Raw genomic sequence first — 115,343 nt, forward strand, 5'->3', positions numbered from 1 at the left:
CAACGGGTTGGTGATGCCGCCCTGCCAGAATTCGGTCCAGAGGGCGTCCACCCTGCGCTTCAGATCACCTGTAATCATTTAGTGTTTCGTCCTTTCAGGGGATTCTTTTGTGCCCACGCTGGCCGCCAGGGGCGGCGCGAAGACGCTGAGGATGTCGAGAAGATCGTTGACCTCCTCCGGTTTTTCGAAGACACCGTCAAGGCCATCAGCATCCACCACGGTGAACGGCTGCTCGTAAAGGCGATCTACTGTGACGGAGCCGAAGCGGGCAATGTGGTTTTGGAGCAACCCGAGGAAGCGTGTCTGCTTTGCCGTTAGACTGGGATGTCGCCCCGCGAACTCGGCAAACCGTACGGCAACCGCTTCCGGGTCCAGCCCGACAATCGACCGGATCGCGAAATCCAACGGAAGCGCCGTGTCGGCAAAGAACTCTTCGAGCACGTCTCGGCTCGCATTCGGGCTTTGGATCAGGACGAGGGAAACAAGCGCTTCAATGTCGGCGTCGGAAACGGCTTCCCCCCCGCGTATCTTTTTGAGCGTCGGGTTCGTATCGAAGTGCCGCTTCAATTCGGCCTCGACGATCTGCTGGTATGCCTTCATGTCGACGGTCTTGAGGCTCGTCGCCCGCCGATTTGTCTGGAAGCCAGCGGCATCTTCCGTCACGTCGATGATCTTCGCCGGCAGCGGCGTGGCACCCTGGCGGTCTCGGTGATGCATGATTTCCCGGAGCGGTTTGCGAACCGACTCCAGATCGGCGACGGTTACGCCGTTCCAGAAATCGTCGGACTTCACCCGCTTGATGACTTCCGCTTTCTCTCGCACCGGGTTGAGGTGCATCTGGAGCGCCGAGAGTCGATCGAGCAGATCGATTTTCAGATCGGCTACGTCGGCAGAGCTTCGCAGCACTGCGATCTGGGCGCGCGCCATCAACAAATCCAGCGCGTAGGCGTCGCTCAACCCGCGAGTGTTTCGCCATTGCATTAGCGGTGCGATGACCTGTCGAAGCATCGCAACGGTCGCGGGCGCAAAGGCTTTGAGCGTTGCCGGTACTGCCACCGCGCGCTTCTCGCGCCACTTTTCGCGAACCGAGACAGATTCCTCGGGCAGCGCCTCGATGTCTTTCGCTATGAGCTCTATCACTTCGTCGAAGATCGCGACTTCGCTCATGCGGAGCGCCGTCTCTGCGAGCAGGACACGCTCTTCGAAAACCAACTGAAGCAAAGGCTTTGACTGACTCGGTTCAGCCGGACGGTAGCCCATTTCAAACCGTTCGAAATTGCCCCAATGATCGAATATCCGGAAAATTTTCTTGTCCTTGCCGGGGCCGAACAGATCGGGTTTCAACCGTGTTCCGCGCCCGATCATCTGCCAGAACTTGACAGGCGAACGGACTGGTTTGGCGAAGACAAGGTTCAGGATTTCCGGGATGTCGATGCCGGTATCGAGCATATCGACCGAGATCGCGATCGTTAGCTCGGAGTTTGCACCGTCACCCTTGAAATCGTCGATAAGCTGCTCCGCGCGTGGATCGTAATTGTCGATGACCTGACAGAAGCGCCCGCCGTACTGTGGATACATCTCATCGAACATCTGCCGCATGAGCACAGCATGTTGGTGGTTCCGCGCGAAGATGATGCTCTTGCCTGGAAGCTGGCTAGTGGCGTCACGCAGCCCGTTCTCCATGAGGTTCCTCAGGATCGCGCGGTTGGTGTCCTTGTTGTAGATAATCTTGTCGATCTGCTCAGCTGTGAAATCGTACTGCGCCGGGTCCTCGCCCTGTTCTTCAAGCTCTTGAATCTGCTCTTTTGTAAGAATGTCGAGCCTGATCCCCTCGCGCAGGAACTGAGTCGTATGCTCGAAGACTTCAAACGGCGTCAGGAACCCGTCCTGAACTGCCTGTTCAAGCTCGTAGTTCGCTGTCGGCAGCTGCCCTTCGCACCCAAAAAGGCTGAACGTGTTGCGTGACACGAAATCAATCGGCGTCGCGGTCAACCCGATCTGAAGGCAATCGAAGTAGTGAAACATGTCGCCATAGACATTGTAGATGCTTCGATGCGACTCGTCGGCGATGATCAGATCGAAGAACCCAACATCGAAGGACTGGTAGACCTTCTGCATGGCGGGATAGGTCGCGAGGAATATCCGTTCGCTCGCCGATTGGTTCACGCGCGAGCTGACGATGCGAACGGGCTCAGACAGGAAATCGCCGAAAGCGTTTTTGGCCTGCTTGCGCAGTTCACGACGATCACAAAGGAACAAGACACGCTTCACCCAGCCGGCGCGAATGAGCAATTCCGCTAAAGCTATTGCTACGCGGGTCTTGCCGGTGCCGGTTGCCTGAACGACGAGTGCTTTGCGATGGCTATCTGTAAACCGCTCGGAGACGCGCTTAATTGCCTCGACCTGATAAAGGCGATTGACGATGGCGACATTGGGCTCAAGCGAGTTTAGAGGCTTCCTGCCGGCCCGTTGAAAGTTCACAAGGTACTGCAGACTGTCCTTCGAATAGTAGCCAAAGACTTTCCGGGGGGGATAACCCAAAACGTCGTCCCACATCCAAATGTCGTAGCCATTGGTGTAGAATATAACCGGGCGTTGTCCGTGCATCTTCTCCAGGCCATCGGCATACAGTTTCGCTTGCTGCCTTCCTCGCTCCGGGTCCACCGCAGTCTTCTTAGCTTCTATAACCGCCAGAGGATTCCCGTTGTCGTCCCAGAGCACATAGTCGGCATAGCCAAAGCCTGACGCAGTGGGCTGATGTTTGACTTCAACCTCCTTGCCAACCTCCGCCGTACTGGTGTTCCCAAGGCCAACGTTCCAGTTGGCCGTTGCGAGCAGGCTGTCAATGATACGGGCACGGGTCGTCGCCTCATTGAACGCCAGCAGGTTGGCCGTTGCCGCGCCGGATGACGCCAGCGATTGAATCTCTTCAACCTTCTTTTCCGCTGTCACGGCGGCTTCGCGCGCGGCGTCTAGTTCGCGAAGAAGCGCTTCCATTTGTGCTTCTTGCGCGGCCAGCTTTTCCAGGACCTGGCGCTTCTCGCGCTTTAGCTGACCTTTGCTCTCATCGACAGCTTCCGCCATCGGTTGCACAAAGGCTGGGATCGAGGCTGCATCGCCTTTGCCAAACTGCACGAAAAGCCACCGGCCCAAGTCGAACGCTTCTTGAAGTAGCCAGAGAGCGCTTCGAACAGTCGCGGGTTCACCGTGCGCTGCCTTGTTACCGTGAATTCGAAGGGCGTGGAGCTTGTCGAGAACCACTTTCGGCGTAATGGCTACAAAAGACTGATTGGTCAGCAGATCAACGAAGGTCGGTCGCTCGGGCTTGGGCAAGCTCAATTCACGATAGATGTCCTTAGTAAGGTTCTCGGCAAAAAGCCGCAGCTTTACGAGCGCGCTCACGGGGTCGTCGTGCGCATACGCCTCGGCAAAGCCGCCAAGCGATGCGAGCTCCGGCCAAGCTCCGCGAAGGATTTCGAAGTTGCGAGATTTCATCGGAAAGCCTCCGACGGTGCGGATAAAATTGCTTCTTGAACTGCATTAAGTCTCGCAGCTTCGATTCCTTCGAAAGCCAAACGAAAGCCTCTCGCCAAGCCTTTGATACTGTTTTCAACCCGAACCATGATCACCCTTTGGGGCCTGCGGCCTTCCCCCCTCCTGATCAAAGAATTCCGCGTGTGCCAATGCCGATTGCACATCACTGTAGCTTGAAACGACTATATGTTGTCGCCGCGCGGGCTCCTTGGAGGCATCTCCCAATAGACCGAGTCGGCGAAGAACGTAAAACAGCATCGCGTATCGAACCGACAGGACACATTTGCCATCTGTCATTCCATAATCTTTAGCTACAACAATCTGCTGGCTGGGCGTGAGATTGGGATGGGGGACGATCTCAAAACTGAAATTCTCGTGCCAAAGCTTGTCATGGTCCCCCGACGCCCCTGACTCGCCCGGTACGCGGGCTTCCAGCGCCCGCGGCAGTAGGAAATCTTTAAATTTGCAGTCGATGTGGCAGAAGGCCCGCGCGTGCCAGCGAAAGCCGTCATAACCGAAGGCATGTGGCGTAATACGGCGCCAGATCGGATCGGGCCGCTGGTTGCTCATGGACTGGTACAGGATTTCGATCGACCGGTGGTCACGTACCGCTTCGAGCACGGCCCGTAACACGTCTGTATTAATGTCCCGCTTCGGAGTGAGGGCGATGTCCGTATTCGGCGGATTGGCGATCCAGGACTCAACGGGCATTGACAGCCCTTCGCCCAGCGAACGCAGCCGCGACAGGTAGGCATTGGGATCAGGCTTCAGAAAGCGCGGCTCGAAATCTTTGGCGGCGACGTATCGCTTGACGCTCTTATCGTACTCCACGTTCCCCGGCGCGCGCTCTTGGTAGAGCGAAAGGTCTTTGGAAGCCTGCGGCACCGACACGCCGAACACGTCGATGATGTCCGACCGGTTGACCCCGCCCTCCCAGAAAAGACGGAACTCGATGAATTCGAGCCGCTGCTCCACCCCCCACCGGATGCCGGGGTTTTCATTCTCCATTGTGACCACCATAAAAGGGTATAGAAACTATATTGACAGCGAAACTAGACGCGTATAGTTTCTTATCCCATCAGGAGGCCGAGGTCAATAGGATTTGGTGATCTTCCCCTCCCGTGACCGCCCGGCGCTGCCGCGACCAACACCGAACCGTCCCGGCAGAGCTGCGGACCACAGGAGAATAAAATGACTGCGAAGCTGACCTTCCACCCTCTCGGCAATGCCGACTGCACCCGGATTGATTTTGCCGACGGCAAGAAGATGCTGGTCGACTATGCCGATTTGCGGAACGACAACGACCCCTACGACAAGCGGAATGACCTCCCCATCGAACTGAAGGCCGACCTGCGGGCCGCCGACCGGGACAACTATGACGTCGTCTGCTTTACCCATCTGGACGACGATCACTGTTGCGGTGCGGGAGACTTCTTCTGGCTCGACCACGCCTTGAAGTACCAGGGCGAAGGCCGCATCAAGATCAAGGAATTGTGGGTCCCGGCTGCCGCCATCCTGGAGGATGGCTGCGAGGACAGCGCCCGGATTGTCCGGCAGGAGGCACGCCACCGGCTGCGCCAGGGCTCCGGCATCCGTGTTTTCTCGCGGCCGAATAAGCTGGCCGACTGGCTGGCGAACCAGGGCCTGTCGCTGGAGTCTCGGGTGCACCTCATCACCGACGCGGGTCAGGTTGTTCCTGGCTTCTCCAAGTACGGGACGGAACAGGCCGAATTCTTCATCCACAGCCCCTTCGGCTGGCGTCAGAACGAGAACGGGATTGTTGACCGAAATCAGGACAGCGTCGTCTTCCAGGCCACGTTTCTCGAGGGCGGCCGCGAGACTTATGCGCTGTTCATGTCGGACATCCACGCCGACTCCATCGACCAGATCGTCCTGACCACCAAGCGCCACGGGCGCGAGGACCGCCTGCTGTGGGACATTTTCAAGGTCCCGCATCACTGCTCCTACACGGCGATCGGCTGGACCAAGGGCGAGGATGAGACCGAGCCCACCGAGCACGTCGAATGGCTGTGCGAGACGCAGGGGCGCGAGCGCCACATCATGGTGTCGACCAGCAAGCCGATGCCGCTCAAGGGGACGGATGAAGACGCCGATGTCCAGCCGCCCCACCGGCAGGCTGGCAACTACTATAAGGGGGTCGCGCGTCGCGCCGACGGGTCGTTCAAGGTGACCATGGAATCGCCCTCGACGGCCCGGCCGAAGCCGCTGAGCATCGAGATCACGGGCCGCGGCGCGCAGCTACTGACCGCCTCGGCCGTGGCCGGCGCGGCCAGCATCATCTCCACCCCGGCGCGGGCGGGCTGAGGATGACCGCAGCGCTTCATCCCTGGTGGTCGGCCTTCGGCCAGCCGGTGGCACCGGACGCGGTCGCGCCCGATGCCGCGCGGGCGGTTATCGCGCATGTCGCCTCCGGCCGCGTGCCATCCGTCGCGCTGGTCGCCCCGCGGCAGTCCGACGATGGCGCCCTAGCAGCGCTTCACCTCGACATCGAGGTGGAACGCCCGCAGGACTTGGCCGCGCCGATCCACGGCGTGGAGCCGGTGGCCGTGGTGTTCGGGATGAGCGGCGAGCAGCCGGCGGTCCTGGCGCTGCGCCCTGATTTCCCGGAAACCATGCACCAGAACTGGACGCCGGACGACACGCCGCGTGCCTTGTGCATCGACGACCGGCCGTGGGCGGAAGCACGGCTGGCGTTCACGCCCGCTGACTTTATCCGCCGCATCCAGCTCTGGCTCGCCAAGGCAGCCCGCGGCGAGCTTCATGATACGGCGCAGCCGCTGGAACCCCTTTTCTTCCGCAACCCGGCGACCATCATCCTGCCGGCGGCGGCCCTGACACCGGCCGACCGTCCAACCGAACTGGTCGGCCATCTCCGCAACGAGCACGAGACGATCATCGTCACCGAGTTCGTGCGGCCGGGCGGGAACAGCCCTGATCCGCAGTTCGTGGTCGTCCCCCTGCGCGCTACGCCGCAGGGTATGCAGCGCCTGCAGCACGCCCCGCAGACCCTGGATGCGCTTGCGCAGCAGCTGCAGGGCTGCGGGATCGATCTTGGCGCTGAACTCCGCGCCCGCGTCATCGAATGGGCAGGGCTTGATGCCACGGCCGTCCGCCGCCTCCAGGCGCGGATCGCCCTTGTGGTCGCCTTCCCGGTCGCCGGGGACGACGGCCGTCAGGCCGATGACCTGCGCGCTTTCATCACCCATGATTCCACCGGGGATGTCGGAGCCGCCCTCGGCGTACTCGCGCGTAATGACAGCGACGTGGGCTCAGGCAGCGGCTATGTCAGGATGGTCGGCGTAGCCGCCGGCACGGCCGTGCCCGGCCTTCCCATCTCACCCGCCGATGTCCATCTGGGATTTGACCGCGCTGTCGGCGCGATGATCAGCGGGCAGGCCCAGCCGGACAGGCGCCGCTGTGTTCTAGTCGGCGCCGGCTCTCTGGGATCGCAGCTGGTGGTCAACCTCGCGCGCGAGGGCCGGTTCGATTGGACGATGATCGATCATGATAATCTGCTGCCGCACAACCTTGCTCGCCACGCGCTCTATCCGATCGATGTCGGCAGGCCCAAGGTCGTGGGCCTGGCGCACCGCGTCGGCGCCTTGCTCGGCGAGCCGGTCAGGTTCTTTCACGCGAATGTCCTCCATCCGCAAAAAGAGCTGGCAGCGGATATCGACGCCGCGATGGCCGGCGCAGAGATCATCATCGATGCCTCGGCCTCCGTCGCCGTATCGCGGCATCTTGCCGATCTGCCGCGCCACGGTGCCCGGCGCCTATCCGTCTTTTTCAACCCGGCCGGAACGGCGGTTGTGCTCTTGGCCGAAGGCGCCGATCCGGACATCACGCTGCGCGACCTGGAAGCGCAGTATCACCGCCTCGTCCAGAGTGATCCGCTGCTGGCCGCGCACCTTCGGGCCGAGGCGGGCATCCGGTACAGCGGCTCCTGCCGCGCCGCGACCAACCGCATCCCGGCTGGGCGGGCAGCGCTGCTAAGCGCGATTGCTTCCCAGGCGATCACCGACGCTCTTTCCGCCCCGCAGGCGGCCGTCCGCGTCTGGACGCTGGGCGACAGCCATACCGTCAGCCTGTCCGAACAGCCCGGCGCTTCGGTGCGCCGCATCGCCCTCGGCGACTGGACCGTGACGTACGACCAGGAACTCGCGCGCCAGATCGCCGCTCTCCGTGCGGCGGGCCTGCCGCATGAAACTGGCGGCGTTCTTCTCGGGATCACGGACACGAGCCGCCGCGCGGTTCACATCGTCTTTGCTTTGCCGGCACCGCAGGACAGCACGGGGAGCGTTACGGCTTTCGAGCGCGGCGTGTCGGGGCTGGCGGCTTCGGTCACGGCCGCCGCCGAACGGTCACTGCATCAGGTCCGCTATGTGGGCGAATGGCATTCCCATCCGCGGGGCTCGTCAACCCGCCCCAGCGCCACCGACATCCGGCAATTGTGCTGGCTGACCGACGAGCTGGAGAGCGAGGGCGTTCCCGCCCTGATGGTGATCGCGGGCGATGACGGAGAGCTGCGTGTTCTGCTCGCGGGCATGGACCTCCAACTGTCCGGCGGAGATGCCGCATGAACGATCTCACTGTGGTGCAGGACATCCAGAGCCTGTTCGCGGCCCACGCCGCGCAGGACGATTTCCTGCAGGCCGGCAAGCTGGAAGACACCATCGGCCTGTGCCTGTCTGGCGGGGGCTACCGCGCAATGATTTACCACGTCGGGGTCCTCATTCGCCTCAACGAACTCGGCTTCCTGCCGCATCTCGCGGAGGTCGCCAGCGTCTCCGGCGGCTCGATCACCGCCGGGCTGCTGGCGCTGCGCTGGCCCGCCCTGCGCTTCGATGAGGATGGCCGCGCAGTCAATCTCGACGCACTGTTCGTCTCGCCCCTGCTGCGTTTTGCCGGCAAGGGGATCGATATCAAGGCCGCCCTCTACGGCCTGCTGCCGGGCTGCAGCGCGGGCGACAGCCTTGTCCGCGCCTATGACCGGCATCTCTTCGAGGGGGCGTGTCTGCAGGACATCACCGATTCCCCGCGCTTCACCTTCATGGCCACGAATCTGCAAACTGGCAGCGGCTGGCGCTTCGGGAAGAGCTATGCGGCCGACTACCGCGTGGGCCTGATCGACAGGCCGGTGATTCCGCTGGCGCGCGTCGTGGCGGCGTCATCGGCCTTCCCCCCGATCCTGTCTCCGGTGCGTGTCGACCTGTCGGGCGAGTCCGTGCGGGCGACGGCCGGCGCCGACCTCCACCGGGCGCCGTTCACGACGACGGCCGTCCTTGCCGACGGCGGCATCTATGACAATCTCGGTCTCGAACGCGTGTGGAAGCGGTGCCGGACCATCCTGGTCAGCAATGCAGGCCGCACGATCCCCGAAGTTGGCCGCCCCAGCGGGCGCTGGATCGGCCAGATGTTCCGCACCCTCGGACTTATTCAGCAGCAGGCCGAGCACTCAAGGCGGAGAATCCTGTTCGGCATGGCCAACCGGGGACAGCGGCAGGTGGCCTACTGGAGCATCGATGCGGCATCTACCCACTATGCGCTTTCCGACGCCCTACCGCTCTCCGCTGACGAGGCAGTGGCCGCCGCTTCCCTGCGGACCCGCCTGAACCCGTTCTCCCCTGAGGAGCAACGCCTGCTGCTCAGGGCCGGCTATGCTGGGGCCGACGCGTCGCTACGCGCCCGCGGTATGGCACAAAATTCGCCGGCGGCCAGTTACGACTTCCTGCCCTGATACATGCAGCCTGCTTGGTTTGGCTTCGTCCGTAGTCCTCAATACACGAGGGCAACGGAAAACAGCGAAGCGACAGTCTGTTTTGGTTGTGCACTCGTGACAGTAACAAAATCCTGCTTGAGCCGCCGCGACTTGTTGTTACGCCTTTGCGTTACTCGCGGGATGTTCAGCTCGGCACGCACTCTAATTCACCGCCGCCGGATGGAGCCGCCTTCAAGGTCCGGTGGAGCTTTGATCAAAGAGGTTCTATTTCGTACCGCAGGTGCACAGGTGTGACTGCAACATTTTGAATCTTCCGGAAACAAATCGAAACGGCGGGAGCGAAGCTGTCGACCGATATTCCTGAACGGCAACCGCACGGCCCGCATTGGCGCCGACCATAGCGGAATGGAATATGCATAAAACTTTATTCGCTTTCGCAACGCGCTTTCCACAAGTGCGCTTTATCCGGATGCTGGGGCACCACCAGGTGATACCGACTGATGGAGGGAACATTGCGCGTCAGAAACCGGATTCTTCAATTGGATAGGGCCAATCGCCTGGAATACGCGACGGTGCCTCTGCCTGCGGAAGACGAGCAGCGGTTGATGCTGCTGCTCCCCGATATCCTTCGTCGTATCGCCGATCCTGACATCTTCGAGTTCGTGTGGCAGGACTCGCAAATCCGTATCGACGACGATTACATGGTTCATTATCCGACCGTGGAAGAATGGGAATGGGAGGAGGCAATGACTTGCCCTGTACCGCATCCGCGTGTCTGGATCGAAACCGCCGTCGCCGGCCCGGACGGCGCCAGTGATCGCGTCTACATCTGGGATGTCACGCGAGACGACGGACACGGATTTACGGCGACTCCGCTGGTGTTCGATCAGCAAGGCAACACCTTCTCCCACTTCGGCACCTATATCGTCGTGGCCCAGAACGATATCGACGATCTGGGTCGGCGTGGCACGGTTAAGGTCTTCAACGCGCTGACGCAATATGCCGACGACTATGAGACCGACGAGTTTTACGAGCACGCGAACATGCTGGCGCGCCTATTCCGGATACTGTGCCATCCCAAGGCCGTTGTGGAAGCGACGCCCGCTGACGAGAGCTTGAACCGGGAGCGCCGTCGCCGGGGTCGGGAGACCATCGCCCATCAGCGGACGGTGCGCATTTCCGAAGAGGCGTTTCAGTATCGGGGGTCGAATGCAGCAGGCGGGCATGCTTCTCCGAAAGAACATCATCGCCGGGCTCACAAACGCCGGTATGCGGATGGCCGGGAAACCATGGTTCGGGAATGCATTGTCAATCCTGGGCACGGCGGCGTTCCACCCTTGCCGCAGCATTTCTCCGTCGACTGATGCGGATATGCCGGTTCTGCGTTTGCGGCCGACGGTTTCCCGCACCAGCATGAGGGAGGGAGACCTGCGATGAACAAACGAAACGAGATGCAGAAGGCACGGGCGATCGTCGCGGCGTCATGCACCGCGCTTGGTCCGCTACCGGCCGCGCGCGTGCTGCGCGATCATCTTGCGACGATTGCCGGCTGGCGAAACCAGGGAGCAAGCTGGGACCAGATCGCCACGATCCTGAGCGACGCCGGCTGGCGCTCGAAATCAGGCGGCATTGTCAACGCGCAGATGGTCAGAGCAATGGTTTCCCGGATAAGGCGATCGCAGCCGGCACAATCGCGACCATCGATGGCCCTCGCGGCCGCTGCGCCAACTGCACCTGATGTACCCCGGTATTCCGCTCGAACCGACTCGCAAACGAACAGTCCGGCGAGCACTGATATCGCGGAGCGCATGCGACGTGCAGCCGCTTTAAGGTCCGGGAAGGATGATCGCTGATGCCGCGGGAACAGAACAGAAAAATTGAATCCGAAGATGAGTTGATCGAAGCTCTGAAGGAGGAAGCATTCGTCGCTGCTCTGAAGAACGCCTATCGGGAGCTTCTGACGATACAGGGGCGAAAGATGAGCTCCAGGGATTTCAGCGCCGCCTTGAGCGAGGTTGCCGGTGACCTGATGGCGACGGCCACGATATACCGTATGGACCGTGCTGCCGAGGTCTTGACTCCCAGGGTGTCGGCGATATCGGGACAGTTGGCGGAGCTTTCTAATTACTCGATCCAGTTCGTCAAGCGCTGGTTACAGCGTGTGACGAAACTCAACGCGGCGACGATAGAGGCGCTTCTCGGCGGGTTCCCGTTTGCCGACACGCAATACACCCCCATAAAGGCGAAGCAGAAGCTCACCACGACCCCTGTCGGACGATCCGCCTTTGTCCCGGGGGATGGCCGGCAACAACGCCAGGACCTGAAGCATCTCCTGAACGAGAGCCCGACGGGCCTCGTCGGGCCAACGATCCTGCCGAGCTTTATCGAAATGGTGTGTATGGAGGCGGACGCGGAAGTGCTGGCGGGCATGACTTCGGACCTGATCCGTCATCTGACGGCGCTGCCAGGCAGGGAAGTCTTGATACGGCATCTGGTTCGACACTGGTTTCCGGTCCTGATCGATATCTTCACGGAAGTCTTCCCAGCAAAACTTGCGGCCCTCGGGAACGAGATGGAAGACGACATAGATCGAGCGTCGAACATCTTCCTCGGGTTCATGGAGCGGGAGGCGCCATTGCTCTTCCGGGCGTTGCCTGTCTTACCCGGGTCGGTCACTGTCGCAAGCCGTCTGGCGGCCGGGATCATCGAGCCGATCCTGAAGGCGGGCGACCTTGGCGAGCGGCAGGCAGGACTGCGGCTCGTGGCAGCCAGAGACCCGGCCGGGTTCAAGGAGGCCCTGGAGGCGATCGTCGGGCGGATCGAGCAACAATACGACAAGGACATCAATCCAACAGGAATGGGCCGGCGCACGACCCGATCCAATTTGGCGCCGGCGACATGGACGCTGATCAACGACGTGCTCAACCGGATATGGCCGCCCGAAAACGGGTCGCTCACGAAATCAACCAGCACGCCGGTCTGCTCTATCGTCGAAGCGGCCCATACGCGTGGTGAACTCGAATTCAAACTTTTTGGATCGCCTACCGAGAAACTCCATGCCGGGCGCAACACCGGGATTGGGAACATCGGCGTTAACAAGACGGGCGTCCGGCGAGAACAGTTGCTCGTTCACGACCATATAAGAACGGCCGCCACCTATCGCAGCTCCAGATATCAGTTGAATTGCGTGTTGGCGTTTCTGGAGGGCGCGATTCGCGAGGTTCGTCGCCAGTCGGACGTGAACGATCAAGAGTCCCTGCGCTTGGAAGCGACGATCAGGATCGCTCGTCTATGGCGGGAAGAGATGGACTGGCGATTGCTGCACGGCGCCTATGAGAAAGAGCAGTGGCGAACGTCTTCGATGGCCTTCCCGCGTTTTCCGCAGATGAAGCCCACGCTGCCGATCGAGGAGCGCGTGGAAAAAATCGTGGTGGCCGCGCAGTCGCTTATCGATGAGATGTTGGCGAGCATAAGCAGAAAGCCGCCCGAAAGGGGGGCTGTGTCGGCGGAGAAAGCCGCGGACAGCGGCGTGAGTCGGTGTAAGTGACCCCGGTTCTGAAATTCCTGGAGTCGCCCCCCCGGTTTCCGGAATGAGCGGCGGCACGCTGTTCCTGTGCACTGATGCACCGGAGACCAGCAATGCAGACCAATCATATTGCCAGGACGCGCGATGATGCCGGCGTGCCCCCGCTTAGGGTTCTGAGCCTGTGCAGCGGCATCGGCGGCGACGTAGCTGCGCTCGAATGCGCGGGCATTCCCCATGACGTTGCGGCCGTGGCCGAAATCGACCCGATCGCCTCGGCCGTCCTTTCTCAGAAATTCCCAACAGCGCCGAACCTCGGCGACCTTACCCTTGCAGACTGGAGCAATCACCATGAAGCCATCGACATCCTCATCGCGGGCATCCCGTGCCAGCCGTACTCGGTCGCGGGGCGCCAGCGCGGCGTCGAAGACCGGCGTGACGTCACATCCGACGTCGTCAGGATCGTCGGAGACGTGCGTCCCCGCTACGTCCTCCTCGAAAATGTCGCGCAGTACGAAAGTCTCCACGGCGGCAAGGCGCTCGACGCGCTGCGCACCGGACTTGTCGGCTTCGGGTACACGATTGACCATCTCGTCATCGATGCCGCGCAAGTCCTGCCGCAGCGTCGAAAGCGGCTGTTCATTCTCGCATGTCGCGGAGATGCCGTCGGATCACCTTCTGAAATACTCGCTGACGCCGCGAGCGGCGGCTGGCGTGCTGAGGCGTGCGGAACGGCACGGCTACCGTCTGCCGATGCCGCTTCTGGAGGCGCTTCTGTCCTGCATCCGCCGCGGCTCGGCACATTGATGGCGAGCGGCTCGGGCATGAACCGGCCGGGCATGCGCGGGCACGAGCTGGACTTCTTGGTGGTGCAGGAGTTTCAGGGCCTGGGGCTGGTTGTGCGCCGTCCGACGCCGCTGGAGGCCTTGCGGGCACAGGGGTTTCCCGATGACTGGTTCGATGGTGTCTCGATTGCCGGCAAGGCGATGACCGATCTGCAGAAATACAAGCTGATCGGCAATTCCTGGCCGGTGCCGGTGACGGCGGCGATCCTTGCCGGCATCTACCGTAACCTGGAAGCGGGATGGCTGGCGCAGGCGGCCTGAGGGATGATGGTGCGCGGATCAACATGATCAACGGCCGGCGGGAAACCGCCGGCCGTTTTCCATTCTGGCATCGGCCTTCACCGATCGGGCAGGATTCCAGGAGTCGCCCCGGCAGTTTGTCCTGCCGATTGTGGCGGAATGCTTCTGTGCTCCAACCCAGGAGGTATCCATGAGCCAGAAGCAGAACAAGACCTCAAACGCATCCCTAGCCGCGGTCAGACCATCGCAACCGCTTGTAACCTTCGTCGGGTCAGACAAGGGCGGCGTCGGAAAATCCTTCATCACAACCGTACTCGCCGATCTGATTGAGGTAGACGCGATTGCGGCGACGATCGTGCAGATCGACGACCAGAACCGGTTGCCCGCGCTCTATCCGGGGCGGGTCACGACGGTGCTTCCAGCCAGCATGGACGATCTGCGGCGCGATCCGACAGCGATCGTCGCGGCGTTCGATCCCTTTTATTCCGCATTCGAGAGGGCGTTGGCATCCAGAGCACCGATGATCGTCGATATCGGCGGTCCGCAACAGACGGTGATCGAGGAATATCTGGCGCTGGTCGATCTGGACGCCGATCTAATCGAGGCGAGTATTGCTGTCCGCTGGCTGATTCCGACGACGGCCGAACCGGAGGCGATGCGGGGGGCGGTTCGCACCGCACATGCGATCGGACGCATCCTGCCTTCGGTGAAGCGCCATATCGTTCTCAACAGGAGGGACGGACCGTTTCGTTTCTATCCGAACTCGCCTGCCGACGTGCTCTGGAAGGGCGGGCTTGAACCGCTATGCGCCGAACTCGGCGCGATCGACATTCCGGCGATCGCGCCGGGATCGTGGCAACCGTTCGAGGCGGCCGGCAAGCGACCGATCGATGTCGTGGCGGCGGAGATCGACGATATCCGCGCATGGACCGGACGCAGCCGTCCGGCAGCAAAGGTTCTACGGGGCGACGTCGCGGCCTTCCTGGCGGCGGCAAAACTCTCCATGGCGAACGTCACCGGCAGCCGGGTGGAGGCCGCCGATGAACGCTGAATCGATGGAGGTCAAACTGATTGACCAACGGGCCTTTGGCGCCCGGATAAAGACCGCGATAGCGGAAGGTCAGGCCGGGCGGCGCGAGATCGCGTTGCAGCTTGCCCGTCTGCCGCTTGAGCAACTGGTGAAAGCCTTGCCATCGTCGATCGCCACGCTGGGACCGCAAGGCTTCGAGATGCTGGTATCGATGCGGCGGGATATTCCCGCCGGCGTGACAGGGCGGCCGAGCACTCTCGCGCCACTGGCTCCGCCGAAACCCGCCGCGACAACCCAGAAGGTGTGGCACCGTTGGCCGATATGGGTGGCATGCGCCGTCCTGCTTGCCGCTGGTCCTGTCTTTGACTGTTCATGGCCGCTTCTGGAGCGGATGGCTAGCGATGGCGCACGACCGATCCGGGTATCGACATGGCCATCATGCCGCAGGCTGGACGGACATGTCGACGGCTGCCTCTACCGGACCGGCAATCCCCGCACGACGCTCCGGCATCTCTCCGACCGGCTTGGCATGCCGGCCGAGGAACTGGCGCGATCCAACCGCCACCTGACTGCCACAGTCGATGCACCGCTTGCGCGCGGAACGTCGGTCGTCGTGTGGCGCTGGGTAGCGCAACTTTATCGATAGGAGGCGAGACCATGCATCTACATCCCCTCACGCCGCGCAAGCCAGAGCGGCTCGCATCCATCCTCTCCGCCATGACCGGATTTGTCATCGCTGCCACGGCGTTTGCGCTCGTGCTCACGCTGGCTCCACCAACCGCATGGCTGCATCATGCAGACAGGCCGGTAACGGCAAACCTCTCCTTCTTCTTCGGACTGCTTCATTCCGTTGTGTTCGCGGGGGCAGGCCATGGGCCACTCGATATACTGACGGGCCTTGTTGCTCTTCCGGAAAGAACGGTTCTTGCCGTCATTGACCTTGGTATCGGGGCGAGTCTTGCCGTGCGAGTGATCGCCGCTGGAATAATCGGCATCGTCGTCTATGCGAAACTTCACACCTCGATACTGGCGTCGGCGATCGCGGAGCCTGCTATCCAGCACATCGACGGTTTGCGGCTGCGGGCGGGTAGCGGGGCCTTGCGAAGCCTCAAGGCGGAATGGGCGCGCCGCTACGGCAACAGCGCGTCCGGCATCGCGCTTGTCGACGGCTTGTCGATGCCAAGACAGCTTGAAACGGAGCACATGCTTCTCGTCGGCGGAACCGGCGCCGGCAAAACGACGATCCTGCAAGGTATCCTCGACGGGGCGTTGAAACGCAACGACCGGGTGCTTGCGCTCGACGTGAAGGGGGACATGACGGCCCGCTGGCCTTCGGACGCGTTCGTACTGCTCTCCAGCGACGATAAAAGGTGCGCACGTTGGGATATCGGCCACGACATCCGCACGGCCGACGATGCGATGGAGTTTGCCATGGAGCTCATTCCAGAGACTTCCGATCCGTCCTGGAGCGCGGGTGCGCGACGGGTGCTGGCGGCGCTTGTCCAGGTTCTTCAGGCGAAGGCCACCGCCCGCCGTGCCGTATGGGGCTGGCATCATCTTGACGCGCTGCTGCAAAAGCCAGTCGCCGAGCTTCATGCCTTGCTCGCGGCGGATTACCCCGCCGAGGCGTCGTTCATCGACGTGACCAATGACGCGACACTGAAACAGGCTATGTCCTTCTATCTGGTCATGGTCGCCAACGCCGGCCAGATCGTGCGGGTTTGCGCAAAGGCGGGAAAGCAGAGGAAGGACAATCGATCCTTGTCGATCCGCGAATGGGCCACCGGTAGCGGAGCGAATGCCCTTCTGTTGCGCCAGTCACAGCGACAACCGCAGCTTTCGGCGACGATTGCCCGTCTGGTTCTCAAGATTGTGGCTGACGCTGTCGTCTCCGAAGCATCTCAGGAAGACCCTGCTCCGATCTGGATCGTCCTCGATGAATTGCCGCAGATCGGCCGTTGCGCCGCCGTCCCTCGGCTTGCGGCAATCGGGCGATCCGCGGGCGTTCGTCTCGTCGCGGCGATCCAGTCTCCAGCACAGTTGCGGGACATATACGGCCGGGAAACAGCCCAGGCGCTGGCCGACAATTTTGCGACGAAGATTGTCGGCAGGGTGTCGTCGGGGAGCACCGCGTCGGAAATCTCCGCGACCTGGATCGGCATGCGAAACGTGCGCTGGTGGGAGGAAACCGGGCGGGATGCAAATGGCCGTCCTCGTCTGGAACCGCGAACGAAAGACATTCCGGTCGTCGATCCAACGGCCCTGTCGAGCGGACTGGGCTTCCACGCCAATCTGGCAGGCCGGGCGGGCGTGCATGCGCTTGTCGTGGGGCATGGCGATATCGCCCGGCTCGCCTGGCCGGTCGGCCGCTGGCCTGTCCTGCGTCCGGTAAATCTCTATCGTGAGAACCCGATGCCTCCAAATTGATGGAGTCGCCCCCCCGGTTTGCGGAGCAGATGACGCGACCATCGTCTCATACACGGAGACGAGACGATGGTTGCGACCTGGAACCCGGCGGCGAGTGCCGGATACTATTCGAGACAGACAGCATACTACGCGAAGGAAGGCGACATCGAGCCGCGCGGGTTGTGGTATGCGCCGGCCGGCGATCACGGTGTGACCGATGGTGCTCTGGTGGATGCCGATATGTTCGAGCGGCTGTTCGCCGGCAAGGGTGCGGGCGGGCAGTCGCTGATCACGAATGGCGGCAGCAGGCTCGACCGGGTGCCTGCCTTCGACGTGACACTCTCGGCTCCCCGTTCAGTTTCACTCATCTGGGCGCTCGGCGATCAACAGACGCGGCAGGCGATTGAAGCGGCTCATGCCAAAGCGGTGCGGCAGACGCTGGACCTACTTCAGCGTGAAGCCGCCTTCGCTCGCCGTGGGCGTGGAGGCGAGCGGATCGAACGGGTGGCGCTGACGGCGGCAACATTCCGCCATGGCGAGAGCCGCCCAGCCGAACATACTGACGGTGCGATGTTTGCCGATCCGAACTTGCACACCCATTGCGTCGTGCTCAATCTCGCCACGCGCGGCGACGGTTCCGTCGGCGCGCTGCATTCGACGGTGCTCAGGGATTGGAAGATGGCGGCGGGAGCGGTCTATCACGCGGCCCTCGCAGCAGGCGTGATGGACGCGGGCCTCACCCTCGACCGTATCGGCAAGAATGGCACGTTCGAGATCGCCGGCATCGGCGGCGATGCCATCACATACTTCTCGGCCCGCCGGCAGGAGATCGTCGAAGAACTGGCGCAGGCCGGCGTTGAAAGCGGCAACGCTGCCGCATTGGCTGCGGCCGTCGCAAAGACCACGCGCGTCGCCAAGACAACCGGAAGCCTTTCCCGCGAGGAAGCCTGGTCGGCCGCAGCCTCGCGTATCGGCTTCGATGTCGAAGCCTCCCTGTCAGTGGCAGCGCACGAACTGAATGACCCGTCTCGCGAAACCCTGCTTGCCGAACGATTGGCGACGTTGCCCGCCCGACTTACGGAAAACCGCAGCGTGCTCGATCGCCGAGACCTCGTCCGCGCATGCGGCGAGGCTCTGGTCGGGACGGGTTTTGGTGCGGACTGCGTCGGGGCGGAGGTCGATCGGTTGCTCGCCGACGGTCTGTTCGTCGAGATCGGCCGCGACCGGCTGCACCTTCCGCGTTACTCGACACCGGAGATGATCCGGATCGAGCGCGAAATCGTCGAGATGGCGACCGGATTCGCCGCATCGCAAGGGTTCACCGTCGATCAGGAGAGGCTGGGAGCCGAGTGCGGCCGGAAGGGGCTGAGCCAAGAACAGACGGCTGCCGTCCTCGATGTGACCCTTCCGCAAGAGATCGCGGTTATCGAGGGCGCCCCCGGCACAGGCAAAACGACACTGCTGTCGCCGGCTGTGGAGGCCTGGAAGTACGCTGGCTATCGCATCGTCGGCGCTGCCACGGCGTGGCGCGTTGCCAACGCTCTGCGGGACGATCTGGGGATAGAATCGCGCGCTGCGACCTCCTGGCTTGCGATGGCCCGGCACGGCAAGCTTTTCCTCGACGCGCGCACGGTCCTGATCGTCGATGAGGCTGGCCTTCTGTCGTCGCGGGATATGCATGCTCTCCTTTCTCATGCGAAGGATGCCGGGGCGAAAGTTCTGCTCGTCGGCGACCGTGACCAACTCCAGGCGATCGGGGCGGGCTCCGGCCTGCGGCTTGTTGCGCATGCCGTTGACACAGCAAAAGTGAAGACGATCGTGCGCCAGCATGACCGCTGGGCTCGGGAGGCTGTAACCGCCTTTGGCGAGGGCAACGCGAAGGCGGCTCTCAACGCTTTTGCCGCGCAGGGCTTTCTGAAGGAAGTTGACGGCCAACTGGCGGCGATCCGCGCAGCTGTCGATCGGGTCGAGTATGCGCTGGTGGGCGAGCGTCCCGAGGCCACCCTGATACTCGCCAGAACCAATGCCGAGGTTGCGGCGATCGGTCGAGAAGTGCGGGGCCGGCTGAAGAGTCACGGAATTGTCACGGGGAACGACGTGGCTATCACGGCCGTCACGCCGTCCGGGCATGCCACCAGTCTGATGCTCGCCTCCGGCGATCGCATCCGGTTCCTAGCACGCAATGACGATCTGGGTGTCGTCAACGGCACGGTCGCGACGGTTACAGCCATCTCCGTGGTCGCCGAAAACGCGCCGTCGCAGTCTTCCGGCAACATCATGATCGATGCGCGGATCGGCGCTCGTACTGTCCGCTTCAGCACGGCTGATATCGCCGACGAGCAGGGTCGAGCAAAACTTGGCTGGGCCTATGCCTCGACTCTCTACGGCGCGCAGGGAGTGACGGTCGACATGGCTGCCGTTCTGCTGACACCGACGTTCGACAGGCACGATATCTATGTCGCCGCCAGCCGCGCCCGCAAGGAAACGTTGCTGGTCGTCGATCGCGCCCGCATCGATGCCGAAATGCGCGCAGGGACGAACGTACCGGATGAACCTCATCCAGCGAGCCGCCGCGAATGGCTGGCGGAGCGTCTCGCCGCAAAGCACGTCAAGGAAACCACGCTTGATGTCGCCGCGGCCTTCCGGTCCACGGCCAAAACTATCGGGCACGATGCTCCGGAACCAACTGCTCCTCCCCCGCGGCAGACCCGCCGTGCAGACCGGGGGATCGATCATGCGCTCTGATCCCGTCGACACGGCGTGTCCGACGACCCGCTACCGCCCAGGCGTTGCAAGGCCTGCTCGCCGGAAGGCCACGCGCGGCAACGATACGGACAAAAACCGATTCACTGTCACCAGCGACTGGCCGGCCCCCATTCCAGCGACGGGAGGCGAGGCCGCGGTGATCGAAACCTACCTTTCCCACTTGCTCGATGACCTGCTCACTCGTTGTGCGCCCGGTTCCCGCAGCGGGCGGGCCTGACCCTTCATCCCACTTCAAACAGGAGAATGACATGACCATTGCTATGGCCAGACTGAACACGTCCGCAGCTTCAAACGATCTTGCAGGCCACCGCTTGCGTGATGTCGTCAACGACACGAAATCCAGAGCATTCTGCGGGCCGACAGCAGTGGCGGCGATCACGGGAGAACCGGTGTCGCGTGTGCGCGATGCCTTCCGGCTTGTTCGCTATGGAACAAACTGGATACGCCGCCACCGCTCGCCGCCCATCATGGGGACATACACCCATGAAATCGAACGCGTGCTGCGGCTCTTCGGCTACGTGGGGGCATGGCACAAGGTTCCGGGGCGGCCGACCCTTGCCGCCTATCTTGAAGACCGGGGCGGCCTCCAGAGAACGCATCCATGCGTGGTGCGCGTCACCCGTCATGTCGTTGCCGTCAGCGGCTGGGTGTTCTGTGACACCGCCAGCAAGGGACAACTCGTTAATGCCGATGACGCTCCCGGCCGCCGCAAGCGCGTGAAAGACGTGCTCGTCATTACAGGACGCATTCCACCCGCTGCCCATATCCCGACGAAGGCCGCGCCGGCTCACGCTGACCGTCCCGCTTCACCGCGCGGGATGGTGGCGGACATGGCCGCTGCGGCGCGCTAATACCTGAATATTGCCGGCATCCGGGCTCCATCGCCCCGGATGACGCGTTAGGCTCGATGAAAATGAAGAGGAGTTCGACATGACCATGCCCCTTACCGCGATCGTGCCGGCCCTGCGCGCAGTAGCCTACCTGCGCGTCTCGACCGGCCGGCAGGCAGAGAACGATCTGTCGATCCCCGACCAACGCAATCAGATCGCGGCCTTCTGCCTTACCAAGGGCTGGCGTCTGGTCGGTGAATATGTCGAGCCGGGCGCGTCGGCGACCGATGACAACCGTCCCGAGTTCCAGCGCTTGATGGAGCGGGCGGCGGACAGCGACCGCCCCTATGACATCGTTCTCGTCCATTCCTACTCGCGCTTCTTCCGCGATAGCTTCGGGCTGGAGATGTACATCCGCCGCCTCGCCAAGGCCGATGTCCGGCTCATTTCCATCACGCAGGAGCTTGGAGACGATCCCGCCCAGGTGATGATGCGTCAGGTAATCGCACTGTTTGACGAGTATCAGAGCAAGGAGAACGCCAAGCATGTTATCCGCGCGATGAAAGAGAATGCCCGGCAGGGCTTTTATAACGGCTCGCCCGTTCCGCTCGGCCATCACGCCGTCGAGGTCGAGCGGCGCGGTAACAAGGCCAAGAAGCAGCTATCCATCGACCCGGTCGAGGCGGAGACCGTTCGCATGATCTTTCGGCTCTATCATACCGGCGATGGCAAATCCGGCCCGCTCGGCACCAAGAAGATCGTTACGCGGTTGAACGCGATGGGAGAGCGCACGAAACGCGGCGCCCGTTTCGGCGTAGGCACGCTGCACGGCATCCTCACGAACCGCACCTATATCGGTGAGATGACCTTCAACAAGCGGGACTCGCGCACGCTGAAAGCAAAGCCGGTATCCGAGCAAGTGATCGTGCCGGTGCCAGGGATCATCAAGCGCGATGAGTTCGAGGCGGTGCAATCGATGCTCAAAGTCAGGAATCCGAAGGTGACGCCGCCGCGCGTCGTGACGGGCCCTATCCTTCTAACGGGGCTCGCCACCTGTGCCACATGCGGCGGCGGCATGACGTTGCGTACGGGCACGTCGAGGAATGGCACTGTACATCGCTACTACACCTGCTCGAATGCCGCCCGCGCCGGCAAGAGCGCCTGCACGGGCCGCTCAATCCGGATGGATATGCTCGATGAACTAGTCGTCGAGCATCTATCAGATCGCCTTCTCACCTCGACCCGCCTCACCGAAATGCTCGCAGCTATCTCCGCCGGCCGTGCCGCCAAGGCCGCCGAGGTCGATAGCCGGATCATTCGTCTGCAAGGGGAACTAACGGAGGCCGAAACCCGCCTCAAGCGCATCTACACCATGATCGAGGAAGGGATCGCTGAAATGGACGACATCCTGCGCGATCGCGTCGCTTCTCTCAAGATCGACCGCGAGCGTATCCAGTCGTCCCTCGATCGCGCCCGAACGCATGCCGTGCCCGCCTCGGACATTCCGCCTGCCGTCGTCGAGGAGTTCGGCAGGATGATGCGCGAGAACATCACATCCGGCGACATTCCCTTCCGAAAGGCCTATATCCAGGCCGTCGTCGATCAGGTCGAGGTCGGGGACAAACAGGTCAAAATCATCGGAAGCAAGGCGGCCATCCATCAGGCTATGACTGGCAGCAAAAAAATTTGGCCCGGTGTTCGCAGTTTTGAACGGAAATGGCGCACCCGACAGGATTCGAACCTGTGACCTTTGGAATCGGAATCCAACACTCTATCCAGCTGAGCTACGGGTGCTTGCCTTAGGCGATGACTCGCCTGTCCGATGACAGGGTTCTTAGCCTAGCTGGGGGCGGGCTTCAATCGGGAAAATGCGGAAATCGGCGTTTCCGGTGGTCTTGAAAGGATAGAGCCGCCGGCGGGGTCGCGGGCGGCTCTTTGTTTTCGGCTTGAACCGATCAGGCGGTCTGCATGGCGCCGGGGCCGGGGATGGCTTTTTCGGGGACCTTACCGAGGATGATCATGCCGAGCACCTCGTCCTTGGTGACGTCCTCGGTGCGGGCGTGGCCGACGACCTGGCCGTTCTTCATCACCGAGACGCGGTCGGCGAGGTCGAAGACGTCGTGGATGTCGTGGCTGATCAGGAAGATGCCGATGCCCTCCTTCTTCAACTGCTTGATCAACTCGCCGACCTGCGCCGTCTCCTGCGGGCCGAGTGCAGCGGTCGGCTCGTCCATGATGAGGATGCGTGCGTCGAACAGGATGGCGCGGGCGATGGCCACCGACTGGCGCTGGCCGCCGGAGAGCGCCTTCACCGGTTCCTTGAAACGCTGGAAGTTCGGGTTGAGGCGACCCATCACTTCACGGGTTTTCGCTTCCATCGCCACGTCGTCGAGCGTGCCCCAGGGGGTGCGGAGTTCCCGGCCGAGATAGAGGTTGGCGGCGGCGTCGACATTGTCGGCGACGGCGAGCGTCTGGTAGATCGTCTCGATGCCGTATTTCTTGGCGTCGCGCGGGTTATTGATGTCGGCGGGTTCGCCATTGATCAGGATCTCGCCGCCATCGCGCTTGTAGGCGCCGGAGAGGACCTTGATCAGCGTCGACTTGCCGGCGCCGTTGTGGCCGAGAAGCGCGACCACTTCGCCGGGATAGAGATCGATCGAGGCATTGTCCACGGCGTGGATGCCGCCGAAGGAGATGGAGATGTTCTTCAGCTCCACGAGGGGCGTACGTGTGTCCGTCATTGGATGGGCTCCTCTTACTTGGCGCGGGCGCGGTAGACCGTGTCGAGCCAGACGGCGACGACAAGGACCATACCCACCACGATGCGCTGGAACGGGGTGTCGATGCCGACCAGCACCATGCCCGATTGCAGCGATTGCATGACGAGGGCGCCAAGCATGGCGCCTGCGATTGTGCCCATGCCGCCGGCAAGCGACGTGCCGCCGATGACGGCGGCCGCGATGGTGTAGAGCTCGTCGAGCTCACCCTGCGCGTTGGTTGCGGCATTGAGGCGGGCGGTGGAGATGGCGGCGGCGATGGCGCAGAGAATGCCCATCAGCGCGAAGATTTTTACCGTCACCCAGCGGGTCTTGATGCCGGCGAGTTCCGCGGCTTCCTGGTTGCCGCCGATCGCGAAGACGTAGCGGCCGAAGCGCAGGCGTGTCGAGATGAAGGTCATGACGATGCCGACGACGATGGCGATCAACACGGGAATGGCGATACCGTGCGGAATGAACAGGCCACCCTCCGGCCAGGCGATGCCGTTGGCGTCGGCATATTTGCGGGCGATGGCAACCGGCCACGGATAGCTGTTGACGACCGCAATGGCGCCGAGCACGAGCGTGCAGCCGACGGCGGTCAAAAAGTATTCCGCCCACATCGGGCGCTGCGGGAAGCCGAAGCGCTGACGCTGCTTGCGCGAGTTGATGATGGTGGCGATGATGGCGATACAGGCGAGGATGCCGACGATCCAGCTGGCCGTGGCGCCTATCGAGCCCTCGGTGCCGCCGCCCATCAGGCGGAAGGTGGCGTCCATCGGGGCGACCGTGCGGCCGCTCGTCACGAACCAGGTGGCACCGCGCCAGACGAGCAGGCCGCCGAGCGTGACGATGAAGGAGGGCACGTTGAGGAAGGCGATGATCGAGCCGTGCAGCGCGCCGATGGCCGCACCGAGCGTGATGCCGGCAAGCAGGGTGATGACCCAGATGGCCGGGTGATTGAAGCCCAGCAGCTGCGGCAGCAATTCGGCCTGCAGCACGCCCATGCTCATGCCCACGAAGCCGAGGATGGAGCCGACGGAAAGGTCGATGTTGCGGGTGACGATGACGAGCACCATGCCGGTCGCCATCACGGCGACGGAGGCCGTCTGGACCGACAGGTTCCAGAGGTTTCGCGGCGTCAGAAACAGGCCGCCGGACAGGATGTTGAAGCCGATCCAGATGATCAGCATGGCGCCGATCATGCCGAGCAGGCGCGTGTCGATCTCGGTGGCGCGAAAGAAGCGCTTCACCGGGGTCTCGCCCGCCGAGCGCGCGCGGTTGGCATGTGCGGTAGTCGTGATGTCGGCCATGGCTTTGCCGTTCCCCCACTTTTGTTGAACGTGTCGTTCGGGCGCACGGTTTTCAGACCGTTTCGAGGATGTGTCGCCGCCGCATCCTCCGCCCGCTGCCCATCTTGCGCAAGCGCCGCAACGTTTGACGTTGCGGCGCCTGGTGATGGTCAGGTCATTTGCGGTTCATGGCTATCAGTTGCAGGCTGCGACCGAGCCGGCAGCGACGCCCTGGCAAGCCGTTTCCTTCGGGATCCAGCCGGCGTCGATGACGACGTTCAGGTTGTCCTTGGTGATTGGCAGCGGAGCGAGGAAGACCGACTTCATTTCGACGCCCTTCGGGCCGCCGTTGAAGGTGGTCACGCCTTCGATTTCGTCCATGGTCTTGCCGCTGGCGAGCTGAGCTGCAATTTCCGCAGCGCGCTTGCCGAGTTCACGGCTATCCTTCCAGACCGACACGGTCTGGGTGCCGAGTGCCACGCGGTTCAGCGCGGCGTGGTCGGCGTCCTGGCCGGAAACCGGCACGGTGCCGGCAAGGCCCTGTGCCGAAAGCGCTGCGATTGCGCCGCCGGCCGTGCCGTCGTTCGAGGCGACGACCGCGTCGACCTTGTTGTCGTTCGCCGTCAGGAACTGTTCCATGTTCTTCTGGGCGTTTTCCGGCTTCCAGCCGTCGGTATAGGCTTCACCGACATTCTTGATCTTGCCGGCGTCGACCGCTTCCTTCAGCACTTCCTGCTGGCCTGCGAAGAGGAAGTCGGCGTTCGGATCGGACGAGGAGCCCTTGATGAAGACGTAGTTGCCTTCCGGCTTCACCTTGAACACTTCGCGGGCCTGCATGCGGCCGACTTCCTTGTTGTCGAAGGTGATGTAGAAGGCGGCCGGGTTTTCGATCAGGCGGTCGTAGCCGACGACCGGGATGCCTTCTGCGGCAGCCTTTTCGATGGCCGGGCCGATGGCTTCGGAATCCTGGGCGAGGACGATGATGGCGTTGGCGCCCTGGGCGATCAGCGATTCGACGTCGGTCAGCTGCTTTGCAGCGGACGACTGGGCATCAGCCGAAATGTACTTGTCGCCTGAGGCTTCGAGCGCTGCCTTGATGGCGGCTTCGTCGGTTTTCCAGCGCTCTTCCTGGAAGTTCGACCAGGAGACGCCGACCACGAGGTCCTTGGCGTGTGCGACGGAATGCAGGGAAACGATGATGGCAGCCCCTGCCATCAGCTTCAAAACGAACTTCATAATATCCTCCCAAGTGAACACCGGTCGCCTGGACGAACCTCCCGTCCAATCAACGACCGGCCACGATCTTACTGCCTCGATACCTCTCCCGACGGTGCCGGGACTTTTTTCTCGACAGTCGAGAAAATAAATGTCAGAACTTTTGCGGGCTGTCAACATGGCTTGAAAAGCCTTGAATGATGGCACGACAGATGCTTTGGGAGGGGCATGTGTTGCAGCATGTGAGAGTGAGTGGAATCCGGGGATGCTGACCAAATCGAGCACGGAGCTTGTGCGTCAGCAGAACAGCGCGCTCGTGCTTGCCTCGTTGCGCCGGCACGGGCCGCTTGCCCATACCGATATTTCCCATCATACCGGCCTTGCCTCCGCGACCGTTTCGGCGATTACCGCCGATCTCGAAAAAGCGGACGTGCTGGAGCGCCGCGAGCAGCAGGCGTCTGCCTCGCGCGGGCGGCCGCGTGTCATCTTCGGCCAGCGGCGCGATGCCGGCTACCTCATCGCCGTGCGCATCGCCTCGGACATCGTGCAATATTCGCTTGCCGACTATGGCGGCACGCTGCTCGACCGCTTCGAGGAGGCGCGCAATCATGCGGATACCGCGACGCGTCCGTTTGGCGAAGCCTTCGTGGCGGCACTCGACAAGCTGGTAAGTCGCTCGCGGATCGACCGCGCGCAGGTGCTCATCGTCTCGATCAGCAGCAAGGGCCTCGTCGATCCCGCGACGGCGCGTCTTGTCTGGTCGCCGGTCTTCGGTTCGCAGCAGGTCGATTTCGCAGCCCTGCTGCAGCCGCACTGGCGGGCCAAGATCCTGCTCAACAACGAGACTTTGCTCGTGGCGCATGCCATGGCGCAACGCATGGAGAAGGCGGGGGTCAAGAATTTGCAGGCGGTCGCGGCCCTCTCGCTCGGCCACAGCATCGGGCTCGGCATCGCGCGGTTCGATCGCACCAGTGAACTGTCGGTCACGGCGCCGAATTTCGGGCACATGCTGAATTCGTCGGATGGCAAATTGTGCCGGTGCGGCTCGCATGGCTGTATCGAAGCGTCGGCGGGTTTCTACGGCATCCTGCGCACCGCCTTCGAAGTGCCCCCGGATACGATCCCCGCAAAATTCGTGCCGCTTGCGGAAATGGACAAGATCGCGCTGCGCGCCCGGCAGGGCCATCGCATGTCGGAATATGCCTTCCGCCAGGCCGGCCTCGCTCTGGGGCAGGGGTTATCGCGCGTGGTGAGCCTCTACGAAAGCATGCCGATCGCCATCACCGGCCCCGGCACGCGCTATTTCGACCTGATCCAGCGTGGCCTCGAGGAGGGGCTGGCGCAGTCACAGCAGGTCCGCCTGTTCGGCGCCCCGCCGATCTCCGTCGTGCCGGAGGAGGCGACGCTGGTGCTGGAAGGGCATCTCGACCGCGCGCTGGCTGAGATGGATAATGACGTCATTGCTGTCCGGACTGTGGGCGACGAACGAATGGTGGGAAGCCCTGGTTCAACGGGATAGTGCGCCCCGTTTCTGTGCCAAAGATCATGGAGCGAAATCCGCCAGATGTGCGGCGTCTTTCTCTATAACTGAAACGAAAATTCTAAGGATAAGAAATGAGAGGTTCTGTACCGGTTGTTTTCCATATCGGCTGCGACGTGACTTTAAAGACAAAAGGCCGGAAAGGCCGGGCCGTAGTGAATGATACGTCCTTGTCGATTTGTGAGAATGGATCGGAAACTGAGATTAGTTTCCCTGCAGAGAGTATGGAGAGTGTGGCCCTTGTCCGCCCTCATAAGGTCGGCGCTGTCATCAAGGTCGATTTGGGTTCGGAGTTCTTATTTGTCGCTGTAACAAGATTTGTGGTCGGCCAACTCGCGCTGGTGAATTATGTCAGGACTGTACACCTCTTTAACGCGCTATCAACAATGTGTACCGGGCCTTCAACGTCGGAGTTTCCTGTCCACGTCCCGTTATCCCAAAAGCGCCGTCTAGCAATATTTTTCATCTCTGCTGCTGTCAGCTTTTCATGCGTGGCATTGTTAAGTTTCTTCAAGCGCTATTGGCAATGAGAAGGTCTGCGCAAGAGAGTTTTTGGTGGTCGATGCACGGCGCCGACACCTCGTATATCTGATTTCGTACGCTTTCGTTGCTTGCGGCATCACAAGTGGATGCAAGTGCTAACCAACTTTTCCGACAAAAAAAACCGGGCGACAGAATCGCCCGGCCAGTTGCTTGGGAGGAGGATTCCGTCAGGCGACGGAGATCTGGCGCTTTTCCAGGACCGACTTCACGGCCGCATCGGCGAGTGCCAGCGCTGCAAGACCATCCGCGCCGGACGGCGAGATCGTCGCGCCCTTTTCGATCGCCGCGATGAAGGCCGCGATCTCGTTGGCGTAGGCTTCGGTGTAGCGGGTCATGAAGAAGTCGTGCAGCGGCGGGCGGGTGTAGCCGTCGCCGTTGGCGATTTCGATCGAGACCGGGCGCTGGTTTTCGGCGGAGACGACGCCCTTGGAGCCGTGTACTTCGATGCGCTGGTCGTAGCCGTAGGTGGCGCGCCGCGAGTTCGAGATGATCGCCTGCTTGCCCGACTTGGTCTGGAGGATGACCGAGACGCTGTCATAGTCGCCGGCCTTGCCGATTTCGGGATCGACCAGAACGGCGGCGGTCGCCGAGACCGAGGCGACCTCTTCGCCGAGCAGGAAGCGGGCCATGTCGAAGTCGTGGATCGTCATGTCGCGGAAGATGCCGCCGGAACGCTTGATGTAGTCGACCGGCGGAGCGCCGGGATCGCGGGACGTGATGGTGACCATCTCGACGTCGCCGATCTTGCCGTCATCGATCGCCTTGCGCACAGCCATGAAGTGGGGGTCGAAGCGGCGGTTGAAGCCGACCATCAGCTTGCCCTTGGTTTCTTCCACCACCTTCATGCAGGCGCGCACGCGGTCGACGTCGAGGTCGATCGGCTTTTCGCAGAAGATCGCCTTGCCGGCGCGAGAAAAACGCTCGATGAGGTCGGCATGGGTGTCGGTCGGCGTGCAGATCACGACGGCGTCGATATCTTTGGCGGCTTCGATCGCCTCGATCGTGCGCACATCGCAACCATACTGCTTGGCGATGGCGTCTGCCGCAGCCGGGAAGGCGTCAGCAACGGCGACGAGCACGGCATCGGGATTGCCGGTCACGGCCTTGGCATGCACCTTGCCGATGCGGCCTGCGCCGAGAAGACCAAATCTCACAGTCATCTTCATTCTCTCTAGGTGGACCGCAGGTTTCAGCCTTGCGGGGTAGGGACGGGGCGATGCGCTCGCCCCGCAAAAGCGCCGCGGGAGTTCGCGGAATGGGTGCTACGTCTTGCGCTTCTTCTGGCGGTAGACGTCGACGACGACGGCGGCCACGATGATCACGCCCTTGACGATCTCCTGGTAGAAAGCATCGACGCGCAGGAAGGTAAAGCCCGATGTCATGACGCCGAGGATGACGGTGCCGATGACCGTGCCGGTGATGCGCCCGACGCCGCCGGCAAGCGACGTGCCGCCGATGACGGTCGCGGCAATGGCATCGAGTTCGTACATCACGCCCATGCCGGCCTGTGCGGTCTGGGCGCGGGCGGCGGTGACGACGCCGGCGAGGCCAGCCAATGCGCCGGCGATGGCATAGACCTTCACCAGATGCGATTCGACGTTGATGCCGGAGACGCGGGCGGCCTGCACGTTGGCGCCGATCGCATAGGTGAACTTGCCGTAGCGGGTGTAGCGCAGCGCGATGTGGAAGATCACGGCGACGACGAGGAAGATCACGACGGGCCAGATGCCGGTGCCGATGAAATTGAACTGTTCCGTCAGGCCCGAGACCGGCTGGCCCTTCGTGTACCACTTGGAGATGCCGCGCGCCGAGACCATCATGCCGAGGGTGGCGATGAAGGGCGGAATTTTGGTCTTGGCGATGAGCTGGCCGTTGACGAAGCCGGCAAGCAGGCCGACGCCGACGCCGACGGCCAGAGGCACGATGAAGGGCAGGTCCGTCAGCGAGGGATAGAGTGCGCGTGGCCAGGTGGAGGCTTGCGCCAGCGAGGCGGTGAACATCGCCGTCATGCCGACGACGGAGCCGGACGAGAGGTCGATGCCGCCCGTGATGATGACCTGCGTCACGCCGACCGCGATGATGCCGATGACCGAGACCTGCAGGATGATGATCGTCAGGCGTTGCGGGTTCATCAGGAAGCTCTGGCCGACAAAAATCCAGCCGAGGATTTCGTAGACCAGCGCAATGCCGACGAGGACGAGAAAGATGTTGAGTTCCGGCGGGAGCCGGCGGGCAGATTTCTGCGCGGCGCCTTGAGCCTGCGCGGCGGAATTCGTGCTCATGATTACCTCCCTTGCGGCCGCTCCGCGGCCTTAAATCTCACGGACCCATCGTTACTGGGCAGCCAGTTCCATGACCTTGACCTGCGTTGCCTCCGCGCGGTCGAGAATGCCGGTGACGCGGCCCTCGTGCATGACCATGACGCGGTCGCTCATGCCGAGCACTTCCGGCATTTCCGACGAGATCATGATGACGGCGACGCCGTCCTTGGCGAGTTCGGTGACGAAGCGGTGGATTTCCGCCTTGGCGCCGACATCGATGCCGCGGGTCGGCTCGTCGAGGATCAGGATGCGCGGGTTGGTCAACAGCCAGCGGCCGATCAGCACCTTCTGCTGGTTGCCGCCCGACAGGTTCTCGATGCGCTCCGACAGGTTGGGCGTCTTGACCCTGAGCTTCTTGCTCATCTCCTCGCAGACTTTCGTCAGCGCGCCCTCGGAAACGAAGCCGTTCTTGACGAACTTGTCCTGCAACACCGCGATCTGCATGTTTTCCAGGATGTCGAGGATCAGCAGGCAGCCGGTGTCCTTGCGGTCTTCCGTCAGGAACGCCATGCGATGCTTGATCGCCGTGTTCGGGCTGTCGATGTTAACCTCTTTGCCGTTGATCGAGATCGTGCCCGAGGTCGCCGGCGTCACGCCAAAAATCGTTTCGGCGACATTCGAGCGGCCCGAGCCGACGAGGCCGGCAACGCCGAGGATCTCACCGGCGCGCACGTCGAAGGACACGTCGTGGAAGACGCCCTTGAGGTTGAGGTTCTTGACCGACAGCACGACATCGCCGATCGGCACCTCCTCTTTCGGGAACATCTGGGTGATCTCACGGCCGACCATCATGCGGATGATGTCGTCGCGCGTCACGTCGGTGGAGGCATGCGTGCCGATGTATTTGCCGTCGCGGAACACCGAAAACTCGTCGGCAATCTCGAACAGCTCGTTCATCTTGTGGGTAATGTAGACGATGCCGATGCCCTGCGAGCGCAGGTCGCGGATGATCGTGAAGAGGTGGTCCACCTCGCGCTCGGTCAGCGCCGAGGTCGGCTCGTCCATGATAAGGACGTCGGATTCGTAGGAAACGGCCTTGGCGATCTCGACCATCTGGCGGTTGGCGACGGACAGGTCACGCACCTGCACTTCCGGGTCCATCACGATGTTGAGGCGCTTGAACAGTTCGGCCGTCTTGCGGTGCATCTCGCCGTGGTCGACGAAACCGAAGCGGTTCTTGGGCTCGCGGCGGATCCAGATGTTTTCCGCAACCGTCATGAAGGGCATCAGGTTCAGTTCCTGATGGATCATGGCGATGCCGTTCTCCAGTGCATCGAGCGGCGATTTCAGACGGATCTTCTGGCCCTTGAGCAATATCTCGCCCTGGTCCGGCGTATAAATGCCGGCAAGGATCTTCATCAGCGTGGATTTTCCAGCGCCGTTCTCGCCCATCAGGGCATGCACGGAGCCGCGCCTCAGCTTGAACTGGACATCGTCAAGTGCGACGACACCCGGGAATTCCTTGCGGATACCCTCCGCAGACAAGAGATATTCGGCATTCGGAATGGCGCCGCTAGCACGAACCGCGGCCATGGTGGTCGGACTGACCATCGTCCCCTCCCTCCCGGAGCAACCTGAAACGGATCGGACGCGCGCACGCCTGCGTGCGCGCGTCCTTCATAGTCTAACTGGCTTTCAAGAGATCGGTGTGCCGATCAGTTCTTGGCCTGGAAGTCGGCGATGTTGGCCGGCGTCACGAGCTGGAAGGGGATGTAGACCTTGGTGTCTACCTTTTCGCCCTTGGCGAGCTTGAGTGCGGCATCGACCGAACCCTTGCCCTGGCCGGCTGCGTCCTGGAACACTGTCACGTCGAGGTCGCCGGCCGCCATGGCGGCAAGGGCGTCCTGTGTCGCATCGATACCGGCAACAACGACGCTGTCCATCGAGCGGCCAGCAGCCTTCAGCGCCTGGATGGCGCCAATGGCCATTTCGTCATTGTTGGAGATGACGGCATCGAATTCCAGACCGGCGGAGAGCCAGTTGGTCATAAGGTCGGAACCCTGGGTACGCGACCAGTTGGCGGTCTGCTCCTCGACGATTTCGAGACCCTTGCACTCGTCGGTTGCGATCACGTCCTTGATGTCCTGCGTGCGCACGCGGGCGGCCTGGTTGGACAGTTCGCCCATCATGACGATGACCTTGCCCTTGCCGTTCAGCAGGCGGCAGACTTCCTTGGTTTCCAGCGTGCCGGATTCCACTTCGTTGGACGCGACGAAAGCCTGCTTTTCCGGCAGTTCGTTGACGTTCGCCGGCTCGCGGTTGACGTAGACGAGCGGGATGCCGGCGTCCGCTGCGGCCTTGGAGAGAGCGGCCGTCGCGTCGGTGTCAACCGGGTTCACGATGATGGCGCTGACGCCGGAAGCTATGAAGTTCTGGACCTGGCTCTGCTGCTTGGCGACGTCGTTCTGGGCGTCTTCGATCTGCAGTTCGACGCCATCGAGCGTCTTGGCATAGTCGGTCATGCCGTTGCGCAGAACGGTCAGGAAGTTGTCGTCGAACAGCGCCATCGAGACGCCGATCGTTTCGGCGTGGGCGGCGGTGGACATCATCACGGCAAGCGCCGAGCTCAGAATGAATTTTTTCATGTCGTTCTCCTCCTCAACGTGGCGTCCGGCGGCACCACCGACTTGGCCGGAAAGCTGACCCTTGGGGCAGCCCGGCCCCTGCTCCTCCCGGGAGGCAGGGGCCAAAACAGAATAAACAAACCGCGAATTCCGTCTTACGGAATGTTTATTCCATTTTCTCGATACAACGTCAAGCCCGTTCCATTTTTTCCGGCGGGGCATCGTCTCATGCTTGGGGAAAAGTGCCGGCGGGCTCACCGCCGGCAAGGGAACTCAGACGTTCTCGCTGATATAGGCGACGCTTTGCGTGACCGCAGCCTTGGGGTCAGTGACGCCGTGGACGGCGGGAGAGAACGGCTCGAAGGACAGTGGACCGGTATAGCCTGCCGAAAGCAAGGCCTTGATCTGGCTGATATTTCCGAGCAGGTCTTCCGGTCCGACCAGAACGCGATGGCCGTCCCGCATGTCGGAAACGGAGACGGCAGGGTCTTCGACGCCGGAAATGTGGACCAGGCCGGTCAGGTCGGCAAAGAGATCTGGCTCGCCGGCCAGATGATGATGGAACGTGTCGTGCACGAGGCGGAATGTCTGTTCCCCGCCCACCGCCTTGATCGCTTCGGCGGCCTCGCGCTTCGAGCGTAACGAGCAGATTTCGAAGCCGAGCGGCTCGACCAGGCCGATGATGCCGGCGGCATCCAGCAGGGGCTTCAGGGCGGTCAGCGCTTCGCGGAGGTTTGCCTGCCGCTCGCTATCCGCCTGGCCGGTGCCGTCGTTCTTGGGCACGAGCACGAGCGCTCGGGCACCACAGGCCGCGGCGTAGTCGATGAGCTCCTTTGCTTCGGCCGCGCGGGCCGGCGTCCACTCGTTGAAACGCTGGAGGGCATTGATCGAGATGATCGTGACGCCGTGACGCTCGGCAAGGGATTTCACGTCGCTCGGCGTCGTGCCGTCGAGAATGGCGTTGCCGTCGAGGTCGTTGCGGATTTCGACGGCCGTCATGCCCAGCGAGACGGCAAGGGAGAAAAAGGCGTCGAGCTTCAGGGCGGGGGCGGTCATGTGGTTGAGGGCGAAATTCAGGGCGGGCATGGAATGGGTGTCCTCCGGTCGTCGAGGCTGCCGACAGGGCGCCTCGCATGCACGCATGAGGATCGGCAAGGCTTTTGCAGGCGTCAAAGGCGAAGGCGGAAAGACCGCCCTCATTGCTGACAGATTAGTGGTGAGAATGACGGAAAACCATCATTCCCCGCGTCAGATATTCTCCGGCAGGAAGATGTCGAAGGGCAGGAAGGTCTGCCCCGGTACGGCCGAAGGGCCCTTTTCTATGGCGCCGACCATCAGCGAGACGAGTTCACGGCACAGGGCAGGCAGGGGGGTGTTGATCGCCATGGTGACGATATCGTCCGCCAGCCCTGCCTTCGATTCCGGCGTCAACTCGTTGACGATCAGCTGCACCTTGCCCGCAAAACCCTCCTCGCGGATTGCTGAAATCGCCCCTTCCATGCCGCCGCCGGCCACATAGAGGCCCACGAGGTCGGGGTGCTGGGCGAGCAGGTTGGCGGTCGCCTCGTGGGTGATCTCGCTGGTGTCGAGGTTGACCAGCGTATCCAATACTTCGAAATCCTGACCTTTCTCGCGGAAGAAGGAGCGGAAGCCCATTTCGCGCAGTTCATGACCGTGGAACCGGTGGCTGCCGACGAAAATCGCCACCTTTCCCGGCCGTCTGGCGCCCTTGGCGATCATCCACGCTGCGGTGCGCCCGACTTTCATATTGTTGAGGCCGATATAGCCCTGGCGCACGTCCATGGCGAAGTCGGAGAGCAGGCAGAACAGCGGGATGCCGCGAGTTTTCAGGTCTTCCGCCATCGTGGTGGTTGCCGGATAGTCGGGGGCGACGACGGCGAGTGCCTGGTTGCGTGCTGAAAGCTGGCGCAGCATTTCCGTCATCGCGGCCGGGGTCTGCGCATTGATGAAGTCGATCTGCGGAATGATGCGCGCGGTGGTGCATGCGTTGCAGGCGATTTCGATCTCGCGGGCGAAGTTCTGGTAAAAGGCCTGGCTGGGACGCTGGAAGCTGAAGCCCAGCCGGTATTGCGGCAGGTCCTCGAAGACCCGCTGCCGGATGAGGCCGATCGCATGATAGCCGATCGCGTTGGCGGCGTCATAGACGCGGCGCGCCGTCTCCTCGCGCACCTTATGGCGACCGTTCAGCACCCGGTCGACCGTTGCCACGCTGACGCCGGCTGCATTGGCTAGGTCCGTTATGGTGGGCCGCGACGCCATGTTCCCCTCCCTGAAAGTTTCCATCAGGATCGAATGATAGTGAATGATGGAATTTGACGCATTCTATCATGGCAGGATTGAGAGATGCAAGCAGCGGCGCTATCGTTTGTGCATGAGACGAGGCGGGCCGCTGGAGAGCGCCCCGCATGGAGGAGAGAGCGATGAAGCCGACGAAGCGGGACTACAGCCTTCTTGGCCGCGATGCCGAAGCTGCCGTTGCCAATGGGCTGGCTGCCGCCGAGTGGTATCACACGGACATCTCGCGCAAGGAGATGAAGGCGCTGATGCAGCGCAGCGACGGGCCGGCGATCCGCGATACCGCGATCTGGCTCGGCACCATGCTCGTCACGGCCGCTGCCGGCATCTGGTTCTGGGGAACCTGGTGGGCGGTGCCGTTCTTCTTGGTCTATGGTGTGCTCTACGGTTCGGCGTCAGATTCCCGTTGGCACGAATGCGGTCACGGCACGGCCTTCAAGACGCTCTGGATGAACGACGCGGTTTACCAGATCGCCTGCTTCATGATCATGCGCAACCCGGTCACCTGGCGCTGGAGCCATACGCGCCATCACACCGACACGGTCATTGTCGGCCGCGACCCGGAAATCGCCGTCATGCGCCCGCCGGATCTTCTGCGCCTCGTCCTGAACTTCTTTGGCCTTCTGGATGCCTGGCACGCCGTCGTCGATATGGTGCGCAATGCATCAGGTGTGATGAGTGCTGCGGAAAAGACCTTCGTGCCGGAATCGGAGCAGCCGAAGGCAATCCGCATCGCCCGTATCTGGCTTGCGATCTATGTCGCGACCATCGCGCTCTGTTTCGCCACGGGGTCGATCCTGCCGGCCATGCTGATCGGCCTGCCACGGCTCTACGGCGCCTGGCACCATGTGCTGACCGGTCTGCTCCAGCACGGCGGTCTGGCGGACAATGTCATCGATCACCGGCTGAACAGCCGCACGGTCTACATGAACCCGTTCAGCCGCTTCATCTACTGGAACATGAACTACCATGTGGAGCACCACATGTTCCCGATGATCCCATACCACGCGCTGCCGCGGCTGCACGCCATGATCAAGCATGACCTGCCGACACCGAACCCGTCCATGTGGCACGGCTACCGAGAAATGATCCCGGCCTTCCTGCGCCAGCTGCGCAACGAGGACTACTTCCTGAAACGCGACCTGCCCGCGACGGCGAGGCCCTACAAGGAAGAGTTTCATGCCGAGCCAGCCGTCGTGGCTGCCGAATAACAAGCATTCACTGGAGGAGACGACCATGAGCGATACCTGGATCGAGGTCTGCGCGGCAGACGAGATTGACGAAGAGGATGTCATCCGCTTCGACCATTCCGGACGCACCTTTGCGATCTATCGCAGCCCGGAAGACACTTATCACGCGACGGATGGCCTCTGCACCCATGAGAAGATCCATCTCGCTGATGGGCTCGTGATGGATCACGTCATCGAATGTCCCAAGCACAACGGCCGCTTCAACTACAAGACCGGTGAGGCCAAGGGCGCGCCCGTCTGCGTCGACCTCAAGACCTATCCGGTCAAGGTCGAAGGCGGCACCGTTTTCATCGGGCTCTAGAATCTCTTGGGGAGGATCGTTTCATGGCGAATTTCGTCATCGTCGGCGCCGGTGAATGCGGTGCGCGCGCGGCTTTTGCGCTCCGCGAAAAAGGGTTCGATGGCGCGATCACGCTGATCGGCAGCGAAGTCCATCTGCCTTACGAGCGCCCGCCGCTGTCCAAGGATGCCCTGGTCGCCGGGGCCGGCCCGAAGCTCGTTGCCGACGCGGCGCGCTATGCCGAGGCACGGATCGACGTACTCACCGGTCGTACCGTTCTGGAAATCGACCGGGCCGTTAGGCGCATCTTTTTCGACGACGGCGCGGCACTCCCCTATGACAAACTTCTGCTCGCCATCGGCGCCCGGCCGCGCGCCTTTCCGGGTACGCGCCATGGCGGCCGCATCGCCGCACTGCGCAGCCACGACGATGCCGCACGTATTCGCACACATCTGGTGGAGGGCAGCCATGTCGCCATTCTCGGCGGCGGTTTCATCGGCCTCGAACTCGCCGCAAGTGCTCGCACGCTCGGGGCGACGGTCACCCTCGTCGAAGGCCTGCCGCGCGTGCTGAGCCGCGGCGTGCCGGCCGAGATCGCGGCGATCGTCGCAAATCGGCATGCCGCCGAAGGGGTGGAGATCCTGTGTGGTGCCAAGGTCGCCGGGGTCGAGGAATTGCCGGGCGAGGTGTGCATCACGCTGGAAGGCGGGCGGATCGTTTCGGCAAACCTGCTGGTCGTGGGTATCGGCGCGGTGCCGAACACGGAGCTGGCGGAAGCGGCCGGTCTTGCGGTTGAAAACGGCATCGCGGTGGATGGCCTGCTGCGCACGTCCGATCCCGATATCTTTGCCGCCGGCGACTGCACGTCCTATCCGTTGCCGCTCTATGGCGATCGCCGCATTCGCCTCGAATCCTGGCGCAATGCGCAGGAACAGGGCCAACTCGCCGCGGCTAATATGCTCGGTGGCGCGGAAGCGCACTCCGCCGTTCCGTGGTTCTGGTCGGACCAGTACGACATGACGCTGCAGATTGCCGGGCTTGCCGATGGTGCGGCCAAGACCGTCCGGCGCGAGGTGGGCGAGGGTGCCTTCATCCTGTTCCACCTCGATGCAGAGGGCCGGCTAATTGCGGCGAGCGGCATCGGCCCGGGCAATGTGGTTGCCCGCGACATCCGGCTTGCCGAAATGCTGATTGCCGCGCGCGTCCATCCCGACCCGGCCGAGCTTGCGGCACCCGAGACCAAGCTCAAGAAACTGCTCGCCGCCTGACCGGCGATACCCTGGGAGATGACCGTGAAGACCAAAAGACCGACAGTTGCCGACCTGCAAGCGATGAAGGGCAAGCGCCAGCTCACCATGCTGCGCGTCGTGACGCTGGAAGAGGCCGCGGCCGCCGAGCAGGCGGGCATCGACCTCGTCTCCGTGCCGCCGACGCTGCTCGGCCCTGCCTTCCGCGAGGCGGCACCAACCGTCTTTGCCTTCCCCGGGCTCGAATATGGTGATCTCGTCACGACGGACGACTATCTGCGCGGCGCCTTCCAGGCGATGAAGGCGGGCGGTGACGCTGTCTATTGCGCGGCCGGTCTTTCGACGGTGCGGCGCCTTCGGGAAGAAGGCATCCCGGTTTGCGGTCATGTCGGCCTCATTCCCTCCAAGGCGACATGGACGGGCGGCTTCAAGGCCGTCGGCAAGACGGCGGAAAGTGCACTGGAAATCTTGCGCCAGGTCAAGGCGCTGGAAGGGGCCGGCGCCTTTGCCGCTGAAATCGAGGTTGTGCCGGGTGAAATCGCCGCCGCAATCAGCGCCAAGACCTCACTCGTCATGCTCTCGATGGGGGCCGGCACCGGATGCGACGCGCAATATCTCTTCGCGGACGACGTGCTCGGCCAGAACCGTGGCCATTATCCACGCCACGCCAAGGTCTACCGCAACTTCGCGGCCGAACATGACCGGCTCCAGCAGGAGCGTATCGCCGCCTTCCGGGAGTATGCGGATGACGTGCGATCCGGTGCCTATCCGGAGAAGGCGCATCTCGTCGGCATCGCGCCGGCAGAACTTGCCGCCTTCCTTGGTCGTCTCGACGCCTGAAAAGCCGGTTCCCTCCCGCGAGAAAACCACTTATGTAGGCGGTCGAAGGCCTGAGGAGACGTTCATGAAAATCATCGACACCGACCATCCGTTCTACCGTCCGCTCTGGCGGCGGGTGCTTCTGGTCGCGGTCTGTGCAGCCTGGACGGGTGTGGAATTCTACAACAACGAGCAGACCTGGGGCACGATCTTCCTCGTCGTGACGGCCTATGTGTTCGCGAACCTCATCCTGTTCTTCAAGCCCTCCGATCCGGCGGAAAAGCCGCCGGAACAGGGCGGCGAGACAAAGAGTTAACGCAGCCCAAAACTCTTCTCGACATTGATCCGCCGGATCGTTTCGTCGATCAGCATGTTGGCGATCTTCATGCGCAGCGTCGCATTGATGCGCAGATCCTCCGGCGCGCGGTCGGGATGGTTGTCGCGAGCAAAAATGCGCCGGCGCGCCAGCAGGTCGTCCACGCTTTCCTTGCCGTTCAAGGCCAGATCTTCCGCGACCTGGTCTGGTTCCGTGCGCAGCAGATGTGGCGGCGGCGCGGGCGGGGGCTCGATCGTTGGCGGGCTTTGCGGCTCGGGCGGGATTGGCGCGGGCTCTTCATAAATATCCAGATAGGCGGCAGCGGCCTGCGACCCGGACATGAAGGTCGCACCCGTACCCAGACCGGCAAAGCCGGAGGTCAGGCCGCGGATTTCTCCAAGGCCTTCGTCTTCAGAGATGTCGTGGTCGCCATTCTCTTCAGCGGCTTCGCGTGCCTCGGCCTTCAGCCTTTCGAGCACGGATTCAAAAACGGTCAGGCCGAACATGGTGTCTCCTTCGCTCAGTCGGGCGAAAGCATCCGGCTGCGTTGCAAGATCAGATCATAGAGCAGTTTGGCGCTGGGGGGCAGCGCCCTGCCTTTCACGGAAATGAGGCTGTATGGCTTGATGTCGATTTCGAAGTCGGTGTTGAGGATGCTGATTTCACCCGCCTGCGCGCCGACATCGGCGATGAAGACCGCCATGTCGCGGGCGACGGGGGCGATCGCGTTCGAGCCGCAGACGATGGCGGTGGTCAGCAGGATGGATGAGGTGTTGACGACCGTGGAGGGCAGGGCGACGCCCGCCGCGATGAACAGTTCCTCGATGCGCCGCCGGAGCAGCGTGCCGGCCGGCTGGAACACCCAGTCATAGTGCGGCAGGTCGGCAAGGCCGACGACGGGCTTTTCCGTCAGCGGGTGGCCCTTGCGGACGATGAGGCAGGCCTTTTCGATGCCGATCTCGGTGACGTTGAACAGGCGCGGATTGAGATCATCCGGTACTCGGGCGATGATGAAATCCTGCCTTGCGGCAAGCAGTTCGTGGGCGAGCACGTTGCTTGTCTCCACGCGCACGTTCACCTCGATGCCGGGATAGGCGGCACTTACCTGCTGGATGGCCGGCACGGCAAGGCTGATCGCCGGCGCCGTCACCGAGCCGAGGAAGACCGAGCCGCCGGTGCCGGATTTCAGCGCGGAAAGCTCGCGGTCGACTTCACGCAGCTCGAGCAGGATGGTGCGGGCGCGTCGCGCGAAGGCTCGGCCGAAGGCGGTGAGCGCGACACCGCGCGATACACGCTCGCAGAGCTGGGCCTTGAGGATCGTTTCCATTTCCGTCAGCATGCGGGAGGCGGCGGGCTGCGAGATGTTCAGCGCATCGGCGGCCGCACTCACCTGGCTGTGCTCCTCGATTGCCACGATCATGCGCAGATGGCTGAGCTTCAGGCCGCTGCGCAGCAGGGCGACGCCCTGAAGGTTGTCGCCATCTTCGCCTGGAAAAAGTGGCTCGTCCCTGTCCTCTTGCAAGCGCATGTTTACCTCGTTTTATAAAATAGTACATTTGCCCCATGGTATATCAAATTTGATATCACTTTAGAAGCTTATTGCATTTGACAGTTATGGCAATTCGTACGACGTTGCGGCAATGTGCGCTGGGGTCCTTGGGAGTGGGGATCGGCGGGCTTTTGGCTCACCAGTCCAGGCCGTCGCCTGAAAGCGACCCCGCCCGTGCACAGAACAATGCCTGGCCGCAGTTCCGGTCAGTGCGCACAAGGGAGAGACCTTTCAATGAAACTGATCACTTCGCTTCTCGCCGCCGCTGCCATCAGCGTTGCGTCGTTCGTTGCGCCGTCCTTCGCCCAGGACAAGGGCATGGTCGGCATCTCCATGCCCACCAAGACCTCGACCCGCTGGATTTCCGATGGCGAGACGATGGAAAAGCTGTTCAAGGACGCCGGTTATACGCCGGACCTGCAGTTTGCTGACGACGACATTCCGAACCAGCTCGCCCAGATCGAAAACATGGTCACCAAGGGTGCCAAGGTTCTCGTCATCGGCGCCATCGACGGCACGACGCTGTCCGACATCCTGCAGAAGTCTGCCGATGCCGGCGTGAAGGTCATCGCCTATGACCGCCTCATCCGCGACTCGGGCAATGTCGACTACTACGCCACCTTCGATAACTTCCAGGTCGGCGTTCTGCAGGCCACCAGCCTCGTCGACGGCCTGAAGGCCAAGTTCCCGAACACCAAGCCGTGGAACGTCGAGCTCTTCGGCGGTTCGCCGGACGACAACAATGCCTTCTTCTTCTACGACGGCGCGATGTCGGTCATCCAGCCGCTGATCGACAGCGGTGACATCGTCATCAAGTCGGGCCAGGTCGGCATGGAAACCGTCGGCACGCTGCGTTGGGATGGTGCCGTTGCCCAGGCCCGCATGGAAAACCTGCTGTCCTCGACCTATACTGACGGCCGCGTCGATGGCGTTCTGTCGCCCTACGATGGTCTTTCCATCGGTATCCTGTCTGCCCTGAAGGGCGTCGGCTACGGCTCGGGCGACCAGCCGATCGCCATCGTCACCGGTCAGGACGCCGAACTGCCGTCCGTCAAGTCGATCCTTGCCGACGAGCAGTACTCGACGGTCTTCAAGGACACCCGCGAACTGGCCAAGGTCACCGTCAGCATGGTCAACGCCATCCTGGAAGGCAAGACGCCGGAAGTGAACGACACCAAGACCTATGACAACGGCGTCAAGGTCATCCCGTCCTACCTCCTGAAGCCGCTTGCCGTCGACAAGTCCAATGCCGAGAAGGTTCTCGTCACGGACTCCGCCTACTACACGGCCGACCAGCTGAAGAACTAATCGTCTCCACACTCTCCGGGGTTCGCGCGATGTCGCGCGAACCCTCTTTTCTCCGGATCGCAGAGCGAATAGGCTCGGTTTCCCCGCCTGCTGGTGGCGGATGACCGCTGGAAACTGTCAATGAGCAAAACCCTTCTCGAAATGCGTGGCATCACGAAGACGTTTCCGGGCGTAAAGGCGCTCGACAACGTCAACCTGAAGGTCCGCGAAGGCGAGATCCACGCCCTTGTCGGCGAAAACGGCGCCGGCAAATCCACCCTCATGAAAGTGTTGAGCGGCGTCTATCCGGCCGGCTCCTATGAGGGCGAAATCCATTTCGACGGCGAAGTCCGTCGCTTCTCCACGATCTCCGACAGCGAGCATCTGGGCATCATCATCATCCACCAGGAGCTGGCGCTCGTGCCGCTTCTGTCGATCGCCGAAAATATCTTCCTCGGCAACGAGGTGGCGACGAACGGCATCATCGACTGGAAGCTCGCCTTCCGGCGCACGCAGGAATTGCTGGACAAGGTGGGTCTCAAGGAGCCGCCGGGCACGCTGATCACCGATATCGGCGTCGGCAAGCAGCAGCTCGTCGAAATCGCCAAGGCGCTGTCGAAGAAGGTACGTCTGCTCATCCTCGATGAGCCGACCGCCTCGCTCAATGAGAAGGATTCCGACGCGCTCCTGAAGCTGCTGACGGAGTTCCGCGCGCAGGGCATGACCTCGATCATCATCTCGCACAAGCTGAACGAGATCAAAAAGGTCGCCGACCAGATCACCATCCTGCGCGACGGCGGCACGGTCGAAACGCTCGACTGTCACAACGAGGATATTTCGGAAGACCGCATCATCAAGGGCATGGTCGGTCGTGCGATGGAAGACCGCTATCCGGCGCGCGAGCCGAAGATCGGCGAGACGCTGCTGGAAGTGAAGAACTGGAACGTCTTCCACCAGCATCACCGCGACCGGCAGTTCCTGCACGATGTCAGCTTCAACGTGCGTGCCGGCGAAGTTGTCGGCATTGCCGGGCTGATGGGCGCTGGACGCACCGAGACGGCGATGAGCATTTTCGGCCGGTCCTGGGGTCACAAGATCACCGGCGATGTCCTGATGCACGGCAAGCCGGTCGATGTCAGCACGATCCAGAAGGCGATCAAGGCGGGTCTCGCCTATGTCACCGAGGACCGCAAACATCTCGGCCTCGTTCTGATCAACAACATCATGCACAACACGACGCTCGCCAATCTCAAGGGCGTGTCGAATGCGACGGTGATCGACAATCGCCAGGAAGCCAAGGTTGCGGCGGGCTATCGGTCGAAGCTGCGCATCCGCTCGCATTCGATCTATCAGGAAGCGGTCAATCTTTCCGGCGGCAACCAGCAAAAAGTGGTGCTGTCGAAGTGGCTCTTCACCAATCCCGAGGTTTTGATCCTCGATGAACCGACGCGCGGCATCGATGTCGGCGCGAAGTTCGAAATCTATACAATCATCAACCAGCTTGCCGCCGAGGGCAAGGGCATCCTGATGATCTCGTCGGAGATGCCGGAACTGCTCGGGACCTGCGATCGCATCTATGTCATGAACGAAGGACGCATCGTGGCCGAGCTCTCCAAGGCGGAAGCAAGCCAGGAATCCATCATGCGCGCCATCATGCGCTCCGGGGAGAAACACTAATGGCCACCGATACATCGACCCAGAGAACCCAGCCTTCGGTGGGAGACTACCTCAAGAAGAACATCCGTGAATACGGCCTGCTGGTCGCGCTCGTGGTGATCATGATCTTCTTCCAGATCCTCACCAACGGCGTGCTCTTCCGCCCGGTCAACATCACCAATCTGGTGCTGCAGAACTCGTTCATCGTCATCATGGCGCTCGGCATGCTGCTGATCATCGTGGCGGGACATATCGACCTGTCGGTCGGCTCCATCGTCGCCTTCACCGGGGCCATATCGGCGATCATGCTGGTGAAATGGGGGCTGCCGGCGATCATCGTCGTGCCGCTCTGCATCCTCGTCGGCGCCCTGATGGGAGCCGCGCAGGGCTACTGGGTCGCCTACCAGAAGATCCCGTCCTTCATCGTGACGCTGGCCGGCATGCTGGTTTTCCGCGGCATGACCTATGTCGTGCTGGGTGGTCGCCCCGTCGGCCCGTTCCCGAAGGATTTCCAGATTCTTTCGACGGGTTTCGTGCCGGATTTCCTGTCGATCACCGACCCGGCAACGAGCCTGATCAAGAACTATTTTGCCCTCGTGATGATCGTCCTGCTCGTCGTCTATGCCGTCTATGCCGGCCTTCGCGAGCGGCGCATGAACGCCGTGCATGAGACCGAAAACGAGCCCTTCGCCTTCTTCGCCGTACAGATGGCGATCATCGGTGCGGTGGCGATCTTCCTCGGCTTCCAGCTCTCGACCTATCGCGGCCTGCCGAACGTGCTCGTCATCATGGGCGTGCTGATCGTTCTCTACACCTTCGTCACGACGCGCACGACGATTGGCCGACGCATCTACGCGATGGGCGGCAACGAGAAGGCGGCGAAGCTTTCGGGCATCAACACCGAGCGACTGACCTTCTACACCTTCGTCAATATGGGCGCGCTCGCGGCCCTTGCCGGCATGATCATCGCGGCCCGCCTCAACTCGGCAACGCCGAAGGCCGGCGTCGGCTTCGAGCTCGACGTCATTGCGGCCTGCTTCATCGGCGGCGCGTCTGCATCGGGCGGTGTGGGCAAGATCACCGGCGCGGTCATCGGCGCGTTCATCATGGGCGTCATGAACAACGGCATGTCGATCATGGGCATCGGCATCGATTACCAGCAGCTCATCAAGGGCCTGGTGCTGCTCGCTGCCGTGTTCTTCGACGTCTACAACAAGAACAAGGGCTGATCGGCCAACCGGCCAGCCACCTGAATTGCATGCGTGTTTGACGGGCTGCTTGAGGCGGCCGGTGCGGTGGTGTCTGTCCACCGCAGGTGCGGAGCTTTGGCGCGAGCCTGCTCCAGGAAGGACTAGGAAATGCTGATTTCGCAGGTAGCAAATGCTGACGGCTCGATCACCGTGGTCGTGCGGGAAGAGGGCGGCACGGGCCGCGCCGTCAAGGGTACCGGCAGCGTCTATGCGCTCGCTTTGGAAGCGGCCAACAGCGGCCAGTCGCTGAAAGCCATCATCGATGCCAAGGGCCTCGGCGAGGCGGTTGATCTGGAAGAGGCCTATGCAGATGGCCGCCTGCTGTCGCCGATCACCCACCCGGATGCGGCGCACCTGCACCTGACCGGCACGGGCCTCACCCATCTCGGCTCCGCCGCGACGCGGGATTCCATGCACAAGAAGACGTCGGAAGCGGCTGAAGAGACGCTGACGGATTCGATGAAGATGTTCCGCATGGGTCTCGAAAACGGCAAGCCGAAGGCCGGCGAAAAGGGCGTGCAGCCGGAATGGTTCTACAAGGGCAATGGCTCTCAGGCCGTTGCACCCGGCGCAGCGCTCACCTCGCCCTCCTTCGCGCTTGATGGCGGTGAAGAGCCGGAAATGGCGGGCATCTACATCATCGCCGCCGATGGTTCGCCGTTCCGTATCGGCTTTGCCGTCTCGAACGAGTTCTCCGACCATGTGACGGAGCGCATCAACTACCTCTATCTCGCCCATTCGAAGCTGCGCCAGGCGAGCTTCGGCCCGGAAATCCGCGTGGGTGCGGCACCGGACGATATCCGCGGCTTCTCGCGCATCGTGCGTGGCGGCAAGGTTCTCTGGGAAAAGCCGTTCGTCTCGGGCGAGGCGAATATGTCCCACACCTTCGCCAACCTGGAATACCATCATTTCAAATACGGCCTGTTCCGCGCGCCGGGGGACATTCACGTCCACATGTTCGGCACGGCGACGCTATCCTTCGGCGACGGTATCCGCACGGAGGAGGGCGACGTGTTCGAAATCGGCGCCGATGGTTTTGGCCTGCCGCTGCGCAATCCGCTGGCGATTGCCAAGGAAGAAGAGATCGAAATCCGCCAATTGTAATCGATGCGGCGGCCCGCTTGCCGGGCCGCACCATGCAGACAGGAGGCTCAAAGGCCCATGACCATGCACCAGAACCTGATTGCCGGCGAATGGATCGGCTCGGACGCAATTCGCAACATCAACCCATCGAATACCGACGACGTGGTGGGCGAATATGCCCGCGCTTCGGTCGAGGACACCAAGGCGGCCATTGCGGCGGCGAAGGCGGCTTTCCCGGCTTGGTCGCGTTCCGGCATCCTCGAGCGCCATGCGATCCTGCGCAAGACGGCCGACGAGATCCTCGCTCGCAAGGACGAACTCGGCCGCCTGCTGTCGCGCGAAGAGGGCAAGACGCTGGCGGAAGGCATCGGTGAAACCGTGCGCGCCGGCCAGATTTTTGACTTCTTCGCAGGTGAGTGCCTGCGCCTTGCCGGCGAGGTGCTGCCCTCGGTGCGGCCCAACATCGGCGTCGAGATTACCCGCGAACCGGTCGGTGTCGTCGGCATCATCACGCCTTGGAATTTCCCGATCGCCATTCCCGCCTGGAAGATCGCGCCGGCGCTCTGTTACGGCAATACCGTCGTCTTCAAACCGGCCGAACTGGTGCCCGGCTGTTCCTGGGCGATCGTTGATATCCTCGTGCGCGCCGGCCTGCCGAAGGGCGTTTTGAACCTCGTCATGGGCAAGGGTTCCGTCGTCGGCCAGACGATGCTCGACAGCCCCGACGTGCAAGCCATCACGTTCACTGGCTCGACCGGCACGGGCAAACGCGTCGCACTCGCCTCTGTCGAACATAACCGCAAATACCAGCTCGAAATGGGCGGCAAGAACCCGTTCGTCGTGCTCGACGATGCGGACCTCCCCGTCGCCGTCGAGGCTGCCGTCAACTCGGCCTTCTTCTCAACCGGCCAGCGCTGTACGGCCTCCTCACGCGTCATCGTGACCGAAGGCATCCACGACAAGTTCGTCGCTGCCGTCGGTGAGCGCCTGAAGAGCGTCGTCGTCGATGATGCGCTGAAGGCCGGCACGCATATCGGCCCGGTCGTCGATGAAAGCCAACTGAAGCAGGACACGGACTATATCGAGATCGGCAGACAAGAGGGTGCAAAACTCGCCTTCGGGGGCGAGTTGCTGAAGCGCGACACGCCCGGCTTCTATCTGGCGCCCGCGCTCTTCACCGAGGCGACGAACGACATGCGTATCTCGCGGGAGGAGATTTTCGGCCCGGTCGCCGCCGTCATCCGCGTCAAGGATTACGAGGAGGCGCTGGCTGTCGCCAACGACACGCCGTTCGGTCTGTCCTCCGGCATCGCCACCACGAGCCTGAAGCACGCCACGCATTTCAAGCGCAATGCCGAGGCCGGCATGGTCATGGTCAACCTGCCGACGGCGGGCGTCGATTTCCACGTGCCGTTCGGCGGCCGCAAAGGCTCGTCGCATGGCTCGCGCGAGCAGGGCCGCTACGCCAACGAATTCTACACAACCGTCAAGACCGCCTACACCCTGGCGTGAGACAAAGGCCGTCCGACCTTTCGGGCGGTCCCTTCAAGGACTGGAAAGATGACGAAGAAAGCGGAATGGCCGCGCAGGCTGAGATCACAGGAATGGTACGGCGGCACCAGCCGCGACGTGATCTATCACCGTGGCTGGATGAAGAACCAGGGCTATCCGCACGACCTGTTCGATGGTCGCCCGGTCATCGGCATCCTCAACACCTGGTCGGATATGACGCCGTGCAACGGCCATCTGCGTGAGCTTGCCGAAAAGGTGAAAGCGGGTATTTGGGAAGCCGGCGGCTTTCCGATGGAAGTGCCTGTTTTCTCGGCCTCCGAAAACACCTTCCGCCCGACCGCGATGATGTATCGCAACCTTGCCGCACTCGCGATCGAGGAAACGATCCGCGGCCAGCCGATGGATGGCTGCGTGCTGATGGTCGGCTGCGACAAGACCACGCCGTCGCTGATCATGGCGGCGGCCTCCGTCGACCTGCCGTCGATCGTCGTCACCGGCGGCCCGATGCTGAACGGCTATTTCCGCGGCGAGCGCGTCGGCTCCGGCACGCATCTGTGGAAGTTCTCCGAGATGGTGAAGGCCGGCGAGATGACGCAGGACGAGTTCCTTGAGGCGGAAGCGTCGATGAGCCGCTCGTCGGGCACCTGCAACACCATGGGCACGGCCTCCACCATGGCCTCCATGGCGGAAGCGCTTGGCATGGCTCTGTCAGGCAATGCCGCAATCCCGGGCGTCGATTCCCGTCGCAAGGTCATGGCGCAGCTCACCGGCCGGCGCATCGTGCAGATGGTCAAGGATGACCTGAAGCCGTCCGACATCATGACGAAGCAGGCCTTCGAAAACGCCATCCGCACCAACGCGGCGATCGGCGGATCGACCAACGCCGTCATTCACCTGCTCGCCATGGCCGGCCGCGTCGGTATCGACCTGACGCTGGACGATTGGGATCGTTGCGGCCGCGACGTGCCGACCATCGTCAACCTGATGCCGTCGGGCAAGTACCTGATGGAAGAGTTCTTCTATGCCGGCGGTCTGCCCGTCGTGCTGAAGCGCCTCGGCGAGGCCGGCCTGCTGCACAAGGACGCGATCACGGTCTCAGGCGAAACGATGTGGGACGAGGTCAAGGATGTCGTCAACTGGAACGAGGACGTTATCCTGCCGGCCGAGAAGGTACTTACGCAGTCGGGCGGCATCGTGGTGCTGCGCGGCAACCTCGCGCCGAAGGGTGCGGTGCTGAAGCCATCGGCAGCCTCGCCGCATCTTCTGGTGCATCGGGGCAGGGCGGTCGTCTTCGAGGACATCGACGACTACAAGGCCAAGATCAACGACGACAGTCTCGATATCGACGAGACCTGCGTCATGGTCATGAAGAACTGTGGCCCCAAGGGGTATCCGGGCATGGCCGAGGTCGGCAATATGGGTCTTCCTCCGAAAGTGCTGAAGAAGGGCATCACCGACATGGTGCGCATCTCCGACGCGCGCATGTCCGGTACGGCCTATGGCACCGTCGTACTGCACACCTCGCCGGAAGCAGCCGTCGGTGGACCGCTCGCGGTCGTGCAAAACGGCGACATGATCGAGATGGACGTACCGAACCGCCGCCTGCATCTCGACATTCCCGAGGAAGAGCTGGCGCGCCGGCTCGCCGCGTGGAAGCCGAACCACGACCTGCCCGCGTCGGGCTATGCCTGGCTGCACCAGCAGCATGTCCAGGGCGCTGACACCGGCGCCGACCTCGACTTCCTCAAGGGCTGCCGTGGCAGTGCTGTCGGTAAGGACAGCCACTGATGCCTTATCGGGAGGAGGGCGGAGAAAGTTGCCCTCCTCATGCACTGGGATGCACGTTAGTCGTTGCGCCTACACGCTATGGTGTTGCAGGCGAGCGGGAAATCGTATCAACTGCGCTGACCATCATCCCTGGAAGGAAGCGCACATGCCTACCCCTGCGTCTACGTCGGTCAAGGAAGGCAAATCCACCACCTATACTGCGAGTGTGGCAGATGAAACCGCACTCGATTCGGCAGTGACGGTGACGGGTGAGGGATACACCGTTACGTTCGATGGCAACAAGTTCGCAAGCAAACATTTGCGCCGCATCCGGAGCAACAGCGTCAGCAACTTGCAGGACGCGGTGACGGCTCCTGGAAAATTGTTGAGCTATGCCAAAGAGGCGCGTGCGGGTGCGGTGGAACGCTTTGTAGGCAAGGTGAGCAGTACGAACTCCGTCATCTATCTCGACCTCGGCCAGTTCTGCCAGTTCGGTTGCGCGATCATAAAGTTCTTGAAGGCCAATGAGGCCACTGCTTGGACGCCCTATCCAGCGAACGCGCCGGTCTCGCTGCAGAAGGACGTGACTGTGACCATCGGCCGTTGCCTTGCCTATTCCCATAGCGGGGTGGGCGCGATGCGCTCTGGCGCTGACGGCAAAGGGGAGGGCGGTGTGGGGATCACGCTGACCGCCACCGTGCGGCAGGTTGGCGCCTCCGCCAAAATCGTCGAGGTCTGCCATTACGCGGGCGGATCGATCGTCGGCAAAGTGAATGTCGATCAACTCGATCCCAAGGCGCAAGCAGAGAAAATACAGGGCATTGCCAGCAAGATCATCAGTGGCTGACGCTGCCATGTGAGTATGAACAGACAGATGGCCGGGTATTGGTCCCGACCAGTTTTGCGCGCGCCCTACAGATGGTGACTGCTACCCGGCAGACTGTGCTCAGCTCTGGCTTTGCGACTGGCTCTGTCCGGCCGATGCCACCGTGATGGACACGCTCATCGTTTCCGCCGCCTTGCCCACCACCATGCCGGAAATCGGGGCGGCGTCCTGGTAGTCGAGGCCGGTCGACAGCCGGACATAGCGGGCGTCCGGGCAGATATTGTTCGCCGCATCGAAGCCCACCCAGCCAAGACCCTGCAAATGCACCTCCGCCCAGGCGTGGCTTGCGGTCTGTTCGGGCGCTTCCATCAGCAGATAGCCCGAGACGTAGCGGGCCGGGATGCCGAGGTGGCGTGCCGCGGACAGGAGGATATGCGCGTGATCCTGGCACACGCCCTGCTTCATCTCCAGCGCCTGCTCGGCCGTCGTTTCTGATCCGGTTTCGCCCGGCCTGTAGGCAACGGTCGCATGGATCGTCCCCATCAGGTCGTGCATGCGTGCCAGCTCGTTTTCGCCGGCCGATGCCTTGGCAAGCTCGCGGATCAGCTTGCTTGGTTTGGTGAGCGGCGTTTCGCGCAGATAGAGCCACAGCGGCACGAAACCCTGGTGCGGGCCGAACACACCGGCCCGATCCTCCGTATCCACCTCGCCCTCGGCGACGATGCGGATCGTCACCTGTTCGGCATTGGTGCTGACCAGATCGACATGGTTGCCGAAATGGTCTGTGTAGCCCGCTTCCAGGCGGGCGCCGTGCACGGTGGTCTTCCACGCACGCACGATCTGTCCCGGCTGGGTCTTCGGCGTGAGACGGAGCCGTTGCAGTGAATACTGCACCGGATCGTCGTAGTGATATTCCGTCGTGTGGCTGATCTTCAGTCGCATGTTCGCCCCCGGTGTCAGCCCTAGCGATTGAAGCGGTAGCCTTCGGAGATTTCTTCCCCGAGGCGGTTGTTGTGCACGATGAATTCCTCGATGAACTCATGGAGGCCCTGTTCCATGATGTCGTCGATGGTTCGGCTTCTGAGCAGCATCAGCGTGGCCGAAGCAGTCTCGTGCGCCGCGTGGTTGTCGCCGTAGAGCTTGGCGAGATAACCGAGATTGCTGACGATCTTGTCGTAGCTGTAGGCCAGCGAGCGCGGCATGCGATCGTTGAGGATCAGGAAGTCCGCGATGTTGGCCGGCGAATAGTCGCCATCATAGACCCAGCTGTAGGAGCGGTGCGCCGAAACCGAGCGCAGGATCGATTCCCACTGCTTGTTGTCGAGCGACGAACCGACCTTAGCGATCGCCGGCAGCAGCACGTAATACTTCACGTCGAGGATGCGCGCCGTGTTGTCGGCCCGCTCGATCGAATTGCCGATGCGCGAGAAGTTGTAGACGTCGTCGCGCAGCATCGTGCCGTGAAAGGCGCCGCGGATGAGGCCCGTGCGGCGCTTGATTGTGTCGATCACCTCGGGCATTTCCGCCGGGCGGACGCGCTTGGACAGCATTTCCTTGAACTCGATCCAGCACTCGTTCATCGCTTCCCAGGTTTCCCGGGTCAAGGCGGTGCGCACCATGCGGGCATTGTTGCGCGCGGATTCGATGCAGGACAGCACGCTTGACGGGTTCGCTCGATCGCGCAGCAGGAAGTCGATGGCGTCGGCACTCGTCAGTCGTTCGTGCACGCTGTCGAAATCTTCGCGCACGCCGGCACTTTGCAGCACGCCATCCCAGTCGTCGTCGGTGGAGCCGCTGCGGGTGAGCGCCATGCGCAGGCCAGCATCGATCAGGCGGGCGATGTTTTCGCCGCGCTCGATATAGCGGAACATCCAGTATAGGCCGTTTGCAGTTCTTCCGAGCATCGGTATCAGTCCTCCAGTACCCAGGTGTCCTTCGTGCCGCCGCCCTGACTGGAGTTCACCACCAGCGAGCCTTCTTTGAGCGCCACGCGGGTCAACCCGCCCGGAATGATCTGCACCTTGTCGGAAACGAGCACGTAGGGCCGGAGGTCGACGTGCCGGGGCGCGATGCCCTTGTTGACGAGGATGGGGACTGTGGAGAGCGACAGCGTCGGCTGCGCGATGTAGTTCGACGGCCGGGCCTTCAGCTTTTCGGCAAAGGCCGCGCATTCCTTCTTGGTGGCCGTCGGGCCGACGAGCATGCCGTAGCCGCCGGAGCCATGCACTTCCTTCACCACCAGTTCGTCGAGATGTTCCAGCACGTATTTCAGGCTGTCTTCTTCCGAGCAGCGCCAGGTCGGCACGTTTTCGAGCAGCGCCTTGCGGCCGGTATAGAACTCGACGATTTCAGGCATGTAGGAGTAGATCGCCTTGTCGTCGCAAATGCCGGTGCCCGGCGCGTTGGCGATGGTGATGTTGCCGGCCTTGTAGACATCCATGATGCCGGGAATGCCAAGCGCGGAGTCCGGCCGGAAGGTCAGGGGATCGAGGAAGTCGTCGTCGACGCGGCGGTAGAGCACGTCGATCGCCTCGTAGCCGCGGGTCGTGCGCATCTTCACCTTGCCATCGACGACGCGCAGGTCCGAGCCCTCGACCAGTTCCACGCCCATCATGTCGGCGAGGAAGGAATGTTCGTAATAGGCGGAATTGAAGATACCGGGGGTCAGCACGGCAATGCGCGGCTTGCCGGAACAGCCGGGCGGCGCGAGCGAGGCGAGGCTCTGGCGCAGGGTCTTCGGATAGTCTTCTACCGGGCGCACCTTGTTGACGTGGAACAGCTCCGGGAACATCTGCATCATGGTTTCCCGGTTTTCCAGCATGTAGCTGACGCCGGAAGGGGTGCGGGCATTGTCTTCCAGCACATAGAACTGGTCTTCGCCGGTGCGAACGATGTCGGTGCCGACAATGTGGGTATAGACGCCGCCCGGCGGCTTGAAGCCGATCATCTGCGGCAGGAAGGCGACATTGCGCTCGATCAGTTCACGCGGCACGCGGCCCGCCTTGATGATTTCCTGCTTGTGGTAGATGTCGTCGAGAAAGGCGTTGAGGGCGATGACCCGCTGTTCGATGCCCTGGGCGAGCTTGCGCCACTCTCGGCCGGAAATGATGCGGGGAATGATGTCGAAGGGAATGAGTTTTTCGGAGCTGTCCTCGTGTCCGTAGACCGCGAAGGTGATGCCGGTTTTTCGAAAGAGGTTTTCGGCGTCCCTTGATTTGGCGATCAGGCGAGCCCGATCCTGTCCTTCATACCAGTCGTGATATTTGTCATAAGGTTGCCGCGGGCCCGAGTCCGCGTTGATCATTTCATCAAATGCCAAAGGCGTGTTCCCCATTTTCAGCCATTTGAGTACAACACTCGGGGCAATGCAAGAACCATGCTCAATTAGCGGGAAAGAATTCTCATACCGCTTTGGGAAAGGCCAAACCGGCCGGCAGGACGGTTTTTTCGCGTGGAGCGAACAGGTCGGCGCGCCTGCTATGCGGTTTCCTGCGAGGGGTCGGAACCGGGCCTGCCGAAAATAGAGGCAGATGCTGAAAAGCTGGTCCAGCCGTCTTTCCCTGAACCTAATCATCAAGGAAATTCCTTTGACCATCATCGGCGTCGTGCCTATCGCTCGCGCACCGATTGTCCCTCTGCCGGAAGCCCCATGTCCCTCGATCGCCTGGCGCCAGTCATCTTCGTCCTGCTGTGGTCGACCGGCTGGGTCGTCGCGAAGTTCGGCGCCATCGTTTCCGAGCCGTTGACGTTTCTCAGTATCCGCTACCTCGCCGCGGCGATCCTCTTCGGCGGCCTGTGCTGGGTGTCAGGCGTTTCCTGGCCGCGTGACACGCGTACCATCGTCCACGCCGTGGTCTCCGGCGCCTTTCTGCACGGTCTCTATCTGGGTGCGGTCTGGTGGGCGATCGGTGAGGGCGTTCCGGCTGCACTCTCCTCGATCATCGCGGCTCTCCAGCCGCTGATGACGGCGCTGGCCGCCCCCTTCTTCATCGGCGAACGGCTGAACAGCCGGCAGAAGGCGGGTCTCTGTCTCGGCTTTCTCGGCGTGCTGCTGGCTGTGTTGCCAAAGTTCTTCGGTCACGGTGCTGCGGAAATCCCGACCTTCGCCATCATCGTCAACATGCTGGGCATGGCTGCCGTCACTTACGGCACGATCTACCAGAAGCAACATCTGCCGACAGGCGACATCCGCGCCATTGCGACCTTGCAATATGTCGGGGCGCTGATCGTCACCGTGCCCTTCGCGCTCGGCCTGGAAAGCCTGCATGTCGATTTCGGCTGGGCTTTCATTGCGCTGCTCGCCTGGTCGGTGCTCGGCATTTCGATGGGGGCAATCCTGCTGCTTCTCTATCTGCTGCGGAGAGGGCAGGTCTCGCGCGCGGCCTCGCTCATCTATCTCGTGCCGCCGATCGCCGCCCTTCAGGCGGCGGCCATCTTCGGCGAGGAACTGACGGTCCCGATGATCGTCGGTACGGCCATCGTCGTGGTTGGCGTGTACCTCACCAACCGCAAGGCCCCGGCAGCAGCCGTGTGAGCAAACGAAAACGGCGGGCCGAAGCCCGCCGTTTCCTCATTCAATGGTCGTGTTGATTACGCCTGTTCGCGGCGCTGACCTTCCGACCGGCGCGGCTTGCCGCTCTGGTTCGGACGACCCTGGCCGTTGCCGGCACCGTGGTTGCGGTTCTGGCGTTCGCCCTGTTTCTGCGGCGGGCGGGCGTGCTGCGGGCGCTTGGCGCCTGCCGGTGCGCCACCGTCGGATGCTGCGTGTGCACCTTCGCCGAAGGGCTTGCGCGGCGGACGCTGGCCGGCGCGACCCTGGCTGGCACGCTGGCCGCTACCGCTGCGCGGCTTGCGCGACTTGCCGCCGGGACCAGCGGAGATGACGGCAGGCGCTTCGCCGCTTGCGACGGCGATCTTGATGCCCATGAGCTTCTCGATGTCGCGCAGCAGGTGTGCTTCGTCCGGTGCGCAGAAGGCGATCGCGATGCCGTCGCGGCCGTTGCGGGCCGTGCGGCCGATGCGGTGGACGTAGGCGTCCGGCACTTCCGGCAGGTCGTAGTTGTAGACGTGGGTGACGCCCTGGATGTCGATGCCGCGGGCAGCAACGTCGGTGGCAACCAGAACGCGGATCTCGCCGTCACGGAAGGCCTTGAGGGCGCGCTCGCGCTGGCCCTGGCTCTTGTTGCCATGGATCGAAGCGGCCTTGTAGCCGACCTGCTCGAGATGCTTCATCAGCTTTTCGGCACCATGCTTGGTGCGCGAGAAGACGAGCGACAGGCCATCCGGATTGGCGTTGAGCGTCTGCTTGAGGATCTGGGTCTTCTGGTCCTTGCCGGGCACGAAGTGCACGTACTGCTCCACCTTGTCGGCAGCCTTGCCGGGCGGAGAAACTTCGACCTTCTTCGGGTTGACGAGGTACTCGCCGGCGAGTTCTGCGATCAGCTTCGGCATGGTGGCCGAGAAGAGCAGCGTCTGGCGGGTCTTCGGCACGAGGCGCGAAATCTTGCGCAGGTCGTGGATGAAGCCGAGGTCAAGCATCTGGTCGGCTTCGTCGAGCACGAGATAGCGGGCCTGGGTCAGCGTCACGGCCTTGCGGGCGATGAGGTCGAGCAGACGGCCGGGCGTGGCGACGAGGATGTCGGTGCCGCGGTTCAGCATTTCCGACTGCTTGTTGATCGAGGCACCGCCGACGACGGTGACGATGCGCAGCGGCGTCCGCTTCACGAAGTCGCGCAGGTTGTCGGCGATCTGGTTCACCAGTTCGCGGGTCGGCGCGAGAATGAGGGCGCGGATGTTGCGCGGGTCGGGACGACGGGCGTCAAGAAGAAGCTTTTCGATCATCGGCAGGCCGAAAGCGGCCGTCTTGCCGGTGCCGGTCTGGGCGAGGCCGATCAAGTCGGAGCCTTCCATGACAAGCGGGATGGCCTTTTCCTGGATCGGCGTTGCGTTTTCAAAGCCGAGCGTGGTGAGGGTATCGACGATGGTCTTCGAGAGGCCGAGGTCGTGGAAAGTGGTCAAGTCAAATACCTTTCGGGGCGCCAAACGCAATAAGCCGGAACGCACCATGCGTTTCCGGTTTCGTTCGGCGTCAAGAACCCCGCGTGAATTGGGAACTTGTGGGTTGGTTGGCAGTCGTCGGCGCAGTCATCCGCAAATGGGAGGCGGATCGTCTCTTGCGCTTGTCCTTCTTAGCATCCCGTTGCAGGGACGTCGGTGGCTCGCTCACGCGGCGGCCGAAGGGCGACGCTGGGGGTCATGTCGTTGTTTTGCGGTAAAAAGTCAAGCCCTAGTTTTCGCAGGTGCGAAAGGATGGTGCCTTATTCCATGCGCAGATCGAAGTCCGCGGTCGCGCAAACCGCGCCGTTGATCAGGATTTCGATCCTGTGCATGCCGGGATAGTAGACCCGCGTTGTGATCGGCCGGATGGCGTGGTCCTTGTCGATCGTCTGGCGCCCGCCCGCCGGCAGGTCAAGCTGCTTCCACTTGAAGACCTTTGGCGCCAAGCTGCCGTTCGCCTTCACATGATGGATCGCATAGTCGATCATCAGCCGCTGCGGGGCAGCATCCTCGTTCGTGACAGTGATGGAAAGGCCGAGCTTGTCACCGAAGACGACGACCGGCGTGGCAAGCGAAAGTGTCGCACCGATGTCTTTCGCGGCTGCGAAGCCGAAATTGGCCAGCGCCTTCGCATCGCCCTTCTTCAAGAGCGTGCGCGAGGCATGGCGGAGCAATTGCCGCCGCTCGGTGGATGCGCCTTCGATATGGCGTTCGACGAAATCGGTCACCAGCGTCGGGTGATCCTTGGCGATGTCGTTGAGACTGTTGGCGACGGAGCGGCGCACATAATCCTCCGGGTCGTCGAGGAGGGCGATGAGGATCGGCAGGATTGGCTGCGGGTCCTTGACGAGCGCCGGCAGGCGCATCGCCCAGGGCAGGCGGGGACGGGTGCCTTCGCTGACAAGCCGGCGCACATGATGATTGGCGTCGGTGGTCCAGCCGGAGATTTCGGCGAGCGCGCGGTCCTGCTCGGCATGGATGAGGCGGCGGATGCCGAATTCTGCGGTGAAATGCGGCGTCAGAGCCTTGAGAAGGGCGAGTGACAGGTCAAAATGCTCGAGGCCATGCTGGGAGACGAACTGGTTGACCGGCAACAGCGCCCAGCCGGAAAGGCCCGGCTTGCCGTCGTTCGGCAGGGCTTGCCGCAGGATGTTTGCCGCTACGGCATAGTCGGCGGGCAGCGTTTCGGCGAGCGCCTCCCGAATTCGTTCCGACCGCTGCATCAGTTCCAGCGCCTCCATGCCATCGGTGGCGAGACGGGTGAAGCGGGCGGTGTCGAAGTCTGGCGCATGGCGGGAAATGTGGCGCGCTATGTCCGTCACCAGTCCGGGGTGCAGCAGGTTTTTCAGCGGTTCGGCCACGGGTTTCTCCACTCGTTTGCGGCACCCTAGCGAGCCTGGCCGGCACGGCGATAGGGGTGAACACGCCTTTCCAACAGCTTCGTGATCTTCGCCACCCGGAACACGCGGATGACCTGTTGCGTTCGGTCAACGTGCGTCCTGCCACAATGCTGGTGGATGCTGATCGGCGCAGATTCGGTTCTGCGCATCCATAACCTCGCTACGGGAGTGAAACATGACCGCTACGACTTGGATTCTCGCCGCCGACGGCAACCAGGCCCGCTTGCTCAAGGGGGTGAACCTGTTGATCGATGGCCAGCAGAGCCCGGAGCAGGAAGTCTTTCGTTGGGAACCGAAAAAGGCGCAGGACATCATGGCCGACAAGCCCGGCCGCAGCCACTCCTCCGTCGGTCGCGGCCGTTCCGCCATGGAATATTCGAGCGATCCGGTGCGGGAAGAGCAGCAGAAATTCACCGCCGAAGTGGCCGGCCGCATCGATGACTATGCCGCCGAAGGCGCGTTCGACCGTCTCGTCGTCTGCGCGGCTCCCCAGACGCTCGGCGACCTGCGCAACAAGCTCTCGGACAAATCCCGCACGCTGACAATGGCCGAGATCGACAAGAATTTTTCCAACCTGCCGACGGAGAAGCTGATCTCCTCCGTTCGCGCGATCATGTTTGACGCGTAAGCTCTAACCACGCGGATATGGATCAAATCCTTGCCTCTTCTCCCCACTGGGGAGAAGGGAAGGTGGGGCAACATCCTGCCAAACTTAGAAGTCAGTCGGAACGCCGCCCTCTTCCTTGCGCCTGGCGACGAACGCATCCAGTTCGTCCTCGATCGCCGGGTCGAGCGGCGGCTTTTCGTAGGTGTTGAGCTTTTCCTTGAACACCCGGTTGGCGTGGTCGTAGGTCGTCGGCCGGCCAGCCTCCGTCCATGTCTCGAAATTGCGCCAGTCCGACAGGATGGGCGAGTAAAAGGCGGTCTCATAACGCGCCAGCGTGTGCGGCGTGCCGAAGAAATGTCCGCCCGGGCCGACGTCGCGCACGGCATCCAGCCCGAGTGCGTCGGTGCTGACATCGAGCGGGGTCAGATATTCCGCCACCATCTGCAGCATGTCGACGTCGAGGATGAACTTTTCGAAGGAGGCGGTCAGGCCGCCTTCGCTCCAGCCTGCCGAATGCATGATGAAATTGCCGCCGCCCTGGGTCAGCGCCCATAGCGAGAAGGCGGATTCATAGGCCGCCTGCGCGTCGATCGTGTTTGAGGCATTGGTGTTCGAGGTGCGGTAGGGAATGTTGTATTTGCGGGCGAGCTGACCGCCGGCCACCACGGCCTTCATGTATTCCGGCGTGCCGAAGGCCGGCGCGCCCGTCTTCATGTCGACATTGGAGGTGAAGCCGCCATACATGACCGGCGCGCCCCTGCGCACCATCTGCGTGAAGGCAATGCCGGCCAGCGCCTCGGCATTCTGCTGCACGACCGCACCGGCGATCGTCACCGGTGCCATGGCGCCGGCCAGCGTGAAGGGTGTTACCACCACGACCTGATTGCGCGCGGACATTTCGATGATGCCCTGCAGCATGGGGCCATCGAGGCGCAGCGGTGATGAGGTGTTGATGATGGTGAAGAGCGAGGGTTCGCGCTCCATCTGCTCCATCGAAATGCCGCGGCCGATGCGGGCGATCTCGATACCGTCGATGTTGCGCTGTTTTCCCAGCGAATAGACGTGAAAGACCTTGTCGGTCAGTTTCACCATATCCGACAGGCAATCGAGGTGGCGCACCGACGCGTGGATATCGACGGGCTCGACCGGATAGCCACCTGTGGTGTGGATAATATCATAGGACTGCGCGAGCTTCACCAGCTTGCGGAAATCCTCCTGGTTGCCGGCGCGCCGGCCGCCATCGCGATCCGCGACGAAGGGGGCGGAGGCGACCTGGGCAAAGACCAGGCTGTTGCCGCCGATCTCGACGTTTCGCACCGGGTTGCGGGCATGCAGGGTGAAGGCGGGCGGCACGGATGCCATCATGTCGAGAATGAGGCCGCGGTCGAAGCGCACGCGGTCCGTGCCGGGCGTCACGTCGGCGCCGGCAGCCTTCATGCGCTCGCGCGCCTCCGGCAGGATGACGTCCATGCCGATCTCTTCGAGGATCGTCAGCGACGCCTGGTGCACAGCCTCAAGCGCATCCTCCGAAAGCACGGTGGACTTGGCGGTCGTGTTGACGAGATTGAGATATTTCGACGTGCCCGGTGCGCGACGGGTGCGCTCGGCACCCCGCCCGCCGCCGCGTCGCCGGCGTTCGACGGGCGTGTCGGTGACGTCCGCCTCCGGTTGTTCGAGGTGATTTTCGAGTTTGATCACGTCGCCCATATGCAGTGCAGCCCCGGTCTGGTTTGCCTTCTTTTCCTTTCGCACATCCTGCGACGCGATGCCCCGCCATTTGCGACAGGGAAATGCTCTCTCGGATAAGAGGCCTGCATGCGGCATTTCCGACAACGAACGGTTAACCATCCGTTCAAGGATTGCTGGTACTCCCCAAGGGGTACGAATCCCTCCTTCTGTCCCGCTTCGGGGAGTACATGGCGTGGCTGAATCTCAAGACGAATTGCTGGTGGCGGCCTGCGCGCGCGTTTGCGAGCACCCGTATCCGGCCTACGTCAAGAGCAGCGAACTGCGCTATCTCGCGGTGAACGACGCCTATGCGCGCCTTTTCGATCGCCGGTCCTCCGAGATGATCGGCCTGCGCAGCGACGAAGTGGGCGAGCCGCTCGGCCATGGCGACCGGGACGATCCCGAACGCCGCTGCCTGATCTTCGGCAATCCCGAACGCGCCCGCTACGTCCACCCCTTCGGCGGCGGCAGTTTCGACATTGCGCTGAAGCGCGAGCGGATTTCTCACACGCTGTCTATCCTCATCGGCGTTTTCACACCTTCGATCGAGGCACTGGCAACGACGGTGCGCAGTGTTGCCAATGGCAATGGTAATCCGCCGCAGGCGGCGAACTTTGCGCCCGTCGACCGCGTCGCGACGAACGAGACGCATGCCGTCGACCAGATCGAAGATGCGCTCGATACGCTCGGCGCGGGTATCGCCGTCTTCGGTGCGGACAACCGGCTGAGCTATGCCAATGCCAGCATGCGGGAATTCTACCGGGTGCTCGTCGGCGACCTGGCGGATGGCCCCGTCAGCCTTGTGGTGTTGGCCGAGGCGCTGCACGACCTCGAAGTCGGGCGCAAGCCATCGGCCGAGCGCGAGCACTGGATGGCGGCCCGGCTCGCCAGCTATGACCTGCCGCTCTACGAATCCGCCGCGCGCCACCCGGCCGGCGGCTGGACACGTCTCGTCACGCAACGCCGACCGGATGGCGTGCTGGTTGCGCTGCGCCTCGACGTGACGGCGCTGAAGGAGAGCGAAGGGCGGCTGAAGCAGCATGCGCAGGAGATCAGCCTCTACCGCGCGCTGCTCGACGAGTTGCCGGTCGCGAGCTTCATGCGGGACGAAAGCCAGCGCATGATCTTCGCCAACCGTGCCTATGTCGAGATGACGGGACGGCAGCCGGAAGAGTTGCTCGGCCTCACCACGCTGGAAATGTATCCCGAGCAGGGGGAGGAATTTCACCAGCAGAACCAGCTCGTCCTCGACAGCGGGGAGTTGGTGGAATCCGAGATCGAGTATCTCCGCCCCGACGGCTCCATGCTGCCGACGATCTCGCGGCTCTACCGCGTCACGACGCTCGATGAAAAGAGCTACCTGATCGGCTCGATCACCGACACGACCGTGCTGAAGAAGCGCGAGGAGCAGTTGATCGAGGCGCAGCGCCAAGCCGAAGCCGCGCGCTCCGACCTCGAAAGCGTCGTCGAGTCGCTTCCGGTCGGAATCGTGGTGGTCGATGAGGCCGGCCTCATCGAACTGGTCAACGGCGCCTTCGAAGGCCTTTGGGACGGCGCGCTGCCGCCGATGAAGGGCCAGCCTCTCGGCACGCTTCTCGCCTTTCAGCAGGCGCAGGGCGGAGTTTGTGGCGAGTGCGAACCCGACGGCTACGAGCAATGCCTTGCCGGCATCCGGGCCGGCGACATGCCGGCGCGCGAGGTTGCCTATGCCAACGGGCGGGCGGTGATCGAAGCCGGCTGCGCGATTTCCGGCGGCCGCTGCCTGCTGACCTATATCGACATCACCGAGCGACGCGAGCGCGAACGCGAAGTGCTGCAAGCCCGCAGCGCGCTCGAGGATGTCGGCAGCCTGATGAAGGATGCCGTCTCCTCGATGAGCCAGGGCCTGCTGATCATAGAAGACGAAAGGGTGGTGCTTTCGAACGAGGCGCTGTCCACCATGATCGCCATGCCGACGCACCTGCTGCAATCCGGTGCCCTGGTCAAGGATGTTCTCCAGAGCTGCGTCGATCGCAAGATCGCCGGCTTTGCCGACGAAGCGCCCGTCGACGCAAGCGAATTTGGAAAAATCCTTTTCACGGGCAAGCCGGCGACGCTGACAATCTTTAGCGGTTACCAGCGCTGGCTGCGCCTTGATGTGACGCCGACGGGCCGTGGGCGCTCCGTCATGGTGTTCTCCGATATCACCGACCTCAAGAACCGCGAAGACGAGTTGCGCCGGCTCGTCAGCCGGGCCGAGACGGCCGATAAGGCGAAATCGGAATTCCTGGCCAATATGAGCCACGAAATCCGCACGCCGATGAACGGCGTGCTCGGCATGGCCGAACTGCTCGCCAAGTCCAGTCTCGACACGCGCCAGAAAACCTTCATCGACATCATGGTGAAGTCCGGCAATGCGCTGCTGACCATCATCAACGACATTCTCGATTTTTCGAAGATCGACGCCGGCCAGATGACGCTGCGCAATATCGCCTTCAACCCGGTGGAGGCGATCGAGGACGTCGCGACACTGCTTTCGGCCAAGGCGGCGGAAAAGGATATCGAGCTTGTGGTGCGCGGGGCGGCCAACATGCCGTCGGCCGTCATGGGTGATGCCGGCCGTTTCCGCCAGATCGTCACCAATCTCGTCGGCAATGCCGTGAAATTCACCGATCGCGGCCATGTGCTGATCGACCTGACCTCCCGGACAACCGAGGGCGGTGTCGAGATCGTCATCCGTGTCGAGGATACCGGTGCCGGCATCCCGACGGAAAAGATGGAATCGATCTTCGAAAAGTTCTCGCAGGTCGACAGTTCCTCGACGCGCCGGCACGAGGGCACCGGGCTCGGCCTTGCCATCACCGACGGGTTGACGCGCCTTTTCGGCGGCACGCTGGAGGCGACAAGCGAGATCGGCCGTGGTTCTGTTTTCACCCTGCGCCTGCCGATGACGCTTGCGGTTGCGTCGATGCCTGCCCGCATCATGCCCGCTCCGATGCCGGGCGCACGTATCCTTGTCGTTGATGCACACGACCTTTCCCGCAAAGCCTCGCATGACATGCTGCTTGACTGGGGCTTCGATGCGACGGCGGTCGGATCGGAAACCGAGGCGCTCGCCGTGCTCGCCGCCGCCGGGGACATGGGCGTTTCGGTGGATGCAATCCTGCTGGATTACCGGCCGGACCGTTCTGCGAACTTCGTTCGGTCGCTGCGGCAAAGCCCTTCGACTGCCGGCGTTGCGTTGATCGTGCTCACGTCGATGAACCTGCCGATGGATGACAAGCTGTTTTCGTCGCACCACGTGCACGCCCATCTGATGAAGCCGGTTCGCGCGGAGCTTTTGCGCGAGACCGTGTCCGAAGTGCTGCGCGTGATGCGCAGTGCCAGAACGCCCGCAGTGGTGCCCGCCACCGAGGAATCCAAGGTGCTGCCGCTCCGGCCGCTCGTGGCCACGTCCGTCGCCCCTGCGGTGGAGGGTGGCATGCTGGATGTGCTGGTCGCCGAGGACAACGAGGTCAACCAGATCCTCTTCACCCAGATGCTGACGGCTGCCGGCGTCAGCTTCCGGCTGGTGGGGAACGGCGAAGAGGCCGTCGAGGTTTACCGCAGCACACGCCCGGGCATGATCCTCATGGACATGTCCATGCCCGTCATGAACGGGTTGCAGGCCAGCCGGGCGATCCGCGACATCGAAAGTGGCACCGGCCACCGCGTGCCGATCGTCGCCGTCACCGCCCATGTGCTCGATGGCGACCGCGAGCAATGCCTTGCCGCCGGCATGGACGATTACCTGGCGAAGCCGATCAGCATCGAGAAACTGGAAGAAAAGCTCGACCGCTGGCTGAAGCGCAGCACGGCGCTGGCAGCCAGTCGTTCATAGAACTGAGCATCACGCCGGCTTTTGCCCGCAGAGCATTTCGCGCTTTCCGGCAAATCCCGGTCGGCGTTCGACGATGAAGCCGGCGCTACCAAGATTGCGTCGCACGAAGCCGGCCGCTGCATAGGTGCCGAAGCGCCCGCCGGGGGTGGTCAGGCGAAAGACGTCGGCCATCAATTCCGCTGACCACATGTCCGGATTGCGCGACGGCGCAAAGCCGTCGAGATACCAGGCATCGAAGGGTGTCGTTTCGCTGCCGAGGCTTTCGAGCGCTGGCCCGCAGACGACGGTGAGGTGGACACGCGGCTCAAGATCGATCTCGACGCGGCCTGCCGGTGCATCCGGCCAGCTCGCGGTCAGCATCGCGCCTTCCCGCTCGATCTCCGACCAATGCGCCAGCGCTCGCTCGATATCGGCGCGCGCCATCGGAAATCGCTCGAAGGAGGTGAAGTGCAGGCTTGCGCCTTCCGGCGCGGTTTCCCGCCATTGCCGCCAGGTTTCGCAGAGATTGAGGCCGGTGCCGAAGCCGAGTTCGGCGATGCGGAACGGTGCTGCGCGCTGCCAGCGCGCGGGCAGGTCGTTGCCGGCAAGAAAGACGTGGCCGCATTCCAGCCGGCCGTCGCTGCGGCAATAAAAATGATCGTCAAAGGCGCGGGAATAGGGCATATCGCCCTCGTGCCAGTCGAGGACTGCTTCGGGCGGCGGCGCTTTTTCAGGAACGTGTTCAGCCATGGCATATGCCGATAGTCGCGCGAAGGCCGCCGGTCAACCGATCGTGGACCTCCTCGTCGTTGGCGGTGGGGTCATGGGCCTCTGGACCGCACTTTTTGCCGTCCGCGACGGGTTTTCGGTGCGCCTTGTCGAAAAACGGACAATCGGTGCGGGCGCCAGCGGCGGCGTGCTCGGCGCGCTGATGCCGCACCTGCCGGATCGCTGGAATGCCAAGAAGGCGTTTCAGTTCGCTGCCCTCGTTTCACTGGAGGCGGAAATCGCGACGCTGGAGGCTGAAACCGGCCTCTCCGTCGGCTACCGCCGCTCTGGTCGTCTCATCCCGCTGGCAAAGCCGCATAACCGGGACCTTGCGCTCGGCCAAGCGCAGGATGCGCTCACTGTCTGGAAGACGCCGGATCGTTCCTTTGCTTTCGACGTGCTGGAGGCAGCACCGTTGGCCGATTGGCCGGGAGACGAGGCGATGGCGTACGGGCTTGTGCGCGATGGTCTTGCTGCCCGCCTTGCGCCGCGCCGTTTGCTGGACGCCCTGCGATCGGCGCTCGACCGTCATCCGAAAGTTGCGATCACGGAAGGTGTCGGGCTCGAGGCGATCGAACCGGCTGCCGGCCTCGCCCGTCTGGACGATGGAAGCGATGTGGCGTTTGAAAACTGTGTGCTCTCGGCGGGTGTCGAAACCTTCCCTCTGCTGGCGCCCCTCAATCCGCTGCTTGCAAGACCGGCTGGCTCCGGCGTCAAGGGGCAGGCGGCCTTGCTCAAGGCAACCATCGACTCCGCGTTTCCGGTGATCTTTGCCAATGGCCTCTACATCGTGCCGCACGAAGACGGCCTGGTGGCCATCGGCAGCACCAGCGAAAACAGCTTTGCGGAGCCGACGTCCACCGATGGTCTCCTTGACTCCTTGATCGACAAGGCGCGGACAATGGCGCCGCTGCTTGCCGCTGCGTCCGTGGTGGAGCGCTGGGCTGGGGTGAGGCCCAGGGCGGTCGGCCGCGAACCGATGGTCGGCCGGCATCCGGATCACGCAAACATCAGCCTGATGACAGGTGGCTTCAAGGTCAGTTTCGGCATCGCGCACAAACTGGCGTGCGAAGTTCTTAACGAAATCAAGGGCGGCACGCTTGGCGTACCACCCTCGTTCACCGTCGAGGCCCACTTTGTGGAAGCCGGACGGCTTTAGACATCGCTTACATCCAGTAGGGCGGCACGCCGTAATAGTCGTGGATCACCTTGCCGTTGCGACGGTTCCAGTCGTACTCTGCGTCGCTTTCATAGTGCGGCGCTTTTTCGACCTGTTCCTTCGTCAGATCGACGCGGTAGCCGGCAAGGCCTTCATCATAGTTCAGCTTGCCCCACGGCAACGGATAATGGTCCTGGCCGATGCCGAGAAAGCCGCCGAAACTCAGCACGGCGTAGGAGACCTGGCCGCTGCGCTTGTCGAGGATCAGTCGCTCCACCGCGCCGATATGCTTGCCGTCGGCACCGTAAACGCTGGTGCCTTCCACCTTGTCGCTGGCGATCAGGTCCTGGGTTTCGCGAATGTTTGCATCTTGCATGGCCATAGGTGTTTCTCCTTGGTTGTCATGGACAGGAAACGGGCCAAGGCGCTAATGGTTCCTTTTCAAGAGTTTTTGCACGCGGCTCAAACCGGTTCGTGCGACGGCCCTTGCCATTCCCGAGGTGACCAATGACCGACAAGATTTATCCGCGCGACCTGATCGGCTACGGCCGCACCCCGCCGCAGGTGCGCTGGCCGGGCGATGCGAACATCGCCGTGCAGTTCGTGGTGAACTACGAAGAGGGCGCTGAAAGCTGCATCCTCGATGGTGACGCGTCGTCGGAAAACCTGCTCTCGGAAATCGTCGGTGGGCAGCCCTGGCCGGGCCAGCGCAACCTCAATATGGAATCGATCTACGAATACGGTTCGCGCGCCGGCTTCTGGCGCCTGCACCGGCTGTTCACCAGCCGCAACGTCACCACGACGGTCTATGGCGTGACGCTCGCCATGGCGCGCAACCCGGAAGCCGTCGCCGCCATGAAGGAAGCCGGCTGGGAAATCGCCAGCCACGGCTATCGCTGGCTGGAATACAAGGATTTTTCGGAAGAGCAGGAACGCGAGCATATCCGCGAGGCCGTGCGCCTGCACAAGGAACTGACGGGTTCGCACCCGCTCGGCATGTACCAGGGCAAACCCTCGGCCAACACGCTGCGCCTTGTCATGGAAGAGGGCGGCTTCGTCTATTCCTCCGATTCCTATGCCGATGACCTGCCCTACTGGGTGCCGGGTCTCGATGGCGAACCCTTCCTCATCATCCCCTATACGCTCGAAACCAACGACATGCGCTTCGCCACGCCGCAGGGTTTCAACACGGGCGACCAGTTCTTCACCTACCTGAAGGATGCCTTCGACGTGCTCTACCAGGAGGGCAAGGACGGCAGCCCGAAGATGCTGAACATCGGCCTCCACTGCCGCCTCGTCGGCCGCCCCGGTCGTGTCGCGGCACTCGCCCGCTTCGTCGATTACGTGCTTGGCCACGAGAAGGTCTGGATCCCGCGCCGCATCGACATCGCCCGCCACTGGATCGAGAATCACCATCCGTCGAAGGCCAAGGCATGATCGATCGCACCGATTTCCTCGACCGTTTCGGCGGCGTCTTCGAGCATTCGCCCTTTATCGCCGAGCGGGCGCTCGATGTGGGTGCTGTTTCGGAACCGCTGACGGCGGGCGGCGTGCATGCCGCGCTCACCGATGCCTTCCGCAAGGCGAGCCACGCGGAACAGCTTGGCGTGCTCACCGCCCATCCCGATCTTGCCGGCAAGCTGGCCATTGCCGGCGGGCTCACCGAGGACAGCCGCAAGGAGCAGGCGGGTGCCGGCCTCGACCGGCTGAACCTGGCCGAACACGCCCGCTTCACCGAACTCAACACCGCCTACACGGAAAAATTCGGCTTCCCCTTCATCATCGCGGTCAAAGGCCTTGACAAGGACGACATCCTCGCGGCTTTCGAAAAGCGCGTAGGCAATACGGCCGATGAAGAATTCGAAACTGCGAAAGGCCAGGTGGAGCGCATCGCGCTCCTCCGGTTGAATGCTCTGCTCCCCGGAGATTAACAATGCCCGACTACCAAAGACCGCCCTTCCTCTCCCCGGGAGGGCTGTCCGATGGCTGAGACACTCACGATCCAACCTTTGACCCAGGCGGCTTTTGCGCCCTTTGGTACGGTGATCGAGGCCGACCCCGCGTCGATGCGCTACATCAATGGCGGCACGACGGAGCGTTACCATGCGCTTGCCGAAGCCGAAGCCGTCGGCGAGGATGCACGGGTTATCATCAACCTCTTCCGCGCCGCGCCGCGTACCTTCCCCTATGCGGTCGACATGATGGAGCGCCATCCCTTCGGCAGCCAGAGTTTTTCGCCGATCGACGACCGGCCCTGGCTGGTCGTGGTGGCGGAGGACGAGGGTGGCAAGCCGGGCCGGCCGCAGGTCTTTCGTGCCGGTGGGCGGCAGGGGGTCAACTACCGCCGCAATGTCTGGCACCATCCGCTGATCGCGATCGGTGCCGTCAGCGACTTCCTCGTCGTCGATCGCCTCGGTGGCGGCGTCAACCTGGAGGAGCTCGCCTTCGACACCCCGTTCATCATCGAACAGCCCTGAGAGGGACCCATGAACAAGCCCGGCCGCCTCACGACCCACGTTCTCGACACCGCACTCGGCAAGCCCGCCGCGGCCCTGAAGATCGACCTCTACTGGATAGAGAACGAGGAGCGCCAGCACATCACGACCGTCACGACCAACCGTGACGGCCGGGTGGACGGCGCGCTGGTCGAGGGCGTCGGCTTCATGCCTGGCGTCTACGAACTGGTCTTCCACGCGGGTGACTATCTGCGGGCGACGGGTACCGCCGTCACCGAGCCCGCTTTCCTCGACCGCATTCCACTGCGCTTCGGCGTCGCCGATCCGTCGAGCCACTACCACGTGCCGCTGCTGCTTTCGGCCTATAGCTACTCGACCTATCGCGGGAGCTAAAGCACAGCCTTCATCGGCTTGCCGGCCACATAGGTCTCGCGCACCGCGCGGTCGTCGCCCATCGTCTGGAGCAGGAAAAGTTCGTCGGTGAGCGAGCGGACGACCTCCATCTTCAGCGCCATGGCGGGCGTGGCGGCAGCATCAAGCACCACGAAGTCGGCATCCGTGCCGGCGTCCAGCGTGCCGATGCGCTCAGTGAGCGACAGGGCTTCGGCGTTGCCGAGGGTCATGTGGTAGAAACTGTCGTACGGGTTCAGCCGCTCGCCGAGCAATTGCTGGATCTTGTAGGCCTCGTCCATCGTCTTCAGCATGGAATAGCTCGTGCCGCCGCCGATATCGGTCGCGACGCCAATGCGCACCGGTTTTTCGCGCCGCGAGAGCGCCTTCAGCGGAAACAGGCCGGAGCCGAGGAAGAGGTTGGAGGTCGGGCAATGCACCGCCACGGCGCCCGCCTCGCTCATCGCGTCCGCCTCGCGGTCCGAGAGGTGGATGCTGTGGCCGAAGAGGCTTTTGGGGCCGAGCAGGCCGTATTTCGAATAGACGTCGGTATAATCGATCGCATCGGGATATAGTTCGCTGGTGAAGCGGATCTCGTCGTGGTTTTCGGACAGATGCGTCTGGATGTGCAGGTCGGGGAATTCGCGGGCGAGCGCCGCCGTCATTTCCATCTGCGCCGGCGAAGAAGTGATGGCGAAGCGCGGGGTGATAGCGACGTGGTTGCGGCCCTTGCCGTGCCATTCGGCGATGACCGCGCGGGTCTCGTCATAACCCATCTGCGGCGTGTCGAGCAGGCCCTGCGGGGCGTTGCGGTCCATCATCACCTTGCCGCCGACCATGCACATGCCGCGCTTCAGCGCTTCGGCAAAGTAGGCATCGGCCGAGGCCTTGTGCACGGAGCAATAGGCGACCGCCGTCGTCGTGCCGTGGCGGATCATCTCGTCGTAGAAGTGACGCGCGATGCGGGCGGCATGGGCGCTTTCGACGAAGCGGCATTCCTCTGGAAAAGTATAGGTGTTCAGCCATTCGAGCAGGTTGGCGGCATAGGAGCCGATCACCTGCATCTGCGGGAAATGCAGGTGCGTATCGATGAGGCCCGGCAGGATGAGGTGCGGCCTATGGTCGATCTCGTGCACATCGTCCGGGCTGGCGGCGCGTATCTCGGCGTAGGGACGGACGGCCGTGATCTTTCCGTCCTCGATGAGCAGCCCGCCATCCTCCTCGTAGCGATAGCTTGCCGCATCGTCGATCGTTTCCGGCCGGCGAAGGAAGGAGAGCAGGCGTCCACGGATGAGGGTTTGGGTCATGGGCGGTCAGCTTCCTTCTGCGGCGGTTTCGAACCAGGCGGTGATGAGGGCGCGCTCTTCCTTCGTCATGCCGGTGACATTGCCCGGCGGCATGGCGTGGCTGCGGCCTGCCTGCAGATAGATCTCGCGGGCATGCAGGGCAATCTGAGATTCGCTTTCGAACACAACGTCTTTCGGCGCGGCGCGCAGGCCTTCCCAGACCGGCTCGGCCGCATGGCACATCGAACAGCGCGTCGAGACGAGATCGCGCACGGCCGGGAAGTGGCTGTTTGCGGCGAAGCGCTGGGCCGAGGGGGCAAGGCCTGCATCGGCGCTTTCACCGGTCAATACCTTCGGCACGGTGGAAAGCCACATGATGAGCAGGAAGAGGAGGGCGGTGACGAGCCAGGTCCAGGTCGGTTTGCCCTTGCGCGCATGGGTCGTGTTGAACCAATGGCGGATCGTCACGCCCATCAGGAAGACGAGGGCCGCGATGATCCAGTTGAAAGCCGTCGCGAAGGCCAGCGGATAGTGGTTCGACAGCATGAAGAAGATAACGGGAAGCGTCAGGTAGTTGTTGTGGGTGGAGCGCTGCTTGGCGATGGCGCCGTATTTCGGGTCTGGAATGCGTCCTGCAATAAGATCTGCAACGACCACGCGCTGGTTCGGCATGATGAGGAAGAAGACGTTCGCCGACATGATCGTCGCTGTGAAGGCGCCGAGATGCAGGAAGGCGGCGCGGCCGGTAAAGACCTGCGTATAGCCCCAGGCCATGGCGACGAGGATGAAATAGAGGACGATCATCAGCCCCCAGGTGTTTTTGCCGAGCGGCGATTTGCAGAGCAGGTCGTAGAGGATCCAGCCCACGGCCAGCGAGGCGAGCGAGATGAGGATCGCCACCGGCGTCGAGACGTCCAGCACGTTGCGGTCGATCAGGAACAGATCGGCGCCGCCGTAATAGACCAGACAGAGAAGCGCAAAGCCGGAAAGCCAGGTCATGTAGCTTTCCCATTTGAACCAGGTCAGGTGCTCGGGCATCGAGGCGGGCGCCACGAGATACTTCTGGATGTGGTAGAACCCGCCGCCATGCACCTGCCATTCCTCGCCATAGGCGCCGGCCGGCAGATGCGGCCGCTTCACCAGGCCGAGATCGAGCGCGATGAAATAGAAGGACGAGCCGATCCAGGCCATGGCGGTGATGACATGCAGCCAGCGGACCGCAAAGGTCAGCCACTCCCAGGCGATGGCATATTCGTACATGTGGGCGCGTCCCTTTCGTCTTGTCTTTCGGCACGTACATTGCGCAATATTTACGGGTGAGGGAAGGGCGGACCGGACGCCTTGCATCCACCGGTTCACTTTGAACGGAACCTCTTCGGGACCAAGGGTATTTCTGCGCTATGGCATACGAACTCTATTATTGGACCGGCATTCAGGGGCGGGGGGAATATATCCGCCTGGCATTGGAGGCCGCCGGCGCGCCCTATCGGGATGTTGCACGGGAAGAGGGGGATCAGGTCATCGCCGCGGTGAGCAACGAGGTTTCGACGCCGTCCTTCGCGCCGCCCTTTCTCAGAGATGGTGATGTGGTCGTGGGCCAGGTGGCAGCGATCCTGCTTTATCTCGGCGACAAACTCGATCTTGCGCCCAAGGATGCGGCGCTCAGGCTCTGGACGCATCAAATCCAGTTGACCATCGCCGACTTCGTGCTCGAAGGCCATGATGTTCACCACCCGATCGGCGCTGGAGAATATTACGAGGACCAGAAGCCCGAATCAAAGCGGCGTGCCCTGGAGTTCCGTGAGCAGCGCGTTCCGAAATTCCTCGACTGGTTCGAGCGCATTCTGGCCAGAAACCCCAAAGGCCCCGCGCATCTCGTCGGCAGCCGGCTCAGCTATGTGGATCTGTCTCTGTTCCAGGTCATGGATGGCCTCATCTACGCCTTCCCGACATTGATGGGCGAGCTTGCTCCTCGGTATCCGCATATCAAGGCGGTCTGCGCAACTGTTGCCGACCACCCGAAAATCCGTGCCTATCTTGCGAGCGATCGCCGTCTTCCGAGCAATGAGAACGACCTGTTTCGGCACTATCCAGAATTGGACGCCAAGCCCTAGCGTCACCGCGGACGGCTCTTTCGACGGTAGGCGGAAGTTCAGGATTTCACCAGTTTTCAGGGCGGGCCTTTGTGGGTATTTTTTGACTGGAGCGCTGCTAACGCCAGTCAGGTAACGCCACGGTTTTTCCGTCCTCTACGGACCAATCCCGATACATCTCATAGGTGACTTTTCCCGCGGTCATACCTTTCACCAACCTGCGGCATGCCTCCTGAACTACCTCTTCGGCACCGATTGAGTTGAGGCTTTCAAGTTCATCTCCCAGTCTTCCGTCCTGTTTCAATTCGGATTGGCCATCTTCAATGCAACGGGTGATTAACCGGGCGTGAGAGTCGGGATTTTGCTTTAAGCGCGTGACGATTTCCTGGAATTCTTGCTCGGTCCATCGGGGTCCTTCGGCGAACGCACTGGCGGGCAGCAGCAACGAGAGCAGAAGGTTTGTGGCAACAAATCGATCTAGCTTCAATCGGTACGTCCTATTGTTGGTCCGGGCTGGCACTTCCTAGCTTATGGAGACAATCTCAAGTTCCTGCCCGCCCATGTTCACGACATCGCCCGCCGCCTTGCCTACCAGCAGCCTTGCCACCGGCGCGACGTAAGAAATCGAGCCCGCCTTCGGGTCGGCCTCGTCTTCGCCGACGATGCGATAGGTCTGTACCCGGCCGTCGTCGCGGCTGAAGGTCACCGTGTTGCCGAAGGCAACGGTGTTGTTTGATGCTGGTTCGGCCGTGACCTGCGCCGTGCGGACGCGTTCCGCGAGATAACGCAGGTCGCGCAGCGGGCCGGCCGATTGGCGCCGCCGTTCGTTGACGTCCTCGATCGTGTTTGCGGCCTCGTATGCCGTGCGTGCCGCGGCGAGCTGCGTTTCGAGTGCAGTCAGACCCGCCTGCGTGACGAGATTGGGATGGGGAGAAATCGGCCGGTCGGGCAGCAGGGTTTCCGATGCCGCCTCGGCGCTTTCTTCCTTTACGAACGCAACGCTCAATGTCCCACTCCATTCAAATGCGGCTCACCCCCGACTGGCTCATCGGGTCCTTGCTGGCCAATCTAAGCTTCCTTCGGCATCGTCGCCAGAATCCATTCGCGAAACGCGCGGATTTTCACAATGTTGCGACGGTTCTCCGGATAGGCGAGCCAATAGTCGCGGCCATCGTTACAGGTGATATCGAAGGGCTGGTAGAGCAGGCCGGCCGCGATCTCAACGCGAAAATGACCGGGGTTGAGGATCGCGACCCCCTGGCCGTTCATGGCCACCTGCGCATCGATCGTCTGAACGCCCAGTTCGTTGCGTGGGTAACGTTCGAGGCCCGGCTTGTCGATTCCGGCTGCGGAGAACCAGATGGGCCACCAGACGTCCGGGGCACTGATGATCGGCAGTTTCAGCAGGTCGGCCGGCTCCTTGACGCCGCCGATCGTTTCGGCGAGCGCCGGGCTCAGCAAGGGGGCGAAATCCATGCGCATGACGCGGTGGCATTCGAGGCCCGGCCAGTCGCCCTTGCCCCAGCGGATCGAGATGTCCGCCTCTTCCCGGGCGAAATCGATGACCTCCTGCGAAGTGGAAAGCCGGACGGCGATGTTCGGGTGCTTGAGCTGGAAGTCGCCGAGTGTACGACTCAACCATTGCGTGGCGAAGGTGGGCGTCGAATGGATGTGCAGCTTCTGTTCTGTTGCGCCGCGCAGATCAGCTACCGCCTCCACAAGCTTGGCTAGCCCTTCGGCCACCTTGGGCGCCAGCCGCTCGCCGGCCTCGCTCAGCATGACCTGCCGGGGCTGGCGCAGAAACAGCGTTTCGCCAAGCGTCTCCTCGAGCAGCTTGATCTGGTAGCTGACGGCCGTCTGCGTCATGCCGAGCTCGTCGCCGGCGCGGGTGAAGCTCGCATGCCGGGCTGCCGCCTCGAAAACACGAAGCGCATTGAGCGGGAAGTTGCGCGACATCTTCAAGGCTGAGTTCTCTTTATGCATGCAGACGAAGGTTCGATTGGAGTTCCATCACCTTTCGGCGCACCCTGCAAGCAATGGAAATGAGTTTTTGAGGTTTCGCCATGACATGCATTACCGATCACGGGCCAGCGGCCGCCCTGCAGTTTCGCGAGCCGAGCCTTTGGCATAAGCTCTCTCTCGTCTTTCGTCGGCGGACGGCACAGCGCCTCCCGCGGCTCGACCCGCAGGAGCTTTCCGATCACATGAAGCGCGATCTCGGGTTTCTCGAGGGGCGCGGCCGCTAGGATCGTGGACCCGCTGACTAAGAGTCAGCAGCTCCACTCATGGAGCGAACTGTTCGCCACGTGGCGAAGGCGAGCAGCACTTCCGAGGTCGTCATCGCGGCAATGACCTCCGGCCGCTTGTCATCGACCGCCGTGCCGCCGATCGGCAAGACCAACCGGTCGGCCTCGGCGCGATCCGCGCCCTGCTCTTCGAGATAGTGGAGGAAGGTGCCGCGCTTCGACTTCGAACCGACCATGCCGATATAGGCGAGGTCGGTGCGGACGAGCGCTTCGCGGGCGATCAGGAAATCGAGCGCGTGATCATGGGTGACGATGACCACGGCCGAGCCGGCCGGGATATCGGCGATCAGCGATTCCGGCATGGCATTCAAGCGATGATGGACCTCGGACGTGAGGCGGTCCAGTTCGCTCTCGCGCGTCTCGACGACGAACACCTTCAAGGGCAGCAGCGTCAGCGATTCGGCAAGTGCGCGCCCGACATGCCCGCCACCGAACACCCAGACCTGCGGTTTCTGCCGTTCTTCCTTCGCGATCCGCTGGTCGAGCGCCCGGCGGGCCGTCTCGTCGGCGAAGGTGAAGGTGAGTTCGACGCGGCCGCCGCAGCATTGGCCGATACCGGGGCCGAGGGGGATATCGAGGTTCGCTTCGCCGCCGGCACCGCCGAGCATCTTTCGCGCGTTTTCGATTGCCACATATTCGAGTTGCCCGCCGCCGATCGTGCCGTGGATTTCGGTCGGCGCCACCATCATGAACGTGCCTTCGTCGCGCGGTGCGGAGCCTTTTACGGCGCTAACGTCGACGATGACGACACGGTGTTCCCGGGCGAGAAAGCCCTCGAGACTGTCCTGCAGAAAATTCATCTTACTCTTCTTTTTGGGCCTTCAGCCGTTCGATGGCCATGGCCACGCGTTCGGGCGTGGCGGGCGCATCGAGCTTCGGGCATTGGCGGTAACCGGCGGTGCTGGCGACGGCCATGGAAAGCGCCTCCAGAACGGAGACCGCGAGCATGAAGGGCGGTTCGCCGACGGCCTTGGACCGGCCGATGGTCGGTTCGGCGGCTTCCGCCCATTCGGCGAGCTGGACGTTTAAGATTTTCGGCCGGTCGGAGGCGAGCGGGATCTTGTAGGTGGAGGGGGCGTGGGTGCGAAGCCGGCCCTTACCGTCCCACCACAGTTCCTCGGTGGTGAGCCACCCCATGCCCTGCACGAAGGCGCCTTCGACCTGGCCCTTGTCGATCGCCGGGTTCAGCGAGCGGCCGACATCGTGCAGGATATCGACGCGGTCGACGAGGTATTCGCCGGTCAGCGTGTCGATCGAGACTTCCGAGACCGAGGCGCCATAGGCGAAGTAGTAGAAGGGCGTGCCCATGCCCTTCGCCCGGTCCCAATGGATTTTCGGCGTCTTGTAGAAACCTGCGGCCGAGAGCTGTACGCGGGCCATATAGGCTTGCTTTATGAAGTCGGGGAAGGGGATGAGTGCCGCGCCGACGCGCACGTGATGCGGCACGAAGGCGACGTCTTCTGCGGCCACGCCCCATTTCTCTACGGCAAAGGCGACGAGGCGTTCCTTGATCTGGCGGGCGGCGTCATAGGCTGCCATGCCGTTGAGGTCCGAGCCGGAGGATGCGGCGGTGGCCGAGGTGTTCGGCACCTTGGCCGTCGTCGTTGCGGTGATTTTTACTCGCGCGATATCTACTTGAAACGCATCGGCGAGCACCTGTGCGACCTTGGTGAACAGGCCCTGGCCCATCTCCGTGCCGCCATGGTTCAGGTGGATCGAGCCGTCCTGATAGACATGCACCAGCGCGCCCGCCTGATTGTACCAGGTGGCGGTGAACGAGATGCCGAACTTGACCGGGGTCAGCGCGATGCCCTTGCGGATGACGCGGCTTGTCTCGTTGAAGGCGAGGATGGCCTTTCGGCGCGCCTGGTAGTCGGAGGAGGCTTCCAGTTCATCCACGATGCGGTGGATGATATTGTCCTCGACCGTCTGGTGATATGGCGTCAGCACACGGTCCGACCCGGGAAGCCCATAGAAATTCGCCTTGCGGATCTCCAGCGGGTCTTTTCCCAGCGCGTAGGCGATCTCCTCGATGATGCGCTCGCCGCCGACCAGACCCTGCGGTCCGCCGAAGCCGCGGAAGGCGGTGTTGGAGACGGTGTGTGTCTTCAAGGGCTGCGAGGTGAGCAGGACATGCGGGTAGAAATAGGCATTGTCCGCGTGGAAAAGCGCTCGGTCGGTGACGGGGCCGGAAAGGTCCGAGGAGTAGCCGCAGCGGGCGGCATAGTTCGCCTTCACGGCTTGGATGCGGCCCATGCCGTCAAAGCCGGCTTCGTAGTCGACAAGAAAATCGTGCCGCTTGCCGGTCGCCGTCATGTCCTCGTCGCGGTCCGGGCGGAATTTTACCGCACGGTTGAGCCTCTTCGCTGCGACGGCGGCGAGCGCTGCGAACTGGTTCGACTGGGTCTCCTTGCCGCCAAAACCGCCGCCCATGCGACGCACCTGCACGGTGACGGCATTGGACGGCACGCCGAGCACGTGGGCTACCATGTGCTGCACCTCGCTCGGGTGCTGGGTGGAGGACCAGACGGTGACCTCGTCATCCTCGCCGGGAATGGCGAGTGCGATATGGCCCTCGAGATAAAAATGATCCTGCCCGCCAACGCGCATCTGGCCTTTGATGCGGCGCGGTGCTGTTTCCAGCGCTTTTTCCGCATCGCCCCGCTTAAGCGTCAGCGGCTCGGTGACGAGCACGGCACCATTTGCGAGCGTGTCGGTAACGTCGGTCCAGTGCGGCAGGTCGCGATAGTCGATCTTTGCAAGACGAGCGGCCCGGCGGGCGATGTCGCGGGTTTCGGCGATGACGCAGAAGATCGCCTGACCATGGAATTCCACCTTGCCTTCCGCCAGCACCGGTTCGTCATGGCGGTGCGAGGGGCTGATGTCGTTTTCGCCCGGCATATCCCCGGCCGTCAGCACCAGCACGACACCCGGATGCGCCTTCACCGCGGAAAGATCGACAGAGAGGACTTCTGCATGCGCCCGGTCGCTCATGCCAAGTGCTGCATGCAGCGTGCCCTCGGGCTCCGGCATGTCGTCAATGTAGTCGGCACCGCCGGTGACGTGTTTGTGCGCCGAATCGTGGCGCAACGACGCGTGCATCGGCGCGGAGATGGCCTTGCGGTCTTCGAAGGTGGATTGGTCCATCACGCTTCTCCTTCGCCCATGCCGCTTACGCCACCACCTCGAAGCGCTGTACCTGCGCGGTCTCGCCGGAGGTTTCGAGGAAAAAGCGTGTCAGCAGGTTCTTTGCCGCCAGCATGCGGTAGTCCGCCGTGGCGCGCCAGTCGGTGAGCGGTTTGTAGTCCAGGTCGAAGGCACTACGGGTGGCGCCGATGGTGGCTTCGCTCCACGGCTTGCCGATCAGTGCGGCCTCGACAGCCGTCGCCCGCTTCGGCGTGCCGGCCATGCCACCGAAACAGAGGCGGGCGTCGGTGACCAGGCCATCCGGTGACAGCGCGATGCGGAAGGCGCCGCACAGCGCGGAGATGTCCTCGTCGCGGCGCTTGGAGATTTTGTAGACGGCGAAATGGGTGCCCGCCGGCAGATCGGGCACGAAGAGGCTCTCGACGAACTCGTGCGCGCGGCGGTCCTGCTTGCCGTAGTCTATGAAGTAGGCTTCCAGCGGCAGTTCGCGTCTTCCGTCCTTCGAGCGAAGGGCGAGCGTGCTGCCCAGCGCGATCAGCGGCGGGGGTGTGTCGCCGATGGGGGAGCCGTTGGCGATGTTGCCGCCGATCGTTCCCATATTGCGCACCTGTTCGCCGCCGATGCGGTCGATCAGCGGACGGAGTGCCGGGTTGCGGCGACAGAGGGCTGCGAAGGCTTGGCTATAGGTGACGCCGGCGCCGATGCGGATACCGTCCGCCGTTTCCTCGATCGATTGCAGCTCGGTCAGATGGTTGATGAAGACCACCGGGTTGAGGTCGCGGAACTGTTTCGTCACCCAGAGGCCGACATCGGTGGAGCCGGCGATGACGGTGGCCTTTGGTTCCTCGGCAAGGACGGTGGCGAGGCCGTCGAGCGAGGCGGGGATGATCACGCGGCCGTCGCCGTCGCTGGCGCGGATGGTATCCCGTGGCGTCATGGCCTTGAGCCTCTCCAGCACCTTCGTGCGCGTGCGCTCGATCGGGTCGAAGACGGCGCTTGGCCGCTCCGTGGCGATGGCTTCGGCGGCGCGGATGATGGGTTCATAGCCGGTGCAGCGACAGAGATTGCCTTGCAGCGCCTTTTCGATGCGGGCGCGGTCTGGCGCGGGCTCGGAAAGCCAGAGGCCATAGAGCGACATAACGAAGCCCGGCGTACAGAAGCCGCATTGTGACCCGTGATAATCCACCATCGCCTGCTGCACGGGATGCAGCACACCGTCCGCGCCCGCCAGATGCTCGACGGTGACGACATGGGTTGCGTTCATCGAGCCGATGAGGCGGATGCAGGCATTGACGCTCTCATAGGCAAGCCGCCCTTCGAGAATACGGCCGACGAGCACGGTGCAGGCGCCACAGTCGCCCTCGGCACACCCTTCCTTGGTGCCGGTGAGGCGGCGGCGAAGCCGCAGCCAATCCAGCAGGGTGCCCGTTGGCGACACATGGCGGAGCGCAATGTCCTCGCCATTGAGGATGAAGCGGATGCTGCCGGTGTCCGTGCTCATGTCCATCCCTTACTGGGCGGTCCAGCCGCCATCGACGGAGATGTGGGTGCCGTTGATCGACTTTGCCGCATCGCTGGCGAGGAACAGGGCGATGGCGGCCACCTCATCGACGCCGACGAACTCCTTGGTCGGCTGGAACTTCAGCATGACGTCGGACTTCACCTGCGCCTCGCTGATACCGCGCGCCTTGGCCGTATCGGGGATCTGCTTTTCGACGAGCGGTGTCAGCACATAGCCGGGGCAGATGGCATTGGCGGTGATGTGGTCTTCGGCGATTTCCAGTGCGACCGTTTTCGTCAGTCCCAGGATACCGTGCTTGGCCGCGACATAGGCGGATTTGAACGGCGAGGCGACGAGGCCGTGCGCGGAGGCGACGTTGATGATGCGCCCCCAGCCCTTGCGCTTCATGTGCGGAATGGCGGCGCGGATGGTGTGGAACGAGCTGGAGAGATTGATCGCGATGATCTGGTCCCACTTCTCGACCGGAAAGTCCTCGATCTTTTCGACATGCTGTATGCCGGCATTGTTGACGAGGATGTCGACGCCGTCGAACTCTTCCACCGCCGTCTGGATGAGGTCGGCGATCTCGTGCGGCTTGGTCATGTCGGCCGGATGATAGATGACGCGGCCCTTGCCGAGGCCGTCCAGCTTGGCGCGGGTCGCCTCGATCTCGTCCGCCGGGCCAAAACCGTTGATGACGACATTGGCGTCGCCTTCTGCAAAGGCCGTGGCGATGGCGAGGCCGATGCCGCTGGTAGAACCGGTTACGACGACACTCTTCATGTTTTTCATCTCCGATATGCTGCTTTGCGGTAGCCTACGCCTAAAACTCGAGCGATGACAATTGCGTTTTCCGCGCGGTAGAGTGGCGGTGAGGGCAGAGCGCGGCTTGCGTTTTATTTTCCTTTGACATTCGTTTTGATGTCGTATTGAAGATTCCGAAGGGCCTGGGAGCGGCCTTCAGCTGGGAGGGAAGCATGGGCGGATATGTTCTCGCGATCGATCAGGGCACGACATCGAGCCGGGCGATCGTCTTCGACGGCAACCAGAAGGTCGTCGGTTCCGGCCAGAAGGAATTCACGCAGATTTTTCCGCAATCCGGCTGGGTCGAGCATGATCCGGAGGAAATCTGGGACAGCGTCGTCTGGGCGGTCAAGGCCGCGCTGAAGAAGGCCGATCTCAAGGCGTCGGATATTTCCGCCATCGGTATCACCAACCAGCGCGAGACGGTCGTCGTCTGGGAGCGCGAAAGCGGCAAGCCGATCCACAATGCCATCGTCTGGCAGGACCGCCGCACGGCCTCCTATTGCGAGAAGCTGAAGAAGCAGGATCTCGAAAAGACCTTCACCAAGAAGACCGGCCTGCTGCTCGACCCCTATTTTTCCGGCACGAAACTGTCCTGGATGCTCTCCAACGTGAAGGGCGCGCGTGCACGGGGTGCCAAGGGCGACCTCTGCTTCGGCACGATCGACACGTTCCTGATCTGGCGGCTGACGGGCGGCAAGTCGCATGTCACCGACGCCACCAATGCCAGCCGCACGCTGATGTACAACATCGCGGCGAACGACTGGGACAACGAGCTGCTCGACATCCTGCGCGTGCCGAAGGCCATGCTGCCCGAAGTGCTGGACTGCGCGGCCGATTTCGGCGTGACAGAGAAGGCGCTGTTCGGCGCGGAGATCCCGATCCTCGGCGTTGCCGGCGACCAGCAGGCCGCGACCATCGGCCAGGCCTGCTTCGAGCCGGGCATGATGAAATCCACCTACGGCACGGGCTGCTTTGCGTTGCTCAACACCGGTCCCGACATGGTGCGTTCGAAAAACCGCCTGCTCACCACCATCGCCTATCGGCTCGACGGCGAGACGACCTATGCGCTGGAAGGCTCGATCTTCATTGCCGGTGCCGCCGTGCAATGGCTGCGCGATGGGCTGAAGGTCATCAAGGCCGCACCCGATACCGGCGACCTTGCGGCACAAGCCGACCCGACGCAGAACGTCTACCTCGTGCCGGCCTTCACCGGTCTCGGCGCACCGCACTGGGACCCGGACGCCCGTGCCGCGATCTACGGCATGACGCGCAACACGGGACCCGCGGAATTTGCCCGCGCAGCCCTTGAGGCCGTCTGCTACCAGACGCGCGACCTGCTCGACGCCATGCACAAGGACTGGAAAGCCAACGGCAAGGAAACCGTGCTGCGCGTCGACGGCGGCATGGTCGCCTCCGACTGGACCATGCAGCGCCTCGCCGATATTCTGGACGCACCGGTCGACCGTCCGACGATTCTGGAGACGACGGCGCTTGGTGCCGCTTGGCTTGCCGGTCAGCGCGCAGGCGTATGGCCGGATCGCAAGGGTTTCGCCAAGTCCTGGGCGCGCGATACTCGCTTCGAGCCCAAGATGGACGAGAAGACGCGGACGGTGAAGATCAAAGGCTGGAAGGACGCGGTGCGGCGGACGTTGAGCGCGGGGTAGCGTCGCAGGATCAATATTCGGACTGCAATACGTGCAGCACGGCAGAAACCGGTTTACCGTCTAGTATCGGGTCGAGAGAGGCTCGAAATCGCTGCAAATCGCCATATTTGATCAAAAAACCAAAGCGTGCGCTGTTTGTAAACGCCGAACGCCTGTTTTCACCCATGAACGGCTCTGCAAATGTGCATTGGACCTGGAGCGTGCCGGTAGTGTTAAATGGCGCGATGCGAAGGCCTACATGCACCTGCTCAACGTTCTGGTCGCTCCAGTACCCGCCTTCCAACTTTGGCTCGGAACCGTCTTGGATTGGTACGGCATCCATTGCTAGAACGAAAGCGCGCAAGTCATCGATCGAGAACCACGCTGCCCCGTGGCCTCTGAATCCTTCGGCCTCCGCGCAAACAGTCAATTGACCGTGCCAGCAGTCTTCCGGCTCATACGTTATGGAGAGTGAGTTGCTTATTTGGCTTGCTTCTTACTTTTCACAATGGGCTCGGGCACATGATGGACATGGACCGGCATGACGTAGCGATGATTCTTGCGCGGCTTTTTAACCTGCCTTCTGAAGTTCATTGACGCTGCATAGACGGCTGCTTGGTCCGCTTCATCATGCCCAGAGGACTTTACGATATAGGTGCTCGCATGTTTGCCATTCGCATCCGTTCGGATGCCAACGGTCGCGATTTTTGTCGTGTCGCAGCCCGACAGGGCAAGCACCGCCAAGCACAGTGCCGACGTAATGATTTTTCTCACGATGGTCCCCGATTTCCCCAAATGCGTGCAATCTCCTACGAGAAGTTTTCTACTTCGGCAAGAGTCAATTTGTGGCTGTTGCCTCAAGTAGTTGACCGCTCTTCAGTGCGTCGCTTTCAGGTGCTATCGGTTGGGGCATGTACCCATCTCCGACCATCGTCCCCGGCCGATCCTGCGGCACCTGCACGCTCTGTTGCCGGTTGCCGGACATTGATCTTTTCGAGAAGCCCGCGAATGTCTGGTGTCGGCATTGCATCGCGGGCAAGGGCTGCTCGATCTATGCGGATCGGCCTTCGGTCTGCCGGGATTTCCTCTGTCTGTGGATGACCGATGAGGCGCTAGACGAGGCATGGGCGCCGTCCCGCTCGCACATGATGATCTACCGGCAGGGGCCGCAGATTACAGTGCTTGTCGATCCTGACCACCCCGACATCTGGCGAAGCGAGCCGTATCACGCGCAATTGCATCGATGGGCTCGCAAGGCCGAACCGGCTGGCGGCTATGTTATCGTCTTCTGGCGCGACGACGTGTTCAAGCTCTGATCCGCGCCGGCAGCCACCGTCATGGTCTTTGGGGGCGACGCCCGAAGACAGCGGTCTTTCCCGGGGTGGAGGCGGCCTGCCGGATCGATGGCGGCGTCGGCGAGTGTTCGCGTGCGGCCGGTCCCGGCAAGCGATAATGTGTGTGCGGCACATAGATGAGATCGTGTTCCGCGACGATCACGACCATGCTGTGCGGCAGGTCGAGGTTCGCCAGGCAGTCGCGCATGAAGCGGTGAAACTCGACGGCGATCAGCGCGTTGAAAACCACCTCCGCATAGGCCAGCGGTTCGTGGGCAGCTGTGCTTGCGCCTGTCGGCGTGACCTCGGTCACAAAGCCATATTGGTAGTGGTCGCCGCGCGGGATCGTCCCTGCCAGCGCCAGCACGTCGTGCATGCCGCCGATCGGGGCGGATTCGATTGCATCGAACGCGCCCTGCCATGCGCTACCGACCGCGGTGCACTCATCCGCGATCTCGGCATCGGTCTTCGCCAGGAAATCATAGACCCCACGGTTGTAGAGACTGACCTCGACACCCTGGTGGAAACGCCCCGCCGCATCCACGGCGCGCTCGTGCGCGGAGAGGTCAAAGCCAAGACCGGTGAAGGTCTCGGGCATTCCCGGCTGGTAGCCGGCGTGGCGAAAGGCTGCATTGGTTGTCCGCGGGATCTCGCCTGCCTCGTCGCTGATGCGAAGGTCGAGAACCGGATCGAAATTTCTGACGGGCAGATCTTTCAGGATTGCTGCAAGCTCGTCCTTGCCGTTCGAAAAGGCGCGTTGCGCGACGATCTCCCGGGTGAGAGCGAATATCTCGGATTTCCACGCGCGGAACGCCTCGATGAGCCTTGCGCGCTCGCTGTCCATCGTCATGGGAGGGGCCTCCGTTTCGACCTTTCCTAACATTCCGGAATTAAGATATTTCCTGCTCCGTCGCGCAGACTGAGACAAGCCGGGCTGATGGCCGGCGCTGCCGGCTGTTTCTGCCGATCATCAAAAATATTCCGGTGCACCCTGTCGGCTGAGACGCTACTCCTACGTCTTTCAGCCAACGGGAGTTCACCATGCTGTATGCCGTTCTTTGTTACGATAGCGAAAGTGAAGTCAGCGCCTGGTCTAAGGAGCTGGACGACAAGGTCATGGCCGATCTCGGCGCGGTCAACCAGAAATATGCCGAGGCCGGCAAGCTTGGTCCCGTCGCGCGGCTGATGCCGACGACGGCGGCCGTGACGGTACGCAAGGGTGCCACGGACGATATCGTCATGGACGGACCGTTTGCCGAAACCAAGGAACAGTTCCTCGGCTTCTTCGTCCTGCAGGCGGAAACGCTGGAGGAGGCGATCACCTTCGCCCGCGAACTTTCCGCCGCCAATCCGGCCAACGGCACCTATGAAATCCGGCCGCTGCAGTTCTTCAATCCGGGGGTACCCATAACATGACAGAGCTTGCCTGGATCGATCTGGCACTGACTTCGGCTCGGCCGCAGGCCATGGGGGCGCTTCTGCGCTACTTCCGCAACCTCGACCTCGCGGAGGAGGCCTTTCAGGAGGCCTGCCTTCGTGCGCTGAAGACCTGGCCCGACAAGGGCCCGCCGCGCGATCCGGCAGCATGGCTGATCTTCGTCGGCCGCAACAGCGGCATCGACCAGGTGAGGAAGCGCGCCAAACACCAGCCGCTTCCGCCCGAGGAGGTGCTGTCCGATCTGGAAGATACGGAAAGCGATCTCGCTGACCGGCTGGACGGCGCGCATTACCGAGATGATATCTTGCGGCTGCTGTTCGTCTGCTGCCATCCGGACCTGCCGGCCACACAGCAGATTGCGCTGGCGCTGCGCATCGTTTCCGGCCTTACGGTCAAACAGATCGCCAAGGCGTTCCTCGTTTCGGAAGCGGCGATGGAGCAGCGCATCACCCGGGCGAAGGGGAAGGTGGCAGCCGCCGGCATTCCCTTCGAGACGCCGGATGCCGTGGCGCGCGCCGAACGGCTCGGCATCGTCGCGGCGATGATCTATCTCGTCTTCAACGAAGGCTATTCGGCCGGCGTGCCGGAGAGGGCAGATGCGCCCTTCTGTGCGGAGGCGATCCGGCTTTGTCGATTGCTGCTAAAACTCTTTCCCTCCGAGCCGGAGATCATGGGGCTAACGGCGCTCATCCTCATCCAGCACTCGCGGCTTGACGCCCGCTTCGACAAGGACGGCCAGATCGTGCTCTTGGAGGACCAGGACCGTGCGCTCTGGGATCGTGGGCTGATCGACGAGGCGCTGGTGCTCATCGACAAGGCGATCCGGCATCGCACGCCCGGCGCTTTCCAGATCCAGGCGGCGATTGCAGCCCTGCATGCGCGCGCCGTGACGGCGGCGGAGACGGACTGGCTGCAGATCGACCTGCTCTACCAGACGCTGGAGCGCCTTCAGCCGTCGCCGGTGGTGCGGCTCAATCGGGCCGTTGCAGTTTCGAAACGCGAAGGGCCGGAGGCGGCGCTGGCGCTCATCGAGCCGCTGGCGGACAAGCTCAACGGCTACTTCTATTTTCATGGCCTGCGCGGCGGCCTGCTGAAGCAGCTTGGCCGCTACCGCGAAGCGCACGAGGCCTTCGACCGCGCCATCGCGCTTGCCACAACGTCGGCGGAGGCCGCGCATATCCGCCAGCATCTCGACAGCGTGCAGCGCGAGATGGCTGCCGCCGAAAAATAATCGGCTTTCGATGTCGGGCTGGCCGCCTGCCGGGCGTCCTTGATACGAACCGACCAATCGTAATCCACCGAGGAGACAGACATGACCGACACCGCCGAAATCAAGCCCGCCAACAACCGCGAACTGGTGCTGACTCGCGTGCTGAACGCCACGCCCGCCCAGCTCTTCAAGGCCTGGACGACGCCGGAAATCCTGAAGGAGTGGTTCATGCCGAAGCCCTACGCGATTGCCCTTGTCGAAATGGAGCCGCGTGACGGCGGCAAGTTCCGCACCGTCATGACCGGCCCGGACGGTTTCCACATGGACAGCACGGGCGTGTTCCTCAAGGTGGAGAAGGATCGGCGCATCATCACGACGGATGCCTTCGGCCCGGACTGGAAGCCGACCGAAAAGGCCTTCTTCAGTGCAGAAATCCTCTTCGATGATCTCGGCAACGGAAAGACCCGCTACACCGCGATCGCCCGCCACTGGACTGTCGAGGATTGCGAGGCGCACGAGAAGATGGGGTTCCACGAGGGCTGGGGCCAGGTGGCAGGCCAGCTCGAAGAGGTTGCCTCCAAGCTTTGAGGTGATGAACGGGGCGGGTAACCGCCCCGTTTTTGTTCGGCCGCGATCGTCCTGTAAACACACTGTTTCCCGATCTGCCCTTTCAACCTGCCACTGCCGGCCATATCTCTGGGAAAATCCCTCTCTTCTGGAACATCCCATGGAACTTGGCCTCTATACATTTGCCGATGTCGATCCCAATGCCGCCGACAAGGGGCGGGAAGGGGAGCGACGGCTGAAAAACCTTCTCGAAGAGATCGAACTTGCCGATCAGGTCGGGCTCGATGTCTTCGGGCTTGGTGAGCATCACCGGGCGGATTATGCCGCCTCGGCGCCGGCCGTGGTGCTGGCGGCAGCCGCGGCGCGCACGAAAAACATCCGGCTCACGAGTGCCGTGACGGTGCTGTCGTCGGACGATCCGGTGCGGGTCTTCCAGCAATATTCCACCGTCGATCTCATTTCCGGTGGCCGGGCCGAGATCATGGCGGGGCGGGGCTCCTTCATCGAATCGTTCCCACTCTTCGGCTATGCACTTGATGATTACGACCAGCTTTTCGAGGAGAAGCTCGATCTGCTGCTTGCGCTGAACGAGAGCGAGAAGGTCTCGTGGACCGGCGTGATGCGGCCGCCGCTGGCAGGGCTTGGCGTCTATCCGCGCCCGGCGCATGGCAGGCTGCCGATCTGGATTGCCGTCGGCGGCACGCCGCAATCGGTGGCGCGCGCGGGCGCCTATGGCCTGCCGCTGGCGCTTGCCATCATCGGCGGCACGCCGTCGCGCTATGCGCCGCTGTTCGATCTCTACCGCGAGGCGGCACGCCGGGCGGGGCAGGACGAGGCGAAATTGAAGACCAGCATCAACGTGCACGGCTTCATTGCGGACAGCACGCAGGCGGCGGCCGACGCCTTCTACGGACCGCAGGCCGAGGTGATGAACCGCATCGGCCGCGAGCGCGGCTGGGGGCCGACGAGCCGGGCGCAGTTCGACCAGTCGATCGGTCCGACCGGCCATCTCTTCCTCGGCGATCCGGAAACGGTGGCGAAGAAGATCGTCGACCATCAGCGGATTTTCCGCAACGATCGCTTCCTGCTGCAGATGGCGATCGGGTTGATGCCGCATGACCAGATTCTGCGCGGCATCGAGCTTTACGGCACCAAGGTTGCGCCCCTGGTGCGCGACATGCTGGCGGCGGAGCAGAAGGACGCAGTGGCCGCTTCCGCCTGACAGCAGCGCGCGGGCGTGATAGACACGCCCGCGAAAGAGAGATGCGATGACCCTCGAGAATGACGACGACCTCAACGGCCTGAAGGCGATCGGCCGGATCTGCGCCAATGTGCTCCAGCACATGTCGACCTCCATCCGGCCGGGCATGACCACGGCCGAACTGGACCTGATCGGCCGGCGGATGCTGGAGGCGGCGGGCGCGCGTTCGGCGCCGGAAAGCTGCTACGCCTTTCCGGGCGCGACCTGCATCAGCATCAACGAGGAGGTTGCGCACGGCATTCCGGGTGACCGGGTGATCAAGGACGGCGATCTCGTCAATATCGACGTTTCCGCCGAGCTCGACGGCTACTTTGCCGATACCGGCGCGTCCTTCACGGTGGGGCGCTCGACGCCGGCGGTGGAGCGGCTGTGCCGTGATGGCAAACGGGCGCTCTGGGTCGGCCTCAAGGAAGTCAAGGCCGGCAAGCCGCTGGCGCAGGTCGGCAATGCCATCGGCGAGTTCGCGCGCAAGAACCGCTACACGCTGATCGCCAACCTCGCGAGCCACGGCGTCGGCCGCTCGCTGCACGAGGAGCCGACGGAAATCGCCACCTGGCCGGACCCACAGGAAAAGCGCCGCATGACCGACGGCCTCGTCTTCACCGTCGAGCCATTCCTGTCGCTCGGCGCCAACTGGGCGGAAAGCGGCAAGAACGACGAGTGGACGCTCTACAGCGATCCGCGCGCGCCGACGGTGCAGTTCGAGCACACGGTCGTGGCGACACGGAACGGGCCGCTTGTGGTGACACTGCCCGGCTGAACCTTCACCGGCGCTGATCCGACGATCAATTAATCTTGTTTGTCGGAGCTATGTTGCAGTGCGATGGTCGCGGCATGATGCAACGCATTCCCGCCCTGTCGCGCGAGCCCGTCCGGGCGGCCATCGCCGGTGCTATCGCCATGGCCGTGGCCATGGGGCTCGGCCGTTTCTTCTATACGCCGGTGCTGCCCGGCATGATGGCCGGCCTCGGGCTCAACGCTGCGGACGCCGGCATCATCGCGGCGGCGAATTTTGCGGGCTACCTGCTCGGCGCGGTGCTGGCCGCCTATGGCTGGGCGGCGGGTCTGGAGCGGAGGTTGGCGATCGGCGCGCTGGTTTCGGCGGTGCTGCTGCTGCTCGCCATGGCTCTGATTTCCAGCGTTGCGGCACTCTCCGTCGTGCGGTTTCTCGCGGGGCTTGCCAGTGCCTTTGCCATGATTTTCGCCTCCGGCATCGTGCTTTCGATCGGGCTCCGGCATCAGGATGCCCGCGTGCAGATGGCGCATTTTTCCGGCGTCGGCCTGGGCATCGCGGTGTCGGCCGTTCTCGTCTACCTGCTGTCGCTCGTCGAATTCCCGGCCATCGCCGTCTGGCGCGTCGACTGGCTTGCCGGTGCCATACTCGGCGCCATGGGGCTTGCCGCCGTCATGGTTCTGCTGCCGCGGCCGGAACGCGGTGCCACCGGGGTGCGCGAGCCGCCGATCGTCTGGACCCGGCCGCTGGTCGCGCTGACACTGAGTTATGGTCTCTTCGGCATCGGCTATGTCGTGACCGCCACCTTCATCGTCGCCATTGCGCGGGAGGGGGCGGAGAGCCCGTTGCTCGAATGTTTAACCTGGCTCGTCACCGGCGCCTCGGCGGCGATTTCCCTCGTCGCGTGGAAGCCGATCGCGGCGCGCTACGGCGTGGCGATGGCCTATCTTGCAGCGATCCTCGTCGAGATGGTGGGCGTCGCGGTGACGGTCACATTGCCCTTCCCGGCCTCCGCGCTGATCGGCGGAACGTTGCTCGGCCTCACCTTCATCGTCATCACCGCCTATGGCCTCCAGCTCGGGCGCGTTCTGGCGAGTGAGAGCCCGCGGCAGGTGCTGGCGCTGATGACCGCGGCGTTCGGTGTGGGGCAGATCCTCGGGCCGCTCGGCGCGGGCTTTCTGGCGGCACGCACGGGAAGCTATGTGCTGCCAAGCCTCGCCGCTGCCGGCGTCCTGCTGCTTGCTGCAGCGATCACCGTCGCCGGTGGTGTGCTTTCCATTAAATCTCGGTAATCCGGGCGCTTGGCGATTGTTGCAATGCGCAAATTCCTCTAGGTTCTGGCATCTTCGGCTTGCTTCGCAAAGCCCGGTCTCCGCCAAACGAAAGTGCCTCCTTTGTTTGTCTCCTTTTTCCCCCATCCCAGATTCTTCTTCCCGTCTGCTATCGTCTGGTCGGCCCTTGCCATGATCATGTGGTATGCTGGCGGAGACCAACTCGGAGCTTTCATCGGGTTGCCCCCGCTACCGCCGGGGCAGGACGCAGTCATTGGGGTTTCCGTCTTCTGGTCGACTCCTTTTCTGTGGTTTTACATTTATTATGCGCTGGTGGTGGGGCTGTTTGCCGCCGCCTGGTTCATTTTCAGCCCGCATCCGTGGCAGTTATGGTCCGTGCTCGGATCGGTGCTCATCATCTTCAACACGTATTTCTCCGTACAGGTGAGTGTGGCGATCAATGCGTGGTACGGACCGTTCTACGATATGATCCAGCGGGGGCTCGCCCGCACCGAACCGATCCCGACGGAAACCGAACTCTACGTCGGCATGATCGGTTTCGCGGGGATCGCCTTCGTTGCCATCACCGTGGGGACGCTCAATCTGTTTTTCGTGAGCCACTACGTCTTCCGCTGGCGGACGGCGATGAACGATTTCTATATGTCCCACTGGGAGAAGCTGCGCCATATCGAAGGTGCCTCGCAGCGTGTGCAGGACGACACGATGCGCTTCTCGCGGACCGTGGAAGGCCTTGGCGTCAGCTTCGTCAGCTCGATCATGACGCTCGTAGCCTTTCTTCCAGTGCTGTTCAAATTTTCGAGCACGGTAACCGTTCTGCCCTTCATCGGCGAGGTTCCGCATGCCCTCGTCTGGGCTGCGATCTGCTGGTCACTGTTCGGAACGGTGTTTCTTGCCGCAGTCGGTATCAAGCTTCCGGGCCTGGAATTTCGGAACCAGCGGGTCGAGGCCGCCTATCGTAAGGAGCTGGTCTATGGTGAAGATCACGCCGACCGGGCGCAACCGCCAACGGTTGCGCAGCTATTCGCCAATGTGAGAAAGAATTATTTCCGTCTCTATTTTCACTACCTGTACTTCAACGTCGCCCGTATCTTTTATCTGCAGGCCGACAACCTCTTCGGCACCTTCGTGCTGGTTCCGTCCATCGTCGCAGGCAAGCTGACGCTTGGCGTGATGAGCCAAATTCAGAACGTTTTTGGGCAGGTACGCGAATCCTTCCAGTATCTCGTCAACTCCTGGACGACGATCGTCGAGCTGCTTTCGATCTATAAACGTCTCAAAGCCTTCGAGGCGGCGATCGAGGGGGAACCCCTGCCGGAAATCGATCAGCGTTATCTGACGACAAAGGAAGAAGACGGAGAGCTTGCCGCCAACAAGCCGTAGAAACGACAGATCAGCGGCAAGACATCAGAGGGCGGCTCCGGCCGCCCTTTTTTCGTTTGCAAGAATGCCCATCGCCTCGGCATAGCTGACGCAGGCGACGTCCTTCTGCCCGCAGGTCTCCGTGAGGAACCGGTCGAGTGCGCGCCAGTAGGCGCCGGCGTTCATTTCGACGAAGTGGAAGCCGAGCTGGAGGGGGATGCGTTCGCCGTCATATTGTCTGGCGAAGGCGTCTCGATAGGCTTTCAGCGTGCTTTCCTCGAAGGCGGCGCTTTTCTCCGGCGCCTCCTTGGCCTTGGAATGGCGGACATAGAGATTGTAGTCCATGGCGATGACGGGGCGCTTCGAGGTGCCTTCCGGGACGAGGGGCAGCGCGAAGCGGGCGAGCTTGCCGCTGGCGACGGGCATTGCCGGCCCCTTCGAGACGAGGCTGGCGTCATAGGTGAAGCCGTTGTCCTCCAGCGCCTTCACCAGGCCGCTGCCGGCGGAAAGGTAAGGTGCGCGAAAGCCCTTGATGTCTTGCGCGACGAAGCGTTGCCAGTCAGCGGGTTCACGCTCGCCGACGCCGGCATTCTGCCAGCCGTTCTTCAGCGCCTCGTGGAAGAAGGTGAACTCGGCTTTCCAGTCCGCAGCACTCCACTTGCCGCCATCGAAATGGCCGCAGGCGTGGCTGCCGATATCGTGGCCTTCCAGTTTTGCCAGCCAGATTTCGCCAAGCCGCAGGATCGTGTCCTCCTTGTCGGGTGCAAAACCGACATTGGAGCGGCCGCGCTTTTCGTGTGGCGCCTGGTAGTTGGCGCGCTCGTCCTTCGGGAAGAGGAAGGTGCAGGAGAGGAAATAGGTGAAATGCGCGCCGGTGCGCTTGGCCATGGCGCGGCTCTTCTCCCAGAGCAGGTTGTCGTGCGCGCCGTCGAAGGAAACGATGACGAGCTGCTTGCGCTTCGGCGTTTCGATCGCGTCGTCCTTGGCAAGCGCCGTGCCTGAGACGAGCCCGACGGCGAGGAGGGAGAGGACGATTCGAGACGATTGTTGAGACAAGATGGGCACCCGCGACAATTTGCAAAGGGTCTGTCATCGGTTCCGAATGCGGCAATCCTTTGATCGGGCTGGAATTGTTAGCCCTTGAAGGCTATTCCAAAGAGAACGGCCAGGGGCCGATTTTTCTTCAAGGGGCTTTTTCATGACGTTGCTCATCGCCGGTCTCGTTCTCTTTATCGTCACTCACCTGCTGCGGCCCTTCGCGCCGGGTCTTCGCAATGCGGGCATCGCGGCACTCGGCAAACCGGGCTGGATGGCGCTGCATGGCGTGCTGTCGCTCGTGAGCCTCGCACTCATCGCCTACGGCTTTGTCGATGCGCGCGAGAACGGTGGCGCGATGCTTTATTCTCCACCGACCTTCATGGCGCATATCGCGCTGACGCTGATGCTGATCGCCTCGATCTGTCTCGTCGCCGGCTTTCTGCCGGCCGGCCATATCCGCACGAAGATGAAATTCCCGATTCTTGTTGCGATCAAGATCTGGGCGCTGGCGCATCTTCTGGCGAATGGCGAGAGCTATTCGGTGCTGCTGTTCGTGACGATCCTTGCCTGGGCGGTCATCCTGCGCATCACGCTGAAGAAGCGCATCGCCGCCGGCGAGACCAAACTGCCGGTTTTCGTCTCGGCGAAATACGACCTGATTTCGGTCGTCGTCGGCCTCGCTCTCTATGTGGCCATCGTCTTCTGGCTTCACGAGTGGTTGATCGGCGTGGCGCCGCTGCCCTGATCCAGGCCCGATCCTCGCCTGATACCGGGCTTTTCGCGCCTGCCCCCTTACAACGCGGTCAAAATGGAGTAGAAGGCGCAAACTCCAATCGTCAGCAAGAGCCGGGCAGGGAATGGTAAATCAGGACGACAGCTTTATCCGCGAGGTCAACGACGAACTCCGGTCCGACCGGATGCGTCTGGTCTGGCTGCGTTTCGGCCGCATCTTCATCGGCATCGCCGTGCTGGTCGTTCTCGGCACGGTCGGCAAGGTGAGCTACGAATATTGGCGCGACAGCGAGGCTTCCGCCGCCGGTGACAGCTTCCTCGCCGCGCTGACGCTCGCCCGGGAAGGCAAGAACGAAGAGGCGCTTGCCGCGCTGACCGCGCTGGAAAAGGATGGCTTCGGCTCCTACCCGGTGCTCGCCCGCATGCGCTCCGCCTCGCTTCTTGCCGAGACCGATGCTGCGGGCGCCGTCACCGCCTTCACGGCGATCTCGAAGGACACGTCGGTGCCGGCAGCGCTGCGCGATGCAGCCCGCCTGCGCGCCGCGTACCTCCTCGTCGATACCGGGACGTATGAGCAGGTCTCGGCCGAAGCCGAGCAGCTTGCGACCCCGCAGAGCGCGCTGCGCCATTCCGCGCGCGAAGTTCTCGGCCTCTCCGCCTTCAAGCACGAGGACTACGCCCGTGCCAAGGAATGGTTCGATGCCATCATCAATGACAGCGAAAGCCCGCGCAACGTTGCCAACCGCGCGCAGATGCTGCTTGACCTGATTGCCGCAAGCGGCAAGCTGTCCTCCTGATCCGGTATTCACCGGACCACCGAAACGGAACACGTTCATGAGCTTCACCGTCGCCATTGTCGGACGCCCCAATGTCGGCAAGTCCACCCTGTTCAACAGGCTTGTGGGGAAGAAGCTCGCGCTTGTCGATGACACGCCCGGCGTCACCCGCGACCGCCGGCCGGGCGATGCCCGCCTGATCGACCTGAAATTCCGCATCATCGATACCGCCGGTCTCGAAGACGCGGCGCCCGAGACGCTGCAGGGCCGCATGCGCGCCCAGACCGAAGCGGCGATCGACGAGGCCGACCTGTCGCTCTTCGTCGTCGATGCCAAGATGGGCCTGACGCCCGTCGACCAGGCTCTGGCCGACATGCTGCGCCGCAAGGGCAAGCCCGTCGTACTCGTCGCCAACAAGTCGGAAGCCCGTGGCTCCGATGGTGGGTTCTATGATGCCTTTACGCTCGGCCTTGGCGAGCCGACGGGGATTTCCGCCGAACACGGTCAGGGCATGCTGGATCTGCGTGACGCGATCGTCGCCGCAATCGGCGAGGAACGCGCTTACCCGGAAGAAAACGAGGCCGTCACCGATGTCGACCTGCGCGCCGAGGCAGCTGCCGAAGGCGTGGAGAAGGACGACGACTACGAGCCCGAATATGACGAGACGAAGCCGCTGCGCGTCGCCATCGTCGGCCGTCCGAATGCCGGCAAGTCCACGCTGATCAACCGCTTCCTTGGCGAAGACCGGCTGCTGACCGGCCCGGAAGCCGGCATCACGCGCGACTCCATCTCCGTCGAATGGGACTGGAAGGGCCGCACGATAAAAATGTTCGACACGGCCGGCATGCGGCGCAAGGCCAGGGTGCAGGAGAAGCTGGAAAAGCTCTCCGTCGCCGATGGCCTGCGCGCCATCCGCTTTGCCGAGACGGTGGTCATCATCTTCGATGCCACCATTCCCTTCGAGAAACAGGACCTTCAGATCGTTGATCTCGTGCTGCGCGAAGGCCGCGCGGCCGTGCTCGCCTTCAACAAGTGGGATCTGATCGATGATCCGCAGGCCGTACTTGCGGAGTTGCGTGAAAAGACCGAGCGGCTGTTGCCGCAGGCGCGCGGTATTCGCGCCGTGCCGGTCTCCGGCCAGACGGGCCGCGGCCTCGACAAGCTGATGCAGGCTGTCATCGAGACGGACCGCACCTGGAACCGCCGCATCTCGACAGCCAAGCTGAACCGCTGGCTGGATGCACAGCAGACGCAGCATCCGCCACCGGCCGTTTCGGGCCGTCGCCTGAAGCTGAAATACATGACGCAGGTGAAGGCTCGCCCGCCGGCTTTCATGATCTCGTGCACGCGTCCCGATGCGCTGCCGGAATCCTATATCCGCTACCTGACGAATGGCCTGCGCGCCGACTTCGACCTGCCGGGCGTGCCGATCCGCATCCACTTCAAGGCGGCGGATAACCCGTTTGCCTCGAAGGTGAAGAAGCGGCGCTAGCGCCGACCTTTTGGGTCAGCCTTTCGGCAGCTTGTCCCTGGGGACCAGCGCGCCGTGATGCTGGATGACGGCGGCGGCGGCTTCGGCAGCGAAGCGTGCCGCCTCCTGCGGACTTGCACCGGTTGCAAGGCGGGCCAGGAAGGCACCGTTGAAACTGTCGCCGGCGCTGGTGGTGTCGACAATCGTCCTGACCTCGGCAGAGGGCACATGGCTGCGCTCACCGCCGAAAACGAGCGTTGCGCCCTTCTCACCGTCCTTCACCACCAGGTTTTCAACGCCGAGCGCCCGGTAGCGGGCAATCGTTTCCTCCAGCGAGGCATCGCCGAAATGGCTCGTCTCGTCGTCGAGGCTGGGCATGACCAGCGTTGCGGCGCGCGCGCCTTCCGTGATGGTTGCGCGCATGCGCTCCGTATCATCCCAGAGGCGCGGGCGGATGTTCGGATCGAAGACGATGCGCTTGCCCGCGGCCTTGGCGCGGCGAAGCTCTGCGAGCAGGGTGTCGAGATCTTCCGGCTGCACGATCGCCAGGGTAATGCCGGAGAAGACGACGATATCCGAGGCTTCGATGGCCGTGCGCAGCCGGTCGCCGTCGTGGGCCAGCAACTTTGCCGCGGAAACCGAGCGCCAGTAGGAGAAGCTGCGCTCGCCGTCCTTCAGGTGGATCATGTAGAGACCGGGCGAACGGCCCTCTATGCGGGCGACATGGGCGGTGCCGATGCCGTGGCTTTCCATGAAGGCGAGCATTTCGTCGGAAATCATGTCCTTTCCGACGGCGGAGACGTAGTCGACGCTCCAGTCCGCCGGCAGGTACTGGCGGGCGTAATAGGCGGTGTTGAACGTGTCACCGGCAAAACCCTTGCGCAGCAGGCCGCCTTCGGCCTGCATCAGTTCTACCATGCACTCGCCAATCGAAAGCAGCCGTCCTGCCATGTCCTGAAATCCTCCGGTTCATTCCGCCGGAAAGAGGAAATACGATCAAAGAGTTGGCGGGGCAAGGCTGTGCCGGCGCTTTCTGCGCAGCGGATGGAATGTGCCGCCGTGACGACCGGCCTCGACCCGAATGCGGCCTGTTTGATCGCGCGAATGCAAGACGAATCTTGACGCGCGGCGGATCATTGCTCCATCCGTAACCAGCAAGTCCGCGCTCCGAAGGACAGCCGACCCCTCCGGTCGAGCCGCGTCCATGGATCGTGATCAACTCTCACCCGTCAAAGGTGCCGACCTTATGAACATCAAGCAGCTCGAAGTGTTGCGCACGCTTCTCGCCACGGGTTCGACCATTGCGACGGCCAAGGCCATGGGGCTCAGCCAGTCGGGTGTGAGCAGGCTGCTGGCACAGCTCGAATCCGATCTGGCGCTGACGCTGTTTGCCCGCGACAAAGGGCGGCTGATCCCGACGCCGGAGGCGACGATTTTGGCGCGGGACGCCGAGAATGTTTTGCTCGCCGTCGATCGCATGTCCGGTCATGCGGAAGATCTGCGTAACGGCGCCTCGGGGCCGGAAACCGTGCGGATCGGCCTGCCGAGCAGCATGTGGGAGAATTTCGCGCCCGCCATGCTGATCGATTATGTGCGCGCCTTTCCCGGCGTGCGCATCGAGACCTTCTTCGAATCGACGACGGCCATCAACAAGCTTGTGGAGGAGCGGACCATCGATCTCGGTTTCCTGCGCATCGAAGGGGAGGTCGGGCCGGGTATTGTGGTCGATAGAGTTGCAAGCGGCCAAAGCGTCTGCGTCATCCCGGAAGGACATCCGCTCGCCGAACTGGAGGAAGTCACCGCAAAACACCTGCGCAATGTGCCGCTCATCCTCATCGGCCGGCAGCGGCCGAACCGCATGGCGCTCGACCAGGCCTTCAAGCGAGCAGGGGTGAAACAATTGGTCAAGATCGAGACCCACACCAACAGTTCTGCCTGTTCCTACGTGGCGCACGGGCTTGGCATCACGATCATCAGCAGTTTCTATGCGAATCTCTATCGTCACCTCCCAGTGGTGCACCGCCCGTTCGTGCCGCGCAGTACGCAGGAATTCGGCCTCGCACGCGCCGATGGCGTTCCGTTGTCCATCGCCGCACAGGCACTGAGCGACGCTCTGAAGAGGCAGATTCAATTTTCGCAGAATAGCAAATGAAATCAGCCAAGTGAGACGGCTCCTGTGCCCTGTCTGATGCGGACGAGCATGGGCCGAGTCTGCATAGGCATATGACAAAAACGCATAATATTGCGCGTTTTCGTTCAATCACTCATAGTCGTTCCCAACGAAACCGATGACGGCCGCCGGGAATGATGGCCATCAATCGTGGGGAAACAATGCTGAGATTCATCCTGAACCGCCTGGTGATGGCGCTTCCGACGATCGCGCTCGTGTCGATCACGGTTTTCGCGCTGATCCGCTTCATTCCCGGTGACCCCGCCGCGCTGATGCTCGGCGACATGGCCGAGCCGGACCAGATCGCCGCCATGCGCATCGAGCTTGGTCTCGACAAGCCGATGCCGCAGCAATTCCTGATCTGGGCCGGCAACGTGCTGCAGGGCGATTTCGGCCAGTCGATCGTCAACGACGAGGCGGTGCTGCCGCTGGTCGTGTCGCGCTTCATGGTCAGTGCCGAGATCGTGCTCGTCGCCGTGCTTCTGGCCAGCCTGATCGCCGTGCCGGCCGGCGTGATTGCCGCCTGGCGCCAGAACAGCCTGACGGATCTTGCCCTTGTCGGAACGGCGACCGTTCTCCTCTCCATCCCCACCTTCTGGCTCGGCCTGTTGCTGCTGCTGTTCTTCGGGCTGGAACTCGGCTGGTTGCCGGTGCTGGGTTACGTGTCGATCCGCGAGAATTTTGCCGGCGGCCTGCTCTATCTGGTGCTGCCGATCATGACGCTGGTCATCCACGAGGCGGGCGTGCTGATCCGCATGGCGCGCGCCTCCACGCTGGAAGTGCTGCGCCTCGACTATATTACTCATGCCCGTGCCAAGGGGCTTTCCGAAAGTGCGGTGCTCTGGCGCCACGCCTTCAAGAACGCCTTCGGCCCGACCTGGACGATGATCGGCCTCATCCTCGGCAACCTGCTCGGCGGCATCGCCGTCATCGAGACGGTGTTCACCATTCCTGGCCTCGGCCGGCTGATGGTCGACAGCATCTTTGCCCGTGACTATCCGGTCATCCAGGGCTGCCTGCTGTTCGTCTCGCTCTCCTATGTGCTGGTCAACCTCGTGATCGACCTTCTGTATCCCCTCTTCGATCCGCGGGTTGTTGCCGAATGAAAAAGGTCTCTCTCAACGCGCTCATCGGCGGCATCCTCATCGCCCTGCTGCTCGCCACCGCTGCCCTCGGCCTCGTCTGGACGCCCTTCGATCCGATGCAGCTCTCCTTCACCGCGCGCCTTGCCGCGCCCGATGCGAGCCACCTCCTCGGCACCGACGAATTCGGCCGCGACGTGCTGAGCCGCCTGATGGTCGGCGCCCGCGCCAGTGTGTGGATCGGCCTGCTGACCGTCGGCTTCGCCACCATCTGCGGCACGCTGATCGGCCTTGTCAGCGGCTATGCGCGCGGCTGGGTGGATGGCGTCATCATGGCCGTCAACAATGCGCTGCTCGCCTTTCCGGGCATTCTGCTGGCGCTCGGCCTGCTCGCCGTGTTCGGCGCCAACCAGTACGGCATCATTTTCGCGCTCGGCATCGCCTATACGCCGTCGATGGCGCGCGTGGTGCGCGGCGCCGTGCTGTCGCTGCGCGAGCGGGAGTTCATCGAGGCCTCGCGGGTGATGGGCAATGGCGAACTCTACACCATGGCCCGCCACATCCTGCCGAATTGCCTGGCGCCGATCACCGTGCTCGCCACGTCCATGTTCGGCTGGGCGATCCTGTCGGAGAGCGCGCTGTCCTTCCTCGGCCTCGGCGTGCCGCCGCCGGCACCGACCTGGGGCAACATGCTGGCCGCCGGCCGGCCCTTCATTGAGCAGGCCGTCTGGCTCGGCCTGTTTCCCGGCCTCTGCATCGCGCTGACGTTGCTCGGCATCAATCTCCTGGGCGATGCCCTTCGCGACAGGCTCGACCCGCGCATGAGAGGTCTGAAATGACGGATACGCTTCTGACCGTTCGCGACCTCTCTCTGGCGGTTGCGCAGAACCACCGGGGTGTCGTCAAGTCCGTCTCCTTCGACATCGCGCCCGGCGAGATCTTTGGCATCGTCGGCGAAAGCGGCTCGGGCAAGACGCTGGCGACCCGTGCCCTGATCTCGCTGCTACCGCCGGCCATCAAGGTGACGGGCGGCTCGGTCCTCTACAAGGGCCGGGACGTTCTGAAGATGAAGAACCGCGAGCTGCGCAGCCTGCGTGGCGCCGAGATCGGCGTCGTCTTCCAGGAGCCGATGACCTCGCTCAACCCGTCGATGACCATCGGGCGCCAGCTGGAGGAGGGCCTAATCCTTCACAGCAAAGCCTCGGCGGTAGAACGCCGCGCGCTCATCCTCGAGATGCTGAAGCGCGTCGGCATCCGCGACCCCGAGGGTGCGCTGGCGGCCTATCCGCACGAGTTTTCCGGCGGCATGCGCCAGCGCATCATGCTGGCCTCCGTCATGCTGCTGAAGCCGGCGCTGCTGATCGCCGACGAGCCGACCACCGCACTCGACGCCGTCATCCAGCGCGACGTGATGGAACTGATGGTGGAACTGACGCGGGCCGAGGGCACCGCCGTGCTGCTGATCAGCCACGACCTTCCCATGGTGGCACGCTATACCAGCCGCATCGTGGTGATGGAGCAGGGCGCGATCGTCGAGCACGGCCGCACCGAGGACCTGCTGGAAGCGCCGCAGCATCCCTATACGAAGAAGCTGCTCTCCTCGCTGCCCTTCCGCGGCGAAGTGCGGGCGATCGACACGGCGAAGGCGCCGATGGTTTCGGCCCGCGATATCATCGTCGACTATGCGGGCCGCAAGTCGCTGCTCAGCAGGGGCAAGGCGAAGCGGGCGCTGCATGGTGTCAGCATCGATATCCACGAGGGCGAGGTTGTCGCGCTCGTCGGCGGTTCCGGCTCGGGCAAGACGACGCTCGGCCGCACCATTGCCGGCCTCGTCAAGGAAAGCGGCGGCGAAATCCGCTTCCAGGGGCGGGCGCGCGATGCTGACTGGACCGATTATCGCCTGAACTGCCAGATGGTGTTCCAGGACCCCTATTCCTCGCTCGATCCGCGCATGACCATCCAGGCGCTGGTCGAGGAGGCCTTGCGGCTGGTGCCGGGCTTGGATGCCGCGGCAAAGCGCAAACGCGCGCTGGAAACGCTGGAGGAGGTCGGCCTTGGCACCGATTACGCCGAGCGGTATCCGCACGAGCTCTCCGGCGGCCAGCGTCAACGCGTGGCGATCGCCCGTGCGATTGCCCGCCGCCCGCGCTTCCTGATTGCCGACGAGCCGGTCTCCGCGCTCGACGTGACGGTCCGGGCGCAGGTGCTCGATCTCTTCTCCGATCTGCAACGCCGCTACGGTTTTTCCTGCCTCTTCATCAGCCATGACCTCGGCGTGGTCGAGCAGGTCGCCGATCGCGTCGTCGTCATGCAGGACGGCCGGATCATCGAACAGGGCGACCGCGACACGATTTTCGACAGCCCGAAGGAGGCCTATACGCGCCGGCTTCTCTCGGCCATTCCCGCGCTCGACCAGAACGAACGGGGCGGCGTGACACTGAAATGGCGCCTGGAGAATTGATGTGAACACGTCTTCGAACGCCCCTTCCGTCGCCGAGCAGCTTGCCGGGATCTGCGACGCACAGCCCTTCGTGACGCGCTTTGCGATCCGCAATCTCCGGACCGGCGAGACGATCGAACGCGGTGCCGGCGAGGAAACGCCGTCGGCCAGCACGCGCAAGACCTCGATCATGATGGCCGCGCTGAAGGCGGTGCATGAGGGCCGGCTCGATCTCGCGGAAAAGATCACCTACGAGGCGCGTTTTGCTGAGGAAGTGGCGAGCGGCATGTTTCGCTACCTGACGCCCGGCATCGTCATTTCGCTGCGCGATGCCATTACCGGCATGATGGTGCTGAGCGACAATGTCTGCACCAAGATGGTGTTCGAGCGCCTGACGCTGGAAGAGGTCGGCGCCTATTGCAAGGCGATCGGCATGGAAGGAACGCACCACCGCTTCCTCATCCCGCCGCTGGCGCTTTCGCCGGACCATGCGCTGACCTCCGTCACCACGACGACGGCGCGCGACCAGATGTTCCTCCTGCAGACGATCCTTGACGCGCAGACATCTGCCGAGGCGGTGGCGCGGCTCGGCACCTCGCCGGAACTCTGCGCCTATGCCCTGCAGACGCTGAAGAACCAGATTCTGCGCTACGCCATCCCCTCGCGGCTGCCGTTCGGCACTGTGGTGGCGCACAAGGGCGGTACGGGCAAACGCGGCCGCATGAATGCCGGCATCGTCTACCGCGACGGCGCGCCCTTCTACATCATCGCGGCCTTTACGGACGGTGTGCCGCTGGCCATGCCCGACGGCACGCCGGGCTACACGATGGCGCTCGAGACCATCGGCAGGCTTTCACGCGCCTGCTGGGACGGATTCAACACATGACAATCAACGACAGAACAGAGGGTAGAACAATGAAAAAGCTTCTTCTTTCGGGGGTGGCCCTCATCGCCGCAACCCAGATCGCCACCGCGCGCGACGTCACCGTGGCGCTGAGTTCGGACCTGCGCAGCAGCAATCCCGGCGTCAACCGCGACGGCAACACCGACAGCGTGATCCTGCACATCGTCGAGGGCCTCGTCGGCTACAACAATGGCGGCGAAGTGAAGCCGCTGCTTGCCAAGAGCTTCGAGACCTCGGCCGATGGCCTCACCTATACGTTCAAGCTGCGCACCGACGTGAAATTCCACAACGGCAAGCCGCTGACGGCCGACGACGTGGTGTGGAACTGGACGCGCTACCTGAAGCCCGACACGAAATGGACCTGCATCAAGGATTTTGCCGAGGGCGGTGCTGCGGCAGTGACCGGCGTAACCGCGGTCGATGCCGGAACGGTCGAGATCAAGCTTGCAAAGCCGTCCGCCGTCTTCCTCGGCCTGATGTCGCGGCCCGAATGCGGGTTTACCGGCATCATTTCGCCGGACTCCGTCGCTGCGGACGGCAGCTTCGCCAAGCCGATCGGCACCGGTCCGTTCCAGTGGGACGAGTGGAAGAAGGGTGAATATATCCACCTCACCAAGTTCGCCGACTACGTCTCGCCGGAAAACAATGGCCAGCCGGACGGCATGGTCGGCTCCAAGCGGCCGCTGATGGATGGCGTCAAGTTCATGATCATTCCGGACGCCTCGACCATCAAGGCAGGCCTCCAGTCCGGCGTGCTCGACACGGCGGAAATCTCGCCGGACCTCATTCCTGAATTCAAGGATAGCGAGAAGACCCAGCTCATCGTTGCGCGCAACAACGGCAAGAACCTCCTCTACATCCAGACCCGCGACAAGGTGCTGAGCAAACCCGGCGTGCGCCGCGCCATGGCGATGGCGCTCGATCTCGACCAGCTCGTCGCTGCCGCCTCCAACGGTACCGGCGAGGCGAACGGCTCGATGGTCTCGCAGGACTCCGTCTACTTCAGCGAAACCCAGAAGAAGCGGCTGCCCTATGACATCGAGGCCGCGAAGAAGGAACTGGCGGATGCCGGCTACAATGGCGAGCCGATTTCGATCATCGCCAACAAGCGCGGCAACGTGCCGAGCTTCCCGGCAGCCATCATGGCGCAGGCCATGATGCAGCAGGTGGGCCTTAACGTGCAGATCGAGGTGCTGGACTACGCGACCCAGGTCGATCGCCGCCGTTCCGGCAACTACCAGGTCATCTCCCAGTCGGTATCACCGCGCCTCGACCCGGCGCTGATGTATGCCTTCTATGTCGGCAACAAGGACGAGAACGCCTCGCTGATGTGGGACGATCCGAAGGCGATCGAGCTGATGAAGGCTGCCTATGTCGAGGCTGACCAGGCCAAGCGCCAGAAGATCTTCGACGAATTCCACGAGCTGATGCTGAAGGAGATGCCCGGCATCTTCCTCTACGACATGGTCGACGTCTGGGGCGCGACGAAGGCTCTGAAGGGCCAGCCGGTCTGGCAGTCGAACGCCCGTCTCTGGGAAGTGTCGGTCGAGGAATAGGCCCGGTTTCCGCGCCGCAGGCGGCCCCGGCGCGGACCAGTTTGATCATCATCATTGCGGCCCGGCGGCCTATCCGCCGGGCGCCTGGCCCGCCGTTGTCTGCGGGTGGATAAAAGCGAGGACGGATTATGGATCGGGATGCCGTGGCGGCACTTTCCGCAGCAATCGAGGCGATGGCGCCCGATTTTACGACGATCAGCGACAGCATCTGGGATTTCGCCGAGCTGAAGTTCGAGGAGCAGCAATCCTCGACACTTCTGGCGAAGGCGCTTGAGGACAACGGCTTTTCCGTGCGCCGTGGCGTCGCCGGCATGGAGACGGCGTTCATCGGAGAGGCTGGCAGCGGTGCGCCGGTCATCGCTTTCCTGGGCGAATTCGATGCGCTGGCCGGCATGAGCCAGCTCGCCGGCATTGCCGAGGCGAAGCCGGCTGTCGATGGCGCCACCGGTCATGGCTGCGGTCACAACCTGCTCGGCGTCGGCTCGCTGATGGCGGCCATCGCGCTAGCCCGTTATTTGAAGACGCACAACCTGCCCGGTACGGTGCGTTACTACGGCTGCCCGGGTGAGGAGGGCGGCTCCGGCAAGACCTTCATGGTGCGGGCCGGCCTGTTCGACGACGTCGACACCGCGCTGACCTGGCATCCGGCCCCCTTCAACGGCGTGCGCTCGACCAACAATCTCGCCGTGCTCGAATATTTCTACCGCTTCAAGGGCGTCGCTGCCCATGCCGCAAACGCCGCCCATCTCGGTCGCTCGGCGCTCGACGCGGTGGAACTGATGAATGTTGGCGTCAATTTCCTGCGCGAGCACATGCCGCAGGATTGCCGGGTGCACTACGCCATCACCGATGCGGGCGGCAAGGCGGCGAATGTCGTGCAGGCAAAGGCCGAGGTGATGTATCTGATCCGCGCGCCGGAAATGGCGCAGGCGCTCGCTCTGGCGGCTCGGGTGGACAAGGTGGCCCGTGGCGCGGCGATGATGACGGAGACGGAGGTGGAGATCGTCTTCGACACCGCCTCGACGAACCTCCTGCCCAATCTCACGCTGGAGACGGCGCTGCACGAAAATCTGGTGGCGCTCGGCCCCGTCGCTTTCGACGAGCGGGACATCGCCTTTGCTCGGTCGATCCAGGAGACCTTCACGGAGGAGGCGATCAGCAGCAGCATCCGGCTCTACCGGATCAAGGATGACGTCTTCTCCAACTCCCGGATCGACGGCTCGACACCGCTGCATCTCGGCCTGCGCGCCTTTGAAGGCGAATCCCATTTCCGCGCCGGCTCCACCGATGTGGGCGACGTCAGCTGGGTGACGCCGACGGCGCAATGCTGGACACCCGCCTGGGCCATCGGCACCAATCCGCACACCTGGCAGGTGGTGGCGCAGGGCAGAAGCCCCGCCGCGCACAAGGCGATGGCGCACGCCGCTAAGGCGCTTGCCGCCACCGGGCTTTCGCTGCTGACCACGCCGGACCTGCTTGCTGCGGCGGAGGCCGAATGGCGGGAGAAGACAGACGGAAAACCCTATGTCTGCCCGATCCCGGCCGATGTAATGCCGGGTGTGGGGCTAACGGAACGAACATAAGGCCGGAAGAGGCAGGGTGGGTTCGTCCGGCGGCAGTTCACGCCGGACACTGTTCAAGCAGCCTCGCGATGTCCTCGCGCCGGAACGGAACCTGATCGACGTCGACGGGCTCCTGATAGGTGCGGGCATATTGATGGCCGGAATAGACGGCTGCGGCAATCAGGCCCGGCGCGAGGCAATCGCCGAGCGGAGTCACGGTCCTGATGCCGGCATCGGCCCACTCGTCTTCCCGCGCCTTGAGCGCCAGCCAAAGCGTTTCGTCCGGCAGGCGGGCGGTGACGGGCACGAGCGTGGCGCAATCGACCGGCCGGATCTTTCCGCTGTAGATGCAGGACAGTTTCAGCTGATCCTTCGTGCGGCCGCCAAGTGCTTGTGCCGTGATGATCTCGACGCCGAGATCGATGAGGCGGCGCTGGACGCGGCCCTGTTCCAGCGTGTTCTTGCTCCACGGGGATACCTGGGCTTCGGGCGTCACGAAAATCACCGTGCGGCCGGCCTTCGCGAGCAGTTCGGCAAGCACGCTGCCCATGTAGAAACAGTCGTCGTCGAACACGACGACCGGGCCATCGGCGGGCACTGCCTGGGCGCCGTCGGAGAGGATGGCATCGGGCGAGACGACGGTGCCTTCCGCCAGGAAATCGAGCGGCGTGCGATGGGTGCGGCCGACACCGTCGGTGCGCCAGCGCGCGCCGGTGGCGATCGCTACGTGGGGGATGGCATATTGCAGCACGTCGTCGGCGGACAGCGGACTGTGCAGATAGAGTTCGGCGTTGACGCGGGTGCTTAGCTGGCCGACGCGCCAGTCGCGCACACGGCCCCAGGTGGCGAGCCCCGGCAGGCGACATTCGCGCGCGATGCGGCCGCCCCATTCACCGCCGCCTTCCGCCAGAACCACATCGACGCCGCGCTCGGCAAGCGCCCGCGCCGCCTCAAGGCCGGCCGGGCCGCCGCCGATGACAAGGGCGGGCTCGGGTGTTTCGGCCCTTGCGATGATCTCCGGGTGCCAGCCCTTGCGCCATTCCTCGCCGATCGTCGGGTTCTGCGTGCAGCGCATCGGCACGTTGGTGTTGTCGCCGGAGGTACAGATGTTGCAGCCGATGCATTCACGAATGTCGTCGATGCGGCCGTCCTCGATCTTCTTCGGCAGGTAGGGATCGGCAATCGACGGGCGTGCCGCGCCGATGAAATCGAGAATGCCCTGCCTGACCACCCGCACCATGCTGTCCGGTGACGTATAGCGGCCGACACCTACCACCGGCTTGGTGGTGACGGATTTGACGAAGCGGGTGTAGGGCTCCTGATAGCCCTCCTCGGAGAAGCGGGCCGTCTGGCTGTCGTTCGACCAGTCGGACAGGTTGACGTCCCAGAGGTCGGGAAGCTCGGCAAGGGCTGTGATGATGTCCTTGCCTTCCCCCTCGCTGGTGATGCCGGACGGCCCCATCAGTTCGTCGATCGCCAGGCGTATGGCGAGCGCGCAGGTATCGCCGATCGCCTCGCGTGTATCGTCGATGATTTCGCGAAACAGCCGCAGCCGGTTTTCGAACGAGCCGCCATATTCGTCGCTGCGGTCGTTGTGACGGCGGGAAAGAAAGTGCTGCAGCACGCTCATGTCATGGCCGGCATAGAGATAGACGATGTCGAAGCCGGCCCGTTTGGCGCGGAGTGCAGCGTTGCGATACCAGCGCCGCATGTCGGCGATGTCGGCCTTGTCCATGGCGCGGGCCTGGACGGGATCGAGGCTGTCGGTGATGGCGTGGGAGGGGGCGAGCGGGATCATTCGGCTGAAACGGTTGGCGACATGCAGGCCGTTGTGCACGAGCTGGATGGCGGCAAGGCTGCCATGGGCGTGGATGCGCTCGGTCACGGCGGACAACGCCGGCAGGTCGCCATCATCCCAAAGCCGGGCTTCGTTGGCCGGCGTCAGGTCGGAGGTCGGGTGGATTTCGGCTTCCTGGGTGGAGACGACAGCCCAGCCACCCTCCGCCTTCATGCCGCGTAGCTGGGCTTCCGCATTCGGATAGCGGTAGCCCATGCCGGAACAGTGCGGCACCTGGTAGAAACGGTTGCGCGCCGTGACAGGCCCGATCTTGACGGGTTCGAAGAGAATATCGAAGCGGGGATCTCGGGTCATGGCCTGTCATCCTGAAAGAAGCTGAGGTCCGCCGCTTGAGGGGGCGGCGGTCGGATGATCGACAGGATATCGGGAACGCACAAGCAGGCAAGAGAATTGCTATACGTTTGTATAATTCTTTCATGGCAAACAGTTTTGATCTTAGTCCGTTTCGTCATGATGGGTCCGTTTGGTTTTTGACCCGGCTCTCGTTTGACCGGTTCGCCTATCGTCCGGAAAATCCTTGTTTGCCCGTTTACGCTCCCCTGGGTGCGCGTTACATCTGGCCTATCGAAACAGAAGCCGGAGCGCGAACGCATGGCGAAGACCCACAAGAAGGCCGAGGATTGGTGGCGCGGCGCGGTGATCTATCAGGTCTATCCCCGCTCGTTCCAGGATACGACCGGCGATGGCATGGGGGATCTTCGCGGCGTGACGAAGCGGCTCGGGCACATTGCCTCGCTCGGCGTCGATGCGATCTGGCTGTCACCATTCTTCAAGTCGCCGATGGGGGATATGGGCTATGACGTTTCGGACTATTGCGATGTCGACCCGATGTTCGGAACGCTCGCCGATTTCGACGCCATGCTGGCGGAGGCTCACCGCCTCGGCCTAAAGATCATCATCGACCAGGTGATCTCGCACACATCCGACCAGCATCAATGGTTCGTGGAGAGCCGGTCCAGCCGTTCGAACCCCAAGGCGGACTGGTATGTCTGGGCCGAACCGAAGCCGGACGGCACGGCGCCCAACAACTGGCTGTCGATCTTCGGCGGCCCAGGCTGGGAATGGGACGGCGTGCGCAAGCAATATTACATGCACAACTTCCTGACCTCGCAGCCGGATCTCAACTTCCACAATCCGGATGTGCAGGACGCGCTTTTGAAGACCGTGCGCTTCTGGCTCGACCGCGGGGTGGATGGCTTCCGCCTCGATACGGTGAACTTCTACTTCCACGACAAGAAGCTGCGCGACAACCCGCCCCATGAGCCGGACCCCGACGGGATCGGCCTCGATGCGCCAGACGTCAACCCCTATGGCATGCAGACGCATCGCTACGACAAGACGCAGCCGGAGAATGTCGGCTTCCTGAAACGTTTCCGGGCGCTGCTGGACGAGTACAAGGGGCGCATGACGGTCGGCGAGGTGGGCGACGGCGCGCGCTCGCTGAAGACGGTCGCCGAGTACACGAGCGGCGGTGACAAGCTGAACATGTGTTACACGTTCGACCTGCTCGGGCCGGATTTCACTGCCGATCATGTGCGCAAATGCGTGCAGAGTTTTCAGAAAGCGGTGACGGACGGCTGGGTTTGCTGGGCTTTCTCCAACCACGACGTCAACCGCCATATCAGCCGCTTCATCAAGACATCGGAGGAGCGCGAGCGCGTTGCCAAGCTGGCGATCACCCTGCTTTCCACCTTGCGTGGCTCGATCTGCCTCTACCAGGGCGAAGAGCTCGGCCTGACCGAAGCCGACCTCGCCTTCGAGGATCTGCGCGATCCCTACGGCATCCGCTTCTGGCCGGCCTTCAAGGGCCGCGACGGATGCCGCACGCCGATGCCCTGGCAGCACAACGAGGCCCATGCCGGCTTCAGCACGGGAAAACCCTGGCTGCCCGTGCCGGAGGATCACGCCCGCCACGCCGTGGACACGCAGGAAAAGGTCTCCGGCTCCGTGCTCAACCACTACCGTGCGACGCTTGCCTTCCGGAAGGCGCACGGCGCGCTTTACGACGGCGACATGGCCTTCCTGCACTCAAACCAGGACATCCTGGCCTTCACCCGTGAGAAGGGCGGCGAAAAACTGCTCTTCGTCTTCAACCTGACGCGGGAAAAGGCCGAATTCGTGCCAGCGAAATCACTGAAACTCGGCGAGCCGCTACCGGTGCCCGGCTTCGGCGCAAAGCTGAAGGACGGGACGATCGAGCTGGACGGGCTGGATATGGCGTGTGTGCGGCTTTGAAGGTTCGGCGCCCGGGCGCTTGGATTGCGCACCGGGAGAAACGGTTCTCTCACCCGATCAGCGCAAAGCGGTCCACATCCACCATGCCCTTGTCCGAAATCTTCAGGTGCGGGATGACGGGCAGCGGCAGGAAGGCGAGTTGCAGGAAGGGTTCTTCCAGCGTCGCGCCCAGCGCGAAGGCGGCCTGGCGCAGGTGGTGCAGCGTGTCGCGGACCGTCTCGTAGGGTTCGAGGCTCATCAGGCCGGCGACGGGCAGCGCGATTTCGCCGGTCACCTTGCCGTCCTCCACCACGACGAAGCCGCCCTTGATTTCGCCCAGGCGATTGGCGGCGAGCGCCATGTCGTCCTCGTCGACGCCGACGACGCAGATATTGTGGCTGTCGTGGCCGACCGTCGAGGCAATGGCGCCCTTCTTCAGCCCGAAACCCTGAACGAAGCCGTTGGCATGGTTGCCGTTCTTGCCGTGACGCTCGATGACGGCGACCTTGATGATGTCCTGCGCGAGGTCGATGGTCGTCTGGTTGCCCTTGGCGGGCAGGCGGTAGCGGCGGTGCTCGGTGATGATCTTGCCCGGCAGCACGCCCATGACCGGCGTTTCGCCATCCGTGACGGGGACTGCGAAATGGGCGGCAGAGACGGGCCGCGCCTTGACGCTGTCGAGGCCGACGGGTGCCACGGGCTTGCGGGTCGCGAAGAGCGCGTCATCGACCTTCCGCCCGCCCGAGAACACGATCTCCGCCTTGCAGTTTTCCAGCGTGTCGATGACGACGAGGTCGGCACGCCAGCCGGGTGCGACGAGGCCGCGATCCTTCAGCCCGAAGGCCTTGGCGGCGGAAATCGAGGCGGCACGATAGACGGCGAGCGGCGCGCGGCCGTGGCCGATCGCGGTGCGGATCATATAGTCGAGATGGCCCTGTTCGGCGATGTCGAGCGGGTTTCGGTCGTCCGTGCACAGCGCGATGAAGGGCGAGAGGCGTTCGGTCAGGAGCGGCAGAAGCGCCAGCAGGTCCTTGGAGACCGAGCCTTCGCGCACGAGGATGTGCATGCCCTTGCGAATCTTTTCCAGCGCCTCCTCGGCGGTTGTGCATTCATGTTCCGTGCGGATGCCGGCGGAGAGGTAGCCGTTGAGATCGTTACCGCGCAGCAGCGGCGCATGGCCATCGATATGGCCGCCCTGGAAGGCCTCCAGCTTGGCGAGACAGATCGGATCCTTGTGGATGACGCCCGGGAAATTCATGAATTCCGCAAGGCCTACGACCTTCGGGTGATGGCGGAAGGGCAGCAGGCGCTCGATCGGCAGGTCCGCGCCTGATGTCTCCAGATGCGTGGCTGGCACGCAACTCGACAGTTGTACGCGGATATCCATGATGGTTTCGAGCGCGCTGTCGAGGAAGAATTCGATGCCCTCGGTGCCGAGTACGTTGGCGATCTCGTGCGGATCGCAGATCACCGTCGTCACGCCATAGGGCAACACGCAACGATCGAATTCATGCGGCGTGACCAGCGAGGATTCGATGTGCAGATGGGTATCGATGAAGCCGGGCACGACGATGCGGCCGGAAATGTCGATTTCGGTGCGGCCCTCGTAGTCGCCGCAGGTGCCGACGATCCGGTCGCCCGAAATCGCGATATCCGAGGCGACGAGTTCACCCGTCACGAGATCGAAGAACTGCCCGCCCTTCAGCACGATATCGGCGGGTTCGCGGCCGGTTCCCTGATCGATGAAGCGTTCCAAGTCGGTCATGGCAAAGTCTCCGAATCCTTTTGGGAGACTCTAGCGGTGTCGCGGAAAGAGGGAAGGGCCGATGCGGTGAAACTTCAGACCGGGAACGTCACGGTGAAGGCGAAACGCCTGCTTTCGCCGGCTGAAAGCACGGTCGTGTAGGGCCGATCCTTCAATTCGCGCGAGCCGCCGGATTCCGCCGCCGTGCCATGCCAGGGCTCGATGCAGAGGAAGGGGGCGCCGGGCTTGGTCCAGAGTGCAAGGTTCGGCAGGTTTTCGAAATGGAATTTCAGCGCCGGTCCACCCTCGGCTTGGTAGGTCAGGCCGTCTCCTGCGCCTTCGGGGAAAACCAGCGCGTCGTTTTCGAACTGGCTGTGCGCAAGCACGAGCCGGCCTTTGTCGAAGGGTGAAGCTTCCCGAACCTGGGACAGCAGGCCGCTTTCCAGCGGCTGGCGCTTTGGTTCGGTGCCATTGTCGAGCGTTACCACATGCGGCTTGCCGTCGCCACCCGGCAGCGGCCAGAGGAAGGCGGGGTGGAAGCCGCAACCGAAAGGCATCGGGACATCGCCGTGATTTTCCACTTCGGCGGCGACGGTGAGGGTCGGGCCATCGAGGCTGTGCTCGACGGACAGCCGGAAGTCGAACGGATAGGCAGCGCGGGTGTCGTCTGTGGCTTCCAGCGTGTAGCGGCAGAGGGTTTCCGTCGCAGCGGCCAGCGAAAACTCCCGCCGCCGGGCAAGACCGTGCTGCGGCATGGAATAGGCTTTGCCGTCGATCAGCAGCGTATCGTCCGGTGCCTTGCCGACGATCGGGAAGAGCACCGGCGAGCGCCCGGTCCAGAAGGTGGCGTCGCCGTTCCACAGCCAGTTCGCTCCATCCTGTGTCGTGATCGCCTGCATTTCTGCGCCGAATGAGGAGACGTCGATGGAAAGGACGTGGTTCGCGATGCGGGTGATGGTCGGCATGGTCTGGTCCCCATGGTTTCTGCGCGGCACAATAGCCCCGAAACCGGGTGGGCTTGCAAGCGCTATCCCGACGCGGCTAGGTATCGGCAATCGCGTGGCAAGCAGAGGAATGGATGCAGGTATCCCCTATCATACGACCGGCCGAGGCTTCCGAGATTGGTGCCCTTGCGCAACTGTGGCACGCCGGCTGGCAGGATGCACATGCGGCGGTACTTCCCGCTGAGCTTGCCCGCCTGCGCACGCTCCAGAGTTTTGCGGAGCGCCTGCAGGGCATGCTTCCCGATGTGCGGGTTATCGGTGATTTCGGCGCACCGCTCGGCTTCTGCGCCATCAAGCACGATGAGCTGGACCAGCTGTTCGTCGCGCCGGAGGGGCGGGGTACGGGCATGGCGGCGGCGCTCATGGCGGATGCTGAACAGCGTCTTGCCGCGCATGGCGTGACGACGGCCTGGCTTGCCTGCGCGATCGGCAATCATCGGGCCGCGCGCTTCTATGAGAAATGCGGATGGACGCTCGCCGGCACCGTCGTCAACCGGCTGGACACGATCGAGGGGCCGTTCGATCTGGAGATTTGGCGCTACGAAAAGACGCTTCCACCCGCGGCTTAACGGTTGCTGGCGAGAGGGTGCCGCCCTATGCTGGGTGCATGAACCGGAACGACGCGGCAGGCCCGATCATCGTCTTCGATGTGGAGTGCATTCTCTGCACGGCCAATGCACAATTCGTGCTCAAGCATGACCACAACAGACATTTCCGTCTCGCCTCCATGCAGAAGGAGGTGGGGGCAGCCCTCTATCGCCGCTTCGGCATCGATCCGGCCAATCCGGAATCGATGATCGTCGTTGCGGGTGATCGGCTGTTCAGGGACAGCGATGCGGTGCTGGCGATCTATGCCGGCCTCGACTGGCCCTGGAAGGCGGTTTCCCTGCTACGCGCCATCCCGCGTTTCCTGCGCGATCCCGTCTATCGCTGGCTCGCGCGCAATCGCTATCGTTTTTTCGGGCGGCGCGAAGTGTGTTGGGTGCCGTCGCCGGGTGATGCGGATCGGATGCTGTGAAAAGCGTCATCGTGCTGGGCGGTTACGGCGGCTTTGGCGCGCGGCTTTCGAAACGGCTGGCGGCGGATGGCTGGGCGGTGCTGGTCGCCGGCCGGAATGCCGCAGCGGCGGAACGTCTTGCCGCGGAATTGCCCAATGCCCGGCCGTTGGTCGTGGATCGGAATGGCGATCTTCGCCCTGTCCTCCAAGCGGTTCGCCCCTTCCTGCTGATCGATGCGGCCGGCCCCTTCCAGGGGAGCGGCTACCAGGTCGCGGAAGCCTGCATCGCTTGCGGCGTGCATTACACCGATCTGGCGGATGCCCGCGATTTCGTCTGCGGCATCGGACGGCTGGACGAAGCGGCACAGGCGGCAGGCGTTGCGATGGTGTCCGGTGGCTCCAGCGTACCGGCGCTGTCCGGTGCCGTGATCGCGGAACTGTCCCGCGGCATGGAGGAGGTCTGCTCGGTCGAAACCTCGATCAGCGCGTCCAACCGTGCAACGGCGGGCGCCTCGGTTGCGGCAGCGATCCTGAGTTATGTCGGCAAGCCCGTGCGTCTCTGGCATGGCCGGCGTTGGCGGCAGGAAACGGGCTGGCATCGGCTTCATGTTCAGGACTGCCGCGTTCCCGGCCGCGCGCCGATCCGGCGGCTGGTGGCGCTGGCGGATGTGCCGGACCACGATATCGTTCCGAGTGCCGTTCCCGGAAAGCCGGCGACCACGTTTCGCGCCGGGCCGGAATTCGCCGTTCAGCTTCTGACGCTCTGGCTCCTCAGCTGGCCGGTGAAATGGGGCTGGGTCCGCTCGCTGTCACCCTTTGCGCGGTGGCTTTTGCCGCTTCAGAAGCTGAGTGCAGGCCTCGGCACCGATCGGTCGGCCATGGCGATCGAGGTCAAGGGCATATCGGAGGGCGAACCGGTGGTGCGCCGCTGGACGCTGATTGCCGAGGAGGGGGACGGGCCGGAAATCCCGACCATTGCCGCCCATGCGCTCGCAAACGCCCTTGCTGCCGGGCGGCTGGCGCCCGGTGCGCGCCACGCGGCGGGCCAGGTGACGCTCGAAGACTTCAATCCGCATTTCGACGGGCTTGCCATTTTCCGGACGGTCGAAAATCGGCCCTACGTACCGCTTTACCGCCGCGTCATCGGGCCGGCCTATACGGTCATGCCGAAACCCGTCCGCGACATGCACGATATCGTCGGCGATGCAGGCGCTTGCGGGCGCGGGAAGGTGCAACGGGGTGGCTCGCTTCTTGCCCGCTTTGTCTGCGCCGTCATGCGTTTCCCGCCGGAAGGTGAGCACGACCAGCACGTCTCCTTCGCGGAGCGCAACGGCGTCGAGCGCTGGACACGGGACTTTGCTGGCCATGCCTTCACAAGCGAGCTGAGCCAGCGCGGCGACCGTCTCGTCGAGCGATTCGGCCCGATGCGGTTTTCTTTCGACCTGCCCTCCGATGCATCCGGCCTGACGATGGTGATGCGAGGCTGGTCCATGCTTGGCATTCCGATGCCGTTGCGGCTCGCGCCACGCAGTGAGGCGCGGGAATGGGCGGAGGGGGAGGATTTCTGCTTCGACGTGCCGATCGCATTGCCGGGTATCGGCACGGTCGTGCATTATTCCGGCCGCCTTCGGCGGATTTGACCGCCCAAACGAAAATGGCGGCCGAAGCCGCCATTCGCAATCTACCGGATGGATCGGGTCAGATATTGTTCTGCAACACCTCGCGCAGCTTGCCGAACAGTTCGTCGATATGGTGCTTCTCGATGATGAGCGGCGGGGAGAGCGCGATGATATCGCCGGTCGTGCGGATGAGCAGGCCCTTTTCGTAGGCCTTGAGGAAGGCGTTGAAGGCGCGCTTGGTCGGCTCGCCGGCGATGGGGGCGAGTTCGACGGCGCCGATCAGGCCAACATTGCGGACATCGATGACATTCGGGCAATCCTTCAGCGAATGCAGGCCGTCTTCCCAGTAGGAGGCAAGCTCGCTGGCGCGGGTCAGCAGGCCTTCTTCCTTGTAGGTGTCGAGCGTGCCGAGGGCTGCGGCGCAGGCGATCGGGTTGCCGGAATAGGTGTAACCGTGCATGAACTCGATCATGTGCTCCGGGCCGTTCATGAAGGCATCATGGATCTCGGAGGTGACGAAGACGGCGCCCATCGGCACCACGCCGTTGGTGAGGCCCTTGGCAGTGGTGATGATATCCGGCTTCACGTCGAAATACTGCGCGGCGAACGGCGCGCCGAGGCGGCCGAAACCGGTGATGACTTCGTCGAAAATCAGCAGAATGCCGTGCTGCGTGCAGATTTCACGCAGCTTCTGCAGGTAACCCTTCGGCGGGATGAGCACGCCGGTGGAGCCGGCGACCGGCTCGACGATGACGGCCGCGATGGTGGAGGCGTCATGCAGGGTGATGATGCGCTGGAGTTCGCTGGCAATGTCGCCGCCATGCTCCGGCTCGCCGCGGGTGAAGGCGTTCTTGTCCGGGAAATGGGTGTGCGGCATGTGGTCGACGCCCGTCAGCAACGTGCCGAACATCTTGCGGTTGGACACGATGCCGCCAACGGAAATTCCGCCGAAGTTGACGCCGTGGTAGCCACGCTCGCGGCCGATCAGGCGGAAACGCGATCCGTCACCCTTGGCGCGGTGATAGGCGAGCGCGACCTTCAGCGCGGTCTCGACCGATTCCGAGCCGGAATTGGTGTAGAGGACGTGGTTCATGCCCTCGGGCGCAATATCGACGAGGCGGTTGGCAAGCTCGAACGCCTTGGGATGGCCGAGCTGGAAGGCGGGTGCATAGTCGAGTTCGCCGGCCTGTTCGCGGATCGCCTCGGTGATCTTGGGGCGGCAATGGCCGGCATTGACGCACCAGAGACCGGCGGTGCCATCGAGCACCTGGCGACCGTCATGGGTTGTGTAATACATGTCCTTGGCGCCGACGAAGAGGCGCGGCTCCTTCTTGAACTGCCGGTTTGCCGTGAACGGCATCCAGAAGGCGCGCAGATCGTTGGGGGTGTTGAGGCGGTTGGACATGCGGTCTCTCCATGGCCTTTTGAATGCGGGGGCCGTCCCGGCTGACAATGCGGATGGTTGGATTTTTACCCGGTGGTCAAAGTATCAA

The 115,343-nt window shown here is 62.9% G+C and carries 99 protein-coding genes and 1 tRNA gene (1 of these 100 only partly in view); 59 read left to right on the top strand and 41 right to left on the bottom strand.

All coding sequences use genetic code 11. From position 1 onward, the window contains the following. The 3 genes from ACT6VE_RS00540 to ACT6VE_RS00550 form a co-directional block, all read right to left on the bottom strand. A protein-coding gene (locus ACT6VE_RS00540) for a type I restriction-modification system subunit M (RefSeq protein WP_444796684.1) crosses the window boundary here: on the bottom strand, positions 1-51 show its 5' portion. 1,449 nt of this gene lie to the left of the window's left edge; the window shows 51 of its 1,500 coding nt (coding positions 1-51); its start codon is at positions 49-51; its stop codon lies off the left edge, out of view. A 27-nt stretch (positions 52-78) separates the two neighbouring features. Continuing rightward, positions 79-3,495, bottom strand: a complete 3,417-nt coding sequence (locus ACT6VE_RS00545) for a DEAD/DEAH box helicase family protein (protein ID WP_444796685.1) — start codon at positions 3,493-3,495, stop codon at positions 79-81. Between the two features lie 114 nt (positions 3,496-3,609). Next, positions 3,610-4,542, bottom strand: coding sequence for a WYL domain-containing protein (locus ACT6VE_RS00550; protein WP_444796686.1), 933 nt, complete (start codon positions 4,540-4,542; stop codon positions 3,610-3,612). A 183-nt stretch (positions 4,543-4,725) separates the two neighbouring features. On the opposite strand from ACT6VE_RS00550, the gene ACT6VE_RS00555 reads away from it, so the two are divergent. From ACT6VE_RS00555 to ACT6VE_RS00615, 13 genes are all read left to right on the top strand, one after another. Beyond that, entirely contained in the window at positions 4,726-5,859 is a 1,134-nt protein-coding gene (locus ACT6VE_RS00555; RefSeq protein ID WP_444796687.1) for a hypothetical protein, read from the top strand. Positions 5,860-5,861: 2 nt separating this feature from the next. Further along, complete coding sequence (locus tag ACT6VE_RS00560) at positions 5,862-8,135, top strand: Mov34/MPN/PAD-1 family protein (RefSeq protein ID WP_444796688.1); 2,274 nt, start codon at positions 5,862-5,864, stop codon at positions 8,133-8,135. Next, positions 8,132-9,292 carry a patatin-like phospholipase family protein gene (locus ACT6VE_RS00565; protein WP_444796689.1) on the top strand — a complete coding sequence of 387 codons (1,161 nt, stop codon included), beginning with the start codon at positions 8,132-8,134 and terminating at the stop codon, positions 9,290-9,292. Before ACT6VE_RS00560 ends, ACT6VE_RS00565 begins: the two co-directional genes overlap by 4 nt. Before the next feature lie 494 nt (positions 9,293-9,786). After that, a complete protein-coding gene (locus tag ACT6VE_RS00570) occupies positions 9,787-10,638 on the top strand; it encodes a hypothetical protein (RefSeq protein WP_444796690.1) in 852 nt (283 codons plus the stop codon). A 69-nt stretch (positions 10,639-10,707) separates the two neighbouring features. Continuing rightward, a complete protein-coding gene (locus tag ACT6VE_RS00575) occupies positions 10,708-11,127 on the top strand; it encodes a hypothetical protein (RefSeq protein ID WP_444796691.1) in 420 nt (139 codons plus the stop codon). Next, complete coding sequence (locus ACT6VE_RS00580) at positions 11,127-12,821, top strand: hypothetical protein (RefSeq protein WP_444796692.1); 1,695 nt, start codon at positions 11,127-11,129, stop codon at positions 12,819-12,821. Before ACT6VE_RS00575 ends, ACT6VE_RS00580 begins: the two co-directional genes overlap by 1 nt. A gap of 92 nt (positions 12,822-12,913) precedes the next feature. Next, positions 12,914-13,903 (top strand): DNA cytosine methyltransferase, encoded by a 990-nt coding sequence (locus ACT6VE_RS00585; protein ID WP_444796693.1) that lies wholly within the window; start codon positions 12,914-12,916, stop codon positions 13,901-13,903. A 169-nt stretch (positions 13,904-14,072) separates the two neighbouring features. After that, positions 14,073-14,933: a hypothetical protein gene (locus tag ACT6VE_RS00590; protein ID WP_444796694.1), complete on the top strand. Its 861-nt coding sequence runs from the start codon at positions 14,073-14,075 to the stop codon at positions 14,931-14,933. Then, positions 14,923-15,558: a hypothetical protein gene (locus tag ACT6VE_RS00595; protein ID WP_444796695.1), complete on the top strand. Its 636-nt coding sequence runs from the start codon at positions 14,923-14,925 to the stop codon at positions 15,556-15,558. Before ACT6VE_RS00590 ends, ACT6VE_RS00595 begins: the two co-directional genes overlap by 11 nt. Before the next feature lie 11 nt (positions 15,559-15,569). After that, positions 15,570-17,339, top strand: coding sequence for a type IV secretion system DNA-binding domain-containing protein (locus ACT6VE_RS00600; protein WP_444796696.1), 1,770 nt, complete (start codon positions 15,570-15,572; stop codon positions 17,337-17,339). A 66-nt stretch (positions 17,340-17,405) separates the two neighbouring features. Next, a complete protein-coding gene (mobF, locus tag ACT6VE_RS00605; protein ID WP_444796697.1) occupies positions 17,406-20,063 on the top strand; it encodes a MobF family relaxase in 2,658 nt (885 codons plus the stop codon). Positions 20,064-20,332: 269 nt separating this feature from the next. Then, positions 20,333-20,935, top strand: a complete 603-nt coding sequence (locus ACT6VE_RS00610) for a hypothetical protein (RefSeq protein ID WP_444796698.1) — start codon at positions 20,333-20,335, stop codon at positions 20,933-20,935. A gap of 79 nt (positions 20,936-21,014) precedes the next feature. Beyond that, positions 21,015-22,661 (top strand): recombinase family protein, encoded by a 1,647-nt coding sequence (locus tag ACT6VE_RS00615; protein ID WP_444796699.1) that lies wholly within the window; start codon positions 21,015-21,017, stop codon positions 22,659-22,661. Here the strand turns inward: ACT6VE_RS00615 and ACT6VE_RS00620 are convergent. From ACT6VE_RS00620 to xylF, 4 genes are all read right to left on the bottom strand, one after another. Continuing rightward, positions 22,632-22,708, bottom strand: a tRNA-Arg gene (locus ACT6VE_RS00620). The two genes, ACT6VE_RS00615 and ACT6VE_RS00620, sit on opposite strands and share 30 nt — an antisense overlap. A 161-nt stretch (positions 22,709-22,869) precedes the next feature. Further along, complete coding sequence (locus tag ACT6VE_RS00625) at positions 22,870-23,655, bottom strand: ATP-binding cassette domain-containing protein (RefSeq protein ID WP_444796700.1); 786 nt, start codon at positions 23,653-23,655, stop codon at positions 22,870-22,872. 14 nt (positions 23,656-23,669) lie between these two features. Next, positions 23,670-24,983 (bottom strand): sugar ABC transporter permease, encoded by a 1,314-nt coding sequence (locus tag ACT6VE_RS00630; protein WP_444796701.1) that lies wholly within the window; start codon positions 24,981-24,983, stop codon positions 23,670-23,672. A 174-nt stretch (positions 24,984-25,157) separates the two neighbouring features. Next, complete coding sequence (gene xylF, locus ACT6VE_RS00635; protein WP_444796702.1) at positions 25,158-26,198, bottom strand: D-xylose ABC transporter substrate-binding protein; 1,041 nt, start codon at positions 26,196-26,198, stop codon at positions 25,158-25,160. Positions 26,199-26,442: 244 nt separating this feature from the next. Between xylF and ACT6VE_RS00640 the strand changes: the two genes are divergently transcribed. Together ACT6VE_RS00640 and ACT6VE_RS00645 are read left to right on the top strand one after the other, a co-directional pair. Then, the gene (locus tag ACT6VE_RS00640; protein WP_444796703.1) at positions 26,443-27,696 is read left to right on the top strand and encodes an ROK family protein; all 1,254 of its coding nucleotides are present in this window, start codon (positions 26,443-26,445) and stop codon (positions 27,694-27,696) included. 95 nt (positions 27,697-27,791) lie between these two features. Then, the gene (locus tag ACT6VE_RS00645) at positions 27,792-28,247 is read left to right on the top strand and encodes a hypothetical protein (protein WP_444796704.1); all 456 of its coding nucleotides are present in this window, start codon (positions 27,792-27,794) and stop codon (positions 28,245-28,247) included. A gap of 180 nt (positions 28,248-28,427) precedes the next feature. Here the strand turns inward: ACT6VE_RS00645 and iolG are convergent, their stop codons facing one another. The 6 genes from iolG to ACT6VE_RS00675 form a co-directional block, all read right to left on the bottom strand. Further along, entirely contained in the window at positions 28,428-29,420 is a 993-nt protein-coding gene (gene iolG / locus ACT6VE_RS00650; RefSeq protein ID WP_444796705.1) for an inositol 2-dehydrogenase, read from the bottom strand. A gap of 102 nt (positions 29,421-29,522) precedes the next feature. Further along, positions 29,523-30,542 (bottom strand): ABC transporter permease, encoded by a 1,020-nt coding sequence (locus ACT6VE_RS00655; RefSeq protein ID WP_069057950.1) that lies wholly within the window; start codon positions 30,540-30,542, stop codon positions 29,523-29,525. A 51-nt stretch (positions 30,543-30,593) separates the two neighbouring features. Then, positions 30,594-32,132: a sugar ABC transporter ATP-binding protein gene (locus ACT6VE_RS00660; protein WP_444796706.1), complete on the bottom strand. Its 1,539-nt coding sequence runs from the start codon at positions 32,130-32,132 to the stop codon at positions 30,594-30,596. 104 nt (positions 32,133-32,236) lie between these two features. Continuing rightward, positions 32,237-33,166 carry a sugar ABC transporter substrate-binding protein gene (locus tag ACT6VE_RS00665; RefSeq protein WP_444796707.1) on the bottom strand — a complete coding sequence of 310 codons (930 nt, stop codon included), beginning with the start codon at positions 33,164-33,166 and terminating at the stop codon, positions 32,237-32,239. A gap of 252 nt (positions 33,167-33,418) precedes the next feature. Beyond that, positions 33,419-34,231: a TIM barrel protein gene (locus ACT6VE_RS00670; protein WP_444796708.1), complete on the bottom strand. Its 813-nt coding sequence runs from the start codon at positions 34,229-34,231 to the stop codon at positions 33,419-33,421. 162 nt (positions 34,232-34,393) lie between these two features. Beyond that, on the bottom strand, positions 34,394-35,425 hold the full coding sequence (locus ACT6VE_RS00675; RefSeq protein ID WP_444796709.1) for a LacI family DNA-binding transcriptional regulator: 1,032 nt from the start codon (positions 35,423-35,425) through the stop codon (positions 34,394-34,396). A gap of 146 nt (positions 35,426-35,571) precedes the next feature. Here ACT6VE_RS00675 and ACT6VE_RS00680 point away from each other — a divergent pair, with 146 nt between their 5' ends. From ACT6VE_RS00680 to ACT6VE_RS00700, 5 genes are all read left to right on the top strand, one after another. Next, positions 35,572-36,672 (top strand): fatty acid desaturase family protein, encoded by a 1,101-nt coding sequence (locus ACT6VE_RS00680; RefSeq protein ID WP_444796710.1) that lies wholly within the window; start codon positions 35,572-35,574, stop codon positions 36,670-36,672. Between the two features lie 25 nt (positions 36,673-36,697). Then, positions 36,698-37,012, top strand: a complete 315-nt coding sequence (locus tag ACT6VE_RS00685) for a MocE family 2Fe-2S type ferredoxin (RefSeq protein ID WP_444796711.1) — start codon at positions 36,698-36,700, stop codon at positions 37,010-37,012. Positions 37,013-37,035: 23 nt separating this feature from the next. After that, entirely contained in the window at positions 37,036-38,259 is a 1,224-nt protein-coding gene (locus tag ACT6VE_RS00690) for an NAD(P)/FAD-dependent oxidoreductase (RefSeq protein WP_444796712.1), read from the top strand. Positions 38,260-38,283: 24 nt separating this feature from the next. Continuing rightward, positions 38,284-39,078 (top strand): 3-methyl-2-oxobutanoate hydroxymethyltransferase, encoded by a 795-nt coding sequence (locus ACT6VE_RS00695; protein WP_444796713.1) that lies wholly within the window; start codon positions 38,284-38,286, stop codon positions 39,076-39,078. Between the two features lie 64 nt (positions 39,079-39,142). After that, the gene (locus ACT6VE_RS00700; RefSeq protein ID WP_069057958.1) at positions 39,143-39,373 is read left to right on the top strand and encodes a hypothetical protein; all 231 of its coding nucleotides are present in this window, start codon (positions 39,143-39,145) and stop codon (positions 39,371-39,373) included. Here the strand turns inward: ACT6VE_RS00700 and ACT6VE_RS00705 are convergent. Continuing rightward, positions 39,370-39,879, bottom strand: coding sequence for a hypothetical protein (locus ACT6VE_RS00705; protein ID WP_444796714.1), 510 nt, complete (start codon positions 39,877-39,879; stop codon positions 39,370-39,372). The genes ACT6VE_RS00700 and ACT6VE_RS00705 overlap by 4 nt on opposite strands. A 14-nt stretch (positions 39,880-39,893) precedes the next feature. Next, positions 39,894-40,901, bottom strand: coding sequence for a LysR family transcriptional regulator (locus tag ACT6VE_RS00710; protein ID WP_083242793.1), 1,008 nt, complete (start codon positions 40,899-40,901; stop codon positions 39,894-39,896). A 255-nt stretch (positions 40,902-41,156) separates the two neighbouring features. Here ACT6VE_RS00710 and chvE point away from each other — a divergent pair, with 255 nt between their 5' ends. The 7 genes from chvE (at position 41,157) to ACT6VE_RS00745 (ending at position 50,324) form a co-directional block, all read left to right on the top strand. Then, a complete protein-coding gene (chvE, locus tag ACT6VE_RS00715) occupies positions 41,157-42,230 on the top strand; it encodes a multiple monosaccharide ABC transporter substrate-binding protein (protein WP_444796715.1) in 1,074 nt (357 codons plus the stop codon). 120 nt (positions 42,231-42,350) lie between these two features. Then, a complete protein-coding gene (gene mmsA / locus ACT6VE_RS00720) occupies positions 42,351-43,886 on the top strand; it encodes a multiple monosaccharide ABC transporter ATP-binding protein (RefSeq protein WP_444796716.1) in 1,536 nt (511 codons plus the stop codon). Then, complete coding sequence (mmsB, locus tag ACT6VE_RS00725) at positions 43,886-45,094, top strand: multiple monosaccharide ABC transporter permease (protein WP_444796717.1); 1,209 nt, start codon at positions 43,886-43,888, stop codon at positions 45,092-45,094. Before mmsA ends, mmsB begins: the two co-directional genes overlap by 1 nt. A 129-nt stretch (positions 45,095-45,223) precedes the next feature. Beyond that, positions 45,224-46,219: an AraD1 family protein gene (gene araD1 / locus ACT6VE_RS00730; protein ID WP_444796718.1), complete on the top strand. Its 996-nt coding sequence runs from the start codon at positions 45,224-45,226 to the stop codon at positions 46,217-46,219. A 57-nt stretch (positions 46,220-46,276) separates the two neighbouring features. After that, positions 46,277-47,710, top strand: coding sequence for an aldehyde dehydrogenase family protein (locus ACT6VE_RS00735; RefSeq protein WP_444796719.1), 1,434 nt, complete (start codon positions 46,277-46,279; stop codon positions 47,708-47,710). 48 nt (positions 47,711-47,758) lie between these two features. Then, entirely contained in the window at positions 47,759-49,498 is a 1,740-nt protein-coding gene (gene araD / locus ACT6VE_RS00740) for an L-arabinonate dehydratase (RefSeq protein ID WP_444796720.1), read from the top strand. 145 nt (positions 49,499-49,643) lie between these two features. After that, complete coding sequence (locus ACT6VE_RS00745; protein WP_444796721.1) at positions 49,644-50,324, top strand: hypothetical protein; 681 nt, start codon at positions 49,644-49,646, stop codon at positions 50,322-50,324. 99 nt (positions 50,325-50,423) lie between these two features. Here ACT6VE_RS00745 and ACT6VE_RS00750 read toward each other — a convergent pair whose 3' ends face one another. Genes ACT6VE_RS00750 through ACT6VE_RS00760 form a run of 3 tightly spaced genes read right to left on the bottom strand, consistent with a single transcriptional unit; the run spans position 50,424 to position 53,622 of the window. After that, a complete protein-coding gene (locus ACT6VE_RS00750; RefSeq protein ID WP_444796722.1) occupies positions 50,424-51,245 on the bottom strand; it encodes a transglutaminase family protein in 822 nt (273 codons plus the stop codon). Positions 51,246-51,265: 20 nt separating this feature from the next. Then, entirely contained in the window at positions 51,266-52,207 is a 942-nt protein-coding gene (locus ACT6VE_RS00755; RefSeq protein ID WP_444796723.1) for an alpha-E domain-containing protein, read from the bottom strand. Between the two features lie 5 nt (positions 52,208-52,212). After that, positions 52,213-53,622 carry a circularly permuted type 2 ATP-grasp protein gene (locus ACT6VE_RS00760; RefSeq protein ID WP_444796724.1) on the bottom strand — a complete coding sequence of 470 codons (1,410 nt, stop codon included), beginning with the start codon at positions 53,620-53,622 and terminating at the stop codon, positions 52,213-52,215. 330 nt (positions 53,623-53,952) lie between these two features. On the opposite strand from ACT6VE_RS00760, the gene ACT6VE_RS00765 reads away from it, so the two are divergent. Then, complete coding sequence (locus tag ACT6VE_RS00765) at positions 53,953-54,837, top strand: DMT family transporter (RefSeq protein ID WP_444796725.1); 885 nt, start codon at positions 53,953-53,955, stop codon at positions 54,835-54,837. 56 nt (positions 54,838-54,893) lie between these two features. Here ACT6VE_RS00765 and ACT6VE_RS00770 read toward each other — a convergent pair whose 3' ends face one another. Both ACT6VE_RS00770 and ACT6VE_RS00775 read right to left on the bottom strand, forming a co-directional pair. Then, a complete protein-coding gene (locus ACT6VE_RS00770) occupies positions 54,894-56,321 on the bottom strand; it encodes a DEAD/DEAH box helicase (RefSeq protein WP_444796726.1) in 1,428 nt (475 codons plus the stop codon). Between the two features lie 299 nt (positions 56,322-56,620). Beyond that, positions 56,621-57,721: a DNA alkylation repair protein gene (locus ACT6VE_RS00775; protein ID WP_444796727.1), complete on the bottom strand. Its 1,101-nt coding sequence runs from the start codon at positions 57,719-57,721 to the stop codon at positions 56,621-56,623. Positions 57,722-57,935: 214 nt separating this feature from the next. Here ACT6VE_RS00775 and ACT6VE_RS00780 point away from each other — a divergent pair, with 214 nt between their 5' ends. Continuing rightward, entirely contained in the window at positions 57,936-58,388 is a 453-nt protein-coding gene (locus ACT6VE_RS00780; RefSeq protein WP_444796728.1) for a host attachment protein, read from the top strand. Positions 58,389-58,472: 84 nt separating this feature from the next. Here the strand turns inward: ACT6VE_RS00780 and ACT6VE_RS00785 are convergent, their stop codons facing one another. Further along, complete coding sequence (locus tag ACT6VE_RS00785) at positions 58,473-60,074, bottom strand: trimethylamine methyltransferase family protein (RefSeq protein WP_444796729.1); 1,602 nt, start codon at positions 60,072-60,074, stop codon at positions 58,473-58,475. A gap of 892 nt (positions 60,075-60,966) precedes the next feature. Here ACT6VE_RS00785 and ACT6VE_RS00790 point away from each other — a divergent pair. After that, a complete protein-coding gene (locus ACT6VE_RS00790) occupies positions 60,967-63,954 on the top strand; it encodes a response regulator (RefSeq protein ID WP_444797426.1) in 2,988 nt (995 codons plus the stop codon). Between the two features lie 9 nt (positions 63,955-63,963). Here ACT6VE_RS00790 and mnmD read toward each other — a convergent pair whose 3' ends face one another. Continuing rightward, positions 63,964-64,683, bottom strand: a complete 720-nt coding sequence (gene mnmD, locus ACT6VE_RS00795; protein ID WP_444796730.1) for a tRNA (5-methylaminomethyl-2-thiouridine)(34)-methyltransferase MnmD — start codon at positions 64,681-64,683, stop codon at positions 63,964-63,966. A gap of 40 nt (positions 64,684-64,723) precedes the next feature. Here mnmD and ACT6VE_RS00800 point away from each other — a divergent pair, with 40 nt between their 5' ends. Beyond that, entirely contained in the window at positions 64,724-65,860 is a 1,137-nt protein-coding gene (locus ACT6VE_RS00800; RefSeq protein WP_444797427.1) for an NAD(P)/FAD-dependent oxidoreductase, read from the top strand. Positions 65,861-65,867: 7 nt separating this feature from the next. On the opposite strand, the gene ACT6VE_RS00805 is transcribed toward ACT6VE_RS00800, so the two are convergent. Continuing rightward, a complete protein-coding gene (locus ACT6VE_RS00805) occupies positions 65,868-66,242 on the bottom strand; it encodes a PRC-barrel domain-containing protein (protein ID WP_444796731.1) in 375 nt (124 codons plus the stop codon). A 125-nt stretch (positions 66,243-66,367) separates the two neighbouring features. Here ACT6VE_RS00805 and puuE point away from each other — a divergent pair, with 125 nt between their 5' ends. Genes puuE through uraH form a run of 4 tightly spaced genes read left to right on the top strand, consistent with a single transcriptional unit; the run spans position 66,368 to position 68,709 of the window. After that, on the top strand, positions 66,368-67,297 hold the full coding sequence (gene puuE / locus ACT6VE_RS00810; protein WP_444796732.1) for an allantoinase PuuE: 930 nt from the start codon (positions 66,368-66,370) through the stop codon (positions 67,295-67,297). Then, positions 67,294-67,791: a 2-oxo-4-hydroxy-4-carboxy-5-ureidoimidazoline decarboxylase gene (uraD, locus tag ACT6VE_RS00815; protein WP_444796733.1), complete on the top strand. Its 498-nt coding sequence runs from the start codon at positions 67,294-67,296 to the stop codon at positions 67,789-67,791. The genes puuE and uraD overlap by 4 nt, the downstream gene beginning before the upstream one ends. 51 nt (positions 67,792-67,842) lie before the next feature. After that, positions 67,843-68,337, top strand: coding sequence for an ureidoglycolate lyase (locus ACT6VE_RS00820; RefSeq protein WP_069057979.1), 495 nt, complete (start codon positions 67,843-67,845; stop codon positions 68,335-68,337). A gap of 9 nt (positions 68,338-68,346) precedes the next feature. Further along, positions 68,347-68,709, top strand: coding sequence for a hydroxyisourate hydrolase (uraH, locus tag ACT6VE_RS00825; RefSeq protein ID WP_444796734.1), 363 nt, complete (start codon positions 68,347-68,349; stop codon positions 68,707-68,709). Here uraH and guaD read toward each other — a convergent pair. Further along, positions 68,706-70,013 carry a guanine deaminase gene (gene guaD / locus ACT6VE_RS00830; protein ID WP_444796735.1) on the bottom strand — a complete coding sequence of 436 codons (1,308 nt, stop codon included), beginning with the start codon at positions 70,011-70,013 and terminating at the stop codon, positions 68,706-68,708. The genes uraH and guaD overlap by 4 nt on opposite strands. Positions 70,014-70,019: 6 nt before the next feature. Beyond that, the gene (locus tag ACT6VE_RS00835) at positions 70,020-71,252 is read right to left on the bottom strand and encodes a urate hydroxylase PuuD (RefSeq protein WP_444796736.1); all 1,233 of its coding nucleotides are present in this window, start codon (positions 71,250-71,252) and stop codon (positions 70,020-70,022) included. Between the two features lie 140 nt (positions 71,253-71,392). Between ACT6VE_RS00835 and ACT6VE_RS00840 the strand changes: the two genes are divergently transcribed. After that, positions 71,393-72,106 (top strand): glutathione S-transferase, encoded by a 714-nt coding sequence (locus ACT6VE_RS00840; RefSeq protein ID WP_444796737.1) that lies wholly within the window; start codon positions 71,393-71,395, stop codon positions 72,104-72,106. A gap of 97 nt (positions 72,107-72,203) precedes the next feature. Here the strand turns inward: ACT6VE_RS00840 and ACT6VE_RS00845 are convergent, their stop codons facing one another. From ACT6VE_RS00845 to ACT6VE_RS00875, 7 genes are all read right to left on the bottom strand, one after another. Continuing rightward, positions 72,204-72,572, bottom strand: a complete 369-nt coding sequence (locus tag ACT6VE_RS00845; RefSeq protein WP_444796738.1) for a hypothetical protein — start codon at positions 72,570-72,572, stop codon at positions 72,204-72,206. A gap of 36 nt (positions 72,573-72,608) precedes the next feature. Then, the gene (greA, locus tag ACT6VE_RS00850; protein WP_444796739.1) at positions 72,609-73,091 is read right to left on the bottom strand and encodes a transcription elongation factor GreA; all 483 of its coding nucleotides are present in this window, start codon (positions 73,089-73,091) and stop codon (positions 72,609-72,611) included. A gap of 62 nt (positions 73,092-73,153) precedes the next feature. After that, positions 73,154-74,068 carry a LysR substrate-binding domain-containing protein gene (locus ACT6VE_RS00855; protein WP_444796740.1) on the bottom strand — a complete coding sequence of 305 codons (915 nt, stop codon included), beginning with the start codon at positions 74,066-74,068 and terminating at the stop codon, positions 73,154-73,156. 280 nt (positions 74,069-74,348) lie between these two features. Then, positions 74,349-75,191, bottom strand: a complete 843-nt coding sequence (gene xdhC / locus ACT6VE_RS00860) for a xanthine dehydrogenase accessory protein XdhC (RefSeq protein WP_444796741.1) — start codon at positions 75,189-75,191, stop codon at positions 74,349-74,351. Between the two features lies 1 nt (position 75,192). Next, the gene (gene xdhB, locus ACT6VE_RS00865; protein WP_444796742.1) at positions 75,193-77,538 is read right to left on the bottom strand and encodes a xanthine dehydrogenase molybdopterin binding subunit; all 2,346 of its coding nucleotides are present in this window, start codon (positions 77,536-77,538) and stop codon (positions 75,193-75,195) included. A gap of 25 nt (positions 77,539-77,563) precedes the next feature. Continuing rightward, on the bottom strand, positions 77,564-79,039 hold the full coding sequence (gene xdhA, locus ACT6VE_RS00870) for a xanthine dehydrogenase small subunit (RefSeq protein WP_444796743.1): 1,476 nt from the start codon (positions 79,037-79,039) through the stop codon (positions 77,564-77,566). Positions 79,040-79,048: 9 nt separating this feature from the next. Then, a complete protein-coding gene (locus ACT6VE_RS00875; RefSeq protein WP_444796744.1) occupies positions 79,049-79,822 on the bottom strand; it encodes a 3-hydroxybutyrate dehydrogenase in 774 nt (257 codons plus the stop codon). Positions 79,823-80,016: 194 nt separating this feature from the next. Between ACT6VE_RS00875 and glpK the strand changes: the two genes are divergently transcribed. Continuing rightward, positions 80,017-81,510 carry a glycerol kinase GlpK gene (glpK, locus tag ACT6VE_RS00880; RefSeq protein WP_444796745.1) on the top strand — a complete coding sequence of 498 codons (1,494 nt, stop codon included), beginning with the start codon at positions 80,017-80,019 and terminating at the stop codon, positions 81,508-81,510. 10 nt (positions 81,511-81,520) lie between these two features. Here glpK and ACT6VE_RS00885 read toward each other — a convergent pair whose 3' ends face one another. Continuing rightward, on the bottom strand, positions 81,521-81,853 hold the full coding sequence (locus tag ACT6VE_RS00885; protein ID WP_444796746.1) for a hypothetical protein: 333 nt from the start codon (positions 81,851-81,853) through the stop codon (positions 81,521-81,523). 116 nt (positions 81,854-81,969) lie between these two features. Continuing rightward, positions 81,970-82,263, bottom strand: coding sequence for an energy transducer TonB family protein (locus ACT6VE_RS00890; protein ID WP_444796747.1), 294 nt, complete (start codon positions 82,261-82,263; stop codon positions 81,970-81,972). A 137-nt stretch (positions 82,264-82,400) separates the two neighbouring features. Here ACT6VE_RS00890 and ACT6VE_RS00895 point away from each other — a divergent pair, with 137 nt between their 5' ends. Then, complete coding sequence (locus tag ACT6VE_RS00895) at positions 82,401-82,805, top strand: hypothetical protein (RefSeq protein WP_444796748.1); 405 nt, start codon at positions 82,401-82,403, stop codon at positions 82,803-82,805. Positions 82,806-82,824: 19 nt separating this feature from the next. Here the strand turns inward: ACT6VE_RS00895 and ACT6VE_RS00900 are convergent, their stop codons facing one another. Then, a complete protein-coding gene (locus ACT6VE_RS00900; protein WP_444796749.1) occupies positions 82,825-83,673 on the bottom strand; it encodes a hypothetical protein in 849 nt (282 codons plus the stop codon). 191 nt (positions 83,674-83,864) lie between these two features. Here ACT6VE_RS00900 and ACT6VE_RS00905 point away from each other — a divergent pair, with 191 nt between their 5' ends. From ACT6VE_RS00905 to bacA, 7 genes are all read left to right on the top strand, one after another. Next, the gene (locus ACT6VE_RS00905) at positions 83,865-84,239 is read left to right on the top strand and encodes a YciI family protein (protein WP_069057994.1); all 375 of its coding nucleotides are present in this window, start codon (positions 83,865-83,867) and stop codon (positions 84,237-84,239) included. Next, positions 84,236-85,492 (top strand): RNA polymerase sigma factor, encoded by a 1,257-nt coding sequence (locus tag ACT6VE_RS00910; protein WP_444796750.1) that lies wholly within the window; start codon positions 84,236-84,238, stop codon positions 85,490-85,492. Before ACT6VE_RS00905 ends, ACT6VE_RS00910 begins: the two co-directional genes overlap by 4 nt. 81 nt (positions 85,493-85,573) lie before the next feature. Then, complete coding sequence (locus ACT6VE_RS00915) at positions 85,574-86,059, top strand: SRPBCC family protein (protein ID WP_444796751.1); 486 nt, start codon at positions 85,574-85,576, stop codon at positions 86,057-86,059. 139 nt (positions 86,060-86,198) lie between these two features. After that, positions 86,199-87,260 (top strand): LLM class flavin-dependent oxidoreductase, encoded by a 1,062-nt coding sequence (locus ACT6VE_RS00920; protein ID WP_444796752.1) that lies wholly within the window; start codon positions 86,199-86,201, stop codon positions 87,258-87,260. 46 nt (positions 87,261-87,306) lie between these two features. Further along, on the top strand, positions 87,307-88,059 hold the full coding sequence (map, locus tag ACT6VE_RS00925; protein WP_444796753.1) for a type I methionyl aminopeptidase: 753 nt from the start codon (positions 87,307-87,309) through the stop codon (positions 88,057-88,059). Positions 88,060-88,133: 74 nt separating this feature from the next. Then, entirely contained in the window at positions 88,134-89,324 is a 1,191-nt protein-coding gene (locus tag ACT6VE_RS00930) for a YbfB/YjiJ family MFS transporter (protein ID WP_444796754.1), read from the top strand. Between the two features lie 102 nt (positions 89,325-89,426). After that, positions 89,427-90,704 carry a bacteroid development protein BacA gene (gene bacA, locus ACT6VE_RS00935; RefSeq protein WP_444796755.1) on the top strand — a complete coding sequence of 426 codons (1,278 nt, stop codon included), beginning with the start codon at positions 89,427-89,429 and terminating at the stop codon, positions 90,702-90,704. Between the two features lie 24 nt (positions 90,705-90,728). On the opposite strand, the gene ACT6VE_RS00940 is transcribed toward bacA, so the two are convergent. Further along, a complete protein-coding gene (locus ACT6VE_RS00940; RefSeq protein ID WP_444797428.1) occupies positions 90,729-91,655 on the bottom strand; it encodes a polysaccharide deacetylase in 927 nt (308 codons plus the stop codon). A 226-nt stretch (positions 91,656-91,881) separates the two neighbouring features. On the opposite strand from ACT6VE_RS00940, the gene ACT6VE_RS00945 reads away from it, so the two are divergent. From ACT6VE_RS00945 to der, 3 genes are all read left to right on the top strand, one after another. Continuing rightward, positions 91,882-92,466 carry an NnrU family protein gene (locus ACT6VE_RS00945; protein ID WP_444796756.1) on the top strand — a complete coding sequence of 195 codons (585 nt, stop codon included), beginning with the start codon at positions 91,882-91,884 and terminating at the stop codon, positions 92,464-92,466. Between the two features lie 112 nt (positions 92,467-92,578). Next, complete coding sequence (locus ACT6VE_RS00950; protein WP_444796757.1) at positions 92,579-93,250, top strand: tetratricopeptide repeat protein; 672 nt, start codon at positions 92,579-92,581, stop codon at positions 93,248-93,250. A 37-nt stretch (positions 93,251-93,287) separates the two neighbouring features. Further along, the gene (der, locus tag ACT6VE_RS00955; RefSeq protein WP_444796758.1) at positions 93,288-94,721 is read left to right on the top strand and encodes a ribosome biogenesis GTPase Der; all 1,434 of its coding nucleotides are present in this window, start codon (positions 93,288-93,290) and stop codon (positions 94,719-94,721) included. Positions 94,722-94,736: 15 nt separating this feature from the next. Here the strand turns inward: der and ACT6VE_RS00960 are convergent, their stop codons facing one another. After that, positions 94,737-95,651 carry a sugar kinase gene (locus ACT6VE_RS00960; RefSeq protein WP_444796759.1) on the bottom strand — a complete coding sequence of 305 codons (915 nt, stop codon included), beginning with the start codon at positions 95,649-95,651 and terminating at the stop codon, positions 94,737-94,739. Between the two features lie 295 nt (positions 95,652-95,946). On the opposite strand from ACT6VE_RS00960, the gene ACT6VE_RS00965 reads away from it, so the two are divergent. The 7 genes from ACT6VE_RS00965 (at position 95,947) to ACT6VE_RS00995 (ending at position 104,435) form a co-directional block, all read left to right on the top strand. After that, a complete protein-coding gene (locus ACT6VE_RS00965; RefSeq protein WP_444797429.1) occupies positions 95,947-96,852 on the top strand; it encodes a LysR family transcriptional regulator in 906 nt (301 codons plus the stop codon). Positions 96,853-97,031: 179 nt separating this feature from the next. Continuing rightward, entirely contained in the window at positions 97,032-97,976 is a 945-nt protein-coding gene (locus ACT6VE_RS00970; protein ID WP_444796760.1) for an ABC transporter permease, read from the top strand. Beyond that, on the top strand, positions 97,973-98,791 hold the full coding sequence (locus ACT6VE_RS00975) for an ABC transporter permease (RefSeq protein ID WP_444796761.1): 819 nt from the start codon (positions 97,973-97,975) through the stop codon (positions 98,789-98,791). Before ACT6VE_RS00970 ends, ACT6VE_RS00975 begins: the two co-directional genes overlap by 4 nt. Further along, complete coding sequence (locus ACT6VE_RS00980) at positions 98,788-100,413, top strand: ABC transporter ATP-binding protein (protein ID WP_444796762.1); 1,626 nt, start codon at positions 98,788-98,790, stop codon at positions 100,411-100,413. Before ACT6VE_RS00975 ends, ACT6VE_RS00980 begins: the two co-directional genes overlap by 4 nt. Before the next feature lies 1 nt (position 100,414). Continuing rightward, positions 100,415-101,278, top strand: coding sequence for a serine hydrolase (locus ACT6VE_RS00985; protein WP_444796763.1), 864 nt, complete (start codon positions 100,415-100,417; stop codon positions 101,276-101,278). A 29-nt stretch (positions 101,279-101,307) separates the two neighbouring features. Then, complete coding sequence (locus ACT6VE_RS00990; RefSeq protein WP_444796764.1) at positions 101,308-102,852, top strand: ABC transporter substrate-binding protein; 1,545 nt, start codon at positions 101,308-101,310, stop codon at positions 102,850-102,852. 128 nt (positions 102,853-102,980) lie between these two features. After that, positions 102,981-104,435: a M20 family metallopeptidase gene (locus ACT6VE_RS00995; protein ID WP_444796765.1), complete on the top strand. Its 1,455-nt coding sequence runs from the start codon at positions 102,981-102,983 to the stop codon at positions 104,433-104,435. A gap of 37 nt (positions 104,436-104,472) precedes the next feature. Here ACT6VE_RS00995 and ACT6VE_RS01000 read toward each other — a convergent pair whose 3' ends face one another. After that, positions 104,473-106,566 carry an oxidoreductase gene (locus ACT6VE_RS01000; protein ID WP_444796766.1) on the bottom strand — a complete coding sequence of 698 codons (2,094 nt, stop codon included), beginning with the start codon at positions 106,564-106,566 and terminating at the stop codon, positions 104,473-104,475. 297 nt (positions 106,567-106,863) lie between these two features. On the opposite strand from ACT6VE_RS01000, the gene bglA reads away from it, so the two are divergent. Continuing rightward, a complete protein-coding gene (gene bglA / locus ACT6VE_RS01005; protein ID WP_444796767.1) occupies positions 106,864-108,507 on the top strand; it encodes a beta-galactosidase BglA in 1,644 nt (547 codons plus the stop codon). 49 nt (positions 108,508-108,556) lie between these two features. Here bglA and ade read toward each other — a convergent pair whose 3' ends face one another. Both ade and ACT6VE_RS01015 read right to left on the bottom strand, forming a co-directional pair. Continuing rightward, positions 108,557-110,251 (bottom strand): adenine deaminase, encoded by a 1,695-nt coding sequence (gene ade / locus ACT6VE_RS01010; RefSeq protein WP_444796768.1) that lies wholly within the window; start codon positions 110,249-110,251, stop codon positions 108,557-108,559. Positions 110,252-110,325: 74 nt separating this feature from the next. Then, complete coding sequence (locus tag ACT6VE_RS01015; protein WP_444796769.1) at positions 110,326-111,195, bottom strand: aldose 1-epimerase family protein; 870 nt, start codon at positions 111,193-111,195, stop codon at positions 110,326-110,328. A gap of 113 nt (positions 111,196-111,308) precedes the next feature. Between ACT6VE_RS01015 and ACT6VE_RS01020 the strand changes: the two genes are divergently transcribed. The 3 genes from ACT6VE_RS01020 to ACT6VE_RS01030 are packed head-to-tail and all read left to right on the top strand — an operon-like array spanning position 111,309 to position 113,871. Then, positions 111,309-111,803 carry a GNAT family N-acetyltransferase gene (locus ACT6VE_RS01020; RefSeq protein ID WP_444796770.1) on the top strand — a complete coding sequence of 165 codons (495 nt, stop codon included), beginning with the start codon at positions 111,309-111,311 and terminating at the stop codon, positions 111,801-111,803. A gap of 38 nt (positions 111,804-111,841) precedes the next feature. Further along, positions 111,842-112,252: a thiol-disulfide oxidoreductase DCC family protein gene (locus ACT6VE_RS01025; protein WP_444796771.1), complete on the top strand. Its 411-nt coding sequence runs from the start codon at positions 111,842-111,844 to the stop codon at positions 112,250-112,252. Then, positions 112,249-113,871, top strand: a complete 1,623-nt coding sequence (locus ACT6VE_RS01030; RefSeq protein ID WP_444796772.1) for an SDR family NAD(P)-dependent oxidoreductase — start codon at positions 112,249-112,251, stop codon at positions 113,869-113,871. Before ACT6VE_RS01025 ends, ACT6VE_RS01030 begins: the two co-directional genes overlap by 4 nt. Positions 113,872-113,929: 58 nt before the next feature. Here the strand turns inward: ACT6VE_RS01030 and ACT6VE_RS01035 are convergent, their stop codons facing one another. Further along, the gene (locus ACT6VE_RS01035) at positions 113,930-115,255 is read right to left on the bottom strand and encodes an aspartate aminotransferase family protein (protein WP_444796773.1); all 1,326 of its coding nucleotides are present in this window, start codon (positions 115,253-115,255) and stop codon (positions 113,930-113,932) included. Positions 115,256-115,343: the final 88 nt, after the last annotated feature.

Origin of the sequence: Shinella sp. (genome assembly GCF_052438155.1) — a bacterium.
In the GTDB taxonomy this organism is placed as follows: domain Bacteria; phylum Pseudomonadota; class Alphaproteobacteria; order Rhizobiales; family Rhizobiaceae; genus Shinella.

Excerpts from the sequence above, each read along its gene's own strand:
- ACT6VE_RS00545 (WP_444796685.1), bottom strand. The coding sequence starts at position 3,495 with ATGAAATCTCGCAACTTCGAAATCCTTCGCGGAGCTTGGCCGGAGCTC.
- ACT6VE_RS00550 (WP_444796686.1), bottom strand. The coding sequence starts at position 4,542 with ATGGAGAATGAAAACCCCGGCATCCGGTGGGGGGTGGAGCAGCGGCTC.
- ACT6VE_RS00555 (WP_444796687.1), top strand. The coding sequence starts at position 4,726 with ATGACTGCGAAGCTGACCTTCCACCCTCTCGGCAATGCCGACTGCACC.
- ACT6VE_RS00560 (WP_444796688.1), top strand. The coding sequence starts at position 5,862 with ATGACCGCAGCGCTTCATCCCTGGTGGTCGGCCTTCGGCCAGCCGGTG.
- ACT6VE_RS00565 (WP_444796689.1), top strand. The coding sequence starts at position 8,132 with ATGAACGATCTCACTGTGGTGCAGGACATCCAGAGCCTGTTCGCGGCC.
- ACT6VE_RS00575 (WP_444796691.1), top strand. The coding sequence starts at position 10,708 with ATGAACAAACGAAACGAGATGCAGAAGGCACGGGCGATCGTCGCGGCG.
- ACT6VE_RS00580 (WP_444796692.1), top strand. The coding sequence starts at position 11,127 with ATGCCGCGGGAACAGAACAGAAAAATTGAATCCGAAGATGAGTTGATC.
- ACT6VE_RS00585 (WP_444796693.1), top strand. The coding sequence starts at position 12,914 with ATGCAGACCAATCATATTGCCAGGACGCGCGATGATGCCGGCGTGCCC.
- ACT6VE_RS00590 (WP_444796694.1), top strand. The coding sequence starts at position 14,073 with ATGAGCCAGAAGCAGAACAAGACCTCAAACGCATCCCTAGCCGCGGTC.
- ACT6VE_RS00595 (WP_444796695.1), top strand. The coding sequence starts at position 14,923 with ATGAACGCTGAATCGATGGAGGTCAAACTGATTGACCAACGGGCCTTT.
- ACT6VE_RS00600 (WP_444796696.1), top strand. The coding sequence starts at position 15,570 with ATGCATCTACATCCCCTCACGCCGCGCAAGCCAGAGCGGCTCGCATCC.
- mobF (WP_444796697.1), top strand. The coding sequence starts at position 17,406 with ATGGTTGCGACCTGGAACCCGGCGGCGAGTGCCGGATACTATTCGAGA.
- ACT6VE_RS00610 (WP_444796698.1), top strand. The coding sequence starts at position 20,333 with ATGACCATTGCTATGGCCAGACTGAACACGTCCGCAGCTTCAAACGAT.
- ACT6VE_RS00615 (WP_444796699.1), top strand. The coding sequence starts at position 21,015 with ATGACCATGCCCCTTACCGCGATCGTGCCGGCCCTGCGCGCAGTAGCC.
- ACT6VE_RS00625 (WP_444796700.1), bottom strand. The coding sequence starts at position 23,655 with ATGACGGACACACGTACGCCCCTCGTGGAGCTGAAGAACATCTCCATC.
- ACT6VE_RS00630 (WP_444796701.1), bottom strand. The coding sequence starts at position 24,983 with ATGGCCGACATCACGACTACCGCACATGCCAACCGCGCGCGCTCGGCG.
- xylF (WP_444796702.1), bottom strand. The coding sequence starts at position 26,198 with ATGAAGTTCGTTTTGAAGCTGATGGCAGGGGCTGCCATCATCGTTTCC.
- ACT6VE_RS00640 (WP_444796703.1), top strand. The coding sequence starts at position 26,443 with ATGCTGACCAAATCGAGCACGGAGCTTGTGCGTCAGCAGAACAGCGCG.
- ACT6VE_RS00645 (WP_444796704.1), top strand. The coding sequence starts at position 27,792 with ATGAGAGGTTCTGTACCGGTTGTTTTCCATATCGGCTGCGACGTGACT.
- iolG (WP_444796705.1), bottom strand. The coding sequence starts at position 29,420 with ATGACTGTGAGATTTGGTCTTCTCGGCGCAGGCCGCATCGGCAAGGTG.
- ACT6VE_RS00655 (WP_069057950.1), bottom strand. The coding sequence starts at position 30,542 with ATGAGCACGAATTCCGCCGCGCAGGCTCAAGGCGCCGCGCAGAAATCT.
- ACT6VE_RS00660 (WP_444796706.1), bottom strand. The coding sequence starts at position 32,132 with ATGGTCAGTCCGACCACCATGGCCGCGGTTCGTGCTAGCGGCGCCATT.
- ACT6VE_RS00665 (WP_444796707.1), bottom strand. The coding sequence starts at position 33,166 with ATGAAAAAATTCATTCTGAGCTCGGCGCTTGCCGTGATGATGTCCACC.
- ACT6VE_RS00670 (WP_444796708.1), bottom strand. The coding sequence starts at position 34,231 with ATGCCCGCCCTGAATTTCGCCCTCAACCACATGACCGCCCCCGCCCTG.
- ACT6VE_RS00675 (WP_444796709.1), bottom strand. The coding sequence starts at position 35,425 with ATGGCGTCGCGGCCCACCATAACGGACCTAGCCAATGCAGCCGGCGTC.
- ACT6VE_RS00680 (WP_444796710.1), top strand. The coding sequence starts at position 35,572 with ATGGAGGAGAGAGCGATGAAGCCGACGAAGCGGGACTACAGCCTTCTT.
- ACT6VE_RS00685 (WP_444796711.1), top strand. The coding sequence starts at position 36,698 with ATGAGCGATACCTGGATCGAGGTCTGCGCGGCAGACGAGATTGACGAA.
- ACT6VE_RS00690 (WP_444796712.1), top strand. The coding sequence starts at position 37,036 with ATGGCGAATTTCGTCATCGTCGGCGCCGGTGAATGCGGTGCGCGCGCG.
- ACT6VE_RS00700 (WP_069057958.1), top strand. The coding sequence starts at position 39,143 with ATGAAAATCATCGACACCGACCATCCGTTCTACCGTCCGCTCTGGCGG.
- ACT6VE_RS00705 (WP_444796714.1), bottom strand. The coding sequence starts at position 39,879 with ATGTTCGGCCTGACCGTTTTTGAATCCGTGCTCGAAAGGCTGAAGGCC.
- ACT6VE_RS00710 (WP_083242793.1), bottom strand. The coding sequence starts at position 40,901 with ATGCGCTTGCAAGAGGACAGGGACGAGCCACTTTTTCCAGGCGAAGAT.
- chvE (WP_444796715.1), top strand. The coding sequence starts at position 41,157 with ATGAAACTGATCACTTCGCTTCTCGCCGCCGCTGCCATCAGCGTTGCG.
- mmsA (WP_444796716.1), top strand. The coding sequence starts at position 42,351 with ATGAGCAAAACCCTTCTCGAAATGCGTGGCATCACGAAGACGTTTCCG.
- mmsB (WP_444796717.1), top strand. The coding sequence starts at position 43,886 with ATGGCCACCGATACATCGACCCAGAGAACCCAGCCTTCGGTGGGAGAC.
- araD1 (WP_444796718.1), top strand. The coding sequence starts at position 45,224 with ATGCTGATTTCGCAGGTAGCAAATGCTGACGGCTCGATCACCGTGGTC.
- ACT6VE_RS00735 (WP_444796719.1), top strand. The coding sequence starts at position 46,277 with ATGACCATGCACCAGAACCTGATTGCCGGCGAATGGATCGGCTCGGAC.
- araD (WP_444796720.1), top strand. The coding sequence starts at position 47,759 with ATGACGAAGAAAGCGGAATGGCCGCGCAGGCTGAGATCACAGGAATGG.
- ACT6VE_RS00745 (WP_444796721.1), top strand. The coding sequence starts at position 49,644 with ATGCCTACCCCTGCGTCTACGTCGGTCAAGGAAGGCAAATCCACCACC.
- ACT6VE_RS00750 (WP_444796722.1), bottom strand. The coding sequence starts at position 51,245 with ATGCGACTGAAGATCAGCCACACGACGGAATATCACTACGACGATCCG.
- ACT6VE_RS00755 (WP_444796723.1), bottom strand. The coding sequence starts at position 52,207 with ATGCTCGGAAGAACTGCAAACGGCCTATACTGGATGTTCCGCTATATC.
- ACT6VE_RS00765 (WP_444796725.1), top strand. The coding sequence starts at position 53,953 with ATGTCCCTCGATCGCCTGGCGCCAGTCATCTTCGTCCTGCTGTGGTCG.
- ACT6VE_RS00780 (WP_444796728.1), top strand. The coding sequence starts at position 57,936 with ATGACCGCTACGACTTGGATTCTCGCCGCCGACGGCAACCAGGCCCGC.
- ACT6VE_RS00785 (WP_444796729.1), bottom strand. The coding sequence starts at position 60,074 with ATGGGCGACGTGATCAAACTCGAAAATCACCTCGAACAACCGGAGGCG.
- ACT6VE_RS00790 (WP_444797426.1), top strand. The coding sequence starts at position 60,967 with ATGGCGGCCCGGCTCGCCAGCTATGACCTGCCGCTCTACGAATCCGCC.
- mnmD (WP_444796730.1), bottom strand. The coding sequence starts at position 64,683 with ATGGCTGAACACGTTCCTGAAAAAGCGCCGCCGCCCGAAGCAGTCCTC.
- ACT6VE_RS00805 (WP_444796731.1), bottom strand. The coding sequence starts at position 66,242 with ATGGCCATGCAAGATGCAAACATTCGCGAAACCCAGGACCTGATCGCC.
- puuE (WP_444796732.1), top strand. The coding sequence starts at position 66,368 with ATGACCGACAAGATTTATCCGCGCGACCTGATCGGCTACGGCCGCACC.
- uraD (WP_444796733.1), top strand. The coding sequence starts at position 67,294 with ATGATCGATCGCACCGATTTCCTCGACCGTTTCGGCGGCGTCTTCGAG.
- ACT6VE_RS00820 (WP_069057979.1), top strand. The coding sequence starts at position 67,843 with ATGGCTGAGACACTCACGATCCAACCTTTGACCCAGGCGGCTTTTGCG.
- uraH (WP_444796734.1), top strand. The coding sequence starts at position 68,347 with ATGAACAAGCCCGGCCGCCTCACGACCCACGTTCTCGACACCGCACTC.
- guaD (WP_444796735.1), bottom strand. The coding sequence starts at position 70,013 with ATGACCCAAACCCTCATCCGTGGACGCCTGCTCTCCTTCCTTCGCCGG.
- ACT6VE_RS00835 (WP_444796736.1), bottom strand. The coding sequence starts at position 71,252 with ATGTACGAATATGCCATCGCCTGGGAGTGGCTGACCTTTGCGGTCCGC.
- ACT6VE_RS00840 (WP_444796737.1), top strand. The coding sequence starts at position 71,393 with ATGGCATACGAACTCTATTATTGGACCGGCATTCAGGGGCGGGGGGAA.
- ACT6VE_RS00855 (WP_444796740.1), bottom strand. The coding sequence starts at position 74,068 with ATGCATAAAGAGAACTCAGCCTTGAAGATGTCGCGCAACTTCCCGCTC.
- xdhC (WP_444796741.1), bottom strand. The coding sequence starts at position 75,191 with ATGAATTTTCTGCAGGACAGTCTCGAGGGCTTTCTCGCCCGGGAACAC.
- xdhB (WP_444796742.1), bottom strand. The coding sequence starts at position 77,538 with ATGGACCAATCCACCTTCGAAGACCGCAAGGCCATCTCCGCGCCGATG.
- xdhA (WP_444796743.1), bottom strand. The coding sequence starts at position 79,039 with ATGAGCACGGACACCGGCAGCATCCGCTTCATCCTCAATGGCGAGGAC.
- ACT6VE_RS00875 (WP_444796744.1), bottom strand. The coding sequence starts at position 79,822 with ATGAAGAGTGTCGTCGTAACCGGTTCTACCAGCGGCATCGGCCTCGCC.
- glpK (WP_444796745.1), top strand. The coding sequence starts at position 80,017 with ATGGGCGGATATGTTCTCGCGATCGATCAGGGCACGACATCGAGCCGG.
- ACT6VE_RS00895 (WP_444796748.1), top strand. The coding sequence starts at position 82,401 with ATGTACCCATCTCCGACCATCGTCCCCGGCCGATCCTGCGGCACCTGC.
- ACT6VE_RS00900 (WP_444796749.1), bottom strand. The coding sequence starts at position 83,673 with ATGACGATGGACAGCGAGCGCGCAAGGCTCATCGAGGCGTTCCGCGCG.
- ACT6VE_RS00905 (WP_069057994.1), top strand. The coding sequence starts at position 83,865 with ATGCTGTATGCCGTTCTTTGTTACGATAGCGAAAGTGAAGTCAGCGCC.
- ACT6VE_RS00910 (WP_444796750.1), top strand. The coding sequence starts at position 84,236 with ATGACAGAGCTTGCCTGGATCGATCTGGCACTGACTTCGGCTCGGCCG.
- ACT6VE_RS00915 (WP_444796751.1), top strand. The coding sequence starts at position 85,574 with ATGACCGACACCGCCGAAATCAAGCCCGCCAACAACCGCGAACTGGTG.
- ACT6VE_RS00920 (WP_444796752.1), top strand. The coding sequence starts at position 86,199 with ATGGAACTTGGCCTCTATACATTTGCCGATGTCGATCCCAATGCCGCC.
- map (WP_444796753.1), top strand. The coding sequence starts at position 87,307 with ATGACCCTCGAGAATGACGACGACCTCAACGGCCTGAAGGCGATCGGC.
- ACT6VE_RS00930 (WP_444796754.1), top strand. The coding sequence starts at position 88,134 with ATGATGCAACGCATTCCCGCCCTGTCGCGCGAGCCCGTCCGGGCGGCC.
- ACT6VE_RS00945 (WP_444796756.1), top strand. The coding sequence starts at position 91,882 with ATGACGTTGCTCATCGCCGGTCTCGTTCTCTTTATCGTCACTCACCTG.
- ACT6VE_RS00950 (WP_444796757.1), top strand. The coding sequence starts at position 92,579 with ATGGTAAATCAGGACGACAGCTTTATCCGCGAGGTCAACGACGAACTC.
- der (WP_444796758.1), top strand. The coding sequence starts at position 93,288 with ATGAGCTTCACCGTCGCCATTGTCGGACGCCCCAATGTCGGCAAGTCC.
- ACT6VE_RS00960 (WP_444796759.1), bottom strand. The coding sequence starts at position 95,651 with ATGGCAGGACGGCTGCTTTCGATTGGCGAGTGCATGGTAGAACTGATG.
- ACT6VE_RS00965 (WP_444797429.1), top strand. The coding sequence starts at position 95,947 with ATGAACATCAAGCAGCTCGAAGTGTTGCGCACGCTTCTCGCCACGGGT.
- ACT6VE_RS00970 (WP_444796760.1), top strand. The coding sequence starts at position 97,032 with ATGCTGAGATTCATCCTGAACCGCCTGGTGATGGCGCTTCCGACGATC.
- ACT6VE_RS00975 (WP_444796761.1), top strand. The coding sequence starts at position 97,973 with ATGAAAAAGGTCTCTCTCAACGCGCTCATCGGCGGCATCCTCATCGCC.
- ACT6VE_RS00980 (WP_444796762.1), top strand. The coding sequence starts at position 98,788 with ATGACGGATACGCTTCTGACCGTTCGCGACCTCTCTCTGGCGGTTGCG.
- ACT6VE_RS00990 (WP_444796764.1), top strand. The coding sequence starts at position 101,308 with ATGAAAAAGCTTCTTCTTTCGGGGGTGGCCCTCATCGCCGCAACCCAG.
- ACT6VE_RS00995 (WP_444796765.1), top strand. The coding sequence starts at position 102,981 with ATGGATCGGGATGCCGTGGCGGCACTTTCCGCAGCAATCGAGGCGATG.
- ACT6VE_RS01000 (WP_444796766.1), bottom strand. The coding sequence starts at position 106,566 with ATGACCCGAGATCCCCGCTTCGATATTCTCTTCGAACCCGTCAAGATC.
- bglA (WP_444796767.1), top strand. The coding sequence starts at position 106,864 with ATGGCGAAGACCCACAAGAAGGCCGAGGATTGGTGGCGCGGCGCGGTG.
- ade (WP_444796768.1), bottom strand. The coding sequence starts at position 110,251 with ATGACCGACTTGGAACGCTTCATCGATCAGGGAACCGGCCGCGAACCC.
- ACT6VE_RS01015 (WP_444796769.1), bottom strand. The coding sequence starts at position 111,195 with ATGCCGACCATCACCCGCATCGCGAACCACGTCCTTTCCATCGACGTC.
- ACT6VE_RS01020 (WP_444796770.1), top strand. The coding sequence starts at position 111,309 with ATGCAGGTATCCCCTATCATACGACCGGCCGAGGCTTCCGAGATTGGT.
- ACT6VE_RS01025 (WP_444796771.1), top strand. The coding sequence starts at position 111,842 with ATGAACCGGAACGACGCGGCAGGCCCGATCATCGTCTTCGATGTGGAG.
- ACT6VE_RS01035 (WP_444796773.1), bottom strand. The coding sequence starts at position 115,255 with ATGTCCAACCGCCTCAACACCCCCAACGATCTGCGCGCCTTCTGGATG.